This is a genomic window from Pseudomonas azadiae (assembly GCF_019145355.1).
Lineage (GTDB): Bacteria > Pseudomonadota > Gammaproteobacteria > Pseudomonadales > Pseudomonadaceae > Aquipseudomonas > Aquipseudomonas azadiae.
Genome location: NZ_JAHSTY010000002.1, coordinates 1,188,183 through 1,301,748 on the forward strand (window position 1 = coordinate 1,188,183; position 113,566 = coordinate 1,301,748).

At 61.9% G+C, this 113,566-nt stretch carries 104 protein-coding genes (2 of these 104 only partly in view); 61 read left to right on the forward strand and 43 right to left on the reverse strand.

Annotated elements, in window-relative coordinates:
• The 5 genes from argE to KVG91_RS21890 all read right to left on the reverse strand — a co-directional run.
• On the reverse strand, positions 1-418 hold the 5' portion of the coding sequence (argE, locus tag KVG91_RS21870; protein ID WP_217894937.1) for an acetylornithine deacetylase. It extends 728 nt beyond the left edge of the window; only the first 418 of its 1,146 coding nucleotides appear in the window; the start codon lies at positions 416-418; its stop codon lies off the left edge, out of view.
• Complete coding sequence (locus KVG91_RS21875; RefSeq protein ID WP_169374412.1) at positions 415-1,092, reverse strand: DUF1028 domain-containing protein; 678 nt, start codon at positions 1,090-1,092, stop codon at positions 415-417. The genes argE and KVG91_RS21875 overlap by 4 nt, the downstream gene beginning before the upstream one ends.
• A gap of 10 nt (positions 1,093-1,102) precedes the next feature.
• Positions 1,103-1,531 carry a RidA family protein gene (locus KVG91_RS21880; RefSeq protein WP_169374413.1) on the reverse strand — a complete coding sequence of 143 codons (429 nt, stop codon included), beginning with the start codon at positions 1,529-1,531 and terminating at the stop codon, positions 1,103-1,105.
• 25 nt (positions 1,532-1,556) lie between these two features.
• Positions 1,557-2,846 (reverse strand): flavin-containing monooxygenase, encoded by a 1,290-nt coding sequence (locus KVG91_RS21885; RefSeq protein WP_169374414.1) that lies wholly within the window; start codon positions 2,844-2,846, stop codon positions 1,557-1,559.
• 154 nt (positions 2,847-3,000) lie between these two features.
• Positions 3,001-3,603 carry a LuxR C-terminal-related transcriptional regulator gene (locus tag KVG91_RS21890; protein WP_169374415.1) on the reverse strand — a complete coding sequence of 201 codons (603 nt, stop codon included), beginning with the start codon at positions 3,601-3,603 and terminating at the stop codon, positions 3,001-3,003.
• A 116-nt stretch (positions 3,604-3,719) separates the two neighbouring features.
• Here KVG91_RS21890 and KVG91_RS21895 point away from each other — a divergent pair, with 116 nt between their 5' ends.
• Positions 3,720-5,333: an ATP-binding response regulator gene (locus KVG91_RS21895; protein WP_169374416.1), complete on the forward strand. Its 1,614-nt coding sequence runs from the start codon at positions 3,720-3,722 to the stop codon at positions 5,331-5,333.
• On the opposite strand, the gene KVG91_RS21900 is transcribed toward KVG91_RS21895, so the two are convergent.
• Complete coding sequence (locus KVG91_RS21900) at positions 5,323-5,658, reverse strand: hypothetical protein (protein WP_169374417.1); 336 nt, start codon at positions 5,656-5,658, stop codon at positions 5,323-5,325. The two genes, KVG91_RS21895 and KVG91_RS21900, sit on opposite strands and share 11 nt — an antisense overlap.
• Before the next feature lie 175 nt (positions 5,659-5,833).
• Between KVG91_RS21900 and KVG91_RS21905 the strand changes: the two genes are divergently transcribed.
• Together KVG91_RS21905 and KVG91_RS21910 are read left to right on the forward strand one after the other, a co-directional pair.
• Complete coding sequence (locus tag KVG91_RS21905) at positions 5,834-6,304, forward strand: GNAT family N-acetyltransferase (protein ID WP_169374418.1); 471 nt, start codon at positions 5,834-5,836, stop codon at positions 6,302-6,304.
• Between the two features lie 609 nt (positions 6,305-6,913).
• Positions 6,914-7,243, forward strand: a complete 330-nt coding sequence (locus KVG91_RS21910; protein ID WP_169377321.1) for a DHCW motif cupin fold protein — start codon at positions 6,914-6,916, stop codon at positions 7,241-7,243.
• A gap of 21 nt (positions 7,244-7,264) precedes the next feature.
• On the opposite strand, the gene KVG91_RS21915 is transcribed toward KVG91_RS21910, so the two are convergent.
• Positions 7,265-7,732, reverse strand: a complete 468-nt coding sequence (locus tag KVG91_RS21915) for a copper chaperone PCu(A)C (protein ID WP_169377322.1) — start codon at positions 7,730-7,732, stop codon at positions 7,265-7,267.
• Entirely contained in the window at positions 7,732-8,340 is a 609-nt protein-coding gene (locus KVG91_RS21920; RefSeq protein WP_169377323.1) for an SCO family protein, read from the reverse strand. The genes KVG91_RS21915 and KVG91_RS21920 overlap by 1 nt, the downstream gene beginning before the upstream one ends.
• A gap of 181 nt (positions 8,341-8,521) precedes the next feature.
• Here KVG91_RS21920 and KVG91_RS21925 point away from each other — a divergent pair, with 181 nt between their 5' ends.
• Positions 8,522-8,905 (forward strand): DUF2946 domain-containing protein, encoded by a 384-nt coding sequence (locus KVG91_RS21925; RefSeq protein WP_169377324.1) that lies wholly within the window; start codon positions 8,522-8,524, stop codon positions 8,903-8,905.
• Positions 8,906-8,967: 62 nt separating this feature from the next.
• The gene (locus tag KVG91_RS21930; RefSeq protein ID WP_169377325.1) at positions 8,968-9,489 is read left to right on the forward strand and encodes a putative natural product biosynthesis protein; all 522 of its coding nucleotides are present in this window, start codon (positions 8,968-8,970) and stop codon (positions 9,487-9,489) included.
• On the opposite strand, the gene KVG91_RS21935 is transcribed toward KVG91_RS21930, so the two are convergent.
• Complete coding sequence (locus KVG91_RS21935) at positions 9,464-10,378, reverse strand: aromatic alcohol reductase (protein WP_169377326.1); 915 nt, start codon at positions 10,376-10,378, stop codon at positions 9,464-9,466. The genes KVG91_RS21930 and KVG91_RS21935 overlap by 26 nt on opposite strands.
• Positions 10,379-10,469: 91 nt before the next feature.
• On the opposite strand from KVG91_RS21935, the gene KVG91_RS21940 reads away from it, so the two are divergent.
• The 3 genes from KVG91_RS21940 to KVG91_RS21950 all read left to right on the forward strand — a co-directional run bounded on the left by KVG91_RS21940 (position 10,470) and on the right by KVG91_RS21950 (position 12,794).
• Positions 10,470-10,865: a winged helix-turn-helix transcriptional regulator gene (locus tag KVG91_RS21940; protein ID WP_169377327.1), complete on the forward strand. Its 396-nt coding sequence runs from the start codon at positions 10,470-10,472 to the stop codon at positions 10,863-10,865.
• 67 nt (positions 10,866-10,932) lie between these two features.
• On the forward strand, positions 10,933-11,376 hold the full coding sequence (locus tag KVG91_RS21945) for a CopD family copper resistance protein (protein WP_169377328.1): 444 nt from the start codon (positions 10,933-10,935) through the stop codon (positions 11,374-11,376).
• A gap of 77 nt (positions 11,377-11,453) precedes the next feature.
• Positions 11,454-12,794, forward strand: coding sequence for an oxygen-independent coproporphyrinogen III oxidase (locus KVG91_RS21950; protein WP_169377329.1), 1,341 nt, complete (start codon positions 11,454-11,456; stop codon positions 12,792-12,794).
• A 141-nt stretch (positions 12,795-12,935) separates the two neighbouring features.
• Here the strand turns inward: KVG91_RS21950 and KVG91_RS21955 are convergent, their stop codons facing one another.
• On the reverse strand, positions 12,936-13,652 hold the full coding sequence (locus KVG91_RS21955; protein WP_318840901.1) for a Crp/Fnr family transcriptional regulator: 717 nt from the start codon (positions 13,650-13,652) through the stop codon (positions 12,936-12,938).
• Between the two features lie 220 nt (positions 13,653-13,872).
• On the opposite strand from KVG91_RS21955, the gene KVG91_RS21960 reads away from it, so the two are divergent.
• The 8 genes from KVG91_RS21960 to ubiT all read left to right on the forward strand — a co-directional run bounded on the left by KVG91_RS21960 (position 13,873) and on the right by ubiT (position 21,336).
• Positions 13,873-15,063, forward strand: coding sequence for an NnrS family protein (locus KVG91_RS21960; protein ID WP_169377330.1), 1,191 nt, complete (start codon positions 13,873-13,875; stop codon positions 15,061-15,063).
• Between the two features lie 9 nt (positions 15,064-15,072).
• Positions 15,073-15,495, forward strand: coding sequence for a hypothetical protein (locus KVG91_RS21965; protein ID WP_169377331.1), 423 nt, complete (start codon positions 15,073-15,075; stop codon positions 15,493-15,495).
• A gap of 966 nt (positions 15,496-16,461) precedes the next feature.
• The gene (gene pdxH / locus KVG91_RS21970; protein WP_169376486.1) at positions 16,462-17,109 is read left to right on the forward strand and encodes a pyridoxamine 5'-phosphate oxidase; all 648 of its coding nucleotides are present in this window, start codon (positions 16,462-16,464) and stop codon (positions 17,107-17,109) included.
• 82 nt (positions 17,110-17,191) lie between these two features.
• Complete coding sequence (gene moaB, locus KVG91_RS21975; RefSeq protein ID WP_169376485.1) at positions 17,192-17,746, forward strand: molybdenum cofactor biosynthesis protein B; 555 nt, start codon at positions 17,192-17,194, stop codon at positions 17,744-17,746.
• Complete coding sequence (locus KVG91_RS21980; RefSeq protein WP_169376484.1) at positions 17,743-18,969, forward strand: molybdopterin molybdotransferase MoeA; 1,227 nt, start codon at positions 17,743-17,745, stop codon at positions 18,967-18,969. The genes moaB and KVG91_RS21980 overlap by 4 nt, the downstream gene beginning before the upstream one ends.
• Before the next feature lie 9 nt (positions 18,970-18,978).
• Complete coding sequence (ubiU, locus tag KVG91_RS21985) at positions 18,979-19,974, forward strand: ubiquinone anaerobic biosynthesis protein UbiU (RefSeq protein ID WP_169376483.1); 996 nt, start codon at positions 18,979-18,981, stop codon at positions 19,972-19,974.
• A 10-nt stretch (positions 19,975-19,984) separates the two neighbouring features.
• The gene (locus KVG91_RS21990; RefSeq protein ID WP_169376482.1) at positions 19,985-20,875 is read left to right on the forward strand and encodes a U32 family peptidase; all 891 of its coding nucleotides are present in this window, start codon (positions 19,985-19,987) and stop codon (positions 20,873-20,875) included.
• Positions 20,869-21,336 carry a ubiquinone anaerobic biosynthesis accessory factor UbiT gene (gene ubiT / locus KVG91_RS21995; protein ID WP_169376481.1) on the forward strand — a complete coding sequence of 156 codons (468 nt, stop codon included), beginning with the start codon at positions 20,869-20,871 and terminating at the stop codon, positions 21,334-21,336. Before KVG91_RS21990 ends, ubiT begins: the two co-directional genes overlap by 7 nt.
• Positions 21,337-22,682: 1,346 nt before the next feature.
• On the opposite strand, the gene narL is transcribed toward ubiT, so the two are convergent.
• Positions 22,683-23,330, reverse strand: coding sequence for a two-component system response regulator NarL (gene narL / locus KVG91_RS22000; RefSeq protein WP_169377361.1), 648 nt, complete (start codon positions 23,328-23,330; stop codon positions 22,683-22,685).
• Positions 23,327-25,129, reverse strand: a complete 1,803-nt coding sequence (locus KVG91_RS22005; RefSeq protein ID WP_169377362.1) for a HAMP domain-containing protein — start codon at positions 25,127-25,129, stop codon at positions 23,327-23,329. Before KVG91_RS22005 ends, narL begins: the two co-directional genes overlap by 4 nt.
• Before the next feature lie 311 nt (positions 25,130-25,440).
• Here KVG91_RS22005 and KVG91_RS22010 point away from each other — a divergent pair, with 311 nt between their 5' ends.
• From KVG91_RS22010 to KVG91_RS22070, 13 genes are all read left to right on the forward strand, one after another.
• On the forward strand, positions 25,441-26,691 hold the full coding sequence (locus tag KVG91_RS22010) for an MFS transporter (RefSeq protein ID WP_169377360.1): 1,251 nt from the start codon (positions 25,441-25,443) through the stop codon (positions 26,689-26,691).
• A gap of 2 nt (positions 26,692-26,693) precedes the next feature.
• Complete coding sequence (locus KVG91_RS22015) at positions 26,694-28,091, forward strand: NarK family nitrate/nitrite MFS transporter (RefSeq protein ID WP_169377359.1); 1,398 nt, start codon at positions 26,694-26,696, stop codon at positions 28,089-28,091.
• Between the two features lie 57 nt (positions 28,092-28,148).
• Entirely contained in the window at positions 28,149-31,922 is a 3,774-nt protein-coding gene (locus KVG91_RS22020) for a nitrate reductase subunit alpha (RefSeq protein ID WP_169377358.1), read from the forward strand.
• Position 31,923: 1 nt separating this feature from the next.
• Positions 31,924-33,462, forward strand: coding sequence for a nitrate reductase subunit beta (gene narH / locus KVG91_RS22025; protein ID WP_169377357.1), 1,539 nt, complete (start codon positions 31,924-31,926; stop codon positions 33,460-33,462).
• A gap of 3 nt (positions 33,463-33,465) precedes the next feature.
• Positions 33,466-34,221, forward strand: coding sequence for a nitrate reductase molybdenum cofactor assembly chaperone (gene narJ / locus KVG91_RS22030; RefSeq protein WP_169377356.1), 756 nt, complete (start codon positions 33,466-33,468; stop codon positions 34,219-34,221).
• Positions 34,214-34,891 carry a respiratory nitrate reductase subunit gamma gene (narI, locus tag KVG91_RS22035; protein WP_169377355.1) on the forward strand — a complete coding sequence of 226 codons (678 nt, stop codon included), beginning with the start codon at positions 34,214-34,216 and terminating at the stop codon, positions 34,889-34,891. The genes narJ and narI overlap by 8 nt, the downstream gene beginning before the upstream one ends.
• A gap of 13 nt (positions 34,892-34,904) precedes the next feature.
• Complete coding sequence (locus KVG91_RS22040) at positions 34,905-35,810, forward strand: peptidylprolyl isomerase (protein ID WP_169377354.1); 906 nt, start codon at positions 34,905-34,907, stop codon at positions 35,808-35,810.
• Position 35,811: 1 nt separating this feature from the next.
• On the forward strand, positions 35,812-36,798 hold the full coding sequence (moaA, locus tag KVG91_RS22045; RefSeq protein ID WP_169377353.1) for a GTP 3',8-cyclase MoaA: 987 nt from the start codon (positions 35,812-35,814) through the stop codon (positions 36,796-36,798).
• A 228-nt stretch (positions 36,799-37,026) separates the two neighbouring features.
• Positions 37,027-39,027 carry a ribonucleoside triphosphate reductase gene (locus tag KVG91_RS22050; protein WP_169377352.1) on the forward strand — a complete coding sequence of 667 codons (2,001 nt, stop codon included), beginning with the start codon at positions 37,027-37,029 and terminating at the stop codon, positions 39,025-39,027.
• Between the two features lie 31 nt (positions 39,028-39,058).
• Positions 39,059-39,214: an anaerobic ribonucleoside-triphosphate reductase gene (nrdD, locus tag KVG91_RS27835; RefSeq protein ID WP_169377351.1), complete on the forward strand. Its 156-nt coding sequence runs from the start codon at positions 39,059-39,061 to the stop codon at positions 39,212-39,214.
• Positions 39,211-39,906, forward strand: a complete 696-nt coding sequence (locus tag KVG91_RS22060) for an anaerobic ribonucleoside-triphosphate reductase activating protein (protein WP_169377350.1) — start codon at positions 39,211-39,213, stop codon at positions 39,904-39,906. The genes nrdD and KVG91_RS22060 overlap by 4 nt, the downstream gene beginning before the upstream one ends.
• A gap of 69 nt (positions 39,907-39,975) precedes the next feature.
• Positions 39,976-41,595, forward strand: a complete 1,620-nt coding sequence (locus tag KVG91_RS22065) for a methyl-accepting chemotaxis protein (RefSeq protein ID WP_169377349.1) — start codon at positions 39,976-39,978, stop codon at positions 41,593-41,595.
• 296 nt (positions 41,596-41,891) lie between these two features.
• Positions 41,892-42,101: a DUF3079 domain-containing protein gene (locus tag KVG91_RS22070; RefSeq protein ID WP_169377348.1), complete on the forward strand. Its 210-nt coding sequence runs from the start codon at positions 41,892-41,894 to the stop codon at positions 42,099-42,101.
• Here the strand turns inward: KVG91_RS22070 and KVG91_RS22075 are convergent.
• A complete protein-coding gene (locus KVG91_RS22075; protein WP_169377347.1) occupies positions 42,090-42,380 on the reverse strand; it encodes a hypothetical protein in 291 nt (96 codons plus the stop codon). The genes KVG91_RS22070 and KVG91_RS22075 overlap by 12 nt on opposite strands.
• 91 nt (positions 42,381-42,471) lie before the next feature.
• Entirely contained in the window at positions 42,472-42,948 is a 477-nt protein-coding gene (locus KVG91_RS22080; protein ID WP_169377346.1) for a hemerythrin domain-containing protein, read from the reverse strand.
• Between the two features lie 267 nt (positions 42,949-43,215).
• Here KVG91_RS22080 and KVG91_RS22085 point away from each other — a divergent pair, with 267 nt between their 5' ends.
• Complete coding sequence (locus tag KVG91_RS22085; protein WP_169377345.1) at positions 43,216-43,422, forward strand: PLDc N-terminal domain-containing protein; 207 nt, start codon at positions 43,216-43,218, stop codon at positions 43,420-43,422.
• Between the two features lie 135 nt (positions 43,423-43,557).
• Here the strand turns inward: KVG91_RS22085 and KVG91_RS22090 are convergent, their stop codons facing one another.
• The gene (locus tag KVG91_RS22090) at positions 43,558-44,118 is read right to left on the reverse strand and encodes a type 1 glutamine amidotransferase domain-containing protein (protein WP_169377344.1); all 561 of its coding nucleotides are present in this window, start codon (positions 44,116-44,118) and stop codon (positions 43,558-43,560) included.
• Between the two features lie 30 nt (positions 44,119-44,148).
• Positions 44,149-44,652 (reverse strand): DUF4142 domain-containing protein, encoded by a 504-nt coding sequence (locus KVG91_RS22095; RefSeq protein WP_169377343.1) that lies wholly within the window; start codon positions 44,650-44,652, stop codon positions 44,149-44,151.
• Positions 44,653-44,847: 195 nt separating this feature from the next.
• Between KVG91_RS22095 and KVG91_RS22100 the strand changes: the two genes are divergently transcribed.
• From KVG91_RS22100 to KVG91_RS22110, 3 genes are read left to right on the forward strand one after another with little or no spacing between them, the layout of a single operon-like run.
• Complete coding sequence (locus tag KVG91_RS22100; protein WP_169377342.1) at positions 44,848-45,072, forward strand: hypothetical protein; 225 nt, start codon at positions 44,848-44,850, stop codon at positions 45,070-45,072.
• Between the two features lie 2 nt (positions 45,073-45,074).
• Entirely contained in the window at positions 45,075-45,506 is a 432-nt protein-coding gene (locus KVG91_RS22105) for a DNA methylase (RefSeq protein WP_169377341.1), read from the forward strand.
• Positions 45,503-46,240: a DUF72 domain-containing protein gene (locus tag KVG91_RS22110; protein WP_169377340.1), complete on the forward strand. Its 738-nt coding sequence runs from the start codon at positions 45,503-45,505 to the stop codon at positions 46,238-46,240. The genes KVG91_RS22105 and KVG91_RS22110 overlap by 4 nt, the downstream gene beginning before the upstream one ends.
• Here the strand turns inward: KVG91_RS22110 and KVG91_RS22115 are convergent.
• On the reverse strand, positions 46,205-46,990 hold the full coding sequence (locus KVG91_RS22115) for a DeoR/GlpR family DNA-binding transcription regulator (protein ID WP_169377339.1): 786 nt from the start codon (positions 46,988-46,990) through the stop codon (positions 46,205-46,207). The two genes, KVG91_RS22110 and KVG91_RS22115, sit on opposite strands and share 36 nt — an antisense overlap.
• A gap of 121 nt (positions 46,991-47,111) precedes the next feature.
• Between KVG91_RS22115 and KVG91_RS22120 the strand changes: the two genes are divergently transcribed.
• Entirely contained in the window at positions 47,112-48,287 is a 1,176-nt protein-coding gene (locus tag KVG91_RS22120; protein WP_169377338.1) for an alpha-hydroxy acid oxidase, read from the forward strand.
• A 177-nt stretch (positions 48,288-48,464) separates the two neighbouring features.
• Here the strand turns inward: KVG91_RS22120 and KVG91_RS22125 are convergent, their stop codons facing one another.
• Positions 48,465-49,391, reverse strand: coding sequence for an alpha/beta hydrolase (locus tag KVG91_RS22125; protein ID WP_169377337.1), 927 nt, complete (start codon positions 49,389-49,391; stop codon positions 48,465-48,467).
• 182 nt (positions 49,392-49,573) lie between these two features.
• On the opposite strand from KVG91_RS22125, the gene KVG91_RS22130 reads away from it, so the two are divergent.
• Entirely contained in the window at positions 49,574-50,161 is a 588-nt protein-coding gene (locus KVG91_RS22130; RefSeq protein ID WP_169377336.1) for an NUDIX domain-containing protein, read from the forward strand.
• 157 nt (positions 50,162-50,318) lie between these two features.
• Here the strand turns inward: KVG91_RS22130 and KVG91_RS22135 are convergent, their stop codons facing one another.
• The 5 genes from KVG91_RS22135 to KVG91_RS22155 all read right to left on the reverse strand — a co-directional run bounded on the left by KVG91_RS22135 (position 50,319) and on the right by KVG91_RS22155 (position 56,733).
• Entirely contained in the window at positions 50,319-50,729 is a 411-nt protein-coding gene (locus KVG91_RS22135; protein ID WP_169377335.1) for a hypothetical protein, read from the reverse strand.
• 137 nt (positions 50,730-50,866) lie between these two features.
• On the reverse strand, positions 50,867-51,184 hold the full coding sequence (locus KVG91_RS22140; protein WP_169377334.1) for a contact-dependent growth inhibition system immunity protein: 318 nt from the start codon (positions 51,182-51,184) through the stop codon (positions 50,867-50,869).
• Positions 51,185-51,245: 61 nt separating this feature from the next.
• Entirely contained in the window at positions 51,246-51,452 is a 207-nt protein-coding gene (locus KVG91_RS28090; RefSeq protein ID WP_404822457.1) for an RNase A-like domain-containing protein, read from the reverse strand.
• Between the two features lie 90 nt (positions 51,453-51,542).
• Complete coding sequence (locus tag KVG91_RS22150) at positions 51,543-51,902, reverse strand: hypothetical protein (protein WP_169377333.1); 360 nt, start codon at positions 51,900-51,902, stop codon at positions 51,543-51,545.
• 7 nt (positions 51,903-51,909) lie between these two features.
• A complete protein-coding gene (locus tag KVG91_RS22155) occupies positions 51,910-56,733 on the reverse strand; it encodes an RHS repeat-associated core domain-containing protein (protein ID WP_217894938.1) in 4,824 nt (1,607 codons plus the stop codon).
• Positions 56,734-56,934: 201 nt separating this feature from the next.
• On the opposite strand from KVG91_RS22155, the gene lexA reads away from it, so the two are divergent.
• From lexA to uvrA, 6 genes are all read left to right on the forward strand, one after another.
• On the forward strand, positions 56,935-57,552 hold the full coding sequence (gene lexA, locus KVG91_RS22160) for a transcriptional repressor LexA (RefSeq protein ID WP_169376630.1): 618 nt from the start codon (positions 56,935-56,937) through the stop codon (positions 57,550-57,552).
• Positions 57,552-58,166 carry a translesion DNA synthesis-associated protein ImuA gene (gene imuA, locus KVG91_RS22165; RefSeq protein ID WP_169376631.1) on the forward strand — a complete coding sequence of 205 codons (615 nt, stop codon included), beginning with the start codon at positions 57,552-57,554 and terminating at the stop codon, positions 58,164-58,166. Before lexA ends, imuA begins: the two co-directional genes overlap by 1 nt.
• 7 nt (positions 58,167-58,173) lie before the next feature.
• The gene (locus KVG91_RS22170) at positions 58,174-59,586 is read left to right on the forward strand and encodes a Y-family DNA polymerase (protein ID WP_169376632.1); all 1,413 of its coding nucleotides are present in this window, start codon (positions 58,174-58,176) and stop codon (positions 59,584-59,586) included.
• Positions 59,583-62,777: an error-prone DNA polymerase gene (locus KVG91_RS22175; protein ID WP_225927038.1), complete on the forward strand. Its 3,195-nt coding sequence runs from the start codon at positions 59,583-59,585 to the stop codon at positions 62,775-62,777. The genes KVG91_RS22170 and KVG91_RS22175 overlap by 4 nt, the downstream gene beginning before the upstream one ends.
• A gap of 108 nt (positions 62,778-62,885) precedes the next feature.
• Positions 62,886-64,598: an ATP-binding protein gene (locus KVG91_RS22180; protein ID WP_169376633.1), complete on the forward strand. Its 1,713-nt coding sequence runs from the start codon at positions 62,886-62,888 to the stop codon at positions 64,596-64,598.
• On the forward strand, positions 64,595-67,114 hold the full coding sequence (uvrA, locus tag KVG91_RS22185; RefSeq protein ID WP_169376634.1) for an excinuclease ABC subunit UvrA: 2,520 nt from the start codon (positions 64,595-64,597) through the stop codon (positions 67,112-67,114). Before KVG91_RS22180 ends, uvrA begins: the two co-directional genes overlap by 4 nt.
• Positions 67,115-67,381: 267 nt before the next feature.
• On the opposite strand, the gene tkt is transcribed toward uvrA, so the two are convergent.
• Positions 67,382-69,445, reverse strand: coding sequence for a transketolase (gene tkt / locus KVG91_RS22190; RefSeq protein ID WP_217894939.1), 2,064 nt, complete (start codon positions 69,443-69,445; stop codon positions 67,382-67,384).
• Between the two features lie 176 nt (positions 69,446-69,621).
• Here tkt and KVG91_RS22195 point away from each other — a divergent pair, with 176 nt between their 5' ends.
• Positions 69,622-69,846 (forward strand): DUF465 domain-containing protein, encoded by a 225-nt coding sequence (locus tag KVG91_RS22195; protein ID WP_169378451.1) that lies wholly within the window; start codon positions 69,622-69,624, stop codon positions 69,844-69,846.
• Between the two features lie 126 nt (positions 69,847-69,972).
• Here KVG91_RS22195 and hglS read toward each other — a convergent pair whose 3' ends face one another.
• Positions 69,973-71,349: a 2-oxoadipate dioxygenase/decarboxylase HglS gene (gene hglS / locus KVG91_RS22200; RefSeq protein WP_169378452.1), complete on the reverse strand. Its 1,377-nt coding sequence runs from the start codon at positions 71,347-71,349 to the stop codon at positions 69,973-69,975.
• Positions 71,350-71,594: 245 nt separating this feature from the next.
• On the opposite strand from hglS, the gene KVG91_RS22205 reads away from it, so the two are divergent.
• Positions 71,595-74,231: an MGH1-like glycoside hydrolase domain-containing protein gene (locus tag KVG91_RS22205; protein WP_169378453.1), complete on the forward strand. Its 2,637-nt coding sequence runs from the start codon at positions 71,595-71,597 to the stop codon at positions 74,229-74,231.
• A gap of 126 nt (positions 74,232-74,357) precedes the next feature.
• On the opposite strand, the gene KVG91_RS22210 is transcribed toward KVG91_RS22205, so the two are convergent.
• Both KVG91_RS22210 and KVG91_RS22215 read right to left on the reverse strand, forming a co-directional pair.
• Positions 74,358-74,672, reverse strand: coding sequence for an SCP2 sterol-binding domain-containing protein (locus KVG91_RS22210; RefSeq protein WP_076950585.1), 315 nt, complete (start codon positions 74,670-74,672; stop codon positions 74,358-74,360).
• 56 nt (positions 74,673-74,728) lie between these two features.
• Positions 74,729-75,439, reverse strand: a complete 711-nt coding sequence (locus KVG91_RS22215; protein WP_169378454.1) for a histidine phosphatase family protein — start codon at positions 75,437-75,439, stop codon at positions 74,729-74,731.
• A 208-nt stretch (positions 75,440-75,647) separates the two neighbouring features.
• Between KVG91_RS22215 and sohB the strand changes: the two genes are divergently transcribed.
• Entirely contained in the window at positions 75,648-76,673 is a 1,026-nt protein-coding gene (sohB, locus tag KVG91_RS22220; protein WP_169378455.1) for a protease SohB, read from the forward strand.
• A 233-nt stretch (positions 76,674-76,906) separates the two neighbouring features.
• On the opposite strand, the gene KVG91_RS22225 is transcribed toward sohB, so the two are convergent.
• Positions 76,907-78,022, reverse strand: coding sequence for an MDR/zinc-dependent alcohol dehydrogenase-like family protein (locus KVG91_RS22225; protein WP_169378456.1), 1,116 nt, complete (start codon positions 78,020-78,022; stop codon positions 76,907-76,909).
• Between the two features lie 70 nt (positions 78,023-78,092).
• Positions 78,093-79,100 carry a substrate-binding domain-containing protein gene (locus tag KVG91_RS22230; RefSeq protein ID WP_169378457.1) on the reverse strand — a complete coding sequence of 336 codons (1,008 nt, stop codon included), beginning with the start codon at positions 79,098-79,100 and terminating at the stop codon, positions 78,093-78,095.
• A gap of 478 nt (positions 79,101-79,578) precedes the next feature.
• Between KVG91_RS22230 and KVG91_RS22235 the strand changes: the two genes are divergently transcribed.
• Entirely contained in the window at positions 79,579-81,147 is a 1,569-nt protein-coding gene (locus tag KVG91_RS22235) for a TerC family protein (RefSeq protein ID WP_169378458.1), read from the forward strand.
• Between the two features lie 386 nt (positions 81,148-81,533).
• Here KVG91_RS22235 and KVG91_RS22240 read toward each other — a convergent pair whose 3' ends face one another.
• Complete coding sequence (locus KVG91_RS22240) at positions 81,534-81,782, reverse strand: hypothetical protein (RefSeq protein ID WP_169378459.1); 249 nt, start codon at positions 81,780-81,782, stop codon at positions 81,534-81,536.
• Between the two features lie 321 nt (positions 81,783-82,103).
• On the opposite strand from KVG91_RS22240, the gene KVG91_RS22245 reads away from it, so the two are divergent.
• From KVG91_RS22245 to KVG91_RS22280, 8 genes are all read left to right on the forward strand, one after another.
• A complete protein-coding gene (locus tag KVG91_RS22245) occupies positions 82,104-82,952 on the forward strand; it encodes a transporter substrate-binding domain-containing protein (RefSeq protein WP_169378460.1) in 849 nt (282 codons plus the stop codon).
• A gap of 52 nt (positions 82,953-83,004) precedes the next feature.
• The gene (locus KVG91_RS22250; protein ID WP_010564617.1) at positions 83,005-83,667 is read left to right on the forward strand and encodes an amino acid ABC transporter permease; all 663 of its coding nucleotides are present in this window, start codon (positions 83,005-83,007) and stop codon (positions 83,665-83,667) included.
• Between the two features lie 11 nt (positions 83,668-83,678).
• A complete protein-coding gene (locus KVG91_RS22255; protein ID WP_169378461.1) occupies positions 83,679-84,341 on the forward strand; it encodes an amino acid ABC transporter permease in 663 nt (220 codons plus the stop codon).
• Positions 84,338-85,120, forward strand: a complete 783-nt coding sequence (locus KVG91_RS22260) for an amino acid ABC transporter ATP-binding protein (protein WP_169378462.1) — start codon at positions 84,338-84,340, stop codon at positions 85,118-85,120. Before KVG91_RS22255 ends, KVG91_RS22260 begins: the two co-directional genes overlap by 4 nt.
• Positions 85,121-85,135: 15 nt before the next feature.
• Positions 85,136-85,525: a RidA family protein gene (locus KVG91_RS22265; RefSeq protein WP_090403356.1), complete on the forward strand. Its 390-nt coding sequence runs from the start codon at positions 85,136-85,138 to the stop codon at positions 85,523-85,525.
• 166 nt (positions 85,526-85,691) lie between these two features.
• On the forward strand, positions 85,692-86,456 hold the full coding sequence (locus KVG91_RS22270; RefSeq protein ID WP_169378463.1) for an IclR family transcriptional regulator: 765 nt from the start codon (positions 85,692-85,694) through the stop codon (positions 86,454-86,456).
• 9 nt (positions 86,457-86,465) lie between these two features.
• Positions 86,466-87,674, forward strand: a complete 1,209-nt coding sequence (locus KVG91_RS22275; RefSeq protein ID WP_169378464.1) for an amino acid deaminase — start codon at positions 86,466-86,468, stop codon at positions 87,672-87,674.
• A gap of 127 nt (positions 87,675-87,801) precedes the next feature.
• Positions 87,802-88,707 carry a sugar kinase gene (locus KVG91_RS22280; protein ID WP_169378465.1) on the forward strand — a complete coding sequence of 302 codons (906 nt, stop codon included), beginning with the start codon at positions 87,802-87,804 and terminating at the stop codon, positions 88,705-88,707.
• Positions 88,708-88,827: 120 nt separating this feature from the next.
• Here the strand turns inward: KVG91_RS22280 and KVG91_RS22285 are convergent, their stop codons facing one another.
• The 12 genes from KVG91_RS22285 to KVG91_RS22340 all read right to left on the reverse strand — a co-directional run bounded on the left by KVG91_RS22285 (position 88,828) and on the right by KVG91_RS22340 (position 104,271).
• The gene (locus KVG91_RS22285; RefSeq protein ID WP_003174397.1) at positions 88,828-89,103 is read right to left on the reverse strand and encodes a peptidylprolyl isomerase; all 276 of its coding nucleotides are present in this window, start codon (positions 89,101-89,103) and stop codon (positions 88,828-88,830) included.
• Positions 89,104-89,146: 43 nt separating this feature from the next.
• Positions 89,147-91,642 (reverse strand): hybrid sensor histidine kinase/response regulator, encoded by a 2,496-nt coding sequence (locus tag KVG91_RS22290; protein ID WP_169378466.1) that lies wholly within the window; start codon positions 91,640-91,642, stop codon positions 89,147-89,149.
• 138 nt (positions 91,643-91,780) lie between these two features.
• Positions 91,781-93,736 carry an acetoacetate--CoA ligase gene (locus KVG91_RS22295; RefSeq protein ID WP_169378467.1) on the reverse strand — a complete coding sequence of 652 codons (1,956 nt, stop codon included), beginning with the start codon at positions 93,734-93,736 and terminating at the stop codon, positions 91,781-91,783.
• 132 nt (positions 93,737-93,868) lie between these two features.
• Complete coding sequence (locus tag KVG91_RS22300; RefSeq protein ID WP_169378468.1) at positions 93,869-94,642, reverse strand: 3-hydroxybutyrate dehydrogenase; 774 nt, start codon at positions 94,640-94,642, stop codon at positions 93,869-93,871.
• A gap of 7 nt (positions 94,643-94,649) precedes the next feature.
• Complete coding sequence (locus KVG91_RS22305; RefSeq protein ID WP_169378469.1) at positions 94,650-96,041, reverse strand: GntP family permease; 1,392 nt, start codon at positions 96,039-96,041, stop codon at positions 94,650-94,652.
• Between the two features lie 197 nt (positions 96,042-96,238).
• Positions 96,239-97,645: a sigma-54 interaction domain-containing protein gene (locus tag KVG91_RS22310; protein ID WP_169375465.1), complete on the reverse strand. Its 1,407-nt coding sequence runs from the start codon at positions 97,643-97,645 to the stop codon at positions 96,239-96,241.
• Between the two features lie 96 nt (positions 97,646-97,741).
• Positions 97,742-99,313 carry an ABC transporter ATP-binding protein gene (locus KVG91_RS22315; RefSeq protein WP_169375466.1) on the reverse strand — a complete coding sequence of 524 codons (1,572 nt, stop codon included), beginning with the start codon at positions 99,311-99,313 and terminating at the stop codon, positions 97,742-97,744.
• A gap of 10 nt (positions 99,314-99,323) precedes the next feature.
• On the reverse strand, positions 99,324-100,346 hold the full coding sequence (locus KVG91_RS22320; protein WP_169375467.1) for an ABC transporter permease: 1,023 nt from the start codon (positions 100,344-100,346) through the stop codon (positions 99,324-99,326).
• Positions 100,346-101,407 (reverse strand): microcin C ABC transporter permease YejB, encoded by a 1,062-nt coding sequence (locus KVG91_RS22325; RefSeq protein ID WP_169375468.1) that lies wholly within the window; start codon positions 101,405-101,407, stop codon positions 100,346-100,348. Before KVG91_RS22325 ends, KVG91_RS22320 begins: the two co-directional genes overlap by 1 nt.
• The gene (locus KVG91_RS22330; protein ID WP_169375469.1) at positions 101,407-103,266 is read right to left on the reverse strand and encodes an extracellular solute-binding protein; all 1,860 of its coding nucleotides are present in this window, start codon (positions 103,264-103,266) and stop codon (positions 101,407-101,409) included. The genes KVG91_RS22325 and KVG91_RS22330 overlap by 1 nt, the downstream gene beginning before the upstream one ends.
• A 130-nt stretch (positions 103,267-103,396) precedes the next feature.
• Positions 103,397-103,678, reverse strand: coding sequence for a peptidylprolyl isomerase (locus tag KVG91_RS22335; protein WP_010210937.1), 282 nt, complete (start codon positions 103,676-103,678; stop codon positions 103,397-103,399).
• 98 nt (positions 103,679-103,776) lie between these two features.
• On the reverse strand, positions 103,777-104,271 hold the full coding sequence (locus KVG91_RS22340; RefSeq protein WP_169375470.1) for a DUF1543 domain-containing protein: 495 nt from the start codon (positions 104,269-104,271) through the stop codon (positions 103,777-103,779).
• Between the two features lie 106 nt (positions 104,272-104,377).
• Between KVG91_RS22340 and KVG91_RS22345 the strand changes: the two genes are divergently transcribed.
• On the forward strand, positions 104,378-105,199 hold the full coding sequence (locus tag KVG91_RS22345) for an aldo/keto reductase (RefSeq protein ID WP_169375471.1): 822 nt from the start codon (positions 104,378-104,380) through the stop codon (positions 105,197-105,199).
• A gap of 53 nt (positions 105,200-105,252) precedes the next feature.
• Here the strand turns inward: KVG91_RS22345 and KVG91_RS22350 are convergent, their stop codons facing one another.
• Positions 105,253-105,768: an Hcp family type VI secretion system effector gene (locus KVG91_RS22350; RefSeq protein WP_169375472.1), complete on the reverse strand. Its 516-nt coding sequence runs from the start codon at positions 105,766-105,768 to the stop codon at positions 105,253-105,255.
• 478 nt (positions 105,769-106,246) lie between these two features.
• Here KVG91_RS22350 and tssA point away from each other — a divergent pair, with 478 nt between their 5' ends.
• The 7 genes in view from tssA to KVG91_RS22385 are tightly spaced (at most 32 nt apart) and all read left to right on the forward strand, a layout consistent with a single transcriptional unit that may run on beyond the window.
• The gene (tssA, locus tag KVG91_RS22355) at positions 106,247-107,800 is read left to right on the forward strand and encodes a type VI secretion system protein TssA (RefSeq protein WP_169375479.1); all 1,554 of its coding nucleotides are present in this window, start codon (positions 106,247-106,249) and stop codon (positions 107,798-107,800) included.
• A gap of 32 nt (positions 107,801-107,832) precedes the next feature.
• A complete protein-coding gene (gene tssB / locus KVG91_RS22360) occupies positions 107,833-108,330 on the forward strand; it encodes a type VI secretion system contractile sheath small subunit (RefSeq protein ID WP_169375473.1) in 498 nt (165 codons plus the stop codon).
• Positions 108,331-108,357: 27 nt separating this feature from the next.
• Positions 108,358-109,833, forward strand: coding sequence for a type VI secretion system contractile sheath large subunit (gene tssC / locus KVG91_RS22365; RefSeq protein ID WP_169375474.1), 1,476 nt, complete (start codon positions 108,358-108,360; stop codon positions 109,831-109,833).
• Positions 109,834-109,847: 14 nt separating this feature from the next.
• Complete coding sequence (gene tssE / locus KVG91_RS22370; RefSeq protein WP_169375475.1) at positions 109,848-110,249, forward strand: type VI secretion system baseplate subunit TssE; 402 nt, start codon at positions 109,848-109,850, stop codon at positions 110,247-110,249.
• On the forward strand, positions 110,239-112,026 hold the full coding sequence (gene tssF / locus KVG91_RS22375) for a type VI secretion system baseplate subunit TssF (protein ID WP_169375476.1): 1,788 nt from the start codon (positions 110,239-110,241) through the stop codon (positions 112,024-112,026). The genes tssE and tssF overlap by 11 nt, the downstream gene beginning before the upstream one ends.
• The gene (gene tssG / locus KVG91_RS22380; protein ID WP_169375477.1) at positions 111,990-112,997 is read left to right on the forward strand and encodes a type VI secretion system baseplate subunit TssG; all 1,008 of its coding nucleotides are present in this window, start codon (positions 111,990-111,992) and stop codon (positions 112,995-112,997) included. The genes tssF and tssG overlap by 37 nt, the downstream gene beginning before the upstream one ends.
• Before the next feature lie 12 nt (positions 112,998-113,009).
• On the forward strand, positions 113,010-113,566 hold the beginning of the coding sequence (locus KVG91_RS22385) for an AAA family ATPase (protein WP_217894940.1). Its footprint extends 1,876 nt past the window's final position; only the first 557 of its 2,433 coding nucleotides appear in the window; its start codon is at positions 113,010-113,012; the stop codon falls past the right edge of the window.

The following is a 113,566-nucleotide window of genomic DNA, read 5'->3' on the forward strand; positions in this document are numbered from 1 at the left end:
CCAGGCAACCTACCTCTTCGTCGTAAGACAGGGCGATGTGCACCGGCATCCGCAAGGGTGCCTCAACCAGTGCCGGCACCAGCGCCAACACGCAGGCGATATAGCCCTTCATGTCCGCCGTGCCGCGGCCAAACAGCTTGCCGTCGCGCTCGGTCAGGGCGAACGGCGGCACTGTCCACGGCTGCCCATCCACCGGCACCACATCGGTATGCCCCGACAGCACAATGCCCGGCACCTGCGCCGGGCCCACGCTGGCAAACAGATTGGCCTTGCTGCGTTCGGCGTTGAACACCAACTCGCTGGCCACCCCGAACCCTGCCAGATAATCGCGCACAAACTCGATCAATTGCAGGTTGGATTCGCGGCTGGTGGTGTCAAACCCCACCAGCGTGCGCAGCAGTTCGCGGCTGCTGCTCATCGCTCGTCTCCGGCCACGCCGTAGCCGGGTGAACGGTCCGGGGCGAGCGCGCGGTCGATGTAGTCCTGCACTTGCGGGCGGTAGGCGTCCCAGAGTTTTTGCAGTTCACGGATAGGCTGGTCATCGGCCCAGTCCACGCGCAGGTTGATGATCGGCCACGTCAGCTCGCCCACCACCACCAGCGCGGCGGAATGCACCGGGCCGGCTTCGCCGCCGGCGGCGATGGCGGCGTGCATTGCGGCCAGCAGGCGATCCGCCAATTGGCCTTCGCCTTTTTCGAAGGCCGCGACCATCGCCTCGACTACCGCGCGGTCGGCAAGCATATTGCCCGCCGCCACGCACTGTTCGCCCGACACCGCGTTGTGGGTGCCGAGGGTTTCGCTGCCACTGAAATGCACGCTGCGGCCCAGGTGATCAATCGCCGTCAGTTGCCGGTACTGGCTGTAGCCGTTGCGGGTCAGGGCCTTGTCGACTGCGTCGGCAGGGGCGAGGCCCTGTTCCAGCAAGTCCAGCACATCCGGGCCCAGCGCCGGCAGCGTAATGTTTTGCGTCGACACCGCACCCACACCGGGCCGCAGCCACGGGCAACGGGCGCCCACGGCAATGCTCGAGGAACTGATGGCGACGCCCAATTGGCCGGTTTCGGCGCAACGACCGACAATTGAAAAGGTCATGTGCGGCTCCTTACTTGGAATTAACGGCGATCTCGGGAATAACCGCGATCACATCGATTTCCATCAGCCACTGCGGCTGTCCCAGGGCCGACACCACCAGCCCGGTGGAAATCGGAAACACGCCCTTGAGCCATTTGCCGACTTCCTGGTACACCGGCTCGCGATAGCGCGGGTCGATCAGGTAGGTGGTGGTCTTGACGATATGGCTGAGGTCGCTGCCGGCTTCTTCCAACAGTTGCTTGACGTTTTTCATGGCTTGTTCGGCCTGGGCGCGCGGGTCGCCAAGGCCGACCAGGTTACTGTCGAAATCGGTGCCGACCTGACCGCGTACGTACACGGTATTGCCGGCGCGCACGGCCTGGCACAGGTCGTTGTCCAGGCTCTGGTTGGGGTAGGTGACCTTGGTGTTGAACATGCGGATGCGAGTGTGAGTGGGCATCGAAAAAACTCCGGCAATAAAGGGATCAGGCGCTGACGGGAGATGGGCGCGCCAGCGGGGCGGGTTCGCGGTATTCAAGGTATTGCCGCTGGATGGCGATGTGGTCGGCCACGTACTTGGCGTCATGCCAGACCCCCCAGATAAACGACGAGCCGCGACGTGACTGCCACGGCAAGCCGAGAAAGTAGATCCCCGCTTCGCTGGACACGCCGCGCTGGTGCTGCGGCTTGCCGGCGGCGTCGAAGGCCGCGACGTTCAACCAGCTGTAATCCACCGCGAAACCGGTGGCCCAGATGATGGTGGTGACGCCAGCCTCGGCCAGGTCCAGTTCCAGGATCGGCTGCTGGATGCACTGCGCGTCCGGGAATACACGGCGGGCTTCGGGCTCCGGCGGCAAGTCCAGGCCGTTGCGCTCGATGTAGGCATCTGCCGCATCCAACAGGGCCAGGTAGTTCTCATCGCCGCGCGCCAGGTTTTCCACCAGGTTCGGCTGGAAGGTGGCGACGTTGCCGTTGAAGGCTTGCGTCAGGCCGACCAGGACCATGCCTTGCTGGGCCAGCTCGCGGAAGTCAATGGTCTTGCCGCCGTGGGCGCCGCTGACCGCGATGGTCACGTGCTCACGGCCGGGTTTCATCGCCACCTGGTCCCACTCGCCCAACACGCCGAGCCACCAGCAGAAGTCGCGGTTGCGGTAGGCGCGGGGCGGGCGGTCGTGGGCCCCGACCGAGAGGTACACCTGGCGGCCAGAGCGTTGCAATTCATCGGCGATCTGTACACCGGACGAGCCCGCACCCACCACCAGCACGGCGCCGGCCGGCAGTTGCGTAGGGTTGCGATAATCGGCGGAATGAATCTGGTGCAACGCCGTGTCGCTTGGCGCGATGGCCGGGATCACCGGCTTCTGGAACGGCCCGGTCGCCGCCACGACGCGATTGGCTTCGATCACGCCTTCGCTGGTGTGCACGGTGAAGCCCTGGCGGCCGACATTGCGGACAACCGAAAGCACCTCGACACCGGTACGGATCGGCGCATTGAACTGGCGGGCATAGGCTTCGAAGTAATCGGCCACCTGTTCTTTGGGCGCAAAGCCATCCGGGGCGACGGTGTCGAATGCCAGGCCGGGAAACCGGTCATGCCAGGCCGGCCCGTTGGCCACCAGCGAATCCCAGCGCCCGGTGCGCCAGCGCTCGGCGATGCGGCTGCGCTCCAGCACCAGGTGCGGCACGCCTTGCTTGCTCAGATGCTCACTCATGGCCACGCCCGCTTGACCGGCGCCCACCACCAAGGTGTCTGTTTTTGTTATTGCTTGAGTCATGTCTCTGTCCTTGCATCATGCAGTTGGATTCAGCATTGGCATGACTTCAAGGCTAGGGGGAGGGGGGCTATAAATAAAATATTATTAAGCTGGGAAGTGAGCATAAATATCGGATGCAAGGGGACGCAAGACCGCGCCCCGGCTCGAGTAATGCCTACAATTCCCCGGAATACTTCACCGCTGCCGCCGCACGCGACGGCACGTCCAGGGTGCGCAACAACGATGACACGTGGATGCGCACGGTAAACGGTGAAATATCCAGGGCCTTGGCGATTTCCTTGTTGGTCTTGCCCTGGGCGATCAGGCGCAGCACGTCGTGCTGGCGGGCGGTAAGGGTGTGGGTGTCCAGGGGCAGCAGGCCGGAAGGGGCGAACTTGACCAGCACTTCGCCGTCGCGGATGGCCAGTAGCGCCTGGCCGATCTCGTCGGGGGCGATGTTCTTGCCGATGAACCCGTCTGCGCCCAGGGCCATTACCCGGTCGATCAGTGCCGGGTCATCCACCATCGACACCACGATCAAGGTGGTGCGCCGCAGTTGCTGGCGCAGCGCTGCCAGTTGGCTCATGCAGGTCAGGCCGGGGAAACGCAGGTCGAGGATCAGGGTGTCGATCTCGCCGCCCTCGCCGATCAGCGCATGCACCGCTTGCAGGTCGCCGGCCTCCTGCACTTCGGCCCCGGGCAGCAGGCGCTGCACGGTGCGCAGCATGGCTTCGCGAAACATCGGGTGGTCGTCGGCGATGATGATGCGACCGGTCATGTGGGTGCTCCTTCCTGGGGCAAGAGTGTGCGGTTGCATGCTACCTTACCGCCGCGCGCCAGACCCGCGTGTGGCGCGCAAGGGATGTGATGACTGCTGCAGAAGGATGTAACACCATGAGTCTTGAGACCAACTCCGAACTCGACCAAGCCAACCTGCGCATTGTGGTTGCGGCCATTGCCATCGTCTACATCAGCGCCTTGGGCTTCCTGCCTGGACAGTCGGTGGACACCTACCTGCCGGTGATCCTGTATATCTTCCTGTTTATGCTGGCCTCCGTCGTGTTGCGCCAAGTGATTGTGCGTTGGCCCGGGCATTATCCGGCGCGGCGGATTCTGGGCATGATTCACGACTACACCGGCACCTCGTTCGGCATGGTGGTCGGCGGCGAAGCGGCACTGCCGCTGTATGCGGTGATGGTGTGGGTCAACCTGGGCAACGGCATGCGCTACGGCTCGCGTTACCTGGCGATTGCCACGGCACTGGCGTTGGCGGCGCTGTTGGTCGTGTACCGGCTCACGCCGGCGTGGCAGGCGCAACCATTCATGGTGCTGATGCTGATGATCACCAGCACGGTGATCCCGGTGTATGCGCATATCCTGCTGGAACGCACGCGCAAGGCGTCCGAGCAAGCCATCGCCGCCAACCTGGAAAAATCCCGCTTCCTCGCCCAGGCCAGCCATGACTTGCGCCAGCCCATTCATTCCATCGGCCTGTTCACCGCCTGCCTGCGCGAAGCCCGGCTTGGCGATGAAGAGCGCCGCCTGGTGGATAACATCGACCGTTCGCTGCTCAATGTGTCGCAATTGTTCCGCTCGATTCTTGACCTCTACACCCTCGATAACGGCCGCCTGCTGCCCAAATACCAGGTGGTGCACCTGGGTGAGTTTCTCGCCGACCTGGTGCGCCAGAACGCCGAGGCCGCGCGCTGGGCCGGTGTGGAGTTGCGCTTGCGGCCTTGCACGCACTGGGTGCTGGTCGACCCGGCGCTGTTGGCGACCATGGTGCAGAACGTGCTGTCCAATTGCTTCAAATACGGCGCGCAACGTCCCGTGCTGATCGGCGTGCGAATGCGCGAGGCGGGCTTGGCGGTGGAGATTCATGACCGGGGCCGAGGGATAGCGCAGGAGCATCTGTCAAAGGTCTTCGAGGAGTTTTACCGGGTGCGCCACCTGCGTGACAAAGACGTCGAAGGCGTGGGCCTGGGGCTGTCTATCGTCAAGCGCCTGGGGCAGTTGATGGGGCTGCAGGTGAGCCTGCGTTCTCGGGTAGGCCATGGCACCTCCGTGAGCCTGAACGGCCTGACCCTGGCGACCGCGCCGCGCGCGGTGGCTCCGCGCGACGACCTGCGCCAGGCCGGGCTGTTGACCGGTTTGAAGGTGTGCCTGGTCGAAGATGACCACAACGTGCTGCTTGCCACCCAGGCGCTGCTGGAACGCTGGGGCTGCGAAGTCCAGGCCGAATCTTCAGGGCTGGACCTGGTCAGCGACTGCGACATCATCGTCGCCGACTACGATTTGGGTAACCACGCCACCGGTATCGAATGCATCGATGCGCTGCGTGAGCGGCGTGGCTGGGCGGTCCCGGCGCTGATCCTCACCGGGCACGATGTGGAGAAAATCCAGGCCGCGTTGCACGATCGACGGATCGCCATTCTCTCCAAGCCCGTGCGTCCGGCGCAATTGCGCGGCAGCCTGCGGGACCTGAGCCAGGCGCCCGTTACTGAGTGAACCCCTGCAGTGGGTTGCCCCGCGCGCCTTTGGGTTGGCAATAGGCTGCAGGCTTTATCAGGCCAAAGCTCCCTACCGCGTGCAGTGCTCCACCCACGCCGGTTGAGAGCACGCAGTTATAGTCACCGGACGCGGTGCTGGCGATGTAGTAAGTGGTCATCGAGTCGCTGCGCACATTGGAGATGCGCTTGACCGGCTCGCCCAGGTTGGTTTCCGACAGCGTCTTGAGACGGTCTTCGGTCGGCTTGATGTTGCTGCAGCCGGCCACGCCGATGATCAAGGCGCCCAGCAGGGTGAGGCGGGTAACGCAGGAGTGCAGTTTCATGGTGTTTCATCCTTGGAGTTGTCAGGGTTTTTCCAGCGCGCAGCACGCCTACGCGCGACAGATGCGCGATGCCAGGGCAGCGTTGGAAGTGCCGGGGAATATAGCGCTGCGGGGGGTAGGGGTCGATTAGCACAAGTGTGCTAATGGCACCATGAGGTCATGGAAGGAGATTGAAATGCTGGAGATAAAACGGGCCACCCCGGAGGATGCCCGGGTGGCGTTCGACATTCGTTTGCAGGCTATCCGTAGCCAATGCATCGGCGCCTATACGCACGAGCAAATGATGAGGTGGACACAGGGCAAAGCCGAGGACGGGTACAGCGCCCTGATCGACAAGTTGTTTTACCTGGGAAGCGTGGAAGGCCAACCGGTGGTCACCGGCATGCTCGACCGGGACAACAACGAAGTCGGCGCATTGTTTGTGCTGCCTAAGTTCACCGGACGCGGCTATGGCAAGGCGATGCTGGATCACCTTGAGCACGTTGCGCGCGGGCTGCAGATTGACACCGTGGTGCTGGATGCGACGTTGAATGCGGCGAGTTTCTACCGGGCGTGTGGGTATGTGGGGGATGAAGAGGCGATGTATCACTCGCCCTCGGGGTTGGTGTTGGCGTGTGTTCCGATGACCAAGCGACTGAGTCATTGACTGGACACCGTTCAACCTGTGGAAGCTGGCTTGCCTGCGATGGCCATGGGTATCTACACAACTTTCAGAGGCTGACTTCATCCCCTGTGGGAGCTGTCGAGCCCCAGCGAGGCTGCGAGGAGCCCGGCACTGCTGGCGATTTTCATCGCCTGACCCACCGCCTTCGCAGCCTCGCTAAAGCTCGACAGCTCCCACATTCGATCTTCGTAGTTGCTGAAAGTGTGGCCACAGCGCAAATCCCTGTGGGAGCTGTCGAGCCCCAGCGAGGCTGCGAAGGGGCCGGCACTGCTGGCATGTTCATCGCCTGACCCACCGCTTTCGCAGCCTCGCTAAAGCTCGACAGCTCCCACATTCGATCTTCGTAGTTGCTGAAAGTGTGGCCACAGCGCAAATCCCTGTGGGAGCTGTCGAGCCCTAGCGAGGCTGCGAAGGGGCCGGTACTGCTGGCATGCTCATCGCCTGACCCACCGCTTTCGCAGCCTCGCCAAAACCCGACAAGGCAATACCCGCCAATACCTGTATCCCACAAAAGCGCTCGATCTGTGTCTATCGTCCATCGTTCCAGCTCGATAGCCTCAAGCCACATTAACCACCACCATCGAGCCCATCATGGACCTGACCGCTGTCCCCTTTGGCACCACCGACTGGTCAACGGTCGAACCCACCACCCACCCAGGCGCAACCGGCCAGGCGCTGTGGCGCACCTGCCATTTCGGCACCACCCGCGTGCGCATGGTCGAATACTCGCCCGGTTACCTGGCGGATCACTGGTGCTGGAGAGGGCACATCCTGCTGTGCCTCGAAGGCGAGTTGCACACGGAACTGGAGGACGGCCGCCAGTTCACGCTGACGGCCGGAATGAGTTACCAGGTGGGCAATGAGATGGAGGGCCATCGCTCATCGACGGGGGGCGGGGCGAGGCTGTTTATCGTGGATTGAGCAAAAAATACATACCCCCGATCAATGCATCTTGCTGTGGTCCATCCCATCCAGCCCACGGGCCGGCGCGTTCACTTCAATTTTTTGCTCCTGACCCTTGGCATCTCGCACGGTCAGGGTCAGCGGCACCTGGTCGCCTTCCTTGATCTGGCCGGTCAGGCCCATCAGCATCACGTGGTAGCCGTTGGGGTCGAGGGTGACGGCCTTGCCGGCCGGCAGCGCCACCGCATCCACCGGGCCCATGCGCATTACGTCGTCCTTCATGCTCATTTCATGGATCTGCACGTCCTTGGCCACGGGCGATGCCACGCTCAGCAGTTGGCTGTCGCTGTCGGCGGTGACGGTCATGAACGCGCCGCTGGAGGGCTGGCCCGGCACGGTGGCGCGTACCCAGGCGTCGGTAACCTGGACCGCGGCGCTGGCCTGTGCGGCAAGGCCCAGCAGGGACAGGCCGATCAGGGTGCGTTTGAGGTGTTGAACGGCAGTCATTAGCAGACCTCCATGACGGTGAGCAGGTCTTCTGCGCACTCTTTAGCGGTAAGGGACGCCTGCAGGCCCAGGCGCAGGTTGCCACGGGTATCGAACACGAAGCTGGTGGCGGTGTGGGACAGGGTATAGGTGTCGCCGGCAGGAATCTTTTCATAAAAGATCCCGAATTCCTTGGCGGCCACGGCGATTTCTTCCGGGGTGCCGTACAGCGCTTCGAAACTGGGATCGAAGGCCTTGACGTACTTGTCGAGTATTTCGGGCGTGTCGCGTTCCGGGTCCAGGGTAATAAACACCACTTGCATGATTTCGCCGTCGCGGCCCATCAGTTTCTTGGCCTGGGCGGCGCGTGCCAGGGTGGTCGGGCACACGGCCGGGCACTGGGTGAAACCGAAAAACACCACCGGCATCAGGCCACGGTACGAACTCAGGGTGACGGTTTCGCCGTCGGTGTTCTTGAGCTTGAACGTGCGACCCATGATCTTGTCGCTCAGGTCCTTGCCGTACTTGAAATCCAGCTTGGGGCTGTAGTCACAGCCGCCCAGCAGGCCGCCAAGGCCCAGCAGGCCCATACCGGTCAGCACTTTGCGGCGGGTGAATAACGTACTCATCAGTGGTGCGTCCTGTGAAACGCCTGCATTGCTCTGGGTTTACACATCAGGCTTTGAAAAGGAGTAAAGGAGCAGGGCGCCAAGTCTATCAACCCTGGCTGCGGCACGGAATCTGCGACGTTCTGCCACAGGGGCGCGCCGAACTTTATGCTTTTGCGGCTGCGGTGGTAGAGTCGCCGCCATGAAATCGAGCCACCCCGACCGTTCGCTGATCGCCTGGGCCCTGTACTTCTGCGTGCTGATGAACCTGTTCGTCTGCGGTTTGGGGCATGGGCAGATGACGGGCCAGGCGCTCAACGGCATCGGCGGGGCGTTCTGTTCGGTGGACGGTAAGCAGGCGCCACTTTCCGACCAAGGGTCGGGCAGCCCGGCTTCCAGTAACATCTCGAACTACTTTGCCTGCCCAGTCTGCAACGCTTTGACGCTTGCCCTGGTGTTTCTGGTCGGCCTGGCCTGGCTGTTGGGCCTGGGCCGACCCCCGCGTCCGGCCCATGAACGGCGCAACAAGGCGCCGCCGCGTTATGCCTGGCCCTCGGCCAACCCCCGCGCTTCCCCCGCAGCCTGACGTATGCCTTGGGCCTCCCTTGATCGGGAGGCGTGCCATCGTCATGACTGTGAGTGCATCCCATGAACCACCTGTTGCCCGCAGGCGCCAGCCGCCCGCACGCGGAACCCGCGCGGCCTGAATACCCCAGCAACTCCCGTAGCTTCGTGCACCTGGATGCACGCCTGCTGCCGTATTGGCACACCCTGTTCGATATCTGCCCGGCGCTGCTCAAGCTGGACCCGCCCGAGGGCTTGAACCTGTTTCGCAGCTTCATGACCTGGGCCTACCGCAACCGGCCGCCGCGCGACTGGACCTACCACCTGAATGCCTGCCGCTGGCTGCTGGGCTCGGTGTATCGCTCGCAGATCGACGACGAGCCTATCGAGGCGTTCATGGCGGCGGCCGCCGCGTGTTGGGTCAATACGGACGACAGCCCGGCCCAGGGCGTGGTCCTGGCCTCGCGTTCATCAACGGTCTTTGACTGGAAAGACCCCCGTCTGGCCGGCGCTGAATACCCGGCATTGCCAGTGCCACCCTGGGATTTCGCCTGGTGCCCGCTGACAGCGCCGGGTGGCTTCAGTGAGTGGTTGCCGGTGCCTTGAGATTCTGCCGGATCCATTGCTCAACGTTTGTCACGGCGATGTGTTGCCGAGCATTGAACGTCACGGCGGGGTCCCAGGCCACGCCGTTGCCCTGGGCGAACACTGCACGGTATTTCTTCAGGTTATCCTCTGGGTCTTTTGCCAACTCGGCCTGCAGCATCGGCACAGACCATAGCTCGCGCTGAAGCTTGCGGCCGAGAGTGGCGTCGACGGTATCCGCCAGCTGTCCATAGGTGAGGGTGTCGCCTGCGGTGAATACCACCTGGTTGCTCAGGGCCGGTTCAGCCAGCACGATGCGTGCGGTCAGCCGGCCGATATCCTCGGGCGTGGTGACGGTGACCGCCGTGTCCCAGTCGCCCAGGGCGCGCACGGTGTTTTGCGCCAGATCGACCACGCCAAACAATGGCTCGAACAGAAAACTGGTGAACATGCCCGTGGAAATGATCAGCCACTGCGTGCCTTGCTGGCCGCGCAGCAGGTCACGTACATCCAGCTGTTCGTCGAACAGATCCTGCGGGCTGCCACGGCCGATCACATCGTAGTCCACGCCGAATTGCCAGGGCACATACCGCTGCACGCCGCCTTCGATCGCGGCGAGCGCCAGTTTGCGCTGGGTGCCGGGGCCAGCGGCAAAACCGGTGCAGCAAATGACGTTATCGAACGCGGCAAAAATGCCGGCGAGGGTGCGTTGGCTGTCGTGCTGCAAGTCACCGGGTATCAACTCGATACCCCGCTCCAGCAAGGTATTGGCCGCCGCCGATTGCAACCTGGCGGGGCGCAGCAACGCAGCGATGCGCGTGCTGCGTGGTGCCGCCAGATCGGCCAGTGCCTGCAGTACGGCTATGCCCAGTTCGCCAGCGCCCAGTACCAGAATGGAAGAAGGGGTCATAGGAAGCTCCGTCTGTGGTGAAAGTCGTGGCATGCTTGCAGAATTAATCGCTCTGCATAAGAAGGCACACCCGTGATACCGAGTCAGCGCCATGGATAACGAAGAGATCATCTGCCGCTCGCAAGCCGCCTGCGACGCCCTGAGCGCCGACGATGACGGCCTCAAGCGCGAAGTGCTGACCCATGCGGGAAACCGCTGGTCATTGGGTATCGTGCACGTGCTGGGGGTGAGCGGCCGCCTGCGTCATGCCGAGATTGGCCGGCGCATGCACGGCGTGACTCAGCGCATGCTGACCCGCACCTTGCGCCAGTTGGAGCGCGACGGCCTGGTGTTGCGCCATGACTTCGATGAAGTCCCACCCAGGGTCGAGTACGAACTGTCGACCCTGGGCACGCAACTGCTGGTGCATATGATCCCGCTCTGGACCTGGGTGGTGGAGAAGGGCGAGGACTTTCGCCAGGCGCGACAGCGCTTTGATCGGGCTTGATCAACATCAAGGCCCCATCGCTTTCAGGCCGCCACACTGAAGCCTCAACGCGACCTGCGAGGCCACCATGCTCTACCTGCTGTTTCTGCTCGCCCACCTGTTCGCGGCGCTGATCTTTATCGGCACGGTGTTTTTCGAGGTGCTGATCCTGGGGCGCCTGCATCGGCAATTGCCCGCGCGCGTAATGCTCCTGGTGGAGCAGGGTATCGGCCAGCGCGCCCGGGCCCTGATGCCGTGGGTGCTGCTGGTGTTGTTCGGCGCTGGAATCGGGATGGTCTGGTTGCGTTACTTGCCGGCACTGGCGGCGCCTTTTGCCTCGTCGTTCGGCACATTGCTGACGCTCAAGCTGATCCTCGCCGCCAGTGTGCTGCTGCACTTTGTGCTGACGATGCTGCGCATGCGCCGTGGTCGGGTGAGTGCGGGCTATTTGCGCTTTATTCACTTGAGCCTGTTCGGTCATATGGTCGCGATTGTGCTGTTGGCCAAGAGCATGTTCTACCTCAGTTGGTAAGGCCTTTGATGCATATCAAGGTGCGCCGTGGCGTCGCACCGGACAATGGCTGACCGTCGCCGGCCCCGGAGCCTGTCATGCACACCGTCATTCCTCTTGCACGTGCACGCCACGACCAAGGCGTACTGGACCTGAATGGACACGCCGATATTCGTAGGTTCCATGCGGGCGTCGGCTCGCTGGATGTGTTGCGCGCGTTGCGCGGCAGCCGCCAGCGGCAACGCCCGCTGGCCTTGACCCTGCGCTGGCCGGCCAGCGCGCCTGAGGCTTACCGGCGCAGCCTGGCCCAGGAAATCCATTTGGTCGGCTGTCACCTCGGCAGCCGCCAACCGGTGGACTACTTCCAGTGGCGCGGCCCGGCGCCCGTCGGCGATGTGCAAGCGCTGATGGCGCCGCTGTTCGAGCGCCTGCATTTCCTTGAGCATGACCGCGGCGACTACGGCATCGACCTCGACCCCCGGCACACCGACTGGGCCAGCGTCGGCGTGTTGCGCGAACTGGGGTTCAATCGCGTGTGCATTGGCGTGCCCGATGCGCGTGCCGAGGACGACTATTCCCAGGCGTACTACCGCGACCCGGCGCCGATCGAGTCGTTGATCGATGCCGCGCGGACCTTCGATTTTCGCTCGGTCAGTGTCGACCTGGGCTACGGCAGCGCCTGGCAGACCCTGGCCAGTTTCGAGGCCAAGCTGGCCAGCCTGATCGCCCTGGAGCCGGACCGCCTGCAGGTGTTCGACTACGCCACGCCGCCAAGTCGCTACCCGGCGCAACCGGCCCAGGCCTTGTGCAGCGCGGCGGATAAAACCGCCATGCGCCAGCTGTGCTTCGCACGCCTGGACGCAGCGGGTTACCACTACATCGGCCTGGGCCAGTTTGCCCGAGGCGACGATGACCTTACCCAGGCCCAGGAACGCGGCCGGCTGAGCCGCACGTGCGAAGGTTTCACCCTGCATGGTTACTGCGATCACATCGGGCTTGGCCTGGGCGCCATCAGCCAGATCGACACGCTGTGCGCGCAGAACGCCACAGACGAACAGCGCTACGCCCAGGCGCTGGGCAACGGCCAACTCGCCACCTGCCAGGGCTGGCAGCGCGACACCGGCGATGCCCTGCGCGAGTACGTGGCGGAGCGTCTGGCCTGTGACCTGGAGCTGGATATCCAGGCCATCGAGCGGCGTTACGGGGTGATGTTTGCGCGGTATTTCTCGGCGACCTGGCCGCTGCTGGAGCAGTGGAGCCGTGAGGGGCTGATCGAATTGTCGGCGCAATTCTTGTGCGTGCTGCCGGCGGGGCGCACGCGGGTGGATGAGTTGTGCGGGTTGTTTGAGTTGCCTATTGCCCGAAGTGAACCGAATACGGAATGTGGGAGCGGGCTTGCTCGCGAAAGCGGTGGATCAGTCGACCAATCCGGTGCCTGACACTGCGCCTTCACACCCTGAGCTTGCCCGTCAACCCAATCGAGCCTCATCAAACCCTTCAGCTAGAGAGGATCCTCGCCGTTTCAGGTTCTGCATATGAACGGCTTCATCGTAAGGGGTGCTGGCAGTACAGGCAGGTTTTCACTCGAATTGCTCCAGGCGCAGGCGGTCGAGAATGGCGATCTGACGCCCGTCCTGGGTGATGATTTTTTCGTCGATGAGCCGCCGGATAATCCGCGAAAAGGTCTCCGGCTGGATCGACAGATGCCCGGCAATCAGTTGCTTGGCCATCGGCAGTTCGAACGTCGCGGCGGTGCTGTGCAGGCGCATCAGTTGGGTCAGCAGGTAGCGCACCACGCTGTGGGTGGCGTTTTTCAGCGACAGGGTCTCGATCTCGTTGACTCGCCGGTGCAGGCGCACACACAACGTGCCGAGCAGGGCGAAGGTCAGGCGGCTGTTGCTGTGCAGCAGGCGCATGTAAGTGGCGTTGGACAGACGGTACAACTGGGTGGGGCACACCGCTTCGGCGCAGGCCACATAGTTGGGCGTGTCCATCAACATCATGGCTTCGGCGAAGGTCTGGCGTTCGCCAATCACCTCAAACACCTTCTCCTGGCCATCGGGGGGCAGGCGGTAGATCTTCACCGCACCGGCAATCACGAAGTAAAACGCATCGGCTGGTTCGCCCTGGCGGAACAGCGGCTCGGCCTTGTCGATGCTCAGCAATTGGCTGCTGCCCATCAACTCGTCCAGTTCCTGCTCGTTCAACGGCTCGAACAAGTGGTGGCTGCGCAGGATCTGGTGGTGCACACGGTGCAGCACCGTGCCCGGCTCCTTGAACAGCAATGGGGCGTTCACACCAGCACCAATGAAAGGCCGCTGGCGGCGGCCAGCATGGAGCCAAGGATCACAAACCAGGCGAGGGGGACATAGGCGTTTTTCATCATGGCTCCAGAGCACGGCAAAAGTTGCTGGCGCAAGCGTAAGCGTTGCAGTGGGTAGGCGACTTGATCTGCGACAAGGGCAACGCGCAGGCAGCGGCGCAAGATTGCCGCAGTCCTTCAAGGGAGACCGTGTTATGCAAGTGCTCGATCGGCGCAAGGCCATGTCGATTACTCCGTTGTTTCGCCTGGCTTTCCGGCCATTCTTCCTCGGCGCCTGTGTGTTGGCGGCGCTGGCGATCCCCTTATGGCTGTTGGCCCTGGGCGGGCGCACCGGCAGTTGGCAACCCGCCGGCGGTTGGCTGGCGTGGCATCGTCATGAGCTGTTGTTCGGGTTTGGCCTGGCAATCATCGCCGGGTTCCTGCTCACGGCGGTGCAGACCTGGACCGGCCGCCCAGGCATCAGCGGCAAAGCGCTGGCGTTGCTCGCCGGGCTTTGGCTGGCGGCGCGTCTGGGGTGGCTGGTCAACGTGCATTGGCCGCTGCTGGCGGTGTTGGAACTGACCTTTCCCCTGGCCGTCGCCGCGGTGATGGGCTGGAGCCTGTGGCAGGTGAAGCAGAAGCGCAACTACCCGATCGTGCTGGTGCTGGCGCTGCTGACGGTGGCCGATGCCCTGTCGCTGTATGGTTTGCTGCGCAACGACGCGGGCCTGCAGCGCCAGTCGGTACTGACCGGGCTGTGGCTGGTGGCGGCGATGATGGGGCTGATCGGCGGGCGGGTGATTCCGTTTTTCACCCAGCGCGGGTTGGGCCGGGTCGAGGCGGTCAAGCCTTGGGCGTGGCTGGACCTTACGTTGCTCGGTGGCTCGCTGCTGATCGCCGTGCTGTATGCCGTCGGGCCTGCACTGGGCGCAAGCCCGTGGATCGGCCTGCTGTTCGCTGCCCTCGGGCTGGGGCACCTGATCCGCCTGTTCCGTTGGCATGATCGTGGTCTGTGGCGGGTGCCGTTGCTCTGGTCGTTGCACCTGGCGTATGGCTGGCTGGCCGTAGCCTGCCTGGGCATGGCGCTGTGGCATATCGGCGCGCCGCTCAACCCCAGCCTGGCGGTGCATGCGTTGACCATCGGCGCCATGGGCGGCTTGATCCTGGCGATGATTGCGCGCGTCAGCCTCGGCCATACCGGCCGGCCGCTGCAGCCATCGAGCGGGATGACCCTGGCGTTTGTGCTGCTGAACCTGGCGTGTGTGTGCCGCGTCATGCTGGTGCTGGTCTGGCCGTCAGCAGCCTTGTGGCTGGCGGGGCTGTGCTGGAGCGTCGGCCTGGGCCTGTACCTGTGGCGCTACGGGCCGATGCTGTGGCAAGCGCGTGTCGATGGGCATCCGGGTTAGGAGAAACGCATGCTGTATTCGCTGTTATTGATTGTGCATCTGCTGGCGGCCATTGCCTTTATCGGCACATTGTTCTTTGAAGTAGTGATTTGGCATAGCGCGCGGGAGGAATTGGCCTGGTCGGCACAATTCACGTCGGAACAGGCCATCGCCCGGCGTGCGCGGCGTGTGCTGCACCTGGTGGTTGTCGTGCTGTACGGCGCGGGCCTGGGCCTGGCCTGGCATTACTGGGGTGTGCCCTGGGGCAGCCGCTTCGGGGTGTTGCTGAGCCTGAAGATCGGGTTGGCGTTGAGCATCGTTGGGCATTATCTGGTGCTTGCGTATTGGCTGTGGCGCGAGCGCCTGAGTGCGCGGCGTGCGTTGTGGGTTCGGCGGAGTATTTTGGGGCATATGCTGGTGATTGTGGTGCTGGTGAAGTGGATGGTGCGTTGAGCCTGTGATGGTGGGGGCTGTGTTTTTTAGGGGGCCGGGTACATATCCATTCCTGCGGTAACGGCTGCTGGCGGTTCCGCTCTTACAGCGGGTCACTTTTGGAAAGGCCCAAACCAAAAGGCCTTCGCCCCAACACTCGGTGCCTCGCCTAGGCTCGGCATGCCGTAACGAAGGCTTTGGAGCGTGGGCCGCCGCAATGGGCCATCCATGGCCCAGTGCGGCTAACCCGGCGTCCTGCCGGGTTACCCACGCTCCAAAGCCTGCGTTCGGCCAGCGTGTTTGACGGGGCGATCCCAGATCAAAAGCCAAAGCGCGGCGGCCTTAGAGCCGACCGGTATTTCATGTCGAACTCGGTTAAAACTGTGGGAGCTGGCTTGCCTGCGATAGCATCAACTCGGTGTGCCTGCTGTACCGAGGTGTCTGCATCGCAGGCAAGCCAGCTCCCACAGAAAAGCAGATCGGTGGAGCGCCATCTAACCTGCTCTTAGTCTGCTCTTGATCTGCTCTTGATCTGCTCTTGATCTGGCTTTTGATCTGGCTTTTGATCTTGATCTCAGGCGCCCCGTCAACCACGCTGGCCGAACGAAGGCTTGAATCCGTGGGTAACCCGGCAGGACGCCGGGTTAGCCGTCCTGGGCCAAGGATGGCCCATGACGGCGGCCCACGGATTCAAGCCTTCGTTCGGGCATACCGAGCCTAGGCGAGGTACCGAGTGGTGGGGCAAGAGCCCTTTGGTTACTTTGGGGCTTTTCCAAAGTGACCCGCCGTAAGGGCGGAACCAATAGTCGCCATGACCCAAACAACGGGTATGTACACCGTCACCCCCTAGACATGGTCGGCCCGAAGGCCGCCACGTCCCCCCCCAAAAAAGTGCGACCCCACACCGCAGCCCAATCATTGATCACGATCAAGGGCAACCCCACCCCAAGTTCCCACACTGTGCCGAACTTTCTGGAGGACCGCCCCATGCCCTTGTCCCTCGCGCAACTGCGCCGCAACTACACCCTCTACGGCCTTCGCGATGATTGCCCGCAGGACAACCCGCTGGTGCTGTTCGGCCAATGGCTGGAGCAGGCACGCAAGACCGAAGTCCCCCCGGCCGAGGCGAACAGCATGGCGCTGGCAACCGTGGACAGCCAGGGCCATGCCCATTGCCGGATCCTGTTGCTCAAGGGCTTCAGCACCGACGGGTTTTTCTTTTTTGGCAATTACCAGAGCGCCAAAGGCCAGGAGTTGGCGGACAACCCCCACGCCGCCATGACGTTTTTCTGGCCGGGCCTGGAGCGGCAGGTGCGCGTCGAAGGCGCGGTGGTGCGCGCGCCAGCCGAGCTCTCGGATGATTACTTCGATGCTCGCCCGGTCGCCAGCCAATTGGGCAGTTGGGCCTCGCCCCAGAGCCAGCCGCTGGCCCATCGCAGCGAGTTGGAAGGGCGCCTGCGCGAGGTCACCGAGCGTTTCGCCGGTCGCCAGCCGCCACGGCCCGAACATTGGGGTGGCTACTGCCTGCAACCGCGGCGTATCGAATTCTGGCAAGGCCGGCCCGACCGTTTGCATGACCGTCTCGACTTCCGCCTGCACGACGGCGAGTGGCAGCGCACGCGCCTGGCCCCCTGAAGGCATACCTCCTCGGAGGAATAGGCCCTGCGCCCTTTGCGGTGCAGGCTGAGTGCATCTTTCAACGCCTGGAGCCTGGATCATGGCCCATCTGCCCCAACGCAGTTTTGTTTCCCTGAACATCGCGGTGCTGACCATCAGCGATACCCGCACCTACGCCACCGACGCCTCCGGGCAAACCTTGGTGGACCGCCTGCAGCGCGCCGGCCACAGCTTGATCGACCGCGCCATTGTGATGGACGACATCTACCAGATCCGCGCGCGCGTTTCCCAGTGGATCGCCGACCCTCAGGTGCAAGTGGTGCTGATGACCGGCGGCACCGGCTTCACTGCGCGTGACAACACGCCGCAGGCGGTGCTGCCGTTGCTCGACAAGCAGGTCGACGGATTTGGCGAGCTGTTCCGTCAGGTGTCCCTGGCGGAGATCGGCATGTCGACCCTGCAATCGCGCGCCCTGGCCGGCCTCAGCAATGGCGTGCTGGTGTGCTGCATGCCGGGCTCGCCGGGCGCCTGTCGCACTGCGTGGGATCAGATTCTGGTCGGCCAACTGGACAGCCGCACCGGCCCATGCAACTTCGCGCCGCACCTCAAGCCGCAGACCGACCAGGCGCCCACTGCCTGTGAGGCACGTTCATGAGCGTGTGTGACAGCGGCGACCTGCTGCCGGTGGAGGAGGCCATCGAACAGTTGCTGGCCAAGGCGCCGCCGCCACCGTCCACCGAAGTGATTCCCTTGGTCCAGGCGCTCGGGCGGGTGACCGCCGAAGAGGTGTTCTCACCTCTCGACCTGCCGGGCTGGGACAACAGTGCCATGGACGGTTATGCCCTGCGTGCGTTTGACGTGCCGGAGCAGGGCGGTTACCTGGAAGTGAGCGGGCGTATCGCTGCCGGACACAGCAGTGACGTGCCGTTGCAGGCCGGGCAAGCCGTGCGGATCTTTACCGGCGCGCCACTGCCGCACGGGGCCGACAGCGTGGTGCCGCAGGAACGCTGTCGGGTGTATGGCCAACGTATCTGGTGCCCGCCGTTGCGCCTGGGCGAACACGTGCGCAAGCGCGGCGAAGAGCTGCAACGCGGACAGCCTGTGTTGAGCGCCGGAAAGCGCCTGCGCGCCCAGGAAATCGGCTTGCTGGCAGCGGCGGGCATTCCCCGGGTCAAGGTCTACCGGCCGCTGCGGGTGTGCCTGCTCAGCAGTGGCGATGAACTGCGTGAGCCGGGCGAGTCACTGGCGCCGGGGCAGATCTACAACAGCAACCGCTACCTCGTCGCGGCGTTGCTGCGTGGTTGGGGCGTGGAAGTGCACGACTACGGCGTGATGGCCGACGCACTGGCGGCCAGCCGCGATGCGCTGCTGCTGGCTTCGTCCGAATGCGACGTGCTGCTGACCACCGGCGGCGTATCGGTGGGCGAAGAGGATCACCTCAAACAGGCCATCCAGGCCCTGGGCAAGGTTGAGTTCTGGCGGCTGGCGATCCAGCCGGGTAAACCCCTGGCATTCGGCCAGGTGGCAGGCAAACCCTGGATCGGCCTGCCGGGCAACCCGACGGCCGCGCTGGTCACGGCGCTGATCGTGGTGCGCCCGTTCCTGCTGCGGGCCCAGGGCGCTGAGCGGGTCCTGCCGGTGCCCATCAGCGTGCCGGCCGCTTTTGAATGGGTGAAACCCAATAAGCGCCGCCAGTACTTGCGCGCGCGTTTGAGCCCAGGCAGCGATGGGCAACTGCGCGCGATCCTGCACCCCCAGCAAAGCTCGGCGATGCTCACCGCGGCCTGCTGGGCCGATGGCCTGGTGATCGTCGAGCGCGAGCAGCAGGTGCTCAAGGGCGCGTCGGTGCCATTTCTGTCCTTCGCCGGTTTTGAATAAGGAGCTGTCATGCAACTGGTCTGCCCGGCAGGTAACCTGCCTGCGCTCAAAGCCGCCGTGCGCCAAGGCGCCGATGCGGTGTACGTCGGTTTTCGCGATGACACCAATGCCCGGCATTTCGCCGGGCTGAACATGGACGACAAACAGTTCGACGGTGCCGTTGACTTTATTCGCCAGCAACAGCGCAAGCTGTATGTGGCGGTCAACACCTACCCACAGCCGAAGATCTGGGCCCGCTGGCAACGCTCCGTCGACCGCGCCGCCGACCACGGGGTAGACGCCCTGATCGCCGCCGACCCTGGCGTACTCGACTATGCCTGCCGCCACCATCCGCAGATGGCATTGCACTTGTCGGTACAGGGCTCGGCCACCCACGCGGCGGCGCTCAAATTCTATGCCGAGCGCTACGGCATTCGCCGCGCGGTATTGCCTCGAGTGCTGTCCCTGGCCCAGGTCAAACACGTGGCCGCGAGCAGTCCGGTGCCCATCGAAGTATTCGGTTTTGGCAGCCTGTGCATCATGGCCGAGGGCCGTTGCCATCTGTCGTCCTATATCACCGGCGAGTCGCCCAACCTGTGCGGCGTGTGTTCGCCGGCCAAGGCCGTGCGCTGGAGCGAGGATGCCGAAGGCTTGAGCGCACGCCTGAGTGAAGTGCTGATCGACCGCTACACCCCCGACGAGCCCGCCGGTTACCCGACCCTGTGCAAAGGTCGCTTCCTCGTGGGCGGCAAGCGCTTCCATGCCCTGGAAGAACCCACCAGCCTCGACACCCTGGACCTGCTGCCGGAACTCAGCGCGATAGGCGTGGCAGCGGTGAAGATCGAAGGTCGGCAACGCAGCCCGGCCTATGTGGAACAAGTCACCCGAGTCTGGCGCGCCGCGCTGGACGCCCACCGCAGCGCGCCGGCCAGCTTTGTGGTCAAGGACCAATGGCGCCAGGTGCTGGCCGGGTTATCCGAAGGCAGCCAGACCACGCTCGGCGCCTACCATCGTGCGTGGCAGTGAGGAGATACAGATGAAACTCAGCCTGGGACCGGTGCTGTTTTATTGGGACAAGGAACACCTGGGACGCTTCTATGCGGACATGGCCGGCTTGCCCCTGGACGTGATTTACCTGGGCGAAACCGTGTGCGCCAAACGTCGCGCGTTCTCCCTCGACCATTGGTTGGGCCTGGGCCGGGAGCTGCAAGCGTGCAGCGCGGCGCAGGTGGTGCTGTCGAGCCTGACCCTGATCGAAGCCGCCTCGGAACTGTCAAGCCTGCGCCGCCTGTGCGACAACGGCGAGCTGTTGGTGGAAGCCAACGACATGGGCGCGGTGCAGATGCTGATCGAGCGCAAATTGCCCTTTGTCGGCGGCCCGGCGCTCAACCTGTATAACGGCCACGCCCTGGTGCAACTGCTCGACGCGGGCATGCAGCGCTGGGTGCCCCCTGTGGAATGCTCCCAGGGCCTGATCGCCGATGTGCTGGAGCAGGTGCGCGAACTCGGCCGACCGTTGCCCGAAGTGGAAATCTTCGCCTACGGCCATTTGCCGCTGGCCTATTCGGCGCGTTGCTTCACCGCCCGCGCGGAAAACCGGCCCAAGGATGACTGCCAGTTCTGCTGCATCAACTACCCGGATGGCATGGCGTTGAGCAGCCAGGAAGGGCAGGCGTTGTTTACCTTGAACGGCATTCAGACGATGTCGGCCGAGGTCACCAATCTTCTCGCTGACTACCCCGGTCTGCTCGCCTGCGGCGCCGATCTGTTGCGCCTGAGCCCACGGGCCGAGGGCATGGTTGAGGTGGTCAAGGCCTTCGACCAGGTGCGCCAGGGCGCCACGCCGCCGTTGTATGTCGACGGCTGCAATGGCTACTGGCATGGCCGGGCGGGCATGCTGCGGGTTGAGGAGGTGGGCCTGTGCTGAGTCGCAAACAATGGCTGCTCAAGGGCGCCGACCGGCTGTTGCCGCTGATTCGCCGCGTGCCCTTTCGCGTACAGCGCCTGGCCTTGCAGCAAGCCATGAATCGTTGCCTGGCAGAGCCTTTGCGCGACGGTGGGTTTGACCTGTTGCAAGGGCGCTGGATGTGCCTGCGCATTCCTGACCTGGGGTTGTGCTGGTACCTGACCTTGGGCCGGGATGGATTGTGCATTGCTGAAAACGCCGAGGCTCAGGTGAGTATCAGCGGCAACTGGCGGGAGTTTTTGTTGCTGGCCAGCCGGCAGGAGGACCCGGATACGTTGTTCTTTCGGCGCAGGCTGGTGATCGAGGGGGACACGGAGTTGGGGTTGGGGTTGAAGAACCTGATCGACAGTCTGGATTCGGATGTGTTGCCGGCGTGGTTGTGGCGAGGGTTGGAGAGGGCGGGGCAGGGACTTGGGGCTTGACCTTGGCGATCTTGGAACCGACCGGCATTTAATGTCGAACCCAGTGGCGGCCTTTGGGCCGACCAGGCTGTTGTTGACCGTGTACATATCCGTTATTCAGGTAACGGCGGATTAGGGTTCCGCTCTTACAGCGGGTCACTTTTTGAAGGACCGGAATGCCGGCCCAGCAAAAAGTAACCAAAAAGTCCTCGCCCCACCACTCGGTGCCTCGCCTAGGCTCGGCATGCCCGGGGCGATCCGAGATCAAAAGCAAGAGCGCGGCGGCCTTAGAGCCGACCGGTAATCGGGCCGGTGTACTCAGTTAAAATGTGGTAGGGGGCTTGCCCCCGATGAGCATGGGTATCTACACAACTCTCAACCACTGAAAAATCTCCCTGTAGTGAGCGGGCTTGTCCCGCGCTGGGTGGCGAAGCCGCCCCAATAAAGGCGTCGCCGGGCTTCAGGTAGAATCCGGTCGCCTGGTTTGGGGCCGCTTCGCCGCCCAGCGCGGGACAAGCCCGCTCACTACAAAGATGTGTAGATACCGATCCCCGATGAGGGTGGGTCAATTAATGAATTTTAATGGGAGTATCTACACAACTTTCAAAGGCTGAAAAATTTCCCTGTAGTGCGGGCTTGTCCCGCGCTGGGTGGCGAAGCCGCCCCAATAAAGACACCGCGCAGTTTCAGACAACCCAATTCGCCTGGTTTGGGGCCGCTTCGCCGCCCAGCGCGGGACAAGCCCGCTCACTACAAAGATGTGTAGATACCGATCCCCGATGAGGGTGGGTCAGTTAATGAATTTTAATGGGAGTATCTACACAACTTTCAAAGGCTGAAAAATTTCCCTGTAGTGAGCGGGCTTGTCCCGCGCTGGGTGGCGAAGCCGCCCCAATAAAGGCGTCGCCGGGCTTCAGGTAGAATCCGGTCGCCTGGTTTGGGGCCGCTTCGCCGCCCAGCGCGGGACAAGCCCGCTCACTACAAAGATGTGTAGATACCTATCCCCGATGAGGGTGGGTCAGTTAATGAATTTTAATGGGAGTATCTACACAACTTTCAAAGGCTGAAAAATTTCCCTGTAGTGAGCGGGCTTGTCCCGCGCTGGGTGGCGAAGCCGCCCCAATAAAGACACCGCGCAGTTTCAGAAAAACCCAATTCGCCTGGTTTGGGGCCGCTTCGCCGCCCAGCGCGGGACAAGCCCGCTCACTACAAAGATGTGTAGATACCGATCCCCGATGAAGGTGGGCCAGTTGATGAATTTTAATCTGACCCACCGCCATCGGGGGCAAGCCCCCTCCCACAGTTTTGATCTCTGTTCATCAGGTAGACCTCAGACTGCTCTGGCCAGGTACCCAGTCAACCAAACCTCACCCCGCCTGCCTTAAATGCTCCATCGCCCAGACCGCCGCCTCCACCCGCGAGCGCAACCCCAGCTTGTGCAGCAAATTTTTCACGTGCACCTTCACCGTGCCCTCGGTAATCCCCAACTTATGCCCGATCACCTTGTTGCTGAACCCCCCGGCAATGGTCTTCAGCACCTGCCGTTCACGCTCAGTCAACTCGACCGCCGCATGCGGCTGCGGTGAACGCAGTGCCTGGGCCAGCACCCGCGTCAGCCCGGGACTGATCACCAAGGCTCCGTGCAACGCATCGCGGATGAATTCCACCACCAGTTCCGGTTCCATGTCCTTGAGCAAATACCCGTTGGCGTCCAGGCGCAGCGCATCACGAATGTCGTCTTCGGCATCGGACACGGTAAACAGCAACACCTTGCCGGCATAGTTCATGGCCCGCAGGCGGCGCAGGGTTTCCAGGCCGTTCATGTGCGGCATGTTGTTGTCCAGCAACACCAGGTCCGGTTGCAGGCTGTCGATCCGGTCGAGGGCTTCCTGGCCGTTGCCGGCTTCACCGACCACGTGCAGGTCGTCTTCCAGTTCGAGGATCTGGCGCATGCCGTGGCGCATCATCGGATGATCGTCGACCAGCAGGATGCGGTGGCGGGGAGGGGCGGTCATGAGGCGGTGCCTTGTAGGGAGTGGCCGAGGAATTCGGGCTGGAAGTGCAGTTGCACGCGGGTGCCCTGGGGCTCGCGCGGGCTGATGTCGAGGGCGCCGTGCAGGCTGCGCGCACGCTCGTCCATGATGGTCAGGCCGTGGTGTTCGCGCCTGTCGACGTCGCCGCAAAAGCCGCGGCCGTCGTCCTCGATGCTCAGGCTGACGGTTTCACCAACCTGGCGCAGTTGCAGCCAGGCATTTTCTGCGTGGGCGTGGCGCAGGCAGTTGGAGAGCGCCTCGCGGGTGATCTGCAGCACATGGATCTGTTCGCTGGCCGAGAGCTGGAAGGCCAGGGCGTCCACGTGCAGGTGCACCTGGAATTCGCCACGGCGGGAGAACTCTTCGGCGGTGTCCTGCAACTCATGCACCAGCCCGGCGTCGTGGATCTGCAGGCGGAACGTCGTCAGCAGTTCACGCAGTTGGCGGTAGGCATTGTTGAGACCCTCGCGCAGTTCGCCCGTGACGGTGGCCAGGGTTTCCACCGGCTCGCCACGGCGGATCAGGGTTTGCATGCGGCTCACTTGCAGCTTCATGTACGACAGCGCCTGGGCCAGGGAGTCATGCAGTTCGCGGGCGATGATGGTGCGCTCGTCCAGCAGCAACAGGCGGTGGTCCTGTTCGCGCTGGCGCTTGAGGGACAGCGACGTGCCGATCAGGTTGGCCAGGGCCTGGATTAACTGTTTCTCCCAATCCTGGGGCGCGTGGCCGTCGAGGAAGTGCGCCTTGAGTTCGCCCAGCTCCGTGCCCTGGTTGCTGATGCTGAACACCTGCGGCGGGGCGGCGTGATGGCGCTCGCACGTTGCGCAATCGCCGATCGCGCAGACGTTGCGGCTGTGCTCGCCGTGCAGCGCCAGCATTTGCTTGGCTGGCGCCAGGAAATGCCCTTGCAGGCACAGCGACAGGCGCAGGCCCGGCAGGCGTTTCTGGAAGCGCCGGATCAGTTCATCCAGGCCCTCGGCATTGGCCAGGCGCGTGGCCAGGCTGCGGCTGCTCTGGTAGAGCAATTCAAGGGCCGCGTTGGCTTGCTGCAGGTTGAGGGTCTTGAGCTGTACCTGGCTTTCCAGGGTGCGGTGCGACGCTTCGATGGTTTCGGCCATGGCGTTGAAGCTCAGTGCGAGTTGGCCCAGCTCGTCCTCGGAACGGTGGTTGACCCGGGTCTTGAAGTCGCCGTCGCGAAAACGCCGGGTGGCGTGCACCAGCTCTTCCAGCGGGTTTACCACGCCGTATTGCAGCTCGTACAGGCCGATCAACAGGATGATCAAGGTGCTGAACAACGCCAGGCCCTGAATGCCTTGCTGCCAGCCTTGCTTGCGTTCGCTCTGGCGCTGCAACAGGCTGACGAAGTGATTGAGTTGCTCGACAAACGCCGGCGCGCTCGCCTGGAACAGCGCCGCGTCACCGCGCATCACCGCCGGGCGCAGCTCGTCGTTCCAGCGCTGCTGGATCTGCTGGTAACTCTGCAACAGGGCACTCTGGGGGCCGTCTTCCAAAACCGCCCTGAGCGACTCGCTGTCCAGACGCCGTTGCAGGCTGTGGCTCACGTCGGCAACTTCATCCGGTCGCGCACCGGCGGCGAGTTTCCAACTCAGATGGTAGGTCTCCATGCGCACCGAGCCTGCGGTGTTGATCGCGGCGGCATCGCCCTGGCTGAACCAGGCAATCAGCCCGGCGCTCAGGGAGCTGGCCAGGGCCAGGATGGCGATGAGGATCACCGCCAGGCCGGCACGGGCGGGCAGGGAGCTGCGCAGCCAGTCAAGCATGACGGCGTAATCGAAGCGGGCAAGGCAGCGGCATGGTTGCACCTGAAGCGGGAAAGGGGGCTTGAGCATGGCCTTCCCTGGCGCACTACCTCTAAAGAATTGCCGGCGAACCCTCCCACGGATAAAAACCGGCGCAACAGATCAATCCATTGATAAATAAAGCTTTTTTTCTGTTGTTGCAGCTACCTCCTTAGAGGTAGACGGGACCAGCATAGCCCCATACCCCCCAGGCGGACGTTGATCTGGGTCAAGTGAGGCGGGGGTCTGGCCCCTAACCTGCGCTCATGGAATCACTTTCTGGAGCGCATACCGTGACTCAACCCCGTATGAGACAAGGCCTGGTGCTGGGCATGAGCACCCTGGCGTTCACCGTCTGCTTTATGGTGTGGATGATGTTCGCCGTGCTCGGCGTACCGATCAAAGACCTGCTGCAACTCAACGAAACCCAGTTCGGCCTGCTTGCGGCCACCCCGGTATTGACCGGTTCCCTGGTGCGCCTGCCGCTGGGCCTGCTCACGGACCGCTTCGGCGGGCGCATCGTGTTTTTCCTGCTGATGCTCGCCTGTGTACTGCCGCTGTACCTGATCACCTACGCCACCGCCTATTGGCAGTTCCTGGTGCTGGGCCTGTTTGTCGGCCTGGCCGGCGGCTCGTTCTCGGTGGGCATCGCCTACGTCGCCAAGTGGTTCGACAAAGACAACCAGGGCTTTGCCATGGGCGTGTTCGGCGCCGGCAACGCGGGGGCGGCCGTCACCAAATTCCTCGCGCCGGCGCTGATTGCCCTGGGTACCTGGCACCTGGTGCCCAAGGTGTTTGGCGCGATCCTGTTTATCACCGCGCTGCTGTTCTGGTTTCTCACCAGCGAGAACAAGGCGCACCGCAGTGCCGGCGGCGCGACCCTGCGCCAGCAACTGGTGTGCCTGAAGGACCCGGCCGTGTGGCGCTACTGCCAGTACTACTCGATTGTGTTCGGCGGCTACGTCGCGCTGGCCTTGTGGATGACCAAGTACTACGTGCAGGAATACGGCTTCAGCCTGCAAAGCGCCGCGCTGCTGGCTGCGTGTTTCTCGCTGCCCGGCGGCGTGCTGCGCGCGGTCGGCGGCTGGATGTCCGACCGCTGGGGCGCGCAGAGCGTGACCTGGTGGGTGTTGTGGGTGAGCTGGATCTGCCTGTTCCTGCTCAGCTATCCGCAAACCCAGCTGCAAATCACCACCGTCAACGGCCCCCTCGATTTCCATATCGGCCTCAATGCCACGCTGTTCACCGTGCTGCTGTTTGTGATGGGCATCGCCTTCGCGTTCGGCAAGGCCTCGGTGTTCAAGTACATCGCCAATGACTACCCGCAAAACATGGGCGCGGTGTCCGGCATCGTCGGCCTGGCCGGTGGCCTGGGCGGCTTTGTGCTGCCGATCCTGTTCGGCGCCCTGGTGGACCTCACCGGCGTGCGCTCGTCCTGCTTCATGTTGATGTACGGCGTGGTCTGGGTCTCCCTGACCTGGATGTACCTCAGCGAAATCCGCAAACAGCCGTTGCTCGGCAAACAAGCTCTCCAAGGAGAATGATCATGTCCATCGCGCAAAAGCCCGCTACGGGCCCGGTGATCCATGAGTGGCGCCCCGAAGACCCGGCGTTCTGGGGCGCCAGCGGCAAGAAGACCGCCACCCGTAACCTGTGGATCTCGATCCCCGCGCTGTTGCTGGCCTTTGCCGTGTGGATGGTGTGGAGCACGGTGATCGTGCGCCTCAACGCCATCGGCTTCAGCTTTACCACCGACCAACTGTTCTGGCTGGCCGCGCTGCCGGGTTTGTCCGGCGCCACCTTGCGCGTGTTCTATTCGTTCATGGTGCCGATCTTCGGCGGGCGCCGCTGGACCGCCCTGAGCACCGCCTCCTTGCTGCTGCCGGCGCTGTGGATGGGCTTTGCGGTGCAGGATCCGGGCACGCCCTACAGCGTGTTCGTGCTGATCGCCTTGCTCTGCGGTTTTGGCGGCGGCAACTTCGCCTCGAGCATGTCCAACATCAGCTTTTTCTACCCCAAGGCCCAGCAGGGCACCGCCCTGGGCTTGAATGCCGGCCTGGGTAACCTGGGCGTGTCGGTGATGCAGTTCTGCGTGCCGCTGGTGATCACCTTCGGGGTGTTCGGCCTGGTGGGCGGCCAGCCGCAAACCCTGGCGGACGGCAGCCAACTGTGGCTGCAGAACGCCGGGTTCATCTGGGTGCCGTTCATCCTCGCCGTCACCGTGGCGGCCTGGTTCGGCATGAATGACTTGTCCAGCGCTCGCGCCTCGTTCAGCGACCAGGCGGTGATTTTCAAGCGCAAGCACAACTGGCTGATGTGCTGGCTGTACCTGGCCACCTTTGGTTCGTTCATTGGCTTTTCGGCGGCATTCCCGCTGCTGATCAAGACCTCATTCCCGGAAGTGGTGGCGCTGAAATTCGCCTTCCTCGGCCCGCTGGTCGGTGCACTGGTTCGCCCTCTGGGCGGCTGGCTGGCGGACAAGCTGGGCGGTGCGCGGGTGACCCTGTGGAACTTCGTGCTGATGATCGTGATGGTGTTCGGCGTGCTGCACTTTTTGCCGCAGAACGGGCAGGGCGGCAGCTTCTACGGCTTCCTCGGGATGTTCATGCTGCTGTTCATCACCACGGGCGTGGGCAACGGTTCCACCTTCCGCATGATCCCGGTGATCTTCCGTACCCAGCACGAGAAAGCCAGCGCCGGCAAACCGGCTGCCGAGCGCGAGCAGGCGCTGCGCAACGCCGGCAAGGAATCCGCCGCCGTGCTGGGTTTCAGCTCGGCCATGGGCGCGTTCGGCGCGTTCTTCATTCCCAAGTCCTTCGGCACGTCCATGGCCGCCACCGGCAGCCCGGCCATGGCGTTCTACCTGTTTGTCGGTTTCTACCTGAGCTGCATCGTCGTGACCTGGTGGTGGTACGCCCGCAAAGGCTGCGCCACACCCTGCTAGTCCGACCCGAATTCGCGGGGCAACGCACCCCACGGCACGCCTGATGAGGAAAGCATCATGAGTCACTTACTGGATCAACTGCGGTTCTTCAACCGCAAGCAAAACGAGTTCTCCGACGGCCACGGCGAGACCCGCAAAGAGTCCCGCGACTGGGAGAACGTCTACCGTTCGCGCTGGCAGTACGACAAGATCGTGCGCTCCACCCACGGGGTGAACTGCACCGGTTCCTGCTCCTGGAAGATCTACGTGAAGAACGGCCTGATCACCTGGGAAACCCAGCAGACCGACTACCCGCGCACCCGCAACGACCTGCCCAACCACGAACCGCGTGGCTGCCCGCGCGGTGCCAGCTACAGCTGGTACATCTACAGCGCCAACCGGCTCAAGTACCCGAAGATCCGCAAGCCGCTGCTCAAGCTCTGGCGTGAAGCGCGCCTGACGCTGGCACCGGTGGAGGCCTGGGCGAGCATTGTCGAGGACAAGGTCAAAGCCGACGCCTATAAGAGCAAGCGTGGTATGGGCGGTTTCATTCGCTCCAACTGGGAGGAGGTGAATGAGATCATCGCCGCCTCCAACGTCTACACCATCAAGCAATACGGCCCGGACCGCATCGTCGGCTTCTCGCCGATCCCGGCCATGTCCATGGTCAGCTACGCGGCGGGTTCGCGTTACCTGTCACTGATCGGCGGCGTGTGCCTGAGTTTCTACGACTGGTACTGCGACCTGCCGCCGGCCTCGCCGATGGTGTGGGGCGAGCAGACCGACGTGCCGGAATCGGCCGACTGGTACAACTCCAACTACATCATTGCCTGGGGCTCCAACGTCCCGCAGACCCGTACCCCGGATGCGCACTTCTTCACCGAGGTGCGCTACAAGGGCACCAAGACCGTGGCCATCACCCCCGACTACTCGGAAGTGGCCAAGCTCACCGACCTGTGGCTCAACCCCAAGCAGGGCACCGACGCCGCGTTGGCCCAGGCGTTCAACCACGTGATCTTCAAGGAATTTCACCTGGATAAACCGAGCGCGTATTTCACCGACTACGCCAAGCGCTTTACCGACTTGCCGGTGCTGGTGATGCTCAAGCCCATGAGCGGTTTTGCGCCCGGCGCCGGTTTCCAGCCGGACCGCTTCCTGCGGGCCTCGGACCTTACCGGCAACCTCGGCCAGGACAACAACCCGGAATGGAAAACCATCGCTCTCGACGAAAGTGGCGAGCTGGTTTCCCCGCAAGGCTCCATCGGCTACCGCTGGGGCGAGAAGGGCAAGTGGAACATTCTGGCCAAAGAAGGCGGTGAAGGCCGCGCCATCGACCTCAAGCTCAGCCTGATCGGTGACGACGTCGCCGAAGTGGCCTTCCCGTATTTTGCCGGCGAAGCCCACGAGCACTTCCAGCACGTGGCCGGCGATGCCGTGCAGTTCCGCCGCGTGCCGGTGCACAGCGTGACCCTGGCCGACGGCAGCGTGGCCAAGGTCGCCACGGTGTTCGACTTGTCCGCCGCCAACCTGGCCATCGACCGTGGCCTGGGCGGGCTCAATGTGGCCAAGGACTACGACGACGCCAGCGTGCCCGGTACCCCGGCGTGGCAGGAAGCGATCACCGGCGTCAGCCGCGAGAAAGCCATCCAGATCGCCCGCGAGTTCGCCGACAACGCCGACAAGACCCGTGGGCGCTCGATGATCATCGTCGGCGCGGCGATGAACCACTGGTATCACATGGACATGAACTACCGCGGGCTGATCAACATGCTCATGCTTTGCGGTTGCGTCGGCCAGACCGGCGGCGGCTGGGCCCACTATGTCGGCCAGGAAAAACTGCGTCCGCAATGCGGCTGGCTGCCCCTGGCGTTCGGCCTGGACTGGAACCGTCCGCCACGCCAGATGAATGGCACCAGCTTCTTCTACGGCCACAGCTCGCAGTGGCGCCACGAGAAGATGAACATGCACGACGTGCTCTCACCCCTGGCCGACAAGTCCCAGTTCCCCACCCACGCCCTGGATTACAACATCCGCGCCGAACGCGCCGGCTGGTTGCCCAGCGCGCCGCAACTCAACACCAACCCGCTGCGTATCTGCCGTGATGCCGCAGCGGCGGGCATGGACCCCAAAGACTACGTGGTCAAGTCCTGGCAGGACGGCACCTTGCGCTTCGCCTGCGAGCAACCGGACAGCCCGGTGAACTTCCCGCGCAACATGTTCATCTGGCGGTCCAACCTGCTCGGCTCGTCGGGCAAGGGCCATGAGTACATGCTCAAGTACCTGTTGGGCACCAAGAACGGCGTGATGAACGAAGACATCGGCTTTGGCGGCGAAAGCAAGCCCACCGAAGCCGAGTGGGTCGACGACGGCGCCATCGGCAAGCTCGACCTGGTGACCACTCTGGACTTCCGCATGTCGTCCACCTGCGTGTATTCCGACATCGTCTTGCCGACCGCCACCTGGTACGAAAAAGACGACATGAACACCTCGGACATGCACCCGTTCATCCACCCGTTGTCGGCGGCCATCGACCCTGCGTGGGAATCGCGTTCCGACTGGGAAATCTACAAGGGCATCGCCAAGGCGTTCTCGGCCATGTCGGTCGGCCACCTGGGCGTCGAGCAAGACCTGGTCACGGTCCCGCTGATGCACGACAGCGTCGGCGAGCTGGCCCAGCCGTTCGGCGGCACCGATTGGAAAAGCGCAGGCGTGGCACCGGTACCGGGCAAGAACGCACCGAACATGGCGGTGGTGGAGCGCGACTACCCGAACATCTACAAGAAATTCACCTCGCTGGGCCCGATGCTGGAAAAACTCGGCAACGGCGGCAAGGGCATCAACTGGAACACCGATGAAGAAGTCCAGTTCCTGGGTGAGCTGAACCATCACGAAGGCGACGCCGGCATCAGCCACGGCCGGCCGAAGATCGATACGGCGATCGATGCGGCCGAAGTCATTCTTTCCCTGGCCCCGGAAACCAACGGCAAGGTCGCGCTGAAAGCCTGGGCGGCGCTGTCGCAATTCACCGGCATCGACCACAGCCACCTGGCGATCTCCAAGGCGCATGAAGCCATTCGCTTTCGCGACATCCAGGCGCAGCCGCGCAAGATCATCTCCAGCCCCACCTGGTCGGGCCTTGAGGATGAACACGTGAGCTACAACGCCGGCTACACCAACGTCCATGAAAACATCCCATGGCGCACCATCACCGGCCGTCAGCAGTTCTACCAGGACCACCCGTGGATGCAGGCGTTCGGCGAGCAATTGATGAGTTACCGCCCACCGGTCAACACCCGCACCATCGAAGGCGTGAAGGGCAAGCGTAGCAACGGCGAGACCGAGATCGTGCTGAACTGGATCACCCCGCACCAGAAATGGGGCATCCACAGCACCTACAGCGACAACCTGCTGATGCTCACCCTGAGCCGTGGCGGCCCGATTGTGTGGCTTTCGGAAATCGACGCCAAGCGTGCGGGCATCGAAGACAACGACTGGATCGAATGCTTCAACGTCAACGGCGCGCTGACCGCCCGTGCGGTGGTCAGCCAGCGCGTCAAGGAAGGCATGGTGATGATGTACCACGCCCAGGAACGCATCGTGAACGTGCCCGGTTCGGAAACCACCAAGACCCGGGGCGGCCACCACAACTCGGTGACCCGCGTGGTGCTCAAGCCCACCCACATGATCGGCGGCTATGCCCAGCAGGCCTACGGCTTCAACTACTACGGCACGGTCGGGTGCAACCGCGATGAATTCGTTGTGGTGCGCAAGATGGCCAAGGTCGACTGGCTCGATGGCTCCAGCGGCGATGACCTGCCACGCCCATTGCCGACCGATATCGAGGAGAACTGAGATGAAGATTCGCTCACAGATCGGCATGGTGCTGAACCTGGACAAATGCATCGGCTGTCACACCTGCTCGATCACTTGCAAGAACGTGTGGACCAGCCGCGAAGGCATGGAATACGCCTGGTTCAACAACGTCGAGTCCAAGCCCGGCATCGGCTACCCCAAGGAATGGGAAAACCAGGACAAGTGGAAGGGCGGCTGGGTGCGCAACGCCAACGGCAGCATCAACCCACGCATCGGCGGCAAGTTCCGCGTGCTGGCCAACATCTTCGCCAACCCGGACCTGCCGAGCCTGGACGACTATTACGAGCCGTTCGACTTCGACTACCAGCACCTGCACACCGCGCCCCTGGGCGAGCACCAACCCACTGCGCGCCCGCGTTCGCTGGTGTCGGGCAAGCGCATGCAGAAGATCGAGTGGGGCCCCAACTGGGAAGAAATCCTCGGCACCGAGTTTGCCAAGCGCCGCAAGGACAAGAACTTCGACCAGATCCAGGCCGACATCTACGGTGAGTACGAAAACACCTTCATGATGTACCTGCCGCGCCTGTGTGAGCACTGCCTCAACCCGGCGTGCGCGGCATCGTGCCCCAGTGGCGCGATCTACAAGCGTGAAGAAGACGGCATCGTGCTGATCGACCAGGAAAAATGCCGTGGCTGGCGCATGTGCATCAGCGGCTGCCCGTACAAGAAAATCTACTTCAACTGGAAGAGCGGCAAGTCCGAGAAGTGCATCTTCTGCTACCCGCGTATCGAAGCCGGCATGCCCACCGTGTGCGCCGAAACCTGCGTCGGCCGGATTCGTTATCTCGGCGTGTTGCTGTACGACGCCGACCGTATCAGCGAAGTGGCCAGCACCGCCAACGAACATGACTTGTACGAGAAGCAACTGGAGATTTTCCTCGACCCCAATGACCCGGCGGTGATCCGCCAGGCCCTGGCCGATGGCGTGCCGCAGTCGGTGATCGACTCGGCCCAGCGCTCGCCGGTCTACAAGATGGCCGTGGACTGGAAACTCGCGCTGCCTCTGCACCCGGAATACCGCACCTTGCCGATGGTCTGGTACGTGCCGCCACTGTCGCCGATCCAGAACGCCGCAGCCGCCGGTACCGTGGGCATGAACGGCGTGATCCCGGACGTCGACAGCCTGCGCATTCCGCTGCGTTACCTGGCGAACATGCTCACCGCCGGCGATGAAAAACCGGTCAAGCGTGCGCTTAAACGTCTATTGGCGATGCGGGCCTTCAAGCGTTCCCAGCAAGTGGACGGCGTCGAAGACCTGCAAGTGCTCGAAGACGTCGGCCTGAGCGTGGCCCAGGTGGAAGAGATGTACCGCTACCTGGCCATCGCCAACTACGAAGACCGTTTTGTGGTGCCCAGCGCCCACCGTGAAGACGCCATGAGCGACGCGTTTGCCGAACGCTCCGGCTGTGGTTTCAGCTTTGGCAGCGGCTGCAGTGGCAGTTCCGACACCAACATGTTCGGCGCCAAGAAGGCCAATCGCCGCGACGTGCTCAAAACTGTACAGATCTGGGAGGACTGAGCCATGCGCATTCTTAAAGTGATCTCACTGTTGCTGGACTACCCCACTGAAACCCTGGTGAATGGCCGCGACGAGTTGGAACAGGCGATTGTCGAATCGCGGGAAATCAGCCCCAAGCAACGCGGCGCGTTGTTCGAGTTGCTGGAACTGATCTGCGCCAATGACTTGATGGACGGCCAGGAACATTACGGCGCGCTGTTCGGTCGCGGGCGGTCGCTGTCGCTGTTGTTGTTCGAGCACGTGCACGGCGAGTCCCGTGACCGTGGCCAGGCGATGGTCGACATGATGGCGCAGTACGAAGCCGCCGGGTTTGCCATTGGCGTCAAGGAGCTGCCGGACTATATCCCGCTGTACCTGGAGTTTTTGTCCACCCGCGAAGACATCGAAGCCCGCGAGGGCCTGGCGGATGTGGCGCACTTGCTGGCGTTGCTCGCGGCACGGCTGGACGAGCGTGAGAGCGGTTATGCCAGTTGTTTCCGTGCGCTGTTGCAGATCGCCGGCGCCGAGCCGCACCAGGCGGTGGCCGAGCTACGCGCCCAGGTCGCCGCCGAGCCGCGCGACGACTCCCTCGAAGCCCTGGACAAAATCTGGGAAGAGGAAGCCGTGGACTTTATGCAGGCCGAACAGCAGGACCGTTGCAGCGCTATGCCGAGCGCGCCAGGCAAGGCCCGCGAAGAAAGCGCGGTGCCGTTGCATTGGGTGGATTTTCAGCGAGAAGGGCAGGCCGCCGTGCCGGCCGCGGAGGTGGGCAATGTCTAAGTGGAATTTGCTGGTATTCGGGGTCTATCCCTATGTGGCGTTGGCGATCTGCCTGTTGGGCAGTTGGGCGCGGTTTGATCTGTCGCAGTACACCTGGAAGGCCGGCTCCAGCCAGATACTCAATAACCGCGGCATGCGCGTGGCGAGCAACTTCTTTCATGTGGGCGTGCTGTTTGTGCTGGCCGGGCATTTTGTCGGCCTGCTGACCCCGGCGGCGGTGTATCACCACGTGATCAGCACCGAGAACAAGCAGTTGCTGGCGATGGTCTCCGGCGGCTTCTTCGGCCTGCTGTGCCTGGTGGGCCTGCTGATGCTGGTCAAGCGCCGTCTGAGCGACCCGCGCGTGCGGGCGACCTCGAGCCCGTCGGACATCCTGATCCTGCTGGTTTTGCTCGCGCAATTGCTGCTGGGGCTGCTGACCATTGTCGCCTCCACCGGGCATATGGACGGTTCGGTCATGGTGATGCTCGCCGACTGGGCGCAGAACGTGGTGCTGTTGCGGCCGCTGGAAGCGGCGGCGTCGATCGCGCCGGTGTCGCTGATCTACAAGGCCCATGTGGCGCTGGGCCTGACACTGTTCGTGCTGTTCCCGTTTACCCGCCTGGTGCACATGGTCAGCGCACCGATCTGGTACCTGGGGCGTCGTTATCAAATCGTGCGGCAGAAGTAGTGAGGAGAACGTTATGACAACGGGATGCGGATGTGGTGGTGGGAATGGCGGCAGCGGCGGTTGCGGTTCATCGGCCAAGGAAGCGGTGATCGAGGTCGAGGCGCCTGTGGCGCCGGAACTGATCGCCAGCAGTGAGCAGGAGTGGCCGATCATCAGCGTCAACGGCGTGCCGGTCACGCCCGAGGCGATGGCCCTGGAGTTGCAGTATCACCCGGCCGAAAGCCGCGAGTCGGCGGTTTACCTGGCCGCTCGCGCCCTGGTGATTCGCGAGCTGCTGCAGCAGCGCATCGCCGCGTTGGGCCTGGCGGTGGAGATCGCCGCTGGCGAAAACCAAGAGGAAGCGGCCACGCGCTTGTTGCTGGAGCGCGAGGTCAAGGTGCCCGAGTGTGACGAGGCCACCTGTGAGCGTTATTTCGACAACAACCGTGGGCGTTTCCACAGTGCGCCGTTGCTGGCGGTGCGGCACATCCTGCTCGAATGCGCGCCGGACGATGCCGAGGCGCGCGATCTGGCGCGCAGCCAGGCAGAAGTCTTGCTGCTGAGCCTGGAAGAACAGCCGGGCCGGTTTGCCGAATTGGCCCTCACCTATTCGGCGTGCCCGTCCAAGGCCCAGGGCGGCTCGCTGGGCCAGATCAGCAAGGGCCAGACCGTCCCCGAACTGGAGCGCCAGCTGTTCACCCTGGCGCCGGGCCTGGCTGGCCAACCGCTGGAGAGCCGTTACGGCTGGCACGTGATCAGCATCGACCAGCGCATCGAAGGCCAGCCGCTGCCCTATGAAGCCGTGGCCGGTTCAATCCGCACCCAATTGCAGCAAGGCGTGTGGCAGAAGGCGTTGGTGCAGTACCTGCAAACCCTGATCGGTGCGGCGGACATCCGCGGCCTTGCGCTGCAAGGCGCCGACTCGCCGTTGGTGCAGTGACATGAGCCTGGTGGATGGGCTCGGCCGTTCAATCGATTACCTGCGCTTGTCGGTGACCGATCGCTGTGATTTTCGCTGTGTGTATTGCATGGCGCAAAACATGACGTTCCTGCCGCGCCAGCAGGTGTTGAGCCTGGAAGAACTGGAACGCCTGGCCAGGCTGTTTGTGGGGCAGGGCGTGCGCAAGATCCGCCTGACCGGCGGCGAACCGTTGATCCGTCCGGGCATTGTTGACCTGTGCCGCAACATCGCAGCGCTGCCTGGCTTGCGTGAATTGGTGATGACCAGCAATGGTTCGCAACTGGCGCGCTTGGCGCGGCCGCTGGTGGAGGCGGGGGTCAAGCGCATGAACATCAGCCTCGACAGCCTGGATGCTGCGCGCTTTAGGGCGATTACCCGCAACGGTGATCTGCGCCAGGTGCTCGACGGCATTGAGGCGGCGCGGGACGCGGGGTTCGAGCGGGTCAAGCTTAACTGCGTGGTGATGAAGGGACGCAATTTGGATGAGGTACCGGCGTTGGTGCGGTATGCGATCGAGCAGGGCATCGACATCAGTTTTATCGAGGAAATGCCCCTGGGAGATGTGGGGCGTTCGCGGGGGGAGACGTTCTGCGCCAGCGATGAGGTGCGCGCGGTGATTGCGCGGGAACATGGGTTGATCGACAGCACCGAGAACAGCGGCGGGCCGGCGCGGTATGTGCGGTTGGCGCGGCATCCCGGGACGCGCATCGGGTTTATTTCGCCTAATTCGCATAATTTCTGTGGCAGTTGTAATCGCGTGCGGATGACGGTGGAGGGGCAGTTGTTGCTGTGTCTGGGGCAGGAGCGGGCGGTGGATTTTCGAGGGTTGCTCAGGCGCTACCCACTCGACGATGGGCCGCTGGTTGAAGCCTTGCACGGGGCATTGGAAAGCAAGCCCTTACGCCATGATTTCACCGGGGCGGGAGAAGTGCAGGTGGTGCGGTTCATGAACATGAGCGGTGGCTAACGTCGAACTCGGTCAAAACTGTGGGAGCTGGCTTGCCTGCGATAGCGGAGTGCCAGACACAAAGACTGTCACTGATTCACCGCTTTCGCAGGCAAGCCAGCTCCCACATTTTGATCCTCGCTCGAACTTGATCCTGGTCAATGGCTGGCAAAGTGATTGACCGTAGTCTCACTGCATATTGTGTTCAAAGAATTAAAAATACCTATATGTAGTGTTTGGAGCCCCCTGATGCAAAGCACCCTCAGCCCGTTGGTCAGTACCCGATTGCAAAAGCGCGACGGCAATCTAGTCCCTTTCAACCCCGAAAAAATCCGCCAGGCCCTGATCGCCGCCGGCACCGCCACCAGCGACTATCAAACCAGTGACGTCGACCTGCTGCTGGGCGCTGTCCTGGCACGGCTCAGAGGCATCGAACAACTGGATGTAGAGCAAGTCCAGGACAGCGTCGAGCGCGTGTTGATGGACGCCGGCTACTTCCTGTCGATGCGCGCCTACATCGTCTACCGCGAGCAACACGGCCGCTTGCGCCGCGACCGCAAGACGCTGATCGAAGTCGCCACCTCGATGAACGAATACCTCGACCGCGAAGACTGGCGCGTGCAGGCCAATGCCAACCAGGGTTATTCCCTGGGTGGGCTGGTGCTGAATGTGGCGGGCAAGGTCACCGCCAATTATTGGCTGGATGAGGTCTACAGCGAGCAGATCGGCCGGGCGCACCGCGAGGCGGACCTGCATATCCATGACCTGGACATGCTCGCCGGCTATTGCGCCGGCTGGTCCTTGCGGACGTTGCTGCACGAAGGGCTCAACGGCGTGCCGGGGCGAGTGGAGGCGGGGCCGCCCAAGCACTTGGGCAGCGCCCTGGGGCAGATGGTCAACTTCCTCGGCACCCTGCAAAACGAGTGGGCCGGCGCCCAGGCGTTCAGTTCGTTCGACACGTATCTGGCGCCCTATGTGCGCAAGGACCAATTGAGTTACCCCGAAGTGCGCCAGGCGCTGCAGGAGTTCATCTACAACCTCAACGTGCCATCGCGCTGGGGTACCCAGACGCCGTTTACCAACCTGACCTTCGACTGGGTATGCCCCGAAGATCTGCGCGAGCAAATCCCGGTGATCGGCGGCGAGGAAATGCCGTTTGCCTATGGCGACCTGCAAGCGGAAATGGAGCTGATCAACCGCGCCTACATCGAAGTGATGCAGGCCGGCGATGCCAAGGGCCGGGTGTTCACTTTCCCGATTCCGACCTACAACATCACCCACGACTTCCCCTGGGACAGCGACAATGCCGACCGCCTGTTCGAGATGACGGCACGCTATGGCTTGCCGTATTTCCAGAACTTCCTCAATTCGGATATGCAGCCTAACCAAGTGCGTTCGATGTGCTGCCGCCTGCAACTGGACGTGCGCGAATTGCTCAAGCGCGGCGGCGGGCTGTTCGGCTCGGCGGAGCAGACCGGCTCCCTGGGCGTGGTGACGATCAACTGCGCGCGCCTGGGCTACCTGTTCAAGGGCGACACCTCAGGTTTGCTGCAGCGCCTGGACAGCCTGATGGAATTGGCCATGGAAAGCCTGGAGGTCAAGCGCAAGGTGATCCAGCATCACATGGACGCCGGGCTCTACCCCTACACCAAGCGCTACCTGGGCACGCTGCGCAATCACTTCTCCACCATTGGCCTGAATGGCATGCACGAGATGCTGCGTAATTTCAGTGCCGACGAGCAGGGCATGCACACCGAGCAGGGGCGCGCGTTTGCCCTCAAGTTGCTCGACCATGTACGCGCCACTTTGCTGCGCTTCCAGGAAGAAACCGGCCACCTCTACAACCTCGAGGCAACCCCGGCCGAAGGCACCACTTACCGCTTCGCCAAGGAAGACCGCAAGCGTTACCCGGACATTCTGCAAGCGGGCAGCGACGTCGCGCCGTATTACACCAACTCATCGCAACTGCCGGTGGGCTTCACCCAGGACCCGTTCGAAGCCCTGGAACTGCAGGACGAACTGCAATGCAAATACACCGGCGGCACCGTGTTGCACCTGTACATGGCCGAGCAGATTTCCTCGACCCAGGCCTGCAAGCAATTGGTGCGCAAGGCGCTGGGGCGGTTCCGTCTGCCGTACCTCACGGTCACGCCGACGTTCTCGATCTGCCCGGTACATGGCTACCTCGCCGGTGAGCATGAGTTCTGTCCCAAGTGCGATGACGTGCTGGCCCTGGCCGCGCAGTCCTGAATCGATTTCCCAATCCGCAAGGAGTTCCACCATGCAAGCATCCCAGCCACAACGTCAGCGCTGCGAAATCTGGACCCGGGTGATGGGCTACCACCGGCCGGTGTCGGCGTTCAATCCCGGCAAGCAGTCCGAGCACAAGGAACGCGTGCACTTCACTGAAACGGCGGCTGCGGTCGGGCGCCAATGAGTCGAGCGCTACGGGTCGGGGGCATGGTGCCCCTGACCACCCTCGACTACCCCGGCATGCTCGCCTGCGTGCTGTTCTGCCAAGGCTGCGCCTGGCGTTGCCGTTACTGCCACAACCCTGGCCTGATCCCGCCGCGCGCGAGCACCGAGGTGGATTGGCGCCGGGTGCTGCTGTTCCTGCAGCGGCGCCGGGACTTGCTCGATGCGGTGGTGTTCAGCGGTGGCGAACCGACGTTGCAGGAAGGCCTGCCGGCGGCCATGGACGAAGTGCGCGCGATGGGCTTTCACATCGGTCTGCACAGCGCGGGGATCAAGCCGGGCGGGTTTGCCAATGCGCTGCGCCATGCCGACTGGGTCGGGTTTGACGTCAAGGCGCTGGCCGAAGACTGCCAGTCGATTACGCAGGTCAGGGGCAGCGGCGCCGCCAACTGGCGCAGCCTCGATGCCTTGCTTGCCAGTGGCGTGGAGTACGAATGCCGCACCACGGTGCATTGGCACCTGATCGACCCATCGCGCCTGTTACTGCTGGCCCAGCGTTTGCAAGCCCGTGGTGTGCAGCGTTTCGCCGTGCAGATGGTGCGCACGGCCAGCATGCTCGACACGCAATTGCCGAGTGCGCCGCTACAGGCCGCGTTGCCGGAATTATGGGGGCGTTTGCGCGAGTTGTTTCCCGCTTTTGTATTGCGCGGGTGATCAGCGTTCTCGTGCGGTTTTATAGAGGCTGCCCATGCTGGGCAGGTGTTCATCAAAGGAATGTACGGAATGAAGCAGTTAACCACGGCGCAACGCATTGTCATCGGTTTCGCGATTGCGCCGTTGGCCCTGGTCGGTCTGGTGTTCTACGCCTTGCACGACCTGGCAACCCTCAAGCAGCAATCCGAGCAGATCGTGCAGCAGGATTGGCCCCGGATCGCACCGATCATGGTGATCGCCACCGGCGTGCGCGATAACGGCCGCAACACCCGCGACCTGCTGATCGACCAGGACAACAGCCTGGCCCAAGAGGCCATCGGCACCACGCGGCAGCGCATCACCCAGGCGTTTGCCACCCTTGAGCCGCTGCTCGACACCGCCGAAGGCAAGGCCGCCTACGCCACCTTGAAGTCCCATCGCGAAACCTACGTGGCCGCCTTCACCCAGGTGCAGGCGCTGATCAAACAGGGCGCCCGCGAGCAGGGCCTGGCCCAGCTCAAGCAACAGGTGATGCCGGCCGAGCTGGACGTGTTCAAGAGCCTGGATGCGTTGATGGCCATGCAGGGACGCCTGTTTGCCGAGCGCGAACAGGCGGCGCAGGTGCTGTACGACGAGGCCCGGCGCAACATGCTCGGGCTGTTCCTGTTGTGCATGGTTTTGGTGGTGGCTGCCGCCGTGATCGTCACGCGCAGCGTGATCCGGCCCTTGGGTGGCGAGCCGGACGAAGCCGCCCGCGTGCTGAGCCATATCGCCCAGGGCGACCTGACCGTTGTGGTGCCACTGGGCAACAGCGCCGAAGGCAGCGTGATGCGCAACCTGCACCAGATGCAACAGAACCTCAATCAGATGGTGCGGCACATCGCAGCGTCGGTGGACGGCGTGGCCAGTTCGTCCGAAGAGCTGAGCGCGGTGAGCGGCCAGACCAGCAGCAGCTTGCAGGCCCAAGGCCAGGAAATCGAACAGGCGGCGACGGCGGTGAACCAAATGACCGCCGCCGTCGACGAAGTGGCGCGCAATGCGGTGAGCACCAGCGAGGCCTCGCGCCTGTCGGAACAGACCGCCCAACGCGGCCGGGCCCAGGTGCAGGAGACCGTAGCGTCGATCAACACCCTGGCGAGCGGCGTAGTGGAAACCTCCGAACGTATCCAGCAACTGGCCGGGCGCGTGCAGGACATCAGCAGCGTGCTGGACGTGATCCGCAGCATTGCCGACCAGACCAACCTGTTGGCCCTCAACGCCGCCATCGAAGCGGCCCGCGCCGGCGAGGCCGGGCGTGGGTTCGCGGTGGTGGCCGATGAGGTACGCGCATTGGCGCATCGCACCCAGGCGTCGACCCAAGAGATCGAACAGATGATCGGCAATATCCGCCAGGACACCGAGCAGGCGGTGGCCGCCATGCACAACAGCAGCGAGCGGGTGCAGGCCACCCTCGGCGTGGCACAGCGCTCCGGGGAGGCACTGGATGAAATTACCCGGTCTATCTCGCAGATCAATGAGCGCAACCTGCTGATCGCCAGCGCCACCGAAGAGCAGGCGCTGGTGGCGCGGGAGGTGGATCGCAACCTGGTGGGCATCCGCAACCTGTCGCAGCAGGTGTTGCAGGGAGCGATGCATACGCAGACGGCGGGGCAGGACCTGGCCGGGATGGCGGGCGCGCTGCATCAGATGGTGGGGCGGTTCAAGGTGTAGCGGCGACTCTCTAAACTGTAGTGAGCGGGCTTGCCCCGCGCCGGGTGGCGAAGCCGCCCTAAATCAGCCGACTCGGTTATAGCTGGAAAACGGAGGTGCCTTTGTTTGGGCGGCTTCGCCACCCAGCGCGGGGCAAGCCCGCTCACTACAGCGACAGCGCCGCACCACCCTGAGGCGCCAATACCACACCAAAGGGCCGAAACAGTGCGCGATCGCCCTGACTTGATGCGGATCAAGTACCGGCGCGCATTGGATGATTAATGTGAACACACCGTTCGCCGGCAAGGACTCCCATCATGGCCAAGCCTTTTCCTTTGCACCCCAAACACCCCGAGCGCATCTGCTGGGGGTGTGACCGCTACTGCGCCGCAACCGACCTGGCCTGCGGCAACGGCGCCGACCGCACCATGCACCCGGCAGAGATGCTCGGTGACGACTGGTACGAACATGGCGACTGGGGGCTCGCGCCCGAGCCGCCGACTGCGGATGAGCCGTCAGCTGCCTGATCGGCTTTTTGGCTGGCTGTCTTCTTCGGAATCTTTACGGTTATCGGCAGGCTCAGCCGGTTTGCTCGGCTGCTCGTCGGCCTCTTTACCTTTCTTGTCGCTGTCGGAGGGGCTGCTGGGGTAGTTCCCCGGGGGAAGGGCGGAACCGCTGGCGCTGTCACCACTCAAGAGGTTCGCGGCAGGTTCAGGGTTGTCGCCAAAGGCGGCGAGAGCAGGGCCAGTCAGCAGGGCTGACAAGCCGACGATAAGCAAAATCCGTTGGGACAATCTGGTCTTCATGACGCAATCCCCTATCGTTTAGATAATTCGTCTGATAACACTCGGATAGCCCCGCAGCCTGGATCATCTCCAGGCTGCGGTCATGCCTTAATCAAGCCGCCATTGGCTTGGCCGAAAGCGACTTCTTATACGCCGCTTTCATGGCTTCCATTTCGGCACCCAGCTCTTCGAGCTGCGCCTTGCCCAGCAACTTTTTAGCCTGTGGGAACATCTCGCTTTCCTCTTCTTCGATATGGTGCTCAAGCAGCTCCTTGACCACTTTGACGCGGCCCGAGAACTCGGTGGTGGACGGGTCGGTCTGCTTCAGGTCCGGCAGTACCAGCGAGTCCACGGTACGGTGCTCTTCCTTGGCTTCGTGGTACATGATGTCCTGTTCCTTGCCGCCGGCTTTGCGGAAAGCCGGGTAGAGGATTTCTTCTTCAAGCTTGGTGTGCAGCGTGATTTCCATCTCCAGCTTGGCCAGCAGCTCAGTACGTTTTTTAACCCCGCGTTCGGTGGACTCGCTCAATTGAGTCAACAGGGCCTTCACGCGTTCGTGGTCGGCGATGAGCAGGTCAATGGCATTCATGGGTGACACCTCACGGAAAACTCAGGGCGTGTCGAAATGCACGCCTCGTCCATGGGAGTAGTGCATCAGTTGTACCAACTCTGCTTATTTATAAATATTCAATAGATTCAAGTAGATAAGTAGATTTGTAAGCTGTGCTGGTCGTGCAGGTTGCATGGTTGGCCTTGGGGTACATTGCATTCCACAACGAAGCGGCGCCCGCTCGAATTTTAATGGAACCCTGACGGCAAATACTTGACCTAATGCATACGACCTAGGAGGTGAAGCATGGAAATCCAATATATCTGGATTGGTTTGGCAGTGATTCTGTTGCTGGTGGAATTGTGGGCGATCAACGTTGTGTTGCGCAGCACCGGTGGCTGGGAGACCAAGGGGTTGTGGCTGATCATACTGATCTTCGTCCCATTGTTTGGCCTGATTGCCTGGGCGATGTTCGGCCCAAAACGTGAGATGCCGGAGCACCGCAGGAGCTGAGGCAAACACCGTTCGGGCAACCTGCACAGGGCTTCGCATCGCAAGATGCGGAGCCTTTTTCGTTGCGGTCGAGCTCAGCCGCATAACGCACAACGCCCCGAATCATTCGGGGCGTTGTTTTGCATCCGCAGCGACTCAGCCAGCCAGTGCCTTGGCAATCGCCTCGTTGAACGCCGGCAGATCGTCCGGGGTGCGCGAGGTGATCAACGTCCAGCCATTGGCCGTGCACAGCTTGACCTCGGCATCGACCCAACCGGCGGCGCCGGCGTTTTCCAGGTCAATGCGAACACTCTTGTAGGAGGTCAGCGTCTTGCCCTTGACCACGCCGGCATCGATCAGCGCCCACGGGCCATGGCAGATGGCAGCAATGGGCTTGCCGGCTTCGGCGAAGTCCTTGATCAGGCGCAGCGCCGCTGCATCCTGACGCAAGGTGTCGGCATTGACCGTCCCGCCTGGGATAACCAGGGCGTCAAAGTCCTTGCTGACCACATCCGACAGTTGCACGTCGGACTCCACGGTCTGGTCCTTTTCGGTGTCGCCGACAAAGGTCTGGGTGGTCCCGCCTTTGCTGGAGCCATGGGTCACGGTGGCGCCAAAACCGCGTAGCGCTTCCAGAGGCTTGAGCAATTCATCGCGCTCGATGCCGGTGTTGGACGTGATGATCAGGATTTTCTTCCCGTTGAGTTGCGCACTCATGTTCGGATGCCTCCTGTGCAGTGAATGAAATTACTTGGCGTACTTGCTTTGCAGCTCCTTGGCTTTTTGCAGGTGCTGTTCCAGGGTCGGCAGCTTCTCGCTGGCGAAAGCCTTCAGTTCGGCGTTGTCCGACGAAGTGGACTCTTTCTTGAACAGTTCGACCGCCTGTTCATGGGCGTTGACCTGGTTGTTGGCGTAGGCCTTGTCGAACGATTCGTCGCGCATTTCGAGGATGGCTTTCTTGGCCTTGTCCATCAGGGCGGCGTCGTCCGGCACTTCCAGATCGTGTTTCTTGGCCAGCGCCATCAGCTCCTGGTTGGTTTTGGTGTGGTCATCAATCATGTGCTGGGCGAAACTTTTCACGTCAGCCGAGCCGCTCTTTTGCAGCGCGAGCTTGCCGGCTTCGATTTCGGTGATACCGCTTTGCGCAGCCCCGTCGACGAAGTCATTGGAGGTGGCCGCCATGGCGACGGAAATCGAACCGGCGACCAGTGCGAAAGTCAGGCCCATCTGTTTCATCAGCTTGGTAGTCATGGTGTATCTCCTTGTGGATGACGTGATGTCGTTACCTGAAAATTGAGCCGGGGCCTGCGCAAAAGGTTTAATTTTTTTTGGATTTTTTTCGCCAGTGGTGGGACGGGCAATTTACTTGAACTATCGAAATGCGTCGGGCTCTGCTGCATAACTGCCCCGGCTTTTTCGCGGGCTTTCATTGCCAGGAGATGCACCGTGACCGATCACAACCCCGCCGACAAAACCCCCGATCCCATCAGCTCCGAGCAGACGCAAACAGGCAGCGAACGGCCTTCGAAGGGGCAGACCCTGGAGCACCCGAATCCTGATACCAAAACCGTCGACAAAGTGATCACGCCGACTTCGATCAAGGACACCGAGCGCCAGACCGACGCTATCAATGAACAGGCCGCCAAGGCCGAGCGCAAATTGGACCGCTAGGCATGGCCAAGGCTATTTCGGCGTCCGAGCTGGGCATAGAGCTTCAGCGCGAAGATGACGCCAGCCTGTTCAAGTGGTTTATCGCCAGTTTCCTGATGGGTAAGCGAATCCAGGCGCCGATTGCCGCGCAGGCCTACAAGGTGATCGTTGAAGAGCAGGGTTGCGACACCGCGCGCAAATTGCAGCACTGCACGTCGCGTGAGTTGGTGGCCATGCTCGGCCGCGCGCATTACGTGCGTTATGACGAGACCACGGCGCAACGCCTGCTCGACCTCAGCGCCAAGCTGAACGCCGAATACGCGGGCAGGATCACCCGGATCCGCAGCGCCAGCGATAGCCGTCAAGCCTTTGAAAAGCGCCTGGCGGAGTTTGACGGAGTCGGGCCCAAGACCATCGAGATTTTCATGCGCGATGCCGCCAAGGTGCTGTTTTGACCGCACCGCTCTACGTGGGGTGTGCCGGCTGGAGTCTGCCGCGTGAGGCCTGGCCAGCCTTTACCGGCGAGGGTACGCATTTGCAGCGCTACGCTTCACGCTTCAATGCGGTGGAAATTAACAGTTCGTTTTATCGCCCCCACTTGGCCAAGACCTATGAGCGCTGGGCGCAATCGGTGCCGGCGACATTTCGTTTTTCGGTCAAGGTGCCCAAGCGCATCACCCACGAATTGCGCTTGCAGCGCTGCGAAACGGCGCTGGATGAGTTTCTTGCCCAATGCGTGCAATTGGGCGCAAAGCTTGGCTGCCTGCTGGTGCAGTTACCGCCTTCGTTGCACTTCGAACCGGTGGTGGCCAGCGTTTTTTTCAGAGCGTTACGCCAGCGCTTTACCGGCGATGTGGTGCTCGAACCGCGTCATCCGAGCTGGTTGGCCGCTGAGGGCCTGCTGCAGGACTTGCAGATAGGCCGCGTGGCCGCCGACCCGCCGGTGATCGAGACGGGCGACGCGCCGGCCGGCTGGCAGGGCGTGCGGTATTGGCGCCTGCATGGAACGCCGCGTATTTACCACAGTGCTTATGGGCCGGAACGGGTGCAGGCCTTGTCGCGGCTGTTGACCCGGTCCGTGCAGGACGGCATTCCCACTTGGTGCATCTTCGATAACACCGCCAGCGGCCATGCCACGTCCGATGCCTTGTCCCTACTCGACCTCTATGCGCAACACTTCCAGCCCTAACTGCTCATAAGCTTGCACGCTTGGCACATGCCACTCGGTAATCAACGTGTGGATGCGGCTGCACGGTGCCACCACGAAGGGCTCCACCGCGCCGAGCTTGTCTGCCAGGGTCACCGCCACCACGTGGGAGGCGCTGTCGAGCAACGCCTGTTTGACCGCCACTTCGTCAAAATGCAGCGAACTGATGCCCACTTGCGGGTGCAGGGCGCAGACCCCGGTAAACAGCAGGTCGGCCTTGATGCTCTGGATCAGGCGCACGGTTTCGTGGCCGCTGGTGGACAGGGTCGCCGGGTTGAGCTGGCCGCCGGTCAGGATCACTTTTACGTCGGAGTGGTCGGCCAGTGCGATGGCGATCATCGGCGACGTCGTGACCACGGTCAGGCGGATCGAGCGGGGCAGCGACTGGGCGATCTGTAAGGTAGTGGACCCCGAATCGAACATCACAATCTGGCCATCTTCCACGCGCTCGGCCGCCAGCCGGGCAAGGCGGCGCTTGGCTTCGTTGGTTTCGCCGACACGGGTGAAGAAGTCTTTGCCGGTGTCCTTGGGCCGCGGCAGGGCGCCGCCGTGTACACGCTGCAACAGCCCGGCGGCGGCGAGTTCGCCGAGGTCGCGGCGGATGGTGTCCGCGGACACGGCAAAGTGTTCCACCAAGTGCGCGGCGTTGACTTTGCCGTCGCGTTCCAACAGCAACAGGATCTTTTGCTTGCGCAAGGAAGGCAAGTCGATGGCTTGATGGGTGCTTTGCATGGTTATGCATCTTTTTGCGGGTTTATGCGAGGTTAGCCGCGGCGCGTTATAAACACAATAACTGGTTGCGCAGCCAACAGGCGGCTACTCTCAGCGTTCAGTTCAGGGAGAGGAGAGCTCGATGTCGTTGATGACCACCATCGAAGATTTACGCAGGCTGGCGCAAAAACGTGTCCCACGGATGTTCTACGACTACGCCGATTCCGGCTCCTGGACTGAAAGCACCTACCGCGCCAATGAAAGCGATTTTGCCAGCATCAAATTCCGCCAGCGGGTGGCGCGCAATATCGATGAACGATCGATCCGCGCCACGATGATCGGCCAGGACATGGCCATGCCGGTGGCCCTGGCGCCGACCGGGTTGGCCGGCATGCAGCACGCCGACGGCGAGATCCTCACCGCCCGCGCCGCTGCCGCGTTTGGCCTGCGTTACACCTTGTCGACCATGAGCATCTGCTCCCTGGAAGACATCGCCGAGCACGTCGGCAAGCCCTTCTGGTTTCAGCTGTATGTGATGCGCGACCGCGCGTTTATCGAGCAGTTGATCGAGCGCGCCAAGGCTGCCGGTGTGGATGCGCTGGTGCTGACCCTCGACCTGCAGATCCTCGGGCAACGCCACAAAGACCTGATCAACGGCCTGTCGGCACCGCCCAAACTGACTTTGCCGAATATCCTTAACATGGCCACCAAGCCACGCTGGGTGATGGGCATGCTCGGCACCCGGCGCCGTGGCTTCGGCAATATCGTCGGGCATGTCAAAGGGGTGGCCGACATGAGTTCACTGTCTTCCTGGACCGCCCAGCAGTTCGACCCGCGCTTGAGTTGGGACGATGTGGAGTGGATCAAGAAGTGCTGGGGCGGCAAGTTGATCATCAAGGGCATCCTTGATGTGGAAGATGCGCACCTGGCCGCCAATTCCGGCGCCGACGCATTGGTGGTCAGCAACCACGGTGGGCGCCAACTGGATGGCGCGCCGTCGAGCATCAGCCAACTGCCGGCGATTGTGGATGCGGTGGGCGAGCGCATTGAGGTGTGGCTTGATGGTGGCATTCGTTCCGGCCAGGACGTGCTCAAGGCGATGGCCCTGGGTGCCAAAGGCACCATGATCGGCCGCGCGCACCTGTATGGCTTGGGTGCGATGGGCGAGGCAGGCGTGACCAAGGCACTTGACATCATCGCCCGTGAGTTGGAAGTGTCGATGGCGCTGTGTGGGTATAACGATATACGCGATGTGAATCGCGAGATTTTGTTGCCGGGTACCTTTCCCGAAACGGTTTACCGAGCAAAAAAATCGTAAAAATATAAAAAGAGTTGTCCACGGAAACCGTGGGTATCTCTGTGGATAACTTTGCGAAGCCCCGGCAGGGTTGGCGATTTGAGCCGAGATCATTATTTGATCAACTTCTGTTTTGGCCCAGCATGGGCTGGGTTTGCGCTTGACAGGCCAGCGCGAACCCAGTGCCGAAAAGCATTTTTACGAGTCGCCGCTACGGCCTGTGGAGTGCGTCACAACCCGGGGCGGCATCTTCACTTGCATCAGCTTGTCCAGCGCCTGGCCATAACTGCGACCGGCCAGACTCATGCTGTTGTTATGGCTGGCACCCGGCACCAATAAAAGCCGTTTGGGTTCCCGGGCGGCCTCAAACAGTTGCTGGCTGAAACGCGGCGGCACATAGCGGTCGTCCAGCCCGTGGACCACCAGTAGTGGCATATGGATGTCGGCAATCTTGTCGATCGAATCGAACTTTTGCGACAGCAGCCAGCGCACCGGCAACGAGGTGTTCGCCACCGCCGTGGCCACATCCGCCAGCGAAGTAAAGGTCGATTCGATCACCAGCCCGCGCACCGGCAGCGGCGTTTGCCTGCCCAGCTCGGCAGCCAGGTCGATGGCCACCGCGCCGCCCAGGGAATGCCCGTAGATCAGGCGTTTGCCGGGGTCAGGTTGCAGCACCTGAAACCGCTCCCAGGCGATGCGCGCGTCTTCGTATACGGTGGTTTCCGACGGCAGCTCGCCGTGGCTATCGCCGAAGCCGCGATAGTCGAAGGCCAGAACCGAGTAGCCCAGGGCATGCAATTGCTCGATGCGAAACAACTGCCCGGTCAGGTTCCAGCGTACGCCGTGCAGGTAGAGGATGGCGGGTGCGTCCTTGTTGTCCGCCGGGTACCACCATCCATGAATCGTCTGCCCTGACTTGAAACTGGCCGGTTTCAGTTCAAATTCCTGCACGGCCTTGGGCAAGCCGCTGTACCAGCTGGCGGTGCCCGGTTCGATGCGAAACACCAGTTCACGCTCCTTGTGTTGCAGCACGGCGCACCCCACCGGCAGGCCGACGATCAACAAGGCCATGCACACCAGGGGAAACCAGCGCAGGCTCAGGCGCGAGAGAAAACGAGAGGGCATGAAGGTTCCAGGGAAAAGGTGAAGCAGGGGTTTTACCAGATGGCCGCCACGGGCAGGAATTAATACGACAGCCGTAAACGGGGATTGCTTGCAAAGTGTTACAGCTTCGCAATCGAGCCGTCACCTTGACGCTGACGCCGCCACCGCGACATGCTCTGGCTCCTTTGAGCCAAGGACTGATCATGGACAACAGCTCCGTTCGCATTACCGCCGAAGAAACCCTCTCGGAAAACTGGTACCTGCTGAAAAAATACAGCTTCGACCTGCGCCGCCGCGACGGCAGTTGGCAAGCCCAGACCCGCGAGGTGTACGACCGCGGCAACGGCGCGACCATCCTGCTGTACAACCGCGCACAGCGCACGGTGTTGTTGATTCGCCAGTTCCGCATGCCCACCTTCGTCAATGACTACCACGGGTACCTGATCGAAGCCGCAGCCGGGTTGCTCGACAATGCCAGCCCCGAGGAACGCATCCGCCTGGAAGCGGAAGAGGAAACCGGCTACCGCGTGGGGCATGTGGAGAAGGTCTATGCGGCGTTCATGAGCCCAGGCTCGGTGACGGAGCGGATTCACTTTTTCATCGGTGAATACCAGCCTGGGGATCGGGTTGGAACCGGTGGCGGGCTGGCGGAAGAGGGGGAAGATATCGAGGTGCTGGAGCTGGGTTTCGAGCAGGCGTTGGGGATGGTGCAGGGCGGTGAGATTGTGGATGGAAAGACCATCATGCTGCTGCAGCATTTGGAGTTGCGGATGCTTAAAGAGGGATGGTGAGCCCGCATTCTCCCGGGCAAACCTGCGTTGCCATTGATCGTTCCCACGCATTGATCGTTCCCATGCTCCGCGTGGGAATGCCGCCTGGGACGCTCCGCGTCCCGCCGCGTGACGCAGAGCGTCACGGGATGCGTTACCACGCGGAGCGTGGGAACGATCAAATAGACCCTGAACCATATCTCTGTTCCTGGAATGATTCGGCCCAGCGCAGACAGAAGTCATGTTGCTCCTGTATGTCGTTGGTCAGATCACATTCTTCATAGGCAAAGATATGGACAAGTTCACCGTCTGGCTGTCCCATCGTCAGCTCATACGCAACAAGGCCATTTGACATATGGGAAGACATGCCGGATGTATGCACATTGATCCTGGCGCCCTTGCACAAGAATTGGATGTCTTTCAAATCGGCTCTCATCAGGCCGAAGCTGTCGTACAGGTCGAGTGCGGTATAGGTTTTACGCAGCCCGTTGTTCAGCAGTAAGTTAAGGGTTGGCTTGCCCCCTTCGTATTCGACCACTGCGTTTTCACGGATACCGTTTTTGATGAGGGTGATCTCACGTGATTTCATGGGTATGTCCTATTAGGATTCAATATCGTGTACCCCTTGAAGGTGCCATCTCAGTTGTTCGGATTTGGACCGCTGTGCGGCCCAACGCGAGCAAGCTCGCTCGCCAGAGGAGTAGGTGTCGCTTCCTTGGGCGTCGTTCAGAGTTTTCCATTTGATGAGGTTGCGTTTTTGAGGATTGATATAACATGCCTCAACCAAGTTATTCCGTCGGGCCATTCGCTGCGATAATAATAGTAGCAGCCGATATCGCTGAGTAAGTAATCTTCAAGCTCTTGTTCTGTCTTTCCGCTGCGCATCAGCTTATCTAGTTCTGCTTGCACTTCTAATAACGTATCTTCAGAAGATTCGGAGATGAAAAAATCAATAACGTCGTCCGCTTTTTTGTGGTCATCAATCCAGTCTTGATTGAAGAAGCCAGCAAGAAACTGCTGTAATTCGGGAAAGTCTTGATTCATGGGTTTGGAAATCCAGTATGAATTCGGTAGCCAGTTTGCATGTTATGGGCTCTGCGGATTATCAGGTAAATTTCCTTTCCAGAACCTCTGTTTTGCTGTTCTTTTTAAAGCTTGTGCCTACGGGGTGTTTGGTTTTTTGAGTGATGACGGTTTGATTACTTGTTCCTTTTAAAAGCTTATCGATTTTTGCTTTATTTTCGTCCAGTACGGTCGATACCTCCCGCTCCGCTGTTGCTCTATCGATCGTTCCAACGCTCCGCGTGGGAATTCCGCCTGGGACGCTCCGCGTCCCGCCGTGTGAAGCTCCGCGTCACGGGATGCATTACCACGCGAAGCGTGGGAAACGATCAAGTTGTTTTTAACTTCCTGGCTTCGAAGTGTTGTAATAGTTTTTTAAGCAGTTTAAAAGAACTTGCATAAATTTATTTTGGTCAATTACAGGTGCGCTGAAATAAGTCGCCATTGTTTTAAAGATCGAATCAAAACTGTCGTTTATGGCGAGAAAGTGTGTTATTGAGTCGATGAACCACTCTTGCTCAGCTTTCGTGTAATTCTGGAAGTCTGGTTTGGTTAATTTGTCAAAAAGTTCTATAAGTTCTTTCTCGTTGTTTATGTTTTTTGATGCGATAAATTTTTCTCGCTCTATATCATCCGTGTTTTCAATGTCGTAAGTGAACAGTAGTCCACGGATTATGGACAAGCTGGGCTTGTTTTTCATTTCATCATCACTCCGTGTAAGCTGTTTTTGGGTCGCCTTGGTTATTTAATATCACCCTTGCTTTGCGCTTCTGACTGTATCCCATTCCATTATTTGAGTATCCTTCACCAATAATCTTGTCCATGTCCATAGGTCTCATTGATGCGGCGAGTCCGTTTCTTCTAAAGATGAGCTGGGCTCGGTATATCGAATTTAATTGGTCCCGGTGGCTGAGATATTTAGTTGCGGCCGGTGGGTATTTAGGTTCCCCTGTGTTCGGACCTGACGTGTAGCGTTCAATAATTCCTGTCGTCGGGTTTTTTGCGGTATTCAATCGTTCGAGCTGAGATTCGAGTGTTGTTTGCGCGCCATGTTTCTCAAGGAAATGTGCTCCTAGAATTGATTTCTCAAGTTCGTCCAGGCGCCTATAGGCGTTCGCTTCAGCAAGTTTATCAACTCTTGCCTGACGTTCAGCGCGCGTCAGTTGGGGTAAAGCGGCCTCTCCGTCGTTAACACTTGGCGCAGAGCTTTGTGCAGTAGCGTTCGGTTTGCAACCATCTTTACCAGGACATGAGTTCAATCCTAACGGATCCACCCAGCCTGTAGGGTTAGGCACGTACTGGTAAGCGTTGATCCCACCCGCCAGCTTCACCGGATCCGGCGTCAGGTAACGACCAATATCCGGATTGTAGTAGCGATGGCGGTTGTAGTGCAGCCCGCTTTCCGGATCGAAGTACTGCCCTTGGAAGCGCAGCGGATTTTCAACTTTATCGGCGTCGAGGCGGGTGATTTCGCCGTAGGCACGGTAATGCGCGGACCAGACGATTTTTCCGTCCGGGGCGGTGAGCTCTTGGGGCGTACCGAGGTGGTCGAGTTGATAGTGGTAGGGCTTCGCTTCTTTTGGGCCAAACCCTTCCAATAGGGCTAGTGGCCGGAAACTGTCCGGTTCGTAGAGATAGCTGCGGTGACGGTCCGCATGGTGTTCGGCGATGAGTTTGTCGCCTTGCCAGAAGAACTCGGTGGTGATGCCGTCGACGGTTTTGCTGATTCGGCGGCCGAACGGGTCGTAGCGATAGCTGGCGGTTTGGCCGTTGGGTTGGGTGATGCCGATCAACCGGTGTTGGCAGTCGTAGCGGTATTCGGTGACGAGTTGATGGCCTTTGCCGCGTCGTTCGCGGATGAGGTTGCCGAAGGCGTCGTAGTCGTAGTGGCGGTCGCCCTGGATCATCAGGCGGTTGCCGGCGACGATGTCCGGACCGGGGCGGTCTTGCATGAGCAGGTTGCCGGCCGGGTCGTGGGCGAAGCGTTCGTGTTCGCCTTGGGAATGGTCGGCGCGGGTGAGGCGGTTCAGTGGATCGTAGTGGTAGTGGTGTTCGCCTTTGCGGGTGTCGTTCAGGCGGGTGAGGTTGTCGGATTTGTCGTAGTCGTAGTGACGTTGGTAGAAGTAGTTGTGCTGTTGAGTCACGGCGTGGGTGTGCAGGCGCTGCTGATCGTCGTAGTGGTAGCGACTGATCAGTTGGCCTTGTTGGCGTTGGTGTTCCTGGCCGGCTTTGAACAGGTGTGAGGTGAGCAGTTCACCGTTCAGTTCTACGGTGGCGAGGTGGCCGCCCTTGTCGTGGTTAAAGGTGACGCGGTTGTTGTCGGGCAGGCGCAGGTTTTGGAGCTGGCCGCAGGCGTCGTAGCCGTAGCGCAAGGTGCCCCAGCCTTGGTGTTCGGCGGTGAGGCGGTTTTGTGGGTCGTATTCGTAGGCTAAAAACCAATGGCCGTCGTCGACGCTGAGGAGATTGCCTTGGCGGTCGTAGGCGTAATCGATGATGTTGCCGTCGGGCAGGGTTTTTCTGACGAGGCGCCCGGCAGGGTCGCGTTCGTAGCGGGTGATTAGCTGACTGCCGTCGTCGCCGTGTTCGGTTTTTTCCTGCAGGTTGCCGTTGAGGTCGTAGACGTAGGCGGTGCGCTGGCCGTCAAAGCCGATTTCCTGCTGGATCAGGCCGTTGTTGTGGTACTGGAGTCGGTAGGTTTCGCCGACTTCGTTTTCGATTTCGGTCAGCAGTAACCGCGCGTTGTTATAGCGGTAGTTGACCTGGGTGCCGTCGGCGTTGATGCGGCGGCTGATCAGGTGTAGGCCGTCGGCGTATTCGTAGCGGGTAACCCGGCCCAGTTCGTCGCGTTCGGAGGTGATTTTTCCGTAGGGGTTGTAGCTGTATTCCCGTGTGGCGCCACCGGGCTGAGTCAGTTTCAGCAAGCGGCCTGCTGCATCCCATTGATACTGCGTCAGCGCGCTGCGTTCATCTTCGCGCGCAATCTGCCGGCCTAGATCGTCATAGCGATAACGCTTGATTCCGCCATTCGGCAGTTGCTCTTCAAGCAACTGCCCGCGCGCATTCCATACCAAGCGATGCCAGCTGTGATCCGGGTACCGGACCTGGGTCAGTTGTCCGTATTTGTTGTAGCTGTAGTCCGTGGAGTTGCCGTCAGGATCGGTCCTGCGCGTTACGTCGCCCTGATCATTACGCTCGTATTTCCAGACCGCTTCACCACGCCGCACAACCCGTACGAAACCGTTGTCATGTTCGTAGGTCGTCGGCTCATCGTCCCCCGGAAACAACGCCACCAAGCGCCCGGCTTCGTCGTACTGATACGCGGTGATCGCCCCGAGCGGGTCCTGCTCAACCGTCAGCCGGCCTTTGTCGTCGTAGGATTTGAAGTGCTGGGCGCCATCCGGGTCCACCCGCTGTACCAGCCGCGCCCGCTGGTCATGCGCATAGACTTCCTGGCTTCCATCGGCGTTAAAAACTGTGACACTGCCGTTGTCATCCCAGACATACCGCGTGTCCATCTGCGAAAAGCTGGCCCAATGCCGAACACACCGCGCCGCCTTGCCAGACCTTTCCCACTCCCAGTAAAAACTCGCGCCACCGGCCAGCCCACGCTCAAGAATGACGTGCTGCTCGTCGTACCGATAAACCTCGCTTTCGCCTACCGCATTGGTCGCCGAAACCAACCGTCCTAGATCGTCATAGGTGTAGGAAACAACGTTCTGCTCCGTCACCCAGACAAACGGACCCTCGTCGACCGCGCGCTCAATCTGGTAATCCACCGCAACGATGCGGCCCGACGCATAGCGCAGCAACAGCGACCGCCCAACGCCGTTATCAACCCGCTCAATACGCCCCAAAAAATCCTGGGAAATACGCAGCCGGTTGTCATATGCATCGCTGATCGAGAACAGCACGCCATCGCGAAAGTGATAGAACCGTGATGCCTGGGCCAGCACCAACTCACCTGGCAAAGCCCCCAAATAGATCGCAGCTTCCGCCAGGCTGTTGGTAATTGCTGGCCGAGCCACGGTCGGCAAGGGCAGGGCAGTCGACCGATTCTCATGATCCGTCCACACCACCGAATCACCGGAAACACTCAGCCGATGCGCTAAAGAATGACTCCAGCCAAACCCCAACCCGCAGTCCACTTCCACCGCACTGGTGCGGTACAACCGGGCCCACTCGAACGGCAAAATCCCGTCCAGTGCACCATCGGTCAGCGTCAGCAGTTCCTCGCCCGTGACCATCGACACCGGGCAACCGTCAGTGGACGTTTTGTCCGAAGACGCGGCAGCATCGCCATTCAGGTTTCGAGCAACAGCAGGCACATCGTCCACAGGCTCCTGCCGCACCAACACCGTCCGCTGGGACTTGTTGCGCACCACCGGCGCCGGGTTCGAAACCTGCTGATCCCCAACCTTCAACGGCGCAACCGGCACGGCCTTGATCGGCGTCGCCGCGCTCCCCAGCAACAACGGTTTGGCCACTTCGACATGCGGTTCCAACCCAGGCCCCACGAGCTGATCCGCCAGCCTTTGCAGCCACGTGCGCACCCACCCGGACTTGATATGCCCCAGTGTCTGAACCCCCAGCCGGATCTGCACCCCCATGCCGCGCGTCGCCCAGGCCAGGAACAGATTGATCAGCACCTCGCCGGTTATCTCGCCCAGCAACTCGTACATCTGCGGCGGCGGCAGCAGGCGTATCCAGGCCGCCATGGCTGACAGGTAGATGAACAACAGCGGCTCATCGCTGAGCACGAGCAGGCCTTGGGCAATCGCGTCCTTGCCCAGCTTCAGCAGCTCATCAAGTTCGGCCTGGGAGACGTACTGCAGCAGCTTCTGGCTGTTGGCCTTGAGGTCCGCCAGCAGTTCATACAACTGCGTGAGGTCGTCCCACAGGTTGTAGAGCGCCTTGCCGATCCCGGTCGAGAACGCCAGCCCTTGCATGGCGCTGCGCTCGAAAGGCGTGGCGTTGGCAAACTCGTCCCATTGCGGCTTGAAGGTCTTCTTCCATTCCTCGCGCAGACGCTCGTCCAGCCCCGCGATCAGCGCCTGATAAGACGCATACAGCGCCTTGACGTGATCCTTGGAAACGTTGGGATAAAAGGTGATCTGGTAGCGCTGATCGCGGGTGCAATCGTCGATTTTAAGAATGCCGCTGGGGCCGATGGTGCGATGGATCGGCGCACCGGTTGGACTGCCGTCGGCGGCAATCGCCTGCAGCATCACCGGCGTGTTGCCGATGGGCACAAACCGCGTGCTTTCGAACATATGCACCAGCGTCAGCGAGCCCTGGGCCTTGCACACGGCAACGGTGCGACTGGGTTCTTTAGACGATGCGGGAGCGACGAGGGAGACTTCGTCACCGACTTTGAACACCTGCTCCACTTCCAGCGCCGAGCCACTCCAGAAACTCTCGGCCCAGGCGTCAAAGGTGTTCAGGCACTGGCGCAAGTCACGAAACACGCTGTCGGCGTCCGGCTGCCTGGCGTCCAGGGGGGACAGAACGAACTTGCCGATAACCGGAATCAAGAGGCAGCCCCACCCACCGGGGCCCATACAAAAAACATCATTTGCAATCCCTCGCACTGTGTATTCAGGCGAGGGACTTTGCAGAGGTTCCCAGAGCAGGGCAGTAGAGCTAGTCCGGCCGTAACGTGGGACGTTTCGACATCCACCGTCCTCCCCCAAGCGACTGGCGGCTATTGTCAGAAATTTCCCACAGGAGTACAAATGTACTCCATGACGACTCTAACGCCCCGCCGCACCGCCATCCTGACCTTCATCCGCGACCGCATCGCGCAGCAAGGCCAGCCCCCCAGCCTCGCCGAGATCGCCGAGGCGTTCGGCTTTGCCTCGCGCAGCGTGGCGCGCAAGCATGTGCTCGCGCTGACCGAGGCCGGTTTTATCGAGGTCAACCCCCACCAGGCCCGAGGCATTCGCCTGCTCAACCAACCGGTGCGCCCGGAATGGCTGGATGTGCCGGTGCTCGGTCGCGTCGCTGCCGGCTTGCCCATCGGCGCCGATGCTGAAGTGCACAGCCGCCTGCAACTGGACCCGTCGACCTTCGCGAAAACCCCGGACTATCTGCTGCGGGTGCAGGGCGACTCCATGATCGAAGACGGCATTCTCGACGGTGACCTGGTGGGCGTACGCCGCAGTGCCGAGGCCTTGAACGGGCAGATCGTGGTGGCGCGCCTGGACGGTGAAGTGACCATCAAGCGTTTCGAACGCAACGGCGACAGCGTGCGCCTGTTGCCGCGCAACCCCGCGTATCAACCCATCGTCGTCGGGCCCGACCAGGACCTGGCCATCGAAGGGGTGTTCTGCGGCCTGGTGAGGCAAGGCTGATGGGCGCCGTGGTTGCCCTGGACACGCTGTTCAATGGCGGGCGTGTCTGGAAGGGCCGGCCCGCCGCGCCGCCGGCCAGCGTGCAGCCCACCGGGCTGGCGGCGCTGGACGCGGTGTTGCCCACGGGCGGCTGGCCGGAGGCGGCCTTGAGTGAAATCCTGATGGCCAAGGAGGGCGTGGGCGAACTGCAACTGGTGCTGCCGACCCTGGCGCGCTTGTCAAAGGCGGGGGAGCGCATTGTGCTGGTGGCGCCGCCCTATACGCCGTATCCCCACGCCTGGCAGAACGCCGGGGTGGATTTGCGCCTGCTCTCGGTGGTTCAGGCCGAGGAACGCGATGCGCTGTGGGCGGTGGAGCAGTGCCTGCGTTCCGGCAGTTGCGGCGCGGTGTTGTGTTGGCCGCGCAAGGCCGATGACCGTGCGCTGCGGCGCCTGCAGGTGGCGGCGGAAACCGGACAGACCCTGGCGTTTGCCTGGCGCGCCTTGAGTGAGGCGGTCAATGCATCGCCCGCCGCCTTGCGCCTGGCCGTGGAGGCCAGGCCCGCGCAGGTGCGCGTGCTCAAGTGCCGTGGCGGGTTGGCTCATCCGGCGCCGATTGCGCTGGCGGGGCACTGAGCTTGCCATGCGCTGGGTGTGTATTGTCTTCCCGCAATTGGCGCTGGACGGGGTGCAGCGTGTGCACCCCGAGCCGGACCAACCGTTGGCCCTGCTGGCCGGCACGCCGCAGCGGCGGGTGCTGCAAACCGTCAATGACGCCGCCCGCGCCCTCGGCCTGCGCCCTGGCCAGTCGCTGACGGCGGCGCATGCCCTGGTCAAGCACTTTGCCTGCGCCGAATACGATCCCGCCGAGATTGAACGCAGCCAACAGTTTCTGGCCGCATGGGCCTACCAGTTCAGTTCCCAGGTCAGCCTGTACTACCCGCGCGCCTTGTTGTTCGAGATCGAGTCGAGCCTGGGCCTGTTCGGACCGTGGCCGCGGTTCGAAGCACGCTTGCGCAAGGAATTGACCGAACTGGGGTTTCGTCACCGCATCGTCGCTGCGCCCAACCCGGCTGCGGCGCGGGTGCTGGCCAATATGGATGATGGCCTGGCGGTACAGGATGACGGCTTGCCGCAGGCCCTGGCGTCGCTGCCGATCGACCGCGCCGGTCTCGACCCGCAGGCCGCCACTGCCTTGTCGCGCATGGGCCTGCGCAGCCTGGCCCAAGTGCAGGCGCTGCCTCGGCATACCTTGGCGCGGCGTTTCGATGCCGGTCTGCTCAAGCACCTCGATGCCCTGGTCGGGCAGCGGCCACTGGCCCTGGCGTTCTATCAACCGCCGGATCGCTTCGATGTGCGCATCGAGCTTAATTTCGACGTGCAGTCCCACCAGGCGCTGCTGTTTCCTCTAAGGCGTCTGACCGGTGATCTGTCCGCCTTTCTGTGTGGCCGCGACAGTGGCGTGCAGCGCTTCGACCTGCACCTGGAGCATGCCCAGGCGCCGGACAGTGTGATCCAGGTCGGCTTGCTCAGCGCCGAGCGCGAACCGGCGATGTTGTTTGAACTGGCCCGAGGCCGCCTGGAGCAGGTGCAAGTCACTTCACCGGTACGCGGCTTTCGCCTGGTGGCGCAGGATTTGCCGGTGTTCGTGCCGCAGCGCCAGGACCTGTTCGACGACCGCCCGCACCAGACCCTGCCGTGGGAGCAATTGCGCGAACGCCTGCGTGCCCGCTTGGGCGATGAGGCGGTGCAGGGCCTGCGCTTCCATGCCGACCATCGCCCCGAATGCGCCTGGCAAGCGGCGGTGGATAAACACCCGTGCCCGGCCTTGAGCCCCGTACAACGCCCCGGCTGGCTGCTGAACGAACCCACGCTCCTGGCCGATCATGGTGTGCAGATCCTCATGGGGCCGGAACGTATTGAATCCGGCTGGTGGGATGGCGCCGATATTCGCCGCGACTACTACCTGATCCAGACCCGCGCCGGCCAGCAAGGCTGGGCGTTCCGCAACGTTGGCCAGCGCGATGGATTGTGGCTGCAAGGCTGGTTTGCATGAAAATTACCGAGATGCCGCTGACGGCCACCTGTAGGAGCGAGCTTGCTCGCGAAAAACGCCCAGTCAACACGGTCACCCAGAAAACCCGCGTCAACGTTAACGACCTTCGCGAGCAAGCTCGCTCCTACAGTGAACTGCACTGCCTGTCCAACTTCAGCTTCCAGCGCGGCGCGTCGAGTGCGCTGGAGTTGTTCGAGCGCGCCAAGCGCCAAGGCTACAGCGCCCTGGCAATCACTGACGAATGCACCCTGTCGGGCATCGTGCGTGCCTGGCAGGCAGCGAAGGCGGTGCAGTTACCGCTGATTATCGGCAGCGAGGTGCGCATCGAAAACGGCCCGAAACTGGTGCTGCTGGTCGAAGACCTCAGCGGCTACCAACACCTGTGCCGCTTGATCACCCTGGCCAGGCGGCGTGCCGAAAAAGGCCGCTATCGCCTGCTGCACGAGGACTTCGAGCAACCGCTGCCTGGCCTGCTGGCACTGTGGGTTGCCGAAGACAGCGACACCCAGGCCTCGATCCAGTGGCTGCGCCGCACCTTCGCCGGGCGCCTGTGGCTGGCGGTGCACCTGCATTGCGGCCAGGACGATACGCGCCATCTGGAGCAACGTCTGCACCTGGCCGCCAGCCTGCAGATTCCGGCGGTGGCCTGTGGCGATGTGCATATGCATGCGCGCGGCCGCCGGGCCCTGCAAGACACCATGACCGCCATCCGTCATCACGTGCCGGTGGCCGACGCCGGTACGCGCCTGCACCCCAATGGCGAGCGGCACTTGCGCAGCCTGGAGGCGTTACAGGCGCTGTATCCCGCGTCGCTGCTCGAGCAAACCGAGGTCATCGCGCGCCGTTGCACGTTCGACCTCAGCCAATTGCGTTACCACTACCCGCGCGAGCTGGTCCCCACCGGCCATGACGCCAAGACTTGGTTGCGCGCGGTGACCGAAGACGGCATCGCCCGGCGCTGGCCGCACGGCATCGACGCCAAGACCTTGCAACAGATCAACAAGGAACTGGAACTGATCAGCGAGCTGGGCTACGAAAGCTATTTCCTCACCGTGCATGACATTGTGCAGTTCGCCCGCAGCCGTTCGATCCTGTGCCAGGGCCGCGGCTCGGCGGCCAACTCGGCGGTGTGCTTTGCCCTGGGCATCACCGAGATCAACCCGAGCCTGACGAACATGCTGTTCGAGCGTTTCTTGTCAAAAGAGCGCAATGAACCGCCGGACATCGACGTGGACTTCGAACATGAACGCCGCGAAGAAGTGCTGCAGTACGTGTTCCAGCGCTACGGCCGCACGCGCGCGGCCTTGACGGCGGTGGTCAGCAGTTACCACGCGACCGGCGCGGTGCGCGATGTGGCCAAGGCCCTGGGCTTGCCGCCGGACCAGATCAACGTGCTGGCCGAGTGTTGCGGGCGCTGGAGTGACGACGCGCCGCCCCTGGAGCGCCTGCGTGAAGCAGGTTTCGACCCCGAAAGCCCGATCCTGCGCCGGGTGCTGACCCTCACTCAACAACTGATCGGCTTCCCCCGGCACCTGTCCCAGCACCCCGGCGGCTTCGTGATTTCCGAATACCCGCTGGACACCCTGGTGCCGGTGGAAAACGCCGCCATGGCCGAGCGCACCATCATCCAGTGGGACAAGGACGACCTCGATGCCGTCGGCCTGCTCAAGGTGGATATCCTGGCCCTGGGCATGCTCAGCGCGATCCGCCGCTGCTTCGACCTGCTGCGCCGCCATCGCAATCGGGACCTGTCCCTGGCCTGCATCCCCAAGGAAGACCCGGCCACCTATGCAATGATCAGCAAGGCCGACACCATCGGCGTGTTCCAGATCGAGTCGCGGGCGCAAATGGCGATGTTGCCGCGGCTCAAGCCCCAAACGTTTTACGACCTGGTGATCGAGGTTGCCATCGTGCGGCCGGGGCCGATCCAGGGCGGCATGGTGCACCCGTACCTGCGCCGGCGTAACAAGGAAGAGCCAACCACTTACCCTTCGCCGGAACTCAAGGCCGTGCTGGAACGGACCCTGGGCATCCCGTTGTTCCAGGAACAGGTGATGCAGATCGCCATGGTCGCCGCCGACTACGGGCCCGGCGAGGCCGACCAGTTGCGCCGTTCCATGGCCGCCTGGAAACGCCACGGCGGCCTGGAGCCGCACCAGGAGCGCCTGCGCACCGGCATGCTGAAAAACGGCTACAGCGAAGCCTTCGCCGCGCAGATCTTCGAGCAGATCAAGGGCTTTGGCAGTTATGGCTTCCCCGAATCCCACGCGGCCAGTTTCGCCTTGCTGACCTACGCCAGTTGCTGGCTCAAGTGCCATGAACCGGCGGCGTTTGCCTGTGCGCTGATCAACAGCTGGCCCATGGGCTTCTACAGCCCGGACCAGATCCTGCAGGACGCGCGGCGCCATCGCTTGCAGATCCGCCCGGTGGACGTGCAGGCCAGCGATTGGGATTGCAGCCTGGAGCCCATCGATGGCGCGCAGCCGGCGATTCGCATGGGCCTGCGTATGATCGCAGGGTTTCGCGAAGAGGATGGGCGGCGCATCGAAGCCGCACGCCAGCGCCGCGCATTCAGCGACATTGCCGACCTGGATGAGCGCGCCGGGCTGGAGGCACGCGCCCAGGCGTTGCTGGCGGACGCCGGCGCCTTGCGCGCCCTGGCCGGCAACCGGCACACGGCACGCTGGGAGGTGGCGGGCGTGCACAAACAACTCGGGCTGTTTGCCGGCCTGCCCAGCCCGGAAGAAGCGGTGGTGGAGCTACCGGCACCGACGGTGGCTGAGGACCTGCACGCCGACTATGCCACGGTCGGCACTACCCTCGGCCCACATCCGTTGGCGTTGCTGCGGGCTGAACTGCGCAAGCGGCGCTGCCGCAGTTCACAGGAGCTGATGGGGGTCGAGCATGGGCGCAATGTCAGCGTCGCCGGCCTGGTCACCGGTCGGCAGCGCCCAGGCACCGCCAGCGGCGTAACCTTCGTGACCCTGGAAGATGAATTCGGCAACCTCAACGTGGTGGTCTGGCGCGACCTGGCCGAACGTCAACGCCAGGCCTTGGTCGGGTCGCGCTTGTTGAAAGTCGACGGGCGTTGGGAAGCGGTGGGCGAGGTGCGGCACCTGATTGCCGGGCGGCTTACCGACCTGACGCCGTTGTTGCAAGGCATCGATGTGCGCAGTCGGGATTTCCACTAAGACAGGTGACTTGTGCAGTCGTAACCCCATAAATTATAAGAGATGAAACCATCCGGGCCCGATGCGCTCCAAATTTCGCGACTGTCCTCTCTTTGCGCAGAGTAATCGATGCAATTCTTATCCAATCCCCATGGCTGTGAAGGCTGGGCCGGAGAAATGGCCCGGCGTATTCGCGCGTTCGATTGGTCTACCACCGACTTGGGCGCCATTGAACACTGGTCCACCAGCCTGGCCTGTACCGTGCAGATGATGCTCGCTTCTCCCGTGCCGATGGTGATGCTGTGGGGCCGGGCGGGGTACATGATCTACAACGACAGTTACTCGGTATTCGCCGGCGGCCGACACCCGAAGCTGCTGGGCATGCCGGTCGAGCTGGGTTGGCCGGAAGTGGCCGCCTTCAACCGCCACGTGGTGGACACCTGCCTGGCCGGCGGCACGTTGTCATTCAACAATAAGGACCTGGTGCTGTCGCGCAACGGCAAGCCGGAAACCGTCTGGCTGGATCTCTATTACAGCCCCGTCGCCGGCGACGACCAGCGACCCGCCGGGGTGCTGGCGATTGTGGTGGAGACGACCGAACTGGTGAGATCCGAGCAGGTGCGCCAAGAGCTCACCCACAACCTTGAGCAGCGAGTGGCCGCGGAAGTGCAGGCACGCTCGGCCGCAGAAGACCAGTTGCGCCAGTCACAGAAACTCGAAGCCATCGGCGGCCTGACCGGCGGCGTGGCCCATGACTTCAATAACCTGCTGCAAGTGATTGCCGGCAACCTGCACCTGCTGGCCCGCCATGAACCGGAGAACGCCCAGGTACAGCGGCGCGTCGCGGCAGCCATTGCGGCGGTGGATCGCGGGGCCAAGCTGTCGTCGCAATTGCTTGCGTTTGCCCGTCGCCAACCGCTGTCGCCGGCGGTGTACAACCCGCAACGCATCTACGCGGGCCTGGGTGAACTGCTGCAACGCGCGCTGGGGGAAACCATTCATATCGATGTGCAACTGCCCCAGGATTCCTGGTGCATCAATGTCGACCGCAACCAGTTGGAAAATGCACTGCTCAACCTGGCGATCAATGCCCGGGACGCCATGAAGGGCGAGGGCGTGATTCGGATCACCGGCGAGAACATCATCCTCAACCCCGACGACTGCGCGGGTAAGAGCATCAAGCCCGGCGAGTACGTGCGCCTGGCGGTTATCGACACCGGCGTCGGCATGTCCGAGACCACCCTCAAGCGTGCGTTTGAACCTTTCTTCACCACCAAGCGCGAAGGCCATGGCACCGGCCTGGGCCTGAGCATGGTGTTCGGCTTTGTGCGGCAAAGCGGCGGGCATGTGGAGATGTGGAGCGAGGAGGGCAAAGGCTCGGTGGTGCAGATGTATTTCCCCCACAGCCTGGAGCCCGAATGCCTGGATGCGGATACTGACCACGCGCCCCATAGCGGCGGTCAGGAAACCATCCTGGTGGTCGAGGACAATGAAGGCGTGCGCCTGACCGTGGTGGAGTTGCTCGAACAATCCGGCTACACCGTGCTCACGGCCGAGGACGGCGACCAGGCCATGCTCAAACTGCAAGAGGGTTTGCATCCGGAGCTGATTTTCACTGACGTGGTGATGCCCGGTCGCATCAAAAGCACCGACCTGGCTGACTGGGCTCGCGAACAAACGCCTCCGGTGCCGGTGCTGTTCACGTCCGGCCACACCCGCGACATCCTTTCCAGCAACCATTTGCTGACCCCCGATATACATCTGCTGAGCAAGCCCTACAGCCCCGAAGCCCTGACGCAACGGGTGCGCAGCGTGCTCACCGCCCGACAAGGTTGTCCATGACTTCACAGCGCAACATCCCGCCAATCACCGCCCAACACACCGGCTTCGTCCGCGTGCGTGGCGCCCGCGAACACAACCTGCGCAACGTCGACGTGGATATTCCGCGGGATGCCTTGGTAGTTTTTACCGGCGTGTCGGGGTCCGGCAAGTCGTCGCTGGCGTTTTCCACGGTGTATGCCGAGGCCCAGCGACGCTATTTCGAGTCGGTGGCGCCGTATGCGCGCCGGCTGATCGACCAGGTCGGCGTGCCGGATGTGGACAGCATCGAGGGCCTGCCGCCCGCCGTGGCCCTGCAACAGCAGCGCGGTACGCCGAGCGCGCGCTCGTCGGTGGGCAGCGTCACCACGTTGTCGAGCCTGATTCGCATGCTGTATTCGCGCGCCGGCAGTTATCCGCCGGGCCAGGCGATGCTGTACGCCGAGGATTTTTCGCCGAACCTGCCCCAGGGCGCCTGCCCGCAATGCCACGGTCTGGGGCGTGTGTATGAAGTGACCGAGGCGCTGATGGTGCCGGATCCTTCCCTGACGATTCGCCAGCGCGCGGTAGCGTCCTGGCCGTTGGCGTGGCAGGGGCAGAACCTGCGCGACATCCTGGTGACCCTGGGCTATGACGTGGATATCCCGTGGCGCGAGCTGCCGAAAAAGCAGCGCGACTGGATCCTGTTCACTGAGGAAACCCCCACCGTCCCGGTGTATGCCGGCTTCACCCCGGCGCAGACCCGCGACGCGCTGAAACGCAAACTCGAGCCCAGTTACCAGGGCACCTTCAGCGGTGCGCGGCGCTATATCCTGCACACCTTCACCCACACCCAGAGTGCGCTGATGAAAAAGCGCGTCTCGCAGTTCATGCAGGGCAGCGCCTGCCCGTTGTGCGAGGGCAAGCGCCTGACTAAGGCCGCGCTGTCGATAAAGTTTGCCGGGGTGGACATTGGCGAGTTGTCGCAGCTGTCGCTGGCGCAGTTGGCCGAGTTGCTGCGCCCGGTGGCGGCCGGGCAGGACAAGATGAAACTGTCGGTGGAAAAGCGCCTGGCGGCGCAGCGTATTGCCCAGGATTTGCTGGAGCGGGTCAGCACCTTGACCGAGCTGGGCTTGGGGTATCTGTCCTTGGAGCGCAGTACACCGACCTTGTCGTCCGGCGAGCTGCAGCGACTGCGCCTGGCCACGCAATTGGGCTCGCAGTTGTTTGGCGTGATCTATGTGCTGGATGAACCCTCGGCGGGCCTGCATCCGGCGGACGGCGAGGCGCTGTTCACCGCGTTGGAACGTTTGAAAGCAGCGGGCAATTCGTTGTTTGTGGTGGAACACGACCTGGAAACCATGCGCCGCGCCGACTGGCTGATCGATGTCGGCCCGGCCGCCGGTGAGCATGGCGGGCAAGTCTTGTACAGCGGGCCGCCGGCCGGGCTCGCCCAGGTGCAGGCATCGCAGACCCGTGAATATCTGTTCGCCGAAAAACGCGTGCCTAACCCGGTGCGCCGCACGCCTTCCGGCTGGCTGAAACTGGAAGGCGTCACGCGCAATAATCTCAAGGACTTGAACGTGGATTTCCCGTTGGGCTGCTTTACGGCGGTCACCGGTATTTCCGGTTCGGGCAAGTCCAGCCTGGTCAGCCAGGCGCTGCTGGAACTGGTGGGCAGCGGCCTTGGGCGCGCAGTGGAAAACGACGAAGAGCCGAGCCTGGAAGACGACGTGCCGCAAACCAGTGGCGGGCGCATCGGCGCTGGCCTTGAGCAGGTCCGCCGCCTGGTCCAGGTGGACCAGAAACCCATCGGCCGCACCCCGCGCTCCAACCTGGCGACCTATACCGGTCTGTTCGACAACGTGCGCAAACTGTTCGCGGCCACGCCGGCCGCGAAAAAGCATGGTTACGACGCCGGGCAGTTTTCGTTCAACGTCGCCAAGGGGCGCTGCCCAAACTGCGAAGGTGAGGGGTTTGTCAGTGTCGAGCTGCTGTTCATGCCGAGCGTCTATGCGCCATGCCCGACCTGTCACGGAGCGCGCTACAACCCCGAGACGTTGGCGATCAAATGGCAAGGCTTGAGCATCGCCCAGGTCTTGGGCTTGACGGTGGAACAGGCCGTCGACGTGTTCGCCGAACAACCGGGTGTGTTGCGTGCATTGCAGGTACTGCGCGATATCGGCCTGGGCTACCTGCGCCTGGGGCAGCCGGCCACCGAACTGTCCGGCGGCGAGGCGCAGCGCATCAAACTGGCGACCGAGTTGCAACGCACTGCGCGGGGCGCCACGTTGTACGTGCTGGATGAGCCTACCACCGGCTTGCATCCACGGGATGTCGACCGCTTGCTCAGCCAGTTGAATCACTTGGTGGAGGCGGGGCATACGGTGGTTGTGGTGGAGCATGAGATGCGCGTGGTGGCGCAGAGTGACTGGGTGATTGATATTGGGCCCGGGGCAGGGGACCTGGGTGGGACGGTGGTGGCTTGCGGCACGCCGCAGACAGTCGCCAAGAGCGAGGCCAGCCGTACCGCGCCATTCCTGGCCAGAGAACTGATCTAAGCATCAACACCGCTCGAATGTGGGAGCTGGCTTGCCTGCGATGACCATAAGTATCTACACATTTTTGTAGTGAGCGGGCTTGTCCCGCGCTGGGTGGCGAAGCGGACCCAAACCAGGCGAATTGGTTTTTTCTGAAACTGCGCGGTGTCTTTATTGGGGCGGCTTCGCCACCCAGCGCGGGGCAAGCCCGCTCACTACAGTCAGTTGTGTAGATACCTATGCACCGAGTTGTCTGCATCGCAGGCAAGCCAGCTCCCAGATGTTTGCTCAGTGTTGAGTCAGTTGGATTTGCTGCTTGGCCTGCGCCACCACATTTTCCACCGTAAACCCAAACTTCTCCTGCAACTTGGCCAGCGGCGCTGACGCGCCAAAGCTGTTCATCACCACCTTGGCCCCGGTCTGTCCCACATACCGATCCCAACCCAGCGGCCCCGCCTGCTCTACCACCACCCGCGCCTTCACCGCAGGCGGTAAGACGCTGTCGCGATAAGCCTGGTCCTGGTCTTCAAACAGCTCCCAGCTGGGCATGGAAACAACCTGCGCGGCAATCCCTTCGCTTTTGAGCTGTTCATAGGCCGCCACCACGAGGCTGACTTCGCTGCCCGTCGCCAACAGGATCACCTGGGGCTCATCCGCACCCGCCAGCACATAAGCGCCTTTGGCCGCGCCGGTGGCGGGCGCATATTTCGTGCGGTCCAAGGTTGGCAGCGGCTGACGCGACAACACCACGCAACTGGGCCGATGGGTCTGTGCCAGGGCCACTTTCCACAGCTCCAGGGTTTCATTCGCATCGCCCGGGCGCAGGGTCAGTAGTCCCGGTGTGGCGCGCAGTTGGGTGAGGTGCTCGATCGGCTGGTGCGTCGGCCCATCTTCACCCACGCCAATCGAGTCATGGGTAAACACAAATATCACCGGCAACTCCATGATTGCCGCCAGACGGATCGGCGGTTTCATGTAGTCGCTGAACACCAGGAACGTCGACGTGTACGGGCGCAGATAGGACAGCGCCATCCCATTGGCAATCGCACCCATGGCGTGTTCGCGGATGCCGAAATGCAGGTTACGCCCGCTGTAGTCGTCGGCACTGAAGCGCCCGGCGCCGTCGAAGGTGAGGTTGGTCTTGGTCGAAGGCGACAAGTCCGCCGAACCGCCGAGCAGCCAGGGAATCTGCCGGGCGAACGCATTCAGCACTTCGCCACCGGCGGCGCGGCTGGCCACGCCCTTGGCGTCGCTGTCAAAATGAGGCAGGTCGCTTTGCCATTGTTCGGGCATTTCCCCGGCACGCATGCGTCGCAGTTCGTCGGCCAGTTCCGGCTGGTCGTGCTCAAGCTGCGACAGCTGTTGCTGCCAGGCGTCGTACAACGGCTGGCTGCGCTCCAGCAGCGCCTCTTGCAATACGCTGCGGGCTTCGTCGGGCACCAGGAAGCTCGAATCCTGCGGCCAGCCGTAAGCGGCCTTGGTCAGGCGGATTTCGTCATCGCCCAGCGGCTCGCCATGGGCGGCGGCGGTATTGTGTTTGTGCGGCGAGCCGTAACCGATCACGCTGTCGACTACGATCAGGGTCGGTGCGCCGGTGTTTGCCTGGAAGGTCTCCAGCGCCGTGCTCAAGGCCTGCAAGTCGTTGGCGTCGGTGACGTGCAAGGTGTGCCAGCCGTACGCCTGGAAACGCTTGATCACGTCTTCGCTGAAGGCAAGCTCAGTGTGGCCTTCGATGCTGATGGTGTTGTTGTCGTAGATCCAGCACAGGTTCTCAAGCTTGAGATGCCCGGCCATCGACGCGGCTTCGCTGCTGATGCCTTCCATCATGTCGCCATCGCCGCACAGGGTGTAGACGTTGTAGTCGAACAGCACCTGGCCATCGCGATTGAAACGCTGGCCCAACCAACGCTCGGCCATCGCCATGCCGACACTGTTGGCGCAGCCCTGGCCGAGTGGGCCGGTGGTGGTCTCGACGCCGGTGGTCATGCGGTATTCGGGGTGGCCCGGGGTTTTCGAGTCGGCCTGGCGGAATTGCTTGATATCGTCCAGGCTGATCGCCGGCTGGCCGGAGCGCTTGCCATGGGCATCGATCTCGACCACGCCGGCCAGGTGCAGCAGCGAATACAGCAGCATCGACGCATGGCCCACCGACAACACAAAACGGTCGCGGTTGGGCCAGTCGGGATGTTCCGGGTGGTAGCGCAGGAAGCGGCTCCACAAGGTATAGCCCACCGGCGCCAGGCCCATGGGTGTGCCCGGGTGCCCGGAATTGGCCTTCTGCACCGCGTCCATGGCCAGGGTGCGAATGGTGTTGATGCATTGGGTGTCGACAGCGGTGGCGGCATGCGTCATGAAACCGGTCTCCCTCGGATGGCTATCTAGAGTGGAGGGCACGGCGCCGCAAAGGTTTGATCCAAAGGCCTGCGCTGCGACGAACGGGGATGGATCGCCCTCCCGAACATGACAAGACCCCCCGCAATGGTCTAGCTTCTAGGGCGTAAGTCATTGACCAACTGCGGAGGTACGCCATGCCAGTGAAACACGACCTGTATCAGGACTTGGGGTTGAGCAAGCAAGTCGTTCACGAACGCAGGGCGGGCGACAAACGCCTGGACTCGCTGCTCACTCGATACGACGCCGCCGACGGGGAGGTGCTGAAGGCGGAATCGGCAAGCGCCAGCGATGAGGATGTGGAAAAACTGAAGAAAAAACGGCTGTTGATCAAAGACGAAATAGTCGCGAAGTTGGGTTAAGCACGAGGCAAAATCCCTGTAGGAGCGAGCTTGCTCGCGAAGAACTCACAGGCACCGCGTTTATCCAGGATGCACGCGTTATCGTTAAGGTTTTTCGCGAGCAAGCTCGCTCCTGCACGTTTCATGTCATCCCAGCAGTGCCTGGATGCATTCATCTATGGAGCGCTGCTGCGTCTGGCCATACAGCTTCAATTCATCCACGGTCCGACGCCCCAGCGCCTGTTCAAACTCGGCCCTGTTCGCGTTGGCCGTGTAGTGGCTCTGCGCGGCGTCCCCCAGGTTCGACTGGAAAATCCCCGCCGCGCTCACCGGCAAGAAATCTTCATACACCAACGGCTCCACATCGATGTGGCCGGCCGCGATCAGCGCGTCCAGGGTGCGTGGCTGAGCGGCGCTGCCCCGCGCGGCCAGGCCTCGCTCGGTGGCGAAGTAGCGGTAGTACGCCAGGCCCTGTTCCCGCATCTGCGCGTGGTTGTCCGGGAAGGCCTGGAAGTGGTGTTCCATCAATTGCGTATACCGTGCGGCGTTGCCCTCATTGGGGAAGGCGCCCAGTTCATCGCGCGCGGCGTTCAGCAAGCGGTCGTACAGCGCGCGGCCTTTGGGCGTGAGCGCGACACCGCGTTGTTCGATTTCGCCAAAACGCGCGCTGTGACTGCCTTGGGCATCGGTGAAGGCGATGGCTTCGTCGAGGGCCTTGAAGCTGGTCTGGCGCAGCAGGATCGGGCAATGGCGGCGCGGTGGGCCTTCGATCACGGCCTTGGGCGTGATGCCTTTGCCGGGCATGGCGGCCTGGACCTGATCGATGTCCAGGGTGCGCGGAGTCAGGTGGTTGATGTGCGGGCCCTTGAAGGCCACCACGTCGGCGATCAGGCGGTGCTGGTCGCTCAATTTCCGGTACTGCGCGCCCGTGACCGTGGCGCTGGGGTGCCAGCGAAAGGTTTCCAGGGCCTGGCGCACGAATTCGTCAGCATCCACGGCATTGAGGCCGCCGTCCTTTTCCGCTTGTTCGATCAGCGCGAGGGCGCCGGGGGTGAAGATCGAGCGCTTGGCCAGGGCGGTTTCGGCGAAGGCGCGCAGCTCGAGGTTCTCGATCAGCTCCAGGCGCAGCAATGAGGTGAACACGCGAAACGGGCTGGTTTGCAGCGCCTGCTCGTGCACCGCGCGAAACGCAGTGGAATGCACCGGCACACCGGCCGGCGTCAGGTCGTAATAGCCCACCGGCTGCATGCCCATCACCGCAAACAGGCGGCAGATGGTCGCCAGTTCTGCGGCGGTGCCCAGGCGGATGGCGCCGTGGCGTTCCATGTCCAGGCGCCGGATTTCGCCGGTGCGTTGCAGCTGTTGCGCCAGCAGCGGCTGGGTGTCGAGCACGCGGGTATTGGTTTCGGCCACCAGTTCCATCAACGCGCCGTACAGGGGGACTTCTTCTCGGTACATGTCGGACATGGCCCTGGAAAAGCCCTTGCGGATCTCGTCTGGGCTGACAGGTGCGGTGGCGTGCATAGAAAAATTCCTGATGGCGACGGCGATGGAAAAAGCCTTTGCCTGAGTTTGTTGAGCCCGAGGCCTGCTTGCAAACGAAGATTGCTCAGGACTTCATTCTGCAAATGAATGAAATGACGCGGATATGACAAAAAACCGCCCGCCTGATCTTCAACTACACCTACGCGATCTTCTAAAGCTTCATGTGCACCCGGACGTCATTGGGCTCTACACTGCCGCTCACCTGGTAGGCGATGGAGGACCCGATGACGGCCACCCCCGACACCCGACTGCTTGATACCACCGAAGGCCTGCGCCTGGCGATGCCGCAGGCCGAACGCTGGCGCGAGTGGGGCCCTTACCTGAGTGAACGCCAATGGGGCACGGTGCGCGAAGACTACAGCGCCGACGGCGATGCCTGGGCCTACTTCCCCCATGAACAGGCACGCAGCCGCGCCTACCGCTGGGGCGAGGACGGCCTGGCCGGTTTCAGCGACAAGGCGCAACGCTGGTGCCTGGGCCTGGCCCTGTGGAACGAGCGTGACGCGATCATCAAGGAGCGCCTGTTCGGCCTCAATAATGCCGAAGGCAACCACGGTGAGGACGTCAAGGAATTGTACTTTTTCGTCGACGGCGTACCGAGCCATGCCTACATGCGCATGCTCTACAAATACCCCCACGCGGCCTTTCCCTACGACGACTTGACCGGCGAGAACGCGCGCCGTGGCCTGGAAGATGCCGAGTACGAGATCCTCGACACCGGGGTGTTCGAAGACAACCGCTACTGCGATGTCAGCGTCGAATACGCCAAGCATCAGCCCGATGACATCTTCATGCGCATCACCGTGCACAACCGTTCTGGCCAGCCGACGCGTTTGCAGGTGCTGCCCCAACTGTGGGCGCGCAACGATTGGAGCTGGACCTTCGATGCGCCCAAGCCGCTATTGAAGAGGGACGCAGAACAGGTGCTGGCGCGCCATCCCGGACTGCCTGACCGCCACCTCAGTGCCTGGGGCCAGGACGGGGTGGAGTGGTTGTTCTGCGAAAACGAAAGCAACCTTCCCAAGCTGGATGGGCAGCCGGCACCGGGGCCGTTCAAGGACGGGATCAATGATTACGTGGTCGAGGGGATTGAATCGGCGATTCGCCGTGACCTTGGCACCAAAGTCGCGGCGCGTTTCATCGTCAAGCTGGCGGGCCTGGAAAGCAAAACCCTCTACCTGCGTTTTGCCCCCGTCGGGGCGCCGCACGTCAGCGCCCGTCACTTGTTCCAACAGCGCCGCCAGGAGGCCGATGACTTCTACGCCGCCCTGCAGCACGGCATCGCCGACGACGATGCGCGCAATGTGCAGCGCCAGGCGCTGGCCGGTTTGCTATGGTCCAAGCAGCTGTACTATTTCGACGTCAACCAATGGCTCGACGGCGACCCGGCACAACCCGCGCCGCCGCCCGAGCGCCTGCACAACCGCAACACCCATTGGCGGCACTTGTCGAATTTCGACATCCTTTCCATGCCCGACACCTGGGAATATCCGTGGTACGCCTCGTGGGACCAGGGCTTCCAGGCGGTGGCCATTGCGCTGATCGACCCGTACTACGCCAAGCAACAGCTGCTGTTGCTGGTGAAAGATCGCTTCATGCACCCCAACGGCCAGCTGCCAGCCTATGAATGGCGCTTCGATGACGCCAACCCGCCGGTGCACGCCTGGGCCAGTTGGCGGGTGTACCAGCAGGACAAGGCGTTGACCGGCGTAGGCGATATGGATTTCCTTGAACGGATATTCCACAAACTGCTGTTGAATTTCTCCTGGTGGGTCAACCGCAAGGATGCCGAGGGGCGCAACCTGTTCCAGGGCGGTTTCCTGGGGTTGGACAATATCGCCTTGTTCGACCGCTCGGCCGCGTTGCCGCCGGGTTACCAACTGGACCAGGCCGACGGTACGGCCTGGGTTGCCGCCTACGCACTGGACTTGATGCGCATCGGCTTAGAGCTGGCCAAGCGCAACGTGGTCTACGTCGACATCGCGGTGAAGTTCTTCGAGCATTTCCTGTATATCGCCGGCGCCATCAACCGCGTCGATGACAGCGCCGAAGGCCTGTGGGATGAGCAGGATCTGTTCTTCTACGATGTGTTGCACCGTCCCGACGGCCAGAACGAGCCCGTGCGCCTGCGCTCGATTGTCGGCCTGATGCCGCTGTTCGCCGTGCTGGTGCTGGAACAGCGCGAGCATGAAGGCCTGGAGGGACTGCGCGAGCGTCTGTTGGGGTTCATGCAGCACCGGCCGGACCTGGCCAAACTGGTCTCACGCTGGAATGAGCCCGGGCAGGGCAATCGTCTGTTGCTGGCGTTGTTGCGCGGTGAGCGCACCAAGGACCTGCTGCGGCGCATGCTCGATGAAAGTGAATTCTTGTCCTTGTTCGGCGTGCGCTCCCTGTCCAAGGCCTTCGCCGAACAACCCCTGGCGCTGAAGATGAACGGCGACACCCTCAGCGCGTGTTACCGACCGGGGGAATCCGACTCGCGCCTGTACGGCGGCAACTCCAACTGGCGCGGGCCCTTGTGGATGCCGGTGAACTATATGTTGATCGAATCGCTGCGCGAATTTCACCGCTACTATGCCGAAAACTTTTCGGTGGAGTACCCGACGGGCAGTGGTTACCTGTCATCCCTGGAGGAAGTGGCCGACAGCCTCAGCCAGCGGCTGACCGGGTTGTTCCTGCGCGATGAAAATGGCCTGCGCCCCTCGATGGCGGGGTATGCGCAGTTGGAGGCGGATCCGGCGAGTCGCGACCTGGTGTTGTTCCATGAATACTTTCATGGCGAGACGGGGCGTGGGCTGGGCGCGTCGCACCAGACTGGCTGGAGTGCGTTGGTGGCGTTGTTGCTGCAACCAAAAACCTAGGCAACACCGCAGACTAAAATGTGGGAGCGGGCTTGCTCGCGAATGCGCAGTATCAGTCGATACATCTGTCGACTGACCCACTGCATTCGCGAGCAAGCCCGCTCCCACATTCGAATTGCAGCGTACTCAGGAAGGGAACAATTCGCTCAGCTTCATGGCCAGCATCATGTCGCCTTCAGTGCGCAGCTTGCCGCCCATGAACGCCTGCATGCCGTCGGTGGAGCCGTCGACGATGCCTTCCAGGGTTTCGCTGTCCATGACCAGGGTCACTTGGGCGTCCGGGTTTTCGCCTTCCTGCAGCGAGCAGGTCTTGTCCTTGACCACCAGAGAGAAGTTCTTGGTGTCGTCGATGCGGAAACCGAACACCAGGTCCAGGCCTTCGGCAGCGCTTGGGTTGAATTTGGCTTTCATTGCTTCTACAGCTTTGGCTACGTCAGTCATGGTTTCGATCCTTTTGGGTGGAGTCCAGTGACCTTGGGGTCACGGTTGGCCGCGGTTCATCGGTAGGTGATGAGCTGCGGCGCCTTCAACAGCTGCAAGTGGGTATGGCTGTTGAAGGAAGCCAGTGCCACCTCGCGACCGCGGAATTTCAGCTGGTTGAGCGAGGTGTTAACAATTTGCCAGTTCAGTTCGAAGGCCTGGGCGGCCGGCATTCGGGTAATCAGGTGGAGCAGGGCGGTGATGGTACCGCCGGAGGTGAACACCGCGATCTTCTGCGTGTTGTCCGCCGCTTCAAGGAGGCGTTGCAGGCCACCCTGGACACGCTCCACGAACCCCAGCCAGCTTTCCAGCCCCGGCGGGTCGTAGGTGCCGGCCAGCCAGCGCGCGATGATCAGGGCGAAGATGCGCTGGAACTCGCTGCGGTTCTGCGCGGCATTGCGCAGGACCTCCAGGGCTTCGGGTTCGGTGGTGAGCAGGTCGGGGAGCAGGGCGCGGATGATCGCGTCGGCATCGAATTCGTTGAAGGCGCTGTCGGTTTCAAGCAAGGGTACCGGCAGGCCGAGGGCGCTGTATTGGTCGAAGGTGGCGGTGGCGGTGTGCTGCTGGCGACGCAGGTCGCCGGCCACACAGCGGTCGAACACCAGGCCCATGTCTGCCAGGTGGCGACCGAGCACGTGCGCTTGTTCCACGCCGACGGGCGACAGGACGTCATAGTCGTCTGCACCGAACGAGGCCTGGCCATGTCGAATCAAATAGATGCTGCCCACGTCCGTTCACCCGGTACGTTGAAAGTCAGGCGAGGTTATGAGGATGCCTTCAAGCTGTCAATGGAAAAACATACGCTTGTTTTAAAAGCCCGTTGGAGGCCCGGCTTGCTGGCGGTTTGATCACTGGCCCGAACGCGGCCCCGTCGGTATGCTTGGGCCATTGTGCGCAGGGCGCACATCAAAATCATTGTCCTGAATAGAGAGAAATATGGATTTTCTGGCCGAATATGCGAGCTTTTTAGCAAAGACCGTCACCCTGGTGGTCGCTATTCTGGTGGTCCTGATCAGCTTCGCGGCGCTGCGCAGCAAAGGTCGTCGCAAAGCCGCCGGCCAATTGCAGGTCAGCAAGCTCAATGACTTTTACAAGGGCCTGCGTGAACGCCTGGAATCAAGTCTGCTCGACAAGGACCAGCTCAAGGCCCTGCGCAAGTCTGAAGGCAAGGCCGAAAAGAAGAAGGGCAAGCAGAAAGCCGAGGCCAAGCCACGGGTGTTTGTGTTGGATTTCGACGGCGATATCAAGGCCTCGGCCACTGAGAGCCTGCGCCATGAAATCACCGCCTTGCTGAGCCTGGCCACACCGAAAGACGAGGTGGTGCTGCGCCTGGAAAGCGGCGGCGGCATGGTCCACAGCTACGGCCTGGCGTCTTCGCAACTGGCGCGTATCCGCCAGGCGGGCGTGCCGTTGACCGTATGCATCGACAAGGTCGCAGCCAGCGGCGGCTACATGATGGCGTGCATCGGCGAGAAGATCATCAGCGCGCCGTTTGCCATCCTGGGCTCCATCGGCGTGGTCGCGCAGTTGCCCAACGTCAACCGCCTGCTGAAAAAGCACGATATCGACTTTGAAGTGCTGACCGCCGGTGAGTACAAGCGCACTCTCACGGTGTTTGGTGAAAACACCGAGAAAGGCCGCGAGAAGTTCCAGGAAGACCTGGACATTACCCATCAACTGTTCAAGAACTTCGTCTCGCGTTATCGCCCGCAGTTGGCAATCGATGAGGTAGCGACCGGAGAAGTGTGGCTGGGTGTTGCTGCCCTCGACAAGCAACTGGTCGATGAGCTGCAAACCAGTGACGAGTACCTGGCGACCAAGGCCAAGACCGCCGAGGTGTTCCACCTGCACTACGCCGAGCGCAAGAGCTTGCAGGAGCGCGTGGGCCTGGCGGCCAGCGGCTCGGTGGACCGGGTGCTGCTGACCTGGTGGAGCCGCTTGACCCAGCAGCGGTTCTGGTAATCAGGCGGCACATGGAAGACCGCAATCGCAGGCAAGCCAGCTCCCACAGTTGAACTGTGTTTATCCTGCTGCCTGCGGTGGGATCTGGGGTTTGCCGCCGGTGACGGTTTACGCCGAACCGGCCTGAAATACGTTCAAAATGTGGGAGCTGGCTTGCCTGCGAAAGCGGTGGGTCAGCCAGCATATCTGCCACTGAAAGACCGCTTTCGCAGGCAGCTCCCACAGCGGCGATATCAGGGCTCGAGTACGACTTTGAGCGACTTGTCACCACGCTCCATCACCGCAAACGCTTCCTTGAAATCCGCCAGGGCAAATGTGTGGGTGACCACGTCGCGCATGTCGATCTTGCGGTTGCCGATGAAGTCGATGGCGCGCGGGTACATGTACGGGCCCAGGTGCGAGCCCAGCACATCGAGCTCCTTGCGGTCGCCAATGATCGACCAGTCCACCGTGGCTTCGTCATTGAATACGCTGAACTCGACGAAGCGCCCCAGCTTGCGCAGCATCGCCAGGCCCTGGTTCACCGCCTTGTGGTGGCCGGTGGCTTCGATATAGATGTCGCAACCGTAACCGTCGGTGATTGCGCGGATCTTCGTCAGCACGTCGACCTCGGCCGGGTTCCACACTTCGTCGGCGCCCATGCGCAGGGCGAGGGCGGCGCGTTCGGGTTTCATGTCCAGCACGATCAGCTTTTTCGGATTGCGCATGCGCACCGCGCCGATGATGCCCAGGCCCAGCGTGCCGGCACCAGCGACCACCACCACGTCATCGAAATCCACATTGGCGCGCTCGGCGGCGTGCAGCGAGCAGGCCAGCGGCTCGATCAGGATGGCTTCGTCCGGCGCGATGGAATCCGGGACTTTATGCACGATGCCTTCCTTGGTGAAGATCATGTACTGGGCCATGGCGCCCTGCACATTGTTCTGGAAGCCATACAGGTCGTGTTTCTGGCACATCCAGTACTGGCCATGGTTGCAGAAGCGGCAGCCCCAGCACGGTACGATCTGCTCGGAAATCACCCGGTCACCGACCTTCACGCCGCGTTTTTCCGCACCGGGGCCTAATGCGACCACGCGACACACAAATTCATGGCCAGGAATCATTGGCGGTTTCACGTAGCGCGGTTGCTCGGCGTCGCCCCAGAACGAGGGCGCGCCGCGATACGTCTTGATGTCGCCCATGCAGATCCCGCACAGCTCGACCTTGGTGAGGATCTCCTCGGGACCGGGCGTGGGCACCTCGACGGTTTCCAGGCGATAGTCTTCCGGGCCATAACAGACCACGGCCTGCATGGTTTTCGGGATGACCGGGGACAATTGTTCTTGCGGGCGTTCGGTAATGGTGGACATGGCAGACCTCACGGCAAAGATGAGCTCATCGCTCCCATGCTGAGCCTGGGAGCGATCAACCGGCAACGGTTTACTTGGCGCCGCTGACTTGCTTGTACAGCGCGTCGGCGTTGGCGTTGGTCACCGGCACCCAGGGCAGGATGTAGTTCTTTGCGGTGCCATCGCCCCATTTCACCTCTTTGGCGTAGCGCTCCCATATCACCGATTGCGGCTTGTAGTCACTGCCGGCCAAGGCGCGCAGGGCCACGTCCAGTGCACCTTGGGATTGGGCCTGGGCGTCTTGCAGGAAGGTGGTGACTTCGTCTTTTTTGGCTGCCTGGATCGCATCCGGCATGCCGTCGATGGACGTGACGGGCACGTCCTTGGAGGTCAGACCGTGGGATTTCAGTGCCTGAATGGCGCCGAGCGCCATATCGTCGTTCTGCGCGATCACGCCGTTGATGCCTTTGGGGTGGGCGTTGAGCCAGTCTTCCGTCAGCGTCATGGCCTGGGCGCGGTCCCAGTTGGCGGTCTTTTTCTCAATGATCTTGATGTCCGGGTGCTTGCCGAGCACCTCCAGCTCGCCTTTTTCCCGGTCGATCTGTGCCGACTGGCCAATCGGCCCCTGGATGATCACGACATTGCCTTTGCCGTTGAGCTTGTCGACCATCGCCTGGGCCTGCAGGCGACCGCCTTCCACGTCGTCGTTGCCCACGTAGGGTACGGAAGCATCGGCTACTTTCGTATTGGAGGCGATGACCACCACGTCGTTGCTCATGGCTTGCTTGACGGTGCCCACGCCGGCCTTGGTGTCGATGGGCACGAAAAGGATGGCGTCGAAGTGCTGGGTCACCATGTTTTCGATCTGGTTGTTTTGGGTCAGCGCGTCGTAGTTGCCGTCGAACACCGTCAACTGCACGGTGCCGTCTTTCACGGCAGGGTGTTCCTTGAGCTCGCGCACCCAGTTCTGCATGAACTGGCCCTTGAGGCCATAGACCGCGGCGCCAACCTTGTAGGTCTTGCCGTCGGCGGCCAGCGCGATGCTGCTGGCGAGGAGGGAGAGGGCCGCGGCGGCGGCGAAGGTCGTACCAAGTTTCATGATGAGAACCCCGTTTTATTGTTGTAGTCAGTCGTTCGTTCATTGCCTTGTTGTGATCATATGTTTATCAAATGAAATTCTGATCAGTCAAACGCTTTCGCTAAAAACGGCAAAATAGGCTTGTTTGCCCAGTAAAAAGGCGGCTATGTCGGTCATGGCATGTTTTTTGTTGTGTTTAGCCTGATATTAATTTCATTCAATGATCATATGATCGGCAGCGGTAGGAGCCGTTCACAGATTTTGTAATAGTTTCGGACTGTGAGAAATTTCCTGTTCGCCTGTACGATTCAAGTCCTTTTGTCATCGCAGGATTTGCATGAACACCCTCTCGGAGCCTCCCAGTCGTCTCTCTCCAAGACATCCGCTGCCGCTGTTCTCTCTGAAGCATCCCGTATTCCGACTGCTAGCCTTGTACCGGTCCACCGACCGCGCCTTGCCGTGCCCGGCATTCAGAAAAACGATTGAAGAGACTCTATAAATGGAATGGTTAGCGGATCCAACGGCCTGGCTCGGCCTGTTGACCTTGATTGTGCTGGAACTGGTACTGGGCATCGACAACCTGGTGTTTATCGCGATCCTGGCGGACAAGCTGCCGCCGGAGCAGCGCGACCGTGCGCGGTTGATCGGCTTGTCCCTGGCCTTGCTGATGCGCCTGGGCCTGCTGGCGAGTATTTCCTGGCTGGTGACGCTCACTCAGCCGCTGTTCGAGGTGTTCGACAAAAGCTTCTCCGGCCGTGACCTGATCATGCTGTTTGGCGGTGTGTTCCTGCTGTTCAAGGCCACCATGGAATTGCATGAGCGTCTGGAAGGGCATGTGGCCCAGCGTTCAGGCAACGTGGCCTATGCGATGTTCTGGCCGATCGTGGCGCAGATCGTGGTGCTCGACGCGGTATTCTCCCTCGACGCGGTGATTACCGCCGTGGGCATGGTGGATGAGCTGGCAGTGATGATGATCGCGGTGATCGTGTCCATCGGCCTGATGATTATCGCGAGCAAGCCGCTGACCCGTTTCGTCAACGCGCACCCGACGGTGATCATGCTGTGCCTGGGCTTTTTGATGATGATCGGCTTCGCCCTGACCGCCGAAGGCCTGGGCTTTCATATTCCCAAGGGTTATTTGTATGCGGCGATTGGTTTCTCGATCCTGATCGAGGTGTTCAACCAGATCGCCCGGTCGCGGCGCAAAAAGTCGGCGCAAGGCGTGTTGCCGGTACGCGAACGCACGGCCCATGCGGTGATGCGTTTGCTCGGCGGGCGTAGCCTGGCGGTGGAGGAGGTGGGTGAAGACGTGGCGGACCTGCTTGGCGAGCCGGATGCTACCCAAGGCCCGCTGTTTGACCGACGCGAGCGCGTGATGATCAGCGGTGTGCTGCAACTGGCTGAACGGCCGATCCGCAGCCTGATGACGCCGCGGGCCAACGTCGACTGTATCGACCTGGCGGACGGTCCCGAGGCTATTCGTCTGAAGTTGATGCATTCGTCCTACTCGCGGCTGCCGCTGATCCGCGACGGTGCCGTCGATGAGCCGTTGGGCTTCGTGCACAAGAAGGAGTTGCTCAAGGAGTACCTGGCCGGCAACGAGCCGAACCTTGCGCACCTGGCGCGCCGGGCGATCAATTTGCTGGAAAGTTTTTCGATCCTCAATGCCTTGGAGCAGATGCGCCAGGAATCGACTCACATTGCGTTCGTGATCAACGAATTCGGCGACTTCATGGGCGTGTTGAGCATGACCGATATTCTCGAGTCCATCGCCGGTGAGTTGCCGGACGCCAGTGAGATCGCGGGCCCGGATATTGTCGAGGAGGGCGATGGCTTCCGTGCCAATGGCGCCTTGAACCTGAATCTGGTTCGTCAGCGCATCGGCTTCAAGGCTAATGCAACCCAGGACTATCAGACCCTGGCAGGTCTGGTAATGAGCCTGCTCGACCGTCTACCGGTGGTGGGCGATAGCCTGGAGCATGAGGGGTGGCGCCTGACGGTAGCGGCGGTGGAGGAGCGTCGGGTGACGCAGGTAACTCTGGAGCCTGCTGCCGGGCATAGCGGCTGAAGGTGCTTCTCAGTGTCCGCTTTTGTGTCTCCCAAGGTCCAAAGCCCTTGAGCATATCCACGATTTTTCCGTTGCGGTGAATCACAAGAAATGGAGTTCCGGTGACTATCGCGAGCTTGGGCGTTTCCTCTACGTAAAGCACCATGCTCTTCACGAACGCAGCGTATCTCTTGGCGAAGCGTTCGAACAGCACGATGGCCGGAGGGCATGCCGGGCATCCCCTCGAAACAAACAGTAGGAACACAGTTTGATGGGACGTCACCACCTGCTGATATTGCTCGTTAGTCTGAATGCCGTCGGTAGCTTGTCCCATGGTGATTTCCCGCTTGCCTGATCCATTTCTGTGCAAGCTAGCGCTCAGTTTCGCCCCCGTCTACTGTCAACCTTCACAGGCCCCCCTTACGTTCCACGCGCTCACGGGCCTTGCGCGCCTGGCTCGCGCACTTCCTGTATTCCAGATTGTCCCTTGAGGCTTTGGCCTGCCGATAACCATGGTGATTCTGGCCGGTGTAGTTGGTGCTCAAGGCTTCGTTGAGCTTGCGCAGCTCTGCCTTGCACTCGCGACGATCGCTGCTCGCCCAGGCGCTGCCGGCGGCCAGAAAGGTGAGTAACAGCAGGGTGAGACTGAACTTCATCAAGGCGTCGTCCTTTATTCGACCTGTATCCGTCAAGGCTAGCGCAGCGCAGGGATTTTTCCATCAGCGGCATGCACGGTAACGCGGCAGTGGCGCACCCGTGTGGGGCCTGTCACGGCTGCGTGGGGCCTTGGGTAGCAACGTGATTCCAAACGCTGGCGCAACGCCTTATTCCCTATCAGTGTTATCTGGCTGATTCCTAACGTATTTACCTCCTGCCTGTTTTCCTGCTGCTGCGTGTGGCACACTTTCTGCTGTCTATTCCGTTGTTACATACTAAGTTCCGGTATAGCGGAATACACAACCCCTGGAGTGCTTGTCATGCATCACCGACCTTCCGTGTTCAAAGCGTGTGTTTTTCTCTTCGCCGCATCGGCTTGCGTTGCCAGCATCGTGCAGGCAGCGGACAGCAAGCTCGATAATGTGCTCAAGCGTGGGCACCTGATCGTGGGTACAGGCAGTACCAATGCGCCGTGGCACTTCCAGGGAGCGGATGGCAAGTTACAAGGGTTTGATATCGATATCGGCCGCATCGTGGCCAAGGGCTTGTTCAATGACCCGAGCAAGGTCGAGTTCGTGGTGCAGTCGTCCGACGCGCGGATTCCCAACCTGCTGACGGACAAAGTCGACATGAGTTGCCAGTTCATCACCGTCACCGCCAGCCGTGCGCAGCAGGTGGCGTTTACCCTGCCGTACTACCGCGAAGGGGTGGGCCTGTTGCTGCCGAACAACAGCAAATACAAAGAGATCGAAGACCTGCAAGCGGCCGGCGACGACGTCACCGTGGCCGTGCTGCAAAACGTGTATGCCGAAGAACTGGTGCACCAGGCGCTGCCCAAGGCCAAGGTCGACCAGTACGACAGCGTCGACCTGATGTACCAGGCGGTGAACTCCGGTCGCGCCGACGCCGCCGCCACCGACCAGTCCTCGGTCAAATACCTGATGGTGCAGAACCCCGGCCGCTACCGCAGCCCGAGCTACGCCTGGAGCCCGCAGACCTACGCGTGCGCCGTCAAGCGTGGCGACCAGGACTGGCTGAACTTCGTCAACACGGCGCTGCATGAAGCCATGACCGGCGTGGAATTCCCGACCTACAAGGCCTCGTTCAAGCAATGGTTCGGCGTGGATCTGCCAGAGCCTGCGATTGGGTTCCCTGTCGAATTCAAGTGATTCGTGAAAACCGCGGCGCCGCGCGCGGCGCCTCCCTCAGGTACTGTCCAAGATGAACTATCAGTTGAATTTTGCCGCCGTCTGGCGTGATTTCGACACCTTGCTGGCGGGGCTGTGGCTGGGCCTGGAACTGGCGTTGCTGTCGATCGCCATTGGCTGCGTGATCGGCCTGCTGATGGCGTTCGCCATGCTGTCCAGGCACCGCGCGTTGCGCATCCTCGCCTCGGTGTACGTCACGGTGGTGCGCAATACACCGATCCTGGTGCTGATCCTGTTGATCTACTTCGCGTTGCCCAGCCTGGGCATCCGCCTGGACAAGATCCCGTCATTCATCATCACCCTGTCGCTGTACGCCGGTGCCTACCTGACCGAAGTGTTCCGCGCCGGGCTGCTGAACATTCCCAAGGGCTTGCGTGAAGCCGGGTTGGCCATCGGCCTGGGTGAGTGGCGTATCCGCGCCTACATCACCGTGCCGGTGATGCTGCGCAACGTGCTGCCGGCACTGTCGAACAATTTCATTTCGTTGTTCAAGGACACTTCCCTGGCCGCCGCCATCGCAGTGCCCGAGCTGACCTATTACGCCCGCAAGATCAACGTCGAGAGCTACCGGGTGATTGAAACCTGGTTGGTCACGACCGCGCTCTACGTGGCTGCCTGTTACCTCATTGCCATGTTGCTCCGTTATCTTGAGCAGCGTCTGGCGATCCGTCGTTAGGAGCGGCTTGCATGTACCCATCCCCCAGCTGGCTGCAGGAGTTGTGGATCGCCCGGGATACCCTCTGGGCGGGCTTTCAAACCAGCGTGTACGTCTCGGCGCTGGCGATTATCTTTGGCACCCTGATCGGCATCGTTGCCGGGTTGGTGCTGACCTACGGCAGGTTCTGGATGCGCGCGCCGTTCCGTCTGTATGTCGACCTGATCCGTGGCACGCCGGTGTTTGTGCTGGTGCTGGCGTGTTTCTACATGCTGCCGGCGCTCGGTTGGCAGATCAGCGCCTTCCAGGCCGGCGCCGTCGGCCTCACGCTGTTTTGCGGCTCCCACGTCGCGGAAATCGTGCGCGGTGCGCTGCAAGCCATTCCCCGTGGACAACTGGAAGCGGGCAAGGCGATCGGCCTGACATTCCCGCAGTCCCTGGGTTACGTGCTGTTGCCTCAGGCGCTGCGCCAGATCCTGCCGACCTGGGTCAATTCCTCCACGGAAATCGTCAAGGCGTCCACCTTGCTCTCGGTGATCGGCGTGGCCGAGTTGCTGCTGAGCACCCAGCAAGTGATCGCACGCACCTTCATGACCCTGGAGTTCTACCTGTTCGCCGGGTTTCTGTTTTTTGTCATCAACTACGCCATCGAATTATTCGGGCGCTACATTGAAAAGCGGGTGGCCTTGCCATGAACCAACCTCAAACCAACCCACCGCTGCTGGACATCCGTGGCCTGCGCAAGCAATACGGCGAGGTCGAAGTGCTCAAGGGCGTCGACCTGTCCATGCAGCGCGGCAACGTGGTGACCTTGATCGGTTCCAGCGGCTCGGGCAAGACCACGCTGCTGCGCTGCGTCAACCTGCTGGAAGAATTCCAGGGCGGGCAGATCACCCTGGACGGCGAGTCCATCGGCTACAGCGACATCGCTGGCAAGCGCGTGCGTCACTCTGAACGCGTGATCTCCCAGCACCGTGCAATGACCGGCATGGCGTTCCAGCAGTTCAACCTGTTCCCGCATTTGACGGCATTGCAGAACGTGACCCTGGGCTTGTTGAAAGTTAAGAAAATGCCTAAGGACGAGGCGGTGGCATTGGCGGAAAAATGGCTCGATCGTGTAGGACTTCTAGAGCGCCGCAATCACTTCCCCGGTCAGCTGTCCGGCGGCCAGCAACAGCGCGTGGCGATTGCCCGCGCGATTGCCATGAACCCCAGCCTGATGCTGTTCGATGAAGTGACCTCAGCCCTGGATCCGGAGTTGGTGGGCGAAGTCCTCAGCGTGATCAAGGGCCTGGCGGAAGAGGGCATGACCATGTTGCTGGTCACCCACGAAATGCGCTTTGCCTATGAAGTGTCGGACCAGATCGTGTTCATGAACCAGGGCCGCATTGAGGAGCAGGGCAGCGCCAAGGCTATTTTCGAACGCCCGCAGTCGCCGCGACTGGCGGAATTTCTCAAGAACATTCGTTTTTAATCAAGGAGCTATTGTATGAGTATTACGCGTTACGGTGCCGGTAGCACAGCCGGCGGTGGCCAGCCACGTCCTTTCGCCCGTGCGGTGGAAGCGGACGGTTGGTTGTACGTCTCAGGCCAGGTGCCTGCGGTGGACGGAGAAATCATCAGCGGCGGAATCATCGAGCAAACCCGCCAGACCATGCGCAACGTGGTGGCGATTCTTGAAGAAGCCGGCTACGAACTCAAAGACGTGGTGCGCGTTGGCGTATGGCTGGAAGACCCACGGGACTTCTGGAGTTTCAACAAAGTGTTCGGCGAATACTTCACCCCGGAACACGCCCCGGCGCGCGCCTGTGTGCAGGCCAACATGATGGTCGATTGCAAGGTGGAGATTGATTGCGTGGCCTACAAGAAAAAAGGCTAAATGCCCCAATCTGAAGCCCAAAGCAGATCACATGTGGGAGCTGGCTTGCCTGCGATGACGGAGTGTCAGACAGCACCTGCGCCACTGACCCACCGCAATCACGGGCAAGCCCGTTCCCACAGGGAATCGCTGTGCGGCACACAACTCTGACCGGACCCACACCACCATGACCGAAGACACCATCAAACGCCGCGCCAAAGGCCTGGACCGTGCATTCGATATCCTCGATTTTCTCAAGGAAATCGGCCAGCCGCTGCGCCCGAATGATATTGCCAGCGGCATCGGCAGCCCCAAATCCACGGTCTATGAATTGGTCGCGTCGCTGCTCGAACGGCGCATCCTGGAAACGGTGGGCAAGGACGGTCACGTCTACCTCGGTCGCCAGCTGTACTTTCTCGGCCAGGCGCACCTGCGCCATTTCGACCTGACCCGCGAAGCCGACCACGCTTTGCAGGAGATCGTCAGCCAGACCCACGAAACCGCGCAGATGTGCCTGCTCAACGGGCGCAAATACACGGTGGCGCTGATGCGCGAAGGCGAGCGGCATTTCCGCATTTCTTCGGACATCGGCGAAAACGCGCCGATCCCCTGGACCGCTTCCGGGCGCCTGTTGCTGGGGCACCTGAGCGACCAGCAGATCGTCGACCTGATCGACCCCGACGACTTTATCCTGCCGGACGGCCAGCGCCTGGCGCTGGACACCTTCCTGGCGCAGATCCGTCAGGCCAGCCTCGATGGCTTCTTTTCCTTCGACAGCGTGGCCGACACCTTTACCCATTGCTTTGCCGCCCCGGTGCGGGACGCGCAAGGCATCAGCGTTGCGACCCTGTGCATCGTCGCCCCACGGGCCGATGCGCTCAAAAACTACAGCAGCTATCGCCGGGTGTTGATCGACAGCGCCAATAACCTGGCCCGGCGCATCAACGAATAGGAGTTTTCCATGTCTGCCATCAACGCCGTTGAAAAGGGCGCCGCCGCCGCCGGTGCCCACCTGGTCCGCGACGTCAGCCTGCCCGCCCTGGTGCTGCACCGTGATGCCCTGGAACACAACATCCGCTGGATGCAAGACTTTGTCAGCAGGAGCGGCGCCGAACTGGCGCCCCATGGCAAGACCAGCATGATGCCCGCGCTGTTCCAGCGCCAGATCGCCGCAGGCGCCTGGGGCATTACCCTGGCCAACGCGGTACAGACCCGAGCCGCCTATGCCGGCGGTGTGCGTCGCGTGCTGATGGCCAACCAACTGGTGGGCGCGCCGAACATGGCGTTGATCGCTGACCTGTTGGCCGACAAGGATTTCGACTTCCACTGCATGGTCGACCACCCGGACAACGTCGCCGACCTGGGCCTGTTCTTCGCGGCCCGTGGCCTGCGCCTGAACGTGATGATCGAATACGGCGTGGTCGGCGGCCGTTGCGGCTGCCGCAGCGAGCAGGAAGTGCGCGACCTAGCCAAGGCGATCAAGGCCCAGCCCGCCCTGGCCCTGACCGGTATCGAAGGCTATGAAGGCGTGATCCATGGTGAGCATGCGATCAGCGGCATCCGCGACTTCGCCGCCAGCCTGGTGCGCCTGGCGGTGGACCTGCAGAACAATGGCTCTTTTGACCTGCCCAAGCCCATCGTCACGGCGTCGGGTTCGGCCTGGTATGACCTGATCGCCGAGTCTTTCGAAGCGCAGAACGCCGCCGGCCGCTTCCTCAGCGTGCTGCGCCCGGGCAGCTACGTAGCCCACGACCACGGTATCTACAAAGACGCCCAATGCTGCGTACTCGAGCGCCGCAGCGACCTCAGCGAAGGCCTGCGCCCGGCCCTGGAAGTCTGGGCCCACGTGCAATCGCTGCCTGAGCCGGGCTTTGCGGTGATCGCCCTGGGCAAGCGCGACGTGGCCTATGACGCGGGGTTGCCGGTGCCGCTCAAGCGTTACAAGGCCGGGGTTATGCCGGCGCAAGGCGATGATGTGAGCGCGTGCAAGGTGACGGCGGTGATGGACCAGCATGCGTTCATGAGCGTGGCACCCGGGGTTGAACTGCGCATTGGCGACATTATTTCGTTCGGCACTTCGCACCCTTGCCTGACCTTCGACAAGTGGCAAGTGGGTTGTCTGGTGGATGAGCAAATGCAGGTGGTTGAGTGTTTGCGTACCTGCTTCTAGACCAAGTCGCTGCCATCGCAGGCAAGCCAGCTCCCACATTGACCGCGTTTTAATTGTAGGAATGCAGTCAACTGTGGGAGCGGGCTTGCTCGCGAAGAGGCCATCAGCCACACCCGAGAAATAAGCCATGACTTCCCAGCCCCACATCGCCCTCATCGGCGAATGCATGATCGAACTGCAACACCGCGCCGACGGCAGCCTGCACCAGAGCTTCGGCGGCGACACCTTGAACGCGGCGGTGTACCTGCGCCGCGAGCTGGGCGATAACGGCAGCGTCGACTATGTCACCGCCCTGGGCGACGACAGTTTCAGCGATGCCATGTGCAAACACTGGGCGCAAGAAGGCCTGGGCCTGTCCAGGGTCCAGCGCTTGCCTGGCCGTTTGCCCGGTTTGTACTGCATCCAGACCGATGCCCATGGCGAGCGAAAATTCCTTTACTGGCGCAACGAGGCCGCCGTGCGTGACTGTTTCACCACGCCCGCAGCCGAGCCGATCCTGGCGGCCTTGCCGAAGTATGACGTGGTGTATTTCAGCGGGATCTCCCTGGCCGTGCTGGGTGAGGTCGGTCGCGAGCGTTTGCTGCAGGCGCTGATCGAGACCCGGAGGCGTGGTGGCAAGGTGGTGTTCGACAACAATTACCGGCCACGGCTGTGGGCCGATGTCGAGGCGGCGCGCGTGGCTTATCGCTCGGTGTTGGCCGAGGTGGATATCGCCTTGCTCACCGAGGATGACGAACGCGCGTTGTTTGGCCATGCCGACAGTGAGCAGGTGTTTGCGGCGTATCCAAATATTGAAGAGGTCGTGCTCAAGCGGGGGGCGGAGGCGTGCCTGATCCGTTGCAAGGGCGAGCGCTTTGCAGTGCCGGCACTGAAGGTGGAGACGGTGGTGGATACGACGGCGGCGGGGGATTCGTTCAGTGCGGCGTATTTGGCCGGTCGGCTTAGAGGCGGTTCACCGCAAGAGGCCGCTTTGGCAGGGCATCGGTTGGCCAGTCGGGTCATTCAAGTGCCGGGGGCCTTGATTCCCAGGTGAATCGCCGCCTGCGGCGGTTCGCAGGCAAGCCAGCTCCCACAGTTGACCGCGTTTCTCCAATTGGAATGCGGTCACCTGTGGGAGCTGGCTTGCCTGCGATAGCGGCCTGGAGCCAACCCCTCAATCGCGGTAAAACACCTGCACCAGGTGATACCCGAACTTGCTCTTGATCGGGCCATGCACCACCTTCACCGGCTTCTTGAAGATCACCGCATCAATCGCCCCCACCATCTGCCCAGGCCGCACTTCACCCAAGTCACCGCCACGCTTGCCCGAGGGGCAGGTGGAGTACTTCTTGGCCAGTACATCAAACGCTTCGCCCTTGGCGATGCGCTGCTTGAGTTGTTCGGCTTCTTCGCTGGTTTTCACCAGGATATGACGGGCTTGGGCTTTCATGGGGATCTACCGGGTGGGCGACGGCGCGCGATTATGCCTGAACTCATTGCGCCACGCTGATCATGCCGCGGATTTTCGTGGCCAGCAGGTCGATGGAAAACGGCTTGGCGATCATGTCCATGCCTGCTTCGAGGAAACCCTGACGCTCGGCGGCTTTTTCGGCGTAACCGGTCATGAACAGCACCTTGAGCCCCGGCCTGTGCTGGCGCGCAATTTCCGCCAACTGCCGGCCGTTCATGCCCGGCAGGCCGACGTCGGTGACCAGCAGGTCCACGCGCAGGTCCGACTCCAGCAGCGGCAGCGCGGCCCGTGCGTCGGCCGCCTGGTGCGCGGTGTAGCCCAGTTCATCGAGCACATTGACCACCAGCATGCGCACCGCCGGATCGTCCTCGACCACCACCACGGCCTCGCCGGCCAGGGCCAGCGGCGCCTCGCTCAAGTGGGCGGGCAGGTTGCTTTCCAGCGACGTACCGAACAGGCGTGGCAGGTACAGGCGCACACGCGTACCCTGGCCCGGCTCGCTCTGGATGGTCACGTGGCCGCCGGACTGCTGGGCAAACCCGTAGATCATCGACAGCCCCAGGCCGGTGCCCTGGCCGATGGGTTTGGTGGTGAAGAACGGGTCGAACGCCTTGGCCAGGATCTTCGGCGCCATGCCGGTGCCGTTGTCGCACACGCCAAGCATCACGTAGTCGCCGGCCTTGACCGGTTCAAGGGTGGTGATGTCGCTACCGTCCAGGTAGCTGTTGGCGGTCTCGATCAGGATTTCACCGCCGTCGGGCATGGCGTCGCGGGCGTTGATCACCAGGTTGAGCAAGGCGTTTTCCAGCTGGCTGGCGTCGGTGTTGACCGGCCAGATATCGCGCCCCAGTCGCACCTTGAGGTCGATGTGCGCGCCCTTGGTACGGCGGAACAACTCTTCCAGGGACGCCACCAACTGGTTCGGGTCCAGCGGGCGAAGGTCCAGCGATTGACGCCGCGAGAAGGCCAGCAACCGATGGGTAAGGGCGGCGGCACGGCGGGCCGAAGACACGGCGGCATCGGTAAAGCGGCCGATCTCGTCACTGCGCCCGGCGGCGATATAGCGCTGCATCAGGTCGAGGCTGCCGATGATGCCGGTGAGCATATTGTTGAAGTCATGGGCGATGCCGCCGGTGAGCTGACCCACGGCCTCCATCTTCTGCGCATGGCGCAGGGCGTCTTCGGCGCGCTCGCGCTCGTACATCTCGTTTTGCAGGCGCTGGTTGGCCTCGGCCAGCGCCTGGGTGCGCTGGGCCACGCGCTCTTCGAGATTTTCGTTGAGGTGGCGCAGGGCTTCTTCGGTGAGTTTGCGTTCGGTTTCATCGATCACAAAGATGTAGAACCCATTTACCGAGCCGTCATTGCTGAAGCGCGGCAGGTACTTCATCAAGGCATGGCGCGGCCGGCCGTCGCGGTGCGGTGTGACGGTCATGAAACTGCAGGCCTTGCCCTTGAGCGCGGCGGCGATCTTGTCGGCACGGCCGGCATATACCTCGTCGCCGAGCACGTCGCGGATGGTCCTGCCGTACAGCTCCTGGGGGGTCATGCCGTACCATTCCAGGTACGCGCTGTTGTTCAGGCGAAAGCGTTCTTCATGGTCGACGTAGCCGATCAGCACCGGCATGGCGTTGATGATCAGTTGCAATTCGGTCTGGCTTTGGCGCAGGGCCTGCTCGGTGTTCTTGCGCTCGGTAAGGTCCAGCGCGGCACCGAGGAACCGCGCGGGGCGGCCCTGATGATCCTTATAGCAGCGGCCCCGGGCAAATACCCAGCGCACCTGGCCGTCGGCCTGCAATAGCCGGTATTCCTCGGCGTATTCGGTACCGAAGGTAATGCAATGCTTGATGCTGCGCGCCACCATGCCGCGGTCTTCGGGGTGTACGCCTTGCAGGTAGTCGCTGATCGGCAGCCGGTCCGCGTCGCTGGGGGCCACGCCATGCAGGTAGGCGAAGTGCGCGTCGGCGATGAAGCGGTCTTCGCCGATATCCCAATCCCAGGTGCCCACCGCGTCGGTGGCCGCCAGGGCGAGCTGCAGGCGTTGTTCGGTGTTGTGCTGGGCCTTGCGGCGCTCGTTGGTTTCGATGGCGGTGACCAGGATACCGGCGACGTTGGCGCTTTCGTCGCGGATCGGGCTGTAGGTCAGGTCCAGCCAGATTTCGGTGTCGCGGTTATGGCGTTGCAGCACGAAACGCTGCTCGCTGAAGGTGCGCACCTGGCCGCTGAGCACGGCCTCATAGATGGGCCGGGTAAAGCTTTCCAGCTCCGGCCAGGTCTGGTGTGTCGGCTGGCCCATCGCATCCGGGTGTTTGTTGCCGGCCAGCAGGGCGAAGCCGTCGTTATAGACTTGCGTGAGCTGCTTGCCCCACAGCAGCAGCATCGGCATCGGCGAATGCACGACGATGTCCACTGCGGTGCGCAGGCTTTGCGGCCATTCATTGGCCTCACCGAGGGGGCTTTGCGCCCAGTCCAACCGCGCAATCAATGCGGCGGTTTCGCTGCCGGTGGATGTTCCATTCATGAAAAAGCCCTGAGCGTAACGCTTTGAAAAATGACAACACCCATTATCCCGCGAGTCGGGACTGAGTGACTACCCCGGAAAAATAGCACGCATTGGCGGTTTGTCTTTACATCCGTACGTCGGCGCTGAAACCTTTCATCATTCGGCCAGCTCCGCGCGGTCGCGAAATTGCTCCAGGGCCTGGGGGTTGGCCAGCGCGTCGGTGTTCTTCACCGGTTCGCCGTGCACCACATTGCGCACCGCCAATTCAACGATCTTGCCGCTGATGGTCCGCGGGATATCGCTGACAGCCAGGATCCTGGCCGGCACATGGCGCGGCGTGGTGTTGGCGCGGATCACCTGGCGAATCTGCTGCTGCAGCGCTTCGTCCAGTTCCACACCGTCGTCGAGGCGCACGAACAGCACCACGCGCACGTCGTCCTGCCAGCGTTGGCCAATGGCCAGGCTTTCCAGTACCTGTGGCAGCTTTTCCACCTGGCGGTAGATCTCTGCGGTACCAATGCGCACGCCGCCGGGGTTGAGCACGGCGTCGGAGCGTCCATGGATCAGCAGGCTGCCATTCGCGCGTTGTTCGGCATAGTCGCCTTGGGCCCAGACACCGGGGAACTGGCTGAAATACGCGGCGCGCAGCTTCTGGCGGTCCGGGTCGTTCCACAGGCCGATGGGCATGGCCGGAAAGTGCCGGGTGCACACCAGTTCGCCTTTTTCGCCGACCAGCGGCTGGCCGCTGTCGTCCCAGACCTCGATCGCCATTGCCAGGCTCTTGCACTGCATTTCGCCGCGACGCACCGGCAACACCGGGTTGCCGATCACAAAGCAGGAGACGATATCGGTGCCGCCGGACATCGACGACAGGCACAGCTCGTGCTTGATTTCGCGGTACACATAGTCGTAGCTCTGCGGCGACAGTGGCGAACCGGTTGAGATCAGCCCCTTGAGGCTGCCCAGGTCGTGGCTCAGGCGCGGCTGCAGCCCGGCTTTTTCCAGGGTCGCGAGAAACTTGGGGCTGGTGCCGAACACGCTGATCTTCTCGGCATCAATCAGGTCGATCAAGCGCTCGGGCCCAGGATAAAACGGCGAGCCGTCATACAGCACCGCCGTGGCGCCGATGGCCAGCACCGACACCAGCCAGTTCCACATCATCCAGCCGCAGGTGGTGTAGTAGAACAGGCAGTCATCCCTGGACAGGTCGGCATGCAGGCCGTGCTCCTTGAGGTGGGTGAGCAACACGCCACCGGTGCCGTGGATGATGCACTTGGGCACGCCGGTGGTGCCGCTGGAATAGAGGATATACAGCGGATGATCGAAGGGCACCGCGACGAATTCCGGTTCGCCGCCGGGTTGGTAGAAGTCTTGCCACAGCGTGACGCCGGCGTGTGTCTGATAGTCCTCGACCCGCGCCTGTGGCCGTGCGTAGGGCACAATGATCAATTGCTCCAGGGACGGCAGGCGCGCGAGGATTTCATTGAGCTTGGCGCGCTGGTCGATGGCTTTGCCGGCATAGCGGTAACCGGCGCAGGTGATCAAGACCTTGGGCTCGATCTGGCCGAAACGGTCGATCACGCCTTGGGTGCCGAAATCCGGCGAAGAGCATGACCAGATCGCGCCCAGGCTGGTGGTGGCGAGCATGCCCACCAGGGTTTGCCAGGTGTTGGGCATGCACGCAGCGACGCGGTCGCCTTGGGTAACGCCGGCGGCCCGCAGGCTGTTTTGCAGGCCGGCGACGTGCGCGGCCAGTTCGGCGTAGGTGAGCTGTTCGCGCTGGCCGTTTTCGCCCACGGCCACCACCGCCGTGTGATCGTCGCGACGGCGCAGCAGGTGTTCGGCAAAATTCAGGGTCGCGCCGGGAAACCACTGGGCGCTGGGCATTTCGGTGCCTTCGATCAGCACCGCCGTGGGCGGGCTGCGAAATTGCACATCGAAGTACTCGACGATGGCCTGCCAGAACGCCGGGCGCTGATCGATGCTCCACGGGTGCAGGGCCGGGTAGTCGCTGAGCTGTAGGCTATAGCGCTCGTTGATGTAACGCCGGAACTGGTCCATTCGCGTGTTGGCGATGCGTTCCGGGGAGGGTTGCCAGAGGATGTCGGACATAAAGCTGCCTCTTATTCTTGAACTGTGGGAGCTGGCTTGCCTGCGATAGCGGTGTATCAGTCACAGGTGAGCCAACTGACCCTCCGCTATCGCAGGCAAGCCAGCTCCCACATTTGATCTTCTGTGTCTGGATTATTGAGCCAGCCAGCCACCATCGATATTCCACGCCGCACCGCGTACCTGGCTGCCGGCTTCGCTGCACAAAAACAGCACCAACTCGCCCAACTGCGGCGGCGTCACAAACTCCAGCGACGGCTGTTTCTCGGCCAGCAATTCCTGCTGCGCCTGCTGCGGGTCGATGCCATGGGCGGCGCGATCATCGATCTGCTTCTGCACCAGCGGCGTCAGCACCCAGCCTGGGCAGATGGCATTGCACGTGACATTGCTGGTCGCCGTTTCCAGGCCCACCACCTTGGTCAAGCCGATCACGCCGTGCTTGGCGGCCACATACGCCGCCTTACCCACCGAACCGACCTGGCCGTGCACCGACGCGATGTTGACGATCCGCCCCCAACCCTTGGCTTTCATTCCCGGCAAGCTCAAGCGCGTGCTGTGAAACACCGATGACAGATTGATCGCAATGATGGAATCCCAGCGCTCGGCCGGGAAGTCTTCCACGGCGGCCACATGCTGGATCCCGGCGTTGTTCACCAGGATATCCACGCCACCGAATTCACGCTCGGCGTAGGCGATCATGTCGGCGATCTGCGCCGGGTCGCTGACATCCGCCGGGTGATGCCCGACCTTACCGCCAAATGCCTGCACCTGGGCGACCACCGCGCTGGCGTCGCCGAAACCGTTGAGAATCAGATTGGCGCCGGCCTTGGCCAGGCTCAATGCGATGCCCAGGCCGATGCCGCTGGTGGAGCCGGTGACCAGGGCGGTCTTGCCATTCAATGTCGTCATGAACACCTCACACAATGCCAGTGGCGTAGAAAGTACCGATCACCACGAACACCGCGAGGGTCTTGATGATCGTGATGCCGAAAATGTCCTTGTAGGCTTCGCGGTGGGTCAGGCCGGTCACCGCCAGCAGGGTGATCACCGCGCCGTTGTGGGGCAGGGTGTCCATGCCACCGCTGGCCATGGCCGCGACCCGGTGCAGCACTTCAAGGGGAATATTGGCCGCATGGGCCGCCGAAATAAAGCTCTCGGACATGGCCGCCAGGGCGATGCTCATGCCGCCCGACGCGGAGCCGGTGATACCGGCGAGCAAGGTCACGGTGATCGCTTCATTGACCAGCGGGTTGGGGATGCCCTTGAGCCAGTCCGCCAGCACCAGAAAGCCCGGCAGCGAGGCGATGACCGCGCCAAAGCCGTATTCCGACGCGGTGTTCATCGCCGCCAGCAGCGCGCCGCTGACCGCACTTTTGCTGCCCTCGGCGAGCTTGCTCTTGATCGCCGACCAGCCAAACGCCAGCACCAGGAGGATGCCCACCAGCAACGCCGCCTGCACCGCCCAGATCGCGGTGAGCTTGGCGATTTCGGTGGTCACCGGCGTGGCCATGCCCGGCAAGCTGAGGCTGTGGGTCTTGCCGTACCACTGCGGGATCCAATGGGTGAACAACAGGTTCATCACCCCGACCAGGATCAGCGGCGACACTGCGATCCAGGGGTTGGGCAGCGTAAGGTTCTCGGCGGTTTCCGGCTCGTTGCGCAACTCGGTGCCATAGCCTTCACCGGCGCGTTGCGCCTTATTGCGCTGGCGCGCCAGGTACAGCATGCCGGCGCAGAACACGAAGACCGTGCCGATCAAACCCAGCCATGGCGCGGCCCAGGCGGTGGTGTTGAAGAACGTGCTGGGGATGATGTTCTGGATCTGCGGCGTGCCGGGCAGGGCGTCCATGGTGAACGAGAATGCACCCAGAGCGATGGTCGCCGGGATCAGGCGCTTGGGGATATTGCTCTGGCGGAACATCTCCGCTGCGAACGGGTACACCGCAAACACCACCACGAACAGCGACACGCCGCCGTAGGTGAGCAGGGCGCAGACCAGCACGATCACCAGCATCGCCTGGCGAGTGCCTAGCAAACGGATCGCGGCGGCGACGATGGAGCGCGAAAAGCCCGACAGCTCGATCAGCTTGCCGAACACCGCACCCAGCAGGAATACCGGGAAATACAGCTTGATAAAACCGACCATTTTCTCCATGAACACGCCGGTAAAGGCGGGCGCGACGGCGGACGGGTCGGTGAGCAGCACAGCGCCGAGCGCGGCGATGGGGGCAAACAGGATGACGCTGTAGCCACGGTAGGCGGCCAGCATCAGCAGCGCGAGGGCCGCCAGGGCAATGATCACACTCATGGGTGTGTCTCCAGGTTGTTATTTTTGTGGGGTGTGGCTGTGGGGAGGGCTATAGCGAGATGTGTGCCAAATCTCTAAGATATTGATAATTAATAATATTTTCTTGGGTGATGTAGAGCTTTCTAAAGGTCGTCTCTATTTTGAGACCAGTGGGGATCCACTGTGGGAGCTGTCTTTGTTTGGAGATTATTGTCTCTTTATTGAGACTCGTTAATGCCCAGCGCCACCATCTTCTTATACAACGTCGACCGCCCAAGCCCCAGCCGCCTGGCCGCTTCCACTACATTCCCGCCGCACGCGCTCAATGCCGCCCCAATCACCTGCCGATCGAACCGCTCCCGTGCCGCGTTGAACGACTCACCCTCGATGGCGGGCACCGTGTTGCGCTCCACCGGCGTAAATGTGCCTATCGCCGCACGGATTTCCCGGGCATCCAGCACCAGGTCATCGCTCAACAGCGCCGCACGCTCCAGCACATTGCGCAGTTCACGGATATTGCCCGGCCACGCATGCTGTGCCAGCAAGGCCAAGGCGTCTTGATCCAACTCGTGCTGGCTGCGCAGTTCCTCGAGGATTGCCTCGCTCAACGCCGGAATATCGTCCAGGCGCTCACGCAAAGCAGGCACCTGGATCGGCAGCACGTTCAACCGGTAATACAAGTCCGCGCGGAATTCGCCGCGCTTGATCGCCGCTTCCAGGTCCATGGACGTGGCGGCAATCACCCGCACATCGCTGTGCAGCATTTCGTTGGAGCCCACGGGTTCGAATTCCTTTTCCTGCAACACCCGCAGCAATTTGCTTTGCAACGGCAGGGGCATGTCGCCGATTTCATCCAGAAACAGCGTGCCGCCCTGGGCAATCTGGAATTTGCCCGGGCGGCCCTTGCGGTCGGCGCCGGTAAATGCGCCCGGCGCGGTGCCGAAAAACTCGGCCTCCAGCAGGTCGGCGGGGATGGCGGCGCTGTTGATACTGACAAACGCCTTATGTGCACGCGTCGATGCGCCGTGGATCGCCTGGGCCAGCAGCTCCTTGCCGGTACCGGTTTCGCCCAGCAGCAAAACAGGCGATTCGGCACTCGCACTGCGCCGCGCCCGGCGCTTGACTTCCAGGCTGGCCGCGCTGGTGCCGATAAAGTGCGCGAAGTTGTATTTGCTCTGCCGTGAGCGCAGCAGCGAGCGCGTGGACGCCAATTCTTGCTGCAGGCTCAGGTAGCGTTCGATCAAGGGCGACAGGTTGCGTAGTTCATCGAACAGCGCAAAGCCAATCGCCCCAATCACCGCGCCGGCATCGTTGTGAATCGGCAGGCGCATTACCACCAACGGACCCTTTGGCGTGTCCTGGATGTCGAGCAATATCGGCTGGTCGTTGCGCACCACCTGGCGCAACAGGCTGTTGGAAATCACCTGCTCGCAAGGCTGGCCGATGGCCTGGTCGGCGCTCTTGAGCCCGAAGCGCTTGGCGTAGCGCTCGTTCATCCACACGATATTCGCGTCGCGGTCGACAATCACCGTGCCTTCGCTGGACTGCTCGATGATCTCGAACAGCGACTGGATGGCCAGGCCACGAACCTGTTGGTAGTCCTTGAGGCTATCGGTCATGTTCATGCCACCCACACAAAACAGGAATAGGATTACGGTCCTGTGGGAGCTGGCTTGCCTGCGATGGCGATCTCAAGAACGCTATCGTAGGCAAGCCAGCGCCTACAAGGGAATGTGCGCCGCTGCCAGCAGTTCCTTGGTGTACGAATGCTGTGGCGCCTCAAACACCCGCTGGCTCGCGCCGCGCTCCACCACCTTGCCGTCCTTGATCACGATCATGTCATGGGCCATGGCCCGCACCACCGCCAGGTCATGGCTGATAAACAGATAGGTCAGGCCGTATTTATCCTGCAGCTCCCGCAGCAACCCCACCACCTGTTTCTGCACGGTGCGGTCGAGGGCCGAGGTGGGTTCGTCCAGCAGCATCAGCGCCGGCCTGAGCACCAGGGCGCGAGCAATGGCGATACGCTGGCGCTGGCCTCCGGAAAACTCATGGGGGTAGCGGTGCCGGCTGGCGGGGTCCAGGCCGACGTCCTTGAGCACCTGGATCACCTGCGCATCGCGCTCGGCCAGGCCGCACGGCGCGTGCACCTCCAGCCCTTCGCTGATGATCTGGGCCACGGTCATGCGCGGGCTGAGGCTGCCATAGGGATCCTGGAACACCACCTGCATCTGCTTGCGCCAGGGCCGCATCTGTTGGTTATTCAGCGGGTCGAGGGCTTCACCCTGGAAACGAATGCTGCCGCTGGAATCGAGCAACCGCAGGATTGCCTGGCCCAGGGTGGACTTGCCCGAACCGGACTCGCCGACAATCCCCAGGGTCTTGCCGCGCTGCACGCTGAGGCTGATGCCGTCCACCGCGCGCAGGTAGGTCTTGCGCCGAAACAGCCCGCCGCCGAGGGGGAATTGCACGCTCAGGTCGTGCACCTCCAGTACCGTCTCGCGCTCGTCACTGCAGAGTGCGTCGCCGGCGGGTTCGGCATCCAGTAACAGCCGGCTGTAAGGATGCTGTGGCGCGGTGAACAAGGTCTCGCAATCGGCCTGCTCGACGATTTCGCCGGCGCGCATCACGCACACGCGTTGGGCAATGCTGCGCACCAGGTTGAGGTCATGGCTGATCAGCAGCAGCGACATGCCCAGGCGTTGTTGCAAGGACTTGAGCAGCAGCAGGATCTTGCGCTGTATGGTTACATCCAGCGCGGTGGTGGGTTCGTCGGCAATCAGCAACTCCGGCTCGCAGGCCAGGGCCATGGCGATCATCACCCGCTGGCGCTGGCCGCCGGAGAGCTGATGGGGATAGGCCTTGAGCCGTTCCTCGGGTTTCTGGATGCCCACCAGGTCGAGCAGTTCAAGGATGCGCGCCTGCGCCGCCTTGCCGCCCAGGCCCTTGTGCAGCAGCAGGGTTTCGCCGATCTGCTTTTCGATGCTGTGCAGTGGGTTCAGTGAGGTCATCGGCTCCTGGAAGATCATCGCAATGCGGTTGCCGCGCAGTTTTTGCAGGGTGGCCGCCGACGCCCCGATCAGTTCCTGGCCGCGATACTTCACCGAACCGCTGGTTTGCGTACCCGCCTCAGGCAGCAGTTGCAGGATCGAATGGGCTGTCACCGACTTGCCCGAACCCGACTCGCCCACCAGCGCCAGGCATTCGCCGGGGCGCACATCCAGGCTGAGGTTGCGGACCACTGTGTCGCCGCTGAAAGCGACACTGAGGTCGCGTATTTCGATGAGGTTCATACGTACTCACTCACGAGCGGGGGTCGAAGGCATCACGCAACGCCTCGCCGATAAAGACCAGCAGCGACAGGATCAGCGCTAAGGTGAAAAACGCCGTCAGCCCCAGCCAGGGCGCTTGCAGGTTCTGCTTGCCCTGGGCGATCAGTTCGCCCAGCGACGCGCTGCCCGCCGGCATGCCAAAGCCGAGGAAATCCAGGGCGCTCAGGGTGGAGATCGCCCCGGTCAGGATAAACGGCAGGTAGCTCAGCGTCGCCGTCATGGCATTGGGCAGGATATGCCGACGAATGATCTTGCCGTCACCCAAGCCCAGCGCCCGTGCCGCCTTGACGTATTCCAGGTTGCGCCCGCGCAGGAACTCGGCGCGCACCACGTCCACCAGGGCCAGCCAGGAAAACAGCGCCATGATCCCCAGCAGCCACCAGAAATTGGGCTCGACAAAGCCCGACAGGATGATCAGCAAGTACAGCACCGGCAACCCGGACCACACCTCCAGCACGCGCTGGCCGATCAAGTCCACCCAGCCGCCGTAATAACCCTGCAACGCACCGGCCGCGATGCCGATGGCCGCGCTGATCGCAGTGAGCGCCAAGGCAAACAGGATCGACACCCGCGCGCCAAAAATCACCCGCGCCAGCACATCCCGCGACTGATCGTCAGTACCCAGCCAGTTCACCGCCGAGGGCGGGCTCGGGGCGGGGCGGGTCAGTTCGTAGTTGGGGGTGTCGTCGCTGAACGGGATCGGCGGGAACAGCATCCAGCCGCCGTCCTGTTTGATCAGCTTTTGTACGTAGTCACTGCGGTAGTCGGCCTGGAACGGCAGCTGGCCGCCGAACTGTTGCTCGGTGTAGCGCTTGAACACCGGGAAATACAGCTCGTTCTTGAAACTCAGCACCAGCGGCTTGTCGTTGGCGATCAGCTCGCCGCCGAGGGTCAGCAGAAACAGGCCGATAAACAGCCACAGCGACCACCAGCCGCGACGGTTCTTTTTGAAGCGCTCGAAACGTCGACGCGCCACGGGAGACAGATCAAGCATCAGGCGTTCCTCGCGGCGAAGTCGATACGCGGGTCCACCAGGGTGTAGCAGAGGTCACCGATCAGTTTTATCAAGAGGCCGAACAAGGTGAAGATAAACAACGAACCGAACACCACCGGGTAATCGCGCGATACCGCTGCTTCGTAGCTCATGCGGCCCAGGCCGTCGAGGGAGAAGATCACCTCGATCAACAAGGAGCCTGCAAAGAACACGCTGATGAACGCCTGGGGAATCCCCGAGATCACCAGCAGCATGGCGTTGCGGAACACATGGCCGTAGAGTACGCGCCGCTCGCTCAAGCCCTTGGCACGCGCAGTCACCACATATTGGCGCGTAATTTCATTGAGGAACGAGTTTTTGGTGAGGATGGTCAGCGTGGCGAACCCGCCGATGACCAGCGACGTCACCGGCAATACCAGGTGCCAGAAATAATCGGCGACCTTGCCAATCGTGCTCAATTCTTCGAAGTTTTCCGACACCAGCCCGCGCACCGGGAACCAGTTCAGCGAAGTGCCCCCGGCAAATACCACGATCAGGAACATTGCGAACAGAAACGCCGGCATCGCATAGCCGATGACAATGGCGGTGCTGCTCCACACGTCAAAGCTGCTGCCGTGGCGCACCGCCTTGCGAATCCCCAGGGGGATCGACACCAGGTAGGTGATCAGCGTCGCCCACAGGCCGAGGGAAATGGTCACCGGCATTTTTTCCAGAATCAGGTCAATCACCGTCTTGCCGCGAAAGAAACTGTTGCCGAAATCCAACTGCGCATAACTCTTGAGCATCAGCCACAGGCGTTCCGGCGCGGGCTTGTCGAAGCCGTATTGTTTCTCGATGTCCGCTATCAACTTCGGGTCCAGGCCACGGCTGGCGCGGGAGCCGCTGCTGACACCTTCGCCGGACGAGCCACCGACGCCACCGCCGCCGATGCCTTGCAAATGCGCGATGGCTTGTTCCACCGGGCCACCGGGGGCGGCCTGCACAATCACGAAATTCACCAGCAGGATGATCACCAGCGTCGGGATGATCAGCAGCAGGCGCCGCACGATATAGGCAAACATCAGCGCGCCCCTCCGCGTTTTTTCAACTCAGCGTTCATTTGCTCGGTGGTCAGTGGCGTGGGGCTGATTTCCCACCAGGTTTCCAGGGCTTCGTCGTTCTTGGCCTCGATGACCGGGCGGCCGAAGCGGTTCCACCACGCGGCAGAGGTGCCGGGCGGGTAGTAATTGGGGATCCACAGGTAATTCCATTGCAGTACCCGGTCCAGCGCGTGGGCATAGGTGAGCATCTGCGCCTGGGTGTCGGCCTTGACCAGGCCCTTGATCAGCGTGTCCACGGCCGGGTCTTTGAGCACCGCGTAGTTGTTGGCGCCTGGATCGTAGGCCGCCGCTGAGCCGAAATAGTTGTACAGCTCCATGCCCGGTGAGGTGGTGACAGGGAAGCCGATGACGATCATGTCGTAGTCTCGGGACATGATCCGATTGACGTACTGCGAGGAGTCGATACGCCGGATATTCAAGGTGATGCCGATCTGCGCCAGGTTGCGTTTGTAGGGTAACAGCAGGCGTTCCAGGCCGTTCTGAGTGTTGAGGAAGGTGAACTCCAGCGGCTTGCCTTCGGCATTGACCAGTTTGTCGCCGTCCGGTTTCCAGCCGGCTTCCTCCAGCAGGGCCAGGGCTTGCAGTTGCTTGTCGCGGATCATGCCGCTGCCATCGGTGACCGGGGCCTTGAACACCTGGGTGAAGACCTCGTCGGGCACCTGGCCGCGCAAGGGTTCAAGGATCGCCAGTTCCTCCTTGGTCGGCGGTTGACTGGCAGCCAGCGGGCTATTGGAGAAGAAGCTCTGCTGGCGGATGTACATATTGCGCATCATCTGCCGGTTGGCCCATTCGAAATCCCACAGCATCGCCAGTGCCTGGCGCACGCGGCGGTCCTTGAACATCGGGTTTTGCACGTTGAATACATAACCCTGGGCCGGTTGCGGCATCTCCTTGGCCAAGTGCGCGCGTTGCAGACGGCCGTCGTCCAGGGCCGGGCCGTTGTACCCGATGGAGTAGCCGGTGGCGGAAAATTCGCGGTTGAAATCATAGGCGCCGCCACGCAACACCTGGCGGGCCACTTCGGTGTCGCCGAAATATTCCAGGCTCAGGTGATCGAAGTTGTACAGGCCGCGGCTGACCGGCAAGTCCTTGCCCCACCAGTTCGGGTCGCGGGTAAAGGTGATGGTGCTGCCGGAGTCGATCTTGCTGACGGTGTAGGGCCCGCTGCCCAGTGGCGCTTCATAGCCGCCGCCATTGGCGAAGTCGCGGGTCTTCCACCAATGTTCCGGGAAGACGGGCAGGGTGGCGATGTCCAAGGGCAGGGTGCGATTTTCATCGCTGGAGAAATCGAAGCGTACCTGGCGCTCACCTTCGACTTCGACCTGCTTGACGTCGGCGAACAAGGTGCGAAAGCGCAGGCTGCCTTGGGTCATCAGCAGGTCGAAGCTGTAGCGCACGTCTTCGGCGGTGATCGGCTTGCCGTCGGCAAACCGGGCCTTGGGGTTGAGGAAAAAACGCAGCGACAGGCCGTCACCGGCGCGCTCCATCTGTTCGGCGACCAGGCCGTAAACGGTGTAGGGCTCGTCCAGTGAACGCTGGGCCAGCGGCGCGTACACCCAACCGTCAACCTGGGAGACGCCGATGCCCTTGTCGATATACGGCAGCACATGGTCGAAGCGCCCGATCTCGATGGCCGAGCGGCGCAGGCTGCCGCCCTTGGGGGCATCGGGGTTGGCGTAGTCGAAATGGGTGAAGCCTGTGGCGTACTTGGCCGGTTCGCCGTACACCGTCAGATACGGTTGCGGCGCCGCGATCACCGCAGTGCTGGCCAGCAGCAGGGCCAGGCTCGAACTTAGTAGAGAGGAAAAAGCCAATCGCATTGTCAGCCTTGAACGCCGTGTGAATAGGAAAAGGGATTTGTACGCTAACGGCAGCAGCGTCGCCAGTCATCACATGCACAACGGCCCACCAGAAGGCGGGCCGTTGTTTATCGCATCAGCGCAGACGGGATCAGTCCTGGCGGCTGGTGACTTCCAGCAGGTGGTAGCCGAACTGGGTTTTCACCGGGCCTTGCACAGTGTTGACCGGGGCGCTGAAGACGACGGTGTCGAATTCCTTGACCATCTGGCCTGGACCGAACGAACCCAGGTTGCCGCCATCGCGGCTGGAAGGGCAGCTGGAGTTGGCTTTGGCGATTTCTGCGAAATCGGCGCCGCCTTCGATCTGGGCCTTGAGTTCGTTGCACTTGTCTTCAGTGGAAACGAGGATGTGACGGGCGGTGGCTTTGGCCATGGGGAGTAACTCCTTGAATGAAAAAGGGTGAGCCTACCGGATTCAGGCGGTTATTTCCTGGCAAAGTTCCTGCCGATTGCCGAGCGGTTCGGGTTGAGTCAAGGCAGGACGATATAGTCGTTCTGCTGGATGATCGGTCGGTGCGGGCCCTGTACAAGGTGGATATAGCGTCCGTCCACCCGGTCGATGGGCAGGCAATCGTCGATGTCCAGCACACCGTCGGTGTGGGCCTGGGACCATTGGCGCAGCATCTGTTGCTTGCCCTTGCTCGCGGCCTCCTTTTTATTGCGCGCGACCACCAGCAGGTAACGGTGGGCCTCGCCAAAGCTGTTGGCTTCATAGCCGCCGAGGTTGATGAAATACAGGTGGTGCGCGCCGGCAGCAGGTGCCAGGTGGCTGAGTTCGACTGTCCAACCGTCGACACCCTCCACGGCCATCCACGAATCAATATGCACGCCCTTGGGGCTGCCGAACCAGTCGGCGCGTAATTGCGGGTAGGTCGATTCAAGCGTGTCCGCCACAGCGAACACCACATCGTGAACTTCAATTTTTGCCCGTGGGTGCTTGCCCCCGAGCATCACGACAAACAGCATTGCAGGTTCTTCCTGGCGACTTGGCAAAGCGTAACCATACTGCGATTGAACCCTTTTGTCCGGTCAGTGCCACACTGTTAATCCGCGAACTCATCAGGAGGTTGTCATGCGTACCATTGATCTGGCGGGCGTTCCCGTTCCTGTCATCGGCCAGGGAACCTGGCGCATGGGCGAAAACCCCGACCGGCACCGTGCCGAGGTGGCGGCACTTCAACTGGGCATCGACGAGGGCATGACCCTGATCGATACCGCCGAAATGTATGGTGAGGGCGGCGCCGAGACCGTTGTCGGCGAGGCCATTCGCGGCAGGCGCGACCAGGTGTTCCTGGTCAGCAAGGTCTACCCGCACAATGCCAGCCAGCAGGGCGTGCCTCGTGCGTGTGAAGCCAGCCTCAAGCGCTTGGGTACGGACTGTATTGATCTTTATCTGTTGCACTGGCGCGGCCAATACCCCCTTGAAGAAACCGTCGAAGCGTTCGAGCGCCTGCGCGAAGCCGGCAAAATCGGCCGCTGGGGCGTCTCCAATTTCGATGTCGCCGACCTGCAGGAACTCGCATCCCCGGCCTGCGCCACCAACCAGGTGCTCTACAACATCGAAGAGCGCGGCATCGAATTCGACCTGCTGCCCTGGTGGCAACAGCACCACTTGCCCTTGATGGCCTACTGCCCGATCGCCCAGGGCGGTGAGCTGCTGTCCAGCCCGACCCTCAAGCAGATCGCCCATCGCCACGCGGTCACACCCGCCCAGGTTGCCCTGGCCTGGGTGTTGCGCCAGGACGGTGTGATCGCCATTCCGAAGGCGGTCACCCCGGAGCATGTGCGACTCAACGCAGCCGCTGCCAAGGTGGTGCTGGATGAACACGACCTGGACGCCATCGATCGCGTGTTCGGCGCACCCAAGCGCAAGCATCCGCTGGCGATGGTGTAAGCCAGCCGATAGAGGCGGCGCCCTCCCTGGCGCCGCCTCTGCGTCAGTCCGGCTTAACCCGCAACCGGGCTGCGCCAGTCATCCGACCCGGAAGTACCGGACACTTCGTGGGTCCACACAATCTTGCGATAAGTGAAGTACACATCTTCCAAATGAGTGAAGTGGGCGTTGTCCGGGTCCTGGCAATGGGGCATGCGTGACTGGATGTCCACGATGGTTGCCCCCTCCAGCTCAATGGTGAAGTAATGCTCCTGGGTGCCGGCCGAGGAGGTACGCAGCCATTCGAGCCGGCACTTGACCTCCTCGCCGCTGGTCAGTGCGCTGAACAGCAAAGGCGACGACTTATCGAAGACCTTGCTGATCATCAGGGGCTTATGAACCCTCTGGCCTGTCGGCTGGCCCGATTGCGGGTCGCGCGGAATGATCACCTGATGAGAAAAGGCCTGGACCAGGATCTGGTCCTCATGGCCTTCCTGATAGATGTTACCTACCGAGTCCTGGGTAAACGTACCTGCCGTAATCAAACCTTGTTTGACACCGGTGATGGAGAGATACGCGGGTGTTGGCATGACGGGTTTCCTTGTCTGATTGATGAGGTAGTTCCAACCGGTCATTGGGCCGGCTGGAGAATGACCTATAACAAGAAACGTGCCTGAAAGCGCGTCGGCCAATAAAGGCAGGGGTGTCACGTTATATAAGTACTGCTTGCTCAGGCGGAGCGAAGTATTTAGCGGGTTTAATTGTTATTTGTTTGCGCATTAGTGCGCATTTAGTTGCTCGTGTCGATGGTTGTGCAAACATTGGGGCTGGCCGTAGGGTCTCGTATCTGCGGCAGATTGGATGCGCAAAATCATGCGCACTCTCGCATTCAGCGCATTTGTAGGAAAAGGATTAAGTGTCGTTCCGTCGCTTGCTGAATATTTTAGGCGTGACTAAGGTTCGTGAGCTTTGCGCAGATTTCCGGCAAAGGGTGGTTGGCGTTCTGATGCGCAGTTTAAAAGCGCTTAGTTGGCCTTTTCTGTCATGACGAGTTGCGTGCGGTATCAAATGGCTTATTCGGGCAAACTTTGTGATTATTACCTTGAAGTTGCACGTTCACCCTGCACGCAAACAGGCTTTGCGGGCAGCGATGTGCGCTTTTCGAGTGAATATGAAGCGCTGGAATGCGAGTTGGCCAAGGCGCAATCGATTCATGGTGGCGGCCAGCCCGACTGGCAGAAGGTCCTGGAAACCAGCGTGATCCTGCTACACCAGCAATCCAAGGATCTCAAGGTCGCCGTCTGGCTGACCTGGGCGTTGCACCAGTGCGAATCCTATCCGGGCTTGCTGGCCGGGCTCGGGTTATTGCGCTATCTCTGCGAACATCATTGGGCGGTGGTCTACCCGGAAAAACCGCGTACCCGTGGCGCGGCATTCGGCTGGTTGGTGCTGCGCCTTGAACCTTTGTTTACACAAGGCCTGCCGCTGCAGAACCAGCAACCTTTATTCCGCGCCGTGCTTGAGCATCTCACGTGCCTCGATGAGCTATGGGCCAAGCACTTGGGGAGCGACGCGCCATTGCTGCTGCCGATGCGCAGGCAATTGGCCCGGAGGCTGGAGCAGGCTGCGCAGGACGCCCCCCCAGCGGCGGGATTGAGCGGCGTCATGGCCCACGTCAAGCAGGCTACCGGCCAGTTGCTGAAACCCGAAGCGGTGGTGAACAACGAAAAAGACGCGCACAAGCTGCTGCGCACCTTGCAGGAACAGGCCCGTTCGTTGTGTGCCTGGTGGCTACGCCAGAACGCTACTGACGCGCGCGCCTTGCGCCTGAATCGAACATTGACCTGGCTGGCGCTGGCCAGTTATCCGGACGCCGACAACCAACGGGTCACAGCCTTGCGCGGGCCTGCACCCGACAAGCTCAAGCGTTATCAGGAGCGCTTTGCCCAGGGCCATTACGCCGACCTGGTGCTTGAGCTGGAGGCCAGCCTCGCCGGTGCGATGTTCTGGTTCGACGGGTTGCGCATGCTCTGGCAATGCCTGGAGGCCTTGCAGGCCGCCCAGGCCATGACCGAGCTGGAAGTGACCTTCGCCCTGTTGTTGCAACGCCTGCCGGACCTGCCGGCGTTTCACTTCCATGACGGCGTCCCGTTTGCCGACGCCGCCACGCGCGACTGGATCACGCTGCAGGTTGCCCGCCACCTGCAAGTGCCCGAAGTAACCGCCGTGGTGGTCGATGCCGAAGCCGCGCCCTGGGAGGTCGCCTTGCAAGCGGTAGCCCCGCGGTTGCGAAAGGACGGACTCAAGGCCGCCATTCATGAACTCAAGCAAGGCATGTACACGGCGCACAGCGATCGTGCGCGTTTTCATTGGCGGCTGGCCCTGGCGCGCTTGTGTGTGCAGGCCGGCAAGCATGAGCTGGCGAAGATTCAACTTGAACACCTGGACCATGAACTGCAACGCACCGGCCTGGAACGCTGGGAGCCGGAGCTGGCCCTCCAGGTCATTCAGCTTCTGTATCGCTGTTGCGATGTATTGCCGCAAAACCATGCCGTGCGCGAGCGCAAGGAAGACACCCATCGCAGGCTGTGCCTCTTCGATCTTGAAGCGGCACTTGAATAGGCTTTCGGGCCACTTGAAAACGGAGATGCACCATGGCCAAAGAAGGTTCGGTAGCCCCCAAGGAACGTATCAACATTACATTCAAGCCCGCCATCGGCGGGGCGCAGGAAGAAGTCGAGCTGCCATTGAAGCTGTTGGTGCTGGGCGATTTCACCCAGCGTGAGGATGTGCGCAAGCTTGAAGATCGCAAGCCCATCGCGATCGACAAGAACACCCTGGATGACGTGCTGGCCAAACAGGCGTTGAGCCTGACACTGAACGTGCCCAATCGCCTGCAGGAGGAGGCGGACGTTGAGGCGCTCGACATTGAGGTGCGCATTAACTGCATGAAGGATTTCAACCCCGCCAACCTGGTTGAGCAGGTGCCCGAGTTGCACAAGCTGATGGCGTTGCGCGAGGCGCTCATGGCCCTCAAGGGACCCTTGGGCAACACCCCGAGCTTTCGCAAGGCTATCGAGCAGGCCCTGACCGATGACGAGTCCCGCGCGCGCGTACTGGCGGAGCTCGGCCTGGGCGACCCCGCGGCCTGACATTTTCAGTAAAAGGACACTGACCCCATGACTACCCAACAGCATTCGCTACCTGAACAGACCGCTGCCCCGTACAGCATCCTCGACAACATCGTTGCGCAGACGCTACTGAGCGCGGATGACGAGGCTTACGGCATTGCCAGGCGTGGCGTGTCGGCGTTCATCGAAGAGTTGATCAAGCCGCAGAACCGTGGCGAGCCCGTCAAGAAACGCCTGGTCGACCGGATGATTGCCGAGATCGACACAAAGCTCAGCCTGCAGATGGACGAGATTTTGCACCACCCGCAGTTCCAGGCCCTGGAAGCCTCCTGGAAAGGCTTGCAGTTGCTGGTCGAGCGCACCAACTTCCGCGAGAACATCAAGATCGAACTGCTCAACGTCTCCCGGCAAGACCTGCTCGAAGACTTCGAAGACTCACCGGAAGTGACCCAGTCCGGGTTGTACAAGCATATCTACAGCGCCGAATACGGCCAGTTTGGCGGTCAGCCGGTGGGGGCGGTCATCGCCAACTACTTCCTGTCACCCAGTGCGCCCGATGTGAAGCTGATGCAGTACGCATCCAGTGTGGCCTGCATGGCCCATGCGCCTTTTATCGCCGCGGCCGGGCCCGCATTCTTCGGGCTGGAAAGCTTTACCGGCTTACCGGACCTCAAAGACCTGAAGGACCATTTCGAAGGCCCGCAATTTGCCAAATGGCAAAGCTTTCGCCAAAGCGAGGACGCACGTTATATCGGGTTGACCGTGCCGCGGTTCCTGCTTCGTACGCCCTACGATCCCCTTGAGTGCCCGGTCAAGACCTTCGCCTACCAGGAGAACGTGGTCAACAGCCACGAGCACTACCTGTGGGGCAATACCGCCTACGCCTTTGCCACACGCTTGACCGACAGTTTCGCGCGCTTTCGCTGGTGCCCGAACATCATCGGCCCGCAAAGCGGGGGAGCGGTGGAAGACTTGCCGTTGCATCACTTCCATAGCATGGGCGAAATCGAAACCAAGATTCCGACGGAAGTGCTGGTTTCGGACCGCCGCGAATACGAGCTCGCCCAAGAGGGCTTCATCGCCTTGACCATGCGCAAGGGCAGCGACAATGCCGCGTTCTTCTCGGCCAGCTCGGTCCAGAAGCCAAAACACTTCGGCCTCAGCCCCGAAGGTAAGGAAGCCGAGCTCAATTACCGCCTGGGTACGCAGTTGCCCTACATGATGGTGGTCAATCGCCTGGCCCACTACCTCAAAGTCCTTCAGCGCGAACAACTGGGCTCATGGAAGGAGCGCACCGACCTGGAGCTGGAACTCAATAAATGGATTCGCCAGTACGTCGCCGATCAGGAAAACCCGAGTGCCGAAGTGCGTGGGCGGCGTCCGCTGCGGGCAGCCCGGATTGTCGTCAGTGACGTCGAGGGTGAACCCGGCTGGTATCGCGTGAACCTGAGCGTGCGCCCCCACTTCAAGTACATGGGGGCGGACTTCACACTGTCCCTGGTTGGCAAGCTCGACAAAGAATGAGCGCAGGCCACGGAATGCCCGACCATCAAAGCCTTTTCGAGCGGCTCGAACGCCTGGCAACTGCCCCAGCGTGTGGTGTGACATCCGTTGCACTGCATCTTGGGAAAATGCTCAGTATCCGTGCCGGCAGTGTGCAGACACTGCCGGACTACGGCGTGCCCGACCTCAACGATATGAACCAGAGCCTGCATGAGTCATTGAGCCAGTCGCGTCTGTTGATCGAGCGATTTATCCGAGCCTACGAGCCACGCTTGAAGCAGGTGCGGGTGACGGCGTTACCGCGGGCGAGCGACCCACTGGCTCTCGCGTTCGCTATCGAGGCCATTCTGGTGGTCAAGGGCAGCAAACAACCCGTAGCGTTTACCGCGCGCCTACGTGATAGCGGCCCGGTCGAGGTCTTGCCCGATGTCCTTTAACCGTTATTACCAAAGCGAGTTGAGTGCCTTGCGCAAGCTAGGGCGGCAGTTTTCTGAACGCAATCCTGCGCTTGCGCCCTTTCTCGCAGAGCCCGGCCAGGATCCGGATGTGGAGCGGTTGCTGGAAGGCTTTGCGTTTCTCACCGGTCGCCTGCGTCAGAAACTGGATGACGAGCTTCCAGAGCTGACGCATTCGCTGATGCACCTGCTGTGGCCCAATTACATGCGGCCGATGCCCGCGTTCAGCATTCTGCAGTTCGACCCGTTGAAGCATTCCGGGTCCCCCGTGTGGGTCAAGCGGGATACTCCGGTAGAAAGCGCCGCCGTCAATGCCCAACGTTGCCGCTTTCGTACCTGTTACGACACGCAGGTCCTTCCTCTGCAACTGAGTGCGCTGGAGTGCAGCTCCCAGGCAGAACGGGGAGTGTTGAGCCTGCGTCTTGAGATGAGTGCCGAGGGTAATTTCTGTGAGTGGACCTTCGATCAATTGCGCCTGCACCTGGCGGGAGACCGCTACATCAGCCAGGAACTGTACCTGAGCCTGTTGCGTCAGCTTGATGGTATCGAGCTGCTGCCTTTGGGGCGCGATGGTCTGCCGATCAGCGACATCAATGGTCAGGCAATCTCGCTGCGGCTGGGCGCCGATCAGGTAAAACCAGTGGGTTTCACTGAGGAACAGGCATTGCTCCCGTATCCGCTGAACACTTTTCAGGGCTATCGCCATCTCCAGGAGTACTTCGCCTTTCCCGATAAGTACCTGTTCGTCGATGTAACAGGGCTGGACGCACTGCACGCATTGCCCGGCGACGTGCTCAAACAGGTGCACGCTGTGCTGTTGCGCTTTGAATTGCGCGCACCATGGCGTGAGTCCCAACAGCCCAGCCTGGATAACGTGAAGCTTTACTGCACGCCTATCGTCAACTTGTTCAAGCATGACGCGGTGCCCATTCGCCTGGACGGCAAGCAAGACGAATACCTGCTGATGCCTGGCGAATATTCGCGAGAGAGCGCCAGCGTATTTTCCGTAGACCGTGTGACGGGGTGGCGGCCTGGAGGGCTTGGGCATCAGGCTTACGTACCCTTCGAATCCTTCGAGCATGACGGCGATACCGATCTGTCGGAGCGCCCCGCGAGCTACAGCATTCGCCAACGGCCATCGGCACAGCATGCAGGGCTCGATACATGGCTTGGGTTTGGTACGGGTCCGCGGCAGGACACGCAAACGCTGTCGGTCGAGCTGACGTGCACCAATCACGACCTGCCTCGATTGTTGCAGGTCGGGGACATCAACCAGCCTTGCGAACACACGCCGGAGGGCTTGTCGTTCCGCAATATCCGCGCAGCGACAGCGAGTTTCTCTCCGCCTCTGGACCAGGATTTTCTCTGGCGGCTTATCAGCAACATGTCGCTCAACTACCTGTCTTTGAGCGACATCAATGCCTTGAAGGTGATCCTTCGCACCTATGACTTTCCTCGCTACCACGACCGGCAGGCACAGAAGGTCAGCGACAGAAGGCTGGGCGCGCTGCGATCCGTCAGCCATGAAGCGGTTGACCGTTTGCAGCGTGGCTTGCCGTTCCGTGGAGTACGAATTGAATTGATCATCGACCCCCAAGGCTTTCTGGGGCTGGGCGAGGTGTTTGTGTTTGCGTCGGTGCTCAACGAATTCTTCGGGCTTTACGCCAGCCTCAATGCCTACCACGAACTAAGCGTCATCAGCACACAAGGAGACGTGTACCTATGGCCACCACGGATGGGGCAGCAGCCCCTGTTTTGACGCACCTTTCGCGCAGCATTCGCGAGTACTCGCTGTACCAGGCAATTTTGCAGGTGATCAAGCGTCTGCGCGATGCCCATCCGCTGCTGGGCGACGACGCGTTGTATGGCCTGTTGGAGTTTGAGGCCAACCCAGGTCTTGGTTTTCCCGGACACGATATTGATCGAGTGGAGTTTTTTACCGAGCACGACCAGCTGCGTGCGCGTCTGCGCCTCAATGTACTGGGCCTGTGTGGCGCGGGATCGCCTTTACCCGCGTTTTATAGCGAGCAGGCGTGCGCCGATGGTGTGAGTGGCAAGACCACGCGTGACTTCCTGAACGTATTTCACGACCGCCTGCAGCGACTGATGCTGCCGATCTGGCGCAAGTATCGCTATCGAGCGTGTTTCCAGACGGGCGCGCGTGATGCGTTTTCCGAGCAGGTGTTCGCATTGATCGGCTTTAGCGGGCGACAGATTCGCAAGGCTGCGCAGGTGGATTGCAAACGGCTGTTGCCGTACCTGGGGTTACTGAGCCTGCGGGTGCATTCGGCAGCCTTGATAGAGAAAGTGCTGCGCTACTACTTCAAGCACGACAGGTTGTTCATCGAACAATGGGTCCTGCGCACGGTGGTCATCGCCGACTCGCAGAGCAACCGCCTTGGCGTTGCGAACAGCGTGCTCGGCCATGACCAGGTACTGGGAAGCCGGGTCGCCGACCGCAGTGGCAAGTTCAGGGTGCACCTGCGGGACCTGGGCTGGCAGCAATTCCATGGGTTCCTGCCTACCGGCACGGACTACCCGCCGCTGTGTTCGTTGCTGCGGCTGACGGTTCGGGAGCCTTTGGCCTATGACCTGCGCCTGGTACTGGCCAAGGAAGAGATCAGGCCGTTGCACATTGGCGAACGCAATGTCTGTCGCCTCGGCTGGACCAGTTGGCTGGCCCATGAGCGCGCCGATGGCGTGGTCATGGTGCCGAGCAACGCTAATTAGGGATGAATCATTATGATGAACGTGGACCTGCAACAACTTATCCAGACCTTGACCGCCCGCGCTCGCCGCGATCTGGAGCGCTCGGCCGAACGCTGTGTCCTGCGCGGCGGCGGGGAGGTGCTGGTGGAAGACCTGTTGCTGACCTTGCTTGAGCATCACGACGGCCTGGTGGCGAGGGCCTTGGCCGACGCGGATATCGACGCCGGCGAGCTGCAAGCCACACTGCAGCCCAAGGTGAAGGCGAGTGCCTCGCGCAATCCGGTGTTTGCCCAGGCGCTTGTGCAATGGCTGCAACAGGCCCTGATGGTGGCTCATCTGGAGTTGCGGCAGACTGAGGTCGATCATGGCGCCCTGTTTCTGGCCCTGTTGCGTCACCCGCTGCATCACGCGGGGAGTGCCTACCAGGGCTTGTTGAACCGGTTGGATGCGCAGCGTGTGCGCGACTTCGTATTGAGCCAGGCGTCACAAAGCAATCCAGGGCCGATGGATGAGTCATTGCTGGAGCGCTTCACCCATGACATGACGCGCCAGGCCCGTGAAGGGCGTATCGATCCAGTGTTGTGCCGCGA

Bases quoted from the DNA above. Each gene is read 5' to 3' on its own strand.
- KVG91_RS21875 (WP_169374412.1), bottom strand. From the start codon at position 1,092: ATGACCTTTTCAATTGTCGGTCGTTGCGCCGAAACCGGCCAATTGGGC.
- KVG91_RS21880 (WP_169374413.1), bottom strand. From the start codon at position 1,531: ATGCCCACTCACACTCGCATCCGCATGTTCAACACCAAGGTCACCTAC.
- KVG91_RS21885 (WP_169374414.1), bottom strand. From the start codon at position 2,846: ATGACTCAAGCAATAACAAAAACAGACACCTTGGTGGTGGGCGCCGGT.
- KVG91_RS21890 (WP_169374415.1), bottom strand. From the start codon at position 3,603: ATGACCGGTCGCATCATCATCGCCGACGACCACCCGATGTTTCGCGAA.
- KVG91_RS21895 (WP_169374416.1), top strand. From the start codon at position 3,720: ATGAGTCTTGAGACCAACTCCGAACTCGACCAAGCCAACCTGCGCATT.
- KVG91_RS21900 (WP_169374417.1), bottom strand. From the start codon at position 5,658: ATGAAACTGCACTCCTGCGTTACCCGCCTCACCCTGCTGGGCGCCTTG.
- KVG91_RS21905 (WP_169374418.1), top strand. From the start codon at position 5,834: ATGCTGGAGATAAAACGGGCCACCCCGGAGGATGCCCGGGTGGCGTTC.
- KVG91_RS21910 (WP_169377321.1), top strand. From the start codon at position 6,914: ATGGACCTGACCGCTGTCCCCTTTGGCACCACCGACTGGTCAACGGTC.
- KVG91_RS21915 (WP_169377322.1), bottom strand. From the start codon at position 7,732: ATGACTGCCGTTCAACACCTCAAACGCACCCTGATCGGCCTGTCCCTG.
- KVG91_RS21920 (WP_169377323.1), bottom strand. From the start codon at position 8,340: ATGAGTACGTTATTCACCCGCCGCAAAGTGCTGACCGGTATGGGCCTG.
- KVG91_RS21925 (WP_169377324.1), top strand. From the start codon at position 8,522: ATGAAATCGAGCCACCCCGACCGTTCGCTGATCGCCTGGGCCCTGTAC.
- KVG91_RS21930 (WP_169377325.1), top strand. From the start codon at position 8,968: ATGAACCACCTGTTGCCCGCAGGCGCCAGCCGCCCGCACGCGGAACCC.
- KVG91_RS21935 (WP_169377326.1), bottom strand. From the start codon at position 10,378: ATGACCCCTTCTTCCATTCTGGTACTGGGCGCTGGCGAACTGGGCATA.
- KVG91_RS21940 (WP_169377327.1), top strand. From the start codon at position 10,470: ATGGATAACGAAGAGATCATCTGCCGCTCGCAAGCCGCCTGCGACGCC.
- KVG91_RS21945 (WP_169377328.1), top strand. From the start codon at position 10,933: ATGCTCTACCTGCTGTTTCTGCTCGCCCACCTGTTCGCGGCGCTGATC.
- KVG91_RS21950 (WP_169377329.1), top strand. From the start codon at position 11,454: ATGCACACCGTCATTCCTCTTGCACGTGCACGCCACGACCAAGGCGTA.
- KVG91_RS21960 (WP_169377330.1), top strand. From the start codon at position 13,873: ATGCAAGTGCTCGATCGGCGCAAGGCCATGTCGATTACTCCGTTGTTT.
- KVG91_RS21965 (WP_169377331.1), top strand. From the start codon at position 15,073: ATGCTGTATTCGCTGTTATTGATTGTGCATCTGCTGGCGGCCATTGCC.
- pdxH (WP_169376486.1), top strand. From the start codon at position 16,462: ATGCCCTTGTCCCTCGCGCAACTGCGCCGCAACTACACCCTCTACGGC.
- moaB (WP_169376485.1), top strand. From the start codon at position 17,192: ATGGCCCATCTGCCCCAACGCAGTTTTGTTTCCCTGAACATCGCGGTG.
- KVG91_RS21980 (WP_169376484.1), top strand. From the start codon at position 17,743: ATGAGCGTGTGTGACAGCGGCGACCTGCTGCCGGTGGAGGAGGCCATC.
- ubiU (WP_169376483.1), top strand. From the start codon at position 18,979: ATGCAACTGGTCTGCCCGGCAGGTAACCTGCCTGCGCTCAAAGCCGCC.
- KVG91_RS21990 (WP_169376482.1), top strand. From the start codon at position 19,985: ATGAAACTCAGCCTGGGACCGGTGCTGTTTTATTGGGACAAGGAACAC.
- narL (WP_169377361.1), bottom strand. From the start codon at position 23,330: ATGACCGCCCCTCCCCGCCACCGCATCCTGCTGGTCGACGATCATCCG.
- KVG91_RS22005 (WP_169377362.1), bottom strand. From the start codon at position 25,129: ATGCTTGACTGGCTGCGCAGCTCCCTGCCCGCCCGTGCCGGCCTGGCG.
- KVG91_RS22015 (WP_169377359.1), top strand. From the start codon at position 26,694: ATGTCCATCGCGCAAAAGCCCGCTACGGGCCCGGTGATCCATGAGTGG.
- KVG91_RS22020 (WP_169377358.1), top strand. From the start codon at position 28,149: ATGAGTCACTTACTGGATCAACTGCGGTTCTTCAACCGCAAGCAAAAC.
- narH (WP_169377357.1), top strand. From the start codon at position 31,924: ATGAAGATTCGCTCACAGATCGGCATGGTGCTGAACCTGGACAAATGC.
- narJ (WP_169377356.1), top strand. From the start codon at position 33,466: ATGCGCATTCTTAAAGTGATCTCACTGTTGCTGGACTACCCCACTGAA.
- narI (WP_169377355.1), top strand. From the start codon at position 34,214: ATGTCTAAGTGGAATTTGCTGGTATTCGGGGTCTATCCCTATGTGGCG.
- KVG91_RS22040 (WP_169377354.1), top strand. From the start codon at position 34,905: ATGACAACGGGATGCGGATGTGGTGGTGGGAATGGCGGCAGCGGCGGT.
- moaA (WP_169377353.1), top strand. From the start codon at position 35,812: ATGAGCCTGGTGGATGGGCTCGGCCGTTCAATCGATTACCTGCGCTTG.
- KVG91_RS22050 (WP_169377352.1), top strand. From the start codon at position 37,027: ATGCAAAGCACCCTCAGCCCGTTGGTCAGTACCCGATTGCAAAAGCGC.
- nrdD (WP_169377351.1), top strand. From the start codon at position 39,059: ATGCAAGCATCCCAGCCACAACGTCAGCGCTGCGAAATCTGGACCCGG.
- KVG91_RS22060 (WP_169377350.1), top strand. From the start codon at position 39,211: ATGAGTCGAGCGCTACGGGTCGGGGGCATGGTGCCCCTGACCACCCTC.
- KVG91_RS22065 (WP_169377349.1), top strand. From the start codon at position 39,976: ATGAAGCAGTTAACCACGGCGCAACGCATTGTCATCGGTTTCGCGATT.
- KVG91_RS22070 (WP_169377348.1), top strand. From the start codon at position 41,892: ATGGCCAAGCCTTTTCCTTTGCACCCCAAACACCCCGAGCGCATCTGC.
- KVG91_RS22075 (WP_169377347.1), bottom strand. From the start codon at position 42,380: ATGAAGACCAGATTGTCCCAACGGATTTTGCTTATCGTCGGCTTGTCA.
- KVG91_RS22080 (WP_169377346.1), bottom strand. From the start codon at position 42,948: ATGAATGCCATTGACCTGCTCATCGCCGACCACGAACGCGTGAAGGCC.
- KVG91_RS22085 (WP_169377345.1), top strand. From the start codon at position 43,216: ATGGAAATCCAATATATCTGGATTGGTTTGGCAGTGATTCTGTTGCTG.
- KVG91_RS22090 (WP_169377344.1), bottom strand. From the start codon at position 44,118: ATGAGTGCGCAACTCAACGGGAAGAAAATCCTGATCATCACGTCCAAC.
- KVG91_RS22095 (WP_169377343.1), bottom strand. From the start codon at position 44,652: ATGACTACCAAGCTGATGAAACAGATGGGCCTGACTTTCGCACTGGTC.
- KVG91_RS22105 (WP_169377341.1), top strand. From the start codon at position 45,075: ATGGCCAAGGCTATTTCGGCGTCCGAGCTGGGCATAGAGCTTCAGCGC.
- KVG91_RS22115 (WP_169377339.1), bottom strand. From the start codon at position 46,990: ATGCAAAGCACCCATCAAGCCATCGACTTGCCTTCCTTGCGCAAGCAA.
- KVG91_RS22120 (WP_169377338.1), top strand. From the start codon at position 47,112: ATGTCGTTGATGACCACCATCGAAGATTTACGCAGGCTGGCGCAAAAA.
- KVG91_RS22125 (WP_169377337.1), bottom strand. From the start codon at position 49,391: ATGCCCTCTCGTTTTCTCTCGCGCCTGAGCCTGCGCTGGTTTCCCCTG.
- KVG91_RS22130 (WP_169377336.1), top strand. From the start codon at position 49,574: ATGGACAACAGCTCCGTTCGCATTACCGCCGAAGAAACCCTCTCGGAA.
- KVG91_RS22135 (WP_169377335.1), bottom strand. From the start codon at position 50,729: ATGAAATCACGTGAGATCACCCTCATCAAAAACGGTATCCGTGAAAAC.
- KVG91_RS22140 (WP_169377334.1), bottom strand. From the start codon at position 51,184: ATGAATCAAGACTTTCCCGAATTACAGCAGTTTCTTGCTGGCTTCTTC.
- KVG91_RS22150 (WP_169377333.1), bottom strand. From the start codon at position 51,902: ATGAAAAACAAGCCCAGCTTGTCCATAATCCGTGGACTACTGTTCACT.
- lexA (WP_169376630.1), top strand. From the start codon at position 56,935: ATGTACTCCATGACGACTCTAACGCCCCGCCGCACCGCCATCCTGACC.
- imuA (WP_169376631.1), top strand. From the start codon at position 57,552: ATGGGCGCCGTGGTTGCCCTGGACACGCTGTTCAATGGCGGGCGTGTC.
- KVG91_RS22170 (WP_169376632.1), top strand. From the start codon at position 58,174: ATGCGCTGGGTGTGTATTGTCTTCCCGCAATTGGCGCTGGACGGGGTG.
- KVG91_RS22175 (WP_225927038.1), top strand. From the start codon at position 59,583: ATGAAAATTACCGAGATGCCGCTGACGGCCACCTGTAGGAGCGAGCTT.
- KVG91_RS22180 (WP_169376633.1), top strand. From the start codon at position 62,886: ATGCAATTCTTATCCAATCCCCATGGCTGTGAAGGCTGGGCCGGAGAA.
- uvrA (WP_169376634.1), top strand. From the start codon at position 64,595: ATGACTTCACAGCGCAACATCCCGCCAATCACCGCCCAACACACCGGC.
- tkt (WP_217894939.1), bottom strand. From the start codon at position 69,445: ATGACGCATGCCGCCACCGCTGTCGACACCCAATGCATCAACACCATT.
- KVG91_RS22195 (WP_169378451.1), top strand. From the start codon at position 69,622: ATGCCAGTGAAACACGACCTGTATCAGGACTTGGGGTTGAGCAAGCAA.
- hglS (WP_169378452.1), bottom strand. From the start codon at position 71,349: ATGCACGCCACCGCACCTGTCAGCCCAGACGAGATCCGCAAGGGCTTT.
- KVG91_RS22205 (WP_169378453.1), top strand. From the start codon at position 71,595: ATGACGGCCACCCCCGACACCCGACTGCTTGATACCACCGAAGGCCTG.
- KVG91_RS22210 (WP_076950585.1), bottom strand. From the start codon at position 74,672: ATGACTGACGTAGCCAAAGCTGTAGAAGCAATGAAAGCCAAATTCAAC.
- sohB (WP_169378455.1), top strand. From the start codon at position 75,648: ATGGATTTTCTGGCCGAATATGCGAGCTTTTTAGCAAAGACCGTCACC.
- KVG91_RS22225 (WP_169378456.1), bottom strand. From the start codon at position 78,022: ATGTCCACCATTACCGAACGCCCGCAAGAACAATTGTCCCCGGTCATC.
- KVG91_RS22230 (WP_169378457.1), bottom strand. From the start codon at position 79,100: ATGAAACTTGGTACGACCTTCGCCGCCGCCGCGGCCCTCTCCCTCCTC.
- KVG91_RS22235 (WP_169378458.1), top strand. From the start codon at position 79,579: ATGGAATGGTTAGCGGATCCAACGGCCTGGCTCGGCCTGTTGACCTTG.
- KVG91_RS22240 (WP_169378459.1), bottom strand. From the start codon at position 81,782: ATGAAGTTCAGTCTCACCCTGCTGTTACTCACCTTTCTGGCCGCCGGC.
- KVG91_RS22245 (WP_169378460.1), top strand. From the start codon at position 82,104: ATGCATCACCGACCTTCCGTGTTCAAAGCGTGTGTTTTTCTCTTCGCC.
- KVG91_RS22250 (WP_010564617.1), top strand. From the start codon at position 83,005: ATGAACTATCAGTTGAATTTTGCCGCCGTCTGGCGTGATTTCGACACC.
- KVG91_RS22255 (WP_169378461.1), top strand. From the start codon at position 83,679: ATGTACCCATCCCCCAGCTGGCTGCAGGAGTTGTGGATCGCCCGGGAT.
- KVG91_RS22260 (WP_169378462.1), top strand. From the start codon at position 84,338: ATGAACCAACCTCAAACCAACCCACCGCTGCTGGACATCCGTGGCCTG.
- KVG91_RS22265 (WP_090403356.1), top strand. From the start codon at position 85,136: ATGAGTATTACGCGTTACGGTGCCGGTAGCACAGCCGGCGGTGGCCAG.
- KVG91_RS22270 (WP_169378463.1), top strand. From the start codon at position 85,692: ATGACCGAAGACACCATCAAACGCCGCGCCAAAGGCCTGGACCGTGCA.
- KVG91_RS22275 (WP_169378464.1), top strand. From the start codon at position 86,466: ATGTCTGCCATCAACGCCGTTGAAAAGGGCGCCGCCGCCGCCGGTGCC.
- KVG91_RS22280 (WP_169378465.1), top strand. From the start codon at position 87,802: ATGACTTCCCAGCCCCACATCGCCCTCATCGGCGAATGCATGATCGAA.
- KVG91_RS22285 (WP_003174397.1), bottom strand. From the start codon at position 89,103: ATGAAAGCCCAAGCCCGTCATATCCTGGTGAAAACCAGCGAAGAAGCC.
- KVG91_RS22290 (WP_169378466.1), bottom strand. From the start codon at position 91,642: ATGAATGGAACATCCACCGGCAGCGAAACCGCCGCATTGATTGCGCGG.
- KVG91_RS22295 (WP_169378467.1), bottom strand. From the start codon at position 93,736: ATGTCCGACATCCTCTGGCAACCCTCCCCGGAACGCATCGCCAACACG.
- KVG91_RS22300 (WP_169378468.1), bottom strand. From the start codon at position 94,642: ATGACGACATTGAATGGCAAGACCGCCCTGGTCACCGGCTCCACCAGC.
- KVG91_RS22305 (WP_169378469.1), bottom strand. From the start codon at position 96,041: ATGAGTGTGATCATTGCCCTGGCGGCCCTCGCGCTGCTGATGCTGGCC.
- KVG91_RS22310 (WP_169375465.1), bottom strand. From the start codon at position 97,645: ATGAACATGACCGATAGCCTCAAGGACTACCAACAGGTTCGTGGCCTG.
- KVG91_RS22315 (WP_169375466.1), bottom strand. From the start codon at position 99,313: ATGAACCTCATCGAAATACGCGACCTCAGTGTCGCTTTCAGCGGCGAC.
- KVG91_RS22320 (WP_169375467.1), bottom strand. From the start codon at position 100,346: ATGCTTGATCTGTCTCCCGTGGCGCGTCGACGTTTCGAGCGCTTCAAA.
- KVG91_RS22325 (WP_169375468.1), bottom strand. From the start codon at position 101,407: ATGTTTGCCTATATCGTGCGGCGCCTGCTGCTGATCATCCCGACGCTG.
- KVG91_RS22330 (WP_169375469.1), bottom strand. From the start codon at position 103,266: ATGCGATTGGCTTTTTCCTCTCTACTAAGTTCGAGCCTGGCCCTGCTG.
- KVG91_RS22335 (WP_010210937.1), bottom strand. From the start codon at position 103,678: ATGGCCAAAGCCACCGCCCGTCACATCCTCGTTTCCACTGAAGACAAG.
- KVG91_RS22340 (WP_169375470.1), bottom strand. From the start codon at position 104,271: ATGCTGTTTGTCGTGATGCTCGGGGGCAAGCACCCACGGGCAAAAATT.
- KVG91_RS22345 (WP_169375471.1), top strand. From the start codon at position 104,378: ATGCGTACCATTGATCTGGCGGGCGTTCCCGTTCCTGTCATCGGCCAG.
- KVG91_RS22350 (WP_169375472.1), bottom strand. From the start codon at position 105,768: ATGCCAACACCCGCGTATCTCTCCATCACCGGTGTCAAACAAGGTTTG.
- tssA (WP_169375479.1), top strand. From the start codon at position 106,247: ATGGCTTATTCGGGCAAACTTTGTGATTATTACCTTGAAGTTGCACGT.
- tssB (WP_169375473.1), top strand. From the start codon at position 107,833: ATGGCCAAAGAAGGTTCGGTAGCCCCCAAGGAACGTATCAACATTACA.
- tssC (WP_169375474.1), top strand. From the start codon at position 108,358: ATGACTACCCAACAGCATTCGCTACCTGAACAGACCGCTGCCCCGTAC.
- tssE (WP_169375475.1), top strand. From the start codon at position 109,848: ATGCCCGACCATCAAAGCCTTTTCGAGCGGCTCGAACGCCTGGCAACT.
- tssF (WP_169375476.1), top strand. From the start codon at position 110,239: ATGTCCTTTAACCGTTATTACCAAAGCGAGTTGAGTGCCTTGCGCAAG.
- tssG (WP_169375477.1), top strand. From the start codon at position 111,990: ATGGCCACCACGGATGGGGCAGCAGCCCCTGTTTTGACGCACCTTTCG.